The following is a 113,330-nucleotide window of genomic DNA, read 5'->3' as shown; positions in this document are numbered from 1 at the left end:
ACCACCAGCTGGTCGGAGCTGCGCCACGCGACGTCGGTGAGGTCCTGCAGCTCCCTGGCGAGGGTGACGAACGACCCCAGCACGACCTGCCCGTCGGCGTCCTCCACGACCCGGCCCACCTGCAGCGACCGCTCTCCGTCCTCCTCCGTGACCAGCGCGGCCCGGGTGCCGTCGCGGGAGATCTGGAAGTGCACCACGGAGGTGTCGCGCAGCCCGGACACGTCCACGCGCACCACCTCCTCGCCGCCGCGCAGGAGCCACAGCGCGGTCGTCCCCGGGGCGGGGGGCGGCCCCTCCTCGACCGGGTCCTCGGTGTCGGCCTCCTCCTCGGCCGTCTCCTCCGCGTCCGGGTCGCGCTCCGCCGACCCGGCGTCCTCGGTCTCCTCGACCACCCACAGGTTGCCGTTGACGTCCCAGGACAGCTCCGTGAAGACCCCGTCCGAGAGGACCTCCTCGATCTGCGCGCCCGGGCTGGTGAAGCTCGTCACGACCTCGCCCCCGCCCTGGGTGATCCCCGCGACGGTGCTCTCGTCGACGGACACCGCGAACCGCTCCAGGAGGCTGTCGCCGGCCCCCAGGGGGCCCGGCACCCGCTCGACCTCCTCGAAGACGCCCTCGTCCCAGTCCTCCGCGGACCAGAGCTGTCCCTCGTGCGTGTAGTAGGCGCGGACCCCGCCAGTGATCGCGCCGGGGTTCACCCGGGACCAGTGGTCGCTGCCGGGGCGCGGCCGGTCGGCGCTCTCGCCGTCGGAGCCCGGGAAGTCCACCTCCGAGCCGTTCACCTTCAGCGTGAACTCCTGGATCTCCGGCAGCTGGCGGAGCGTCCAGGCGATCTGCGCCCCCATGGCGAACTCGTCGACCTCCCCGGAGGCGCCCACGTCGATGACCGCGTGTTCGGCGTCGACCTCCAGGGAGGGCGTGGCCCCCCGGGGGAAGGCGGACTCCACCGCGGGGTCCAGCCACTCGCTGGGGCCGCCGATGAGCTTGCGGAGCAGGCGTTCCGGCAGCTGCTCGTTGCTCACCGGCAGGTAGACCGGGTCCGGGACCAGCGCGCTCCGCGCGGGGTTGAAGAAGTACAGGTTGAAGGGCCGGTGCGTGCGCTCCACGTCGAGCTGGCTGAGGATGAGCTCGTCCGGCAGGCTCCGGATGCGCCAGTCGCCGTCGGGGTCGCCGTTCTCGCGCGCGAGCAGGAACGGCTCGTCGAGCAGGCGCCCGCTGTCGCTGGAGACGTACTTGCCGCTCTCGTCGATCGTGGCGACGAGGGAGCTGCGCATCCGCACGGTCGCGGTGAGCCCGTCGGCGCTGATCTCGGCGTCGAGGTCGACGGTGTCGAGGTCGGCGAAGACCTTGACCGTGCCGTCGGGCGACCAGGTCTCCCCCGTCTCGGGCAGCATGTAGCTGCGCGCCGCCTTGTGCTCCTCCTCGAAGCTGCCCATGTCCTTGAGGAAGCCGCTGACGAGGCCCTCCGGATCGACCCCGGGCTGCGGGCCGGCGGGCAGCAGCCGCACGTAGCCGCCGTAGGGGTCGCCCGCGGAGTCCCCCCCGGCGCCCGGGACGACGGGGCCCGTCGTCGGAACGGAGGCGCAGGCCGCCATGGCCGCGCACACCGCCGCGGCCGCCAGCGAGGCGCGCACGGCACGGCCGATCAGGCCCGGTCCTGTCATGACCCGTCCTCCCCACCCTCGCGCGGGTCGCGTTCGGAACGTACGGCCGTGTCGTCGGCGGCGCCGGACCGCGTGCCCTCCCGGTCGCCCCGGCCCGGGATCCGCTCGGGGCGGGCGTGGCCGTTGGCCGCGGGCTTGGGCCCGGCCGCGCCGTCCTTGTCCCCGAACGCCGGGAAGGTGCGGCCGAGCGCGATCTCGGGCGGTACCAGGGGCAGGGGGGAGCCGCGCAGCTCGCTGCCGGAGCGGCGGGGCAGGGACAGCCGGAACTGGGACCCCTGTCCGGGCAGGCCCCACGCCTGGAGCCAGCCGCCGTGCAGGACGGCGTCCTCCTTGGCGATGGACAGGCCGAGGCCCGTGCCCCCGGTGGTGCGCACGCGGGCGGGGTCGGCGCGCCAGAAGCGGTCGAAGCACAGGTGCTCCTCCCCCTCCTTGAGCCCCACCCCGTAGTCGCGCACCGCCACGGCGACCGCGTCGCGGTCCCCGGCGGCGGTGACCACCACGTCCCGGCCCTCGCTGTGCTCGATGGCGTTGACGACGAGGTTGCGCAGGATGCGGTTGATCCGCCGTGTGTCGAACTCCGCCAGGCAGGGCTCGGCGGGAAGGCGCAGCACCACCTTGATGCCCCGGCGCTCGGCGATCTGCTCGGCGTCGCCCACGGCCCTCATGACGGCGTCGCGGACGTCCGCCGACTCGATGCCGAGCGTGGCGGCGCCCGCGTCGTGGCGGCTGATCTCCAGCAGGTCGGCGAGGAGCTCCTCGAAGCGCTCGACCTGGCTCTGCAGCAGCTCGACGGAGCGGCGCATGGTGGGGTCGAGCTCGTCCCGGTCGTCGAAGAGCAGGTCACCGGCCATCTTGATGGTGGTCAGCGGGGTGCGCAGCTCGTGGGAGACGTCGGAGACGAACTGGCGCTGGAGCTTGGACAGCTCCTCCAGCTCCTTGATCTTCTCCTCCAGGTTGCCCGCCATGTCGTTGAAGGAGACGGCCAGCCTGGCCAGGTCGTCCTCGCCCTGCACGGTCATGCGCTCGGTGAGGTCGCCGGCGGCCAGCCGCTCCGCGGACTGGGCTGCGGAGCGGACCGGGCTCACCACCTGCCGGGTGATGACGAACGCGATCAGCCCGAGGAGTATGACCAGCAGGACCGCGACCAGCGCGACCGTGTTCTGGACGAGGTCGAGGATCTCCTGCTCGTGCTGGAGCGGGAACAGGTAGTACAGCTCGTAGGCGTGCGTGAGCTGGGCGCCGACGACCAGCGCGGGCTCCTCCTCGCCCTGCTCGGTGGTGACCCGCGTGTACGTGTGGTACTGCTGGTCGTTCGCCTCGGACTGGCGGACCTGCTCGATCAGGCGCGGCGGGACGCTGCCCTCGCCGGTCGCCCACCCGAGCTCGTCGCTCACCGAGGGCAGGATGACCACGCTGTAGAGACCGGTGTCGCCGCTGCGGCTGGTGAGCTCGCTGGCGAGGTTGTACAGGAGCCGGTCGCGGTCGCCCCCGTCGTTCTCCTGGAGCTCGGCGAGGGCGTAGTTGAGCCCGGCCCGGTGGTCGGTGACCGCGGTGGTGATCTTGGCGTCGAGCAGCCCGCCGCGCACCTGGGAGATCATCGCGTACCCGAGCCCCACCATGACCAGCAGGGACAGCACCAGCGTGGTGGAGATGACCCGCAGGTGGAGCGAGCGGCGCCAGTTGGTGTGCACGCCGCGCACCAGGGCGCGGGCGGCCCTCTGGGCGAACAGGTAGGTGCGGGTCAGGCCCGTCTCGCCGTCACGCCACCGCCCTCCGGGAGCGGGCAGCCCGGAGGGCGGGACGGACCGTTGCCCCTCGGAGTCGGCCCCCCGCTCCTCCTCGGGTGTACCTGCGGTCATGTGCGGCCCTGCGGTATCAGGCGGTTCCGGCCTTGTAGCCGACACCGCGGACGGTCACGACGACCTCGGGGTGCTCGGGGTCCTTCTCGATCTTGGCGCGCAGGCGCTGGACGTGGACGTTGACCAGGCGGGTGTCCGCCGCGTGGCGGTAGCCCCACACCTGCTCCAGCAGGACCTCGCGGGTGAAGACCTGGCGCGGCTTGCGGGCCAGGGCGACCAGGAGGTCGAACTCCAGGGGGGTGAGGCTGATCTGCTCGCCGTCGCGGCGCACGGCGTGCCCGGCGACGTCGATGGTGATGTCACCGATCTGGAGGACCTCGGGAGCGGGCTCCTCGGTGCGGCGCAGCCGCACGCGGACCCTGGCCACCAGCTCCTTGGGCTTGAACGGCTTGACGATGTAGTCGTCGGCCCCCGACTCCAGGCCCAGGACGACGTCGATGGTGTCGCTCTTGGCGGTGAGCATGACGATGGGCACGCCCGACTCCGCGCGGATCTGGCGGCACACGTCGATCCCGTCGGCCCCGGGCAGCATCAGGTCGAGGAGGACCAGGTCGGGCTTGGTTTCGCGGAAGGCCTCCAGGGCCTTGTCCCCGTCATGCACGAACGAGGGCTCGAATCCCTCACCCCGCAGCACGATGCCCAGCATCTCGGCGAGGGCGAGGTCATCGTCGACAACCAGTACACGTCCCTTCATGTGTGTGTCCGGCGCCGGGCGTCAGCACCGCCTCGCGGGCGGATTTCGCGGCGCCTACTCCTCTCTCTGGAACACTCAAGCGGCGTAAACGGTCGGTGCGCCCCTGCTCCTCGACGCAAGGAACTGCTTTGTCCCCCCAACCTTGCCACCTTCGGGCGGGGTTGGGAGAGTGGTCGATGCATTTCGCTCCGTGCGGACCGATTTCGACCACCGGCGGTGTCGGCCCTGGCTGCGCCGGTCCGAAAACCTTCGCGACTTGGCCTGTTGGTAACAGAAAGCATACAAAAGGAATGAAGTGCGTCGGTTGTTGCTGGACGCGCGCCAGGGCCGCCGGGCACTGGTGGAACCGGCCGGTAGGTTGGATTCCAACACGGTAGAAATCGCGCGGATCCGCTCGCGCAGCGTAACCGAACACCACGGAGGGCGGAGCACATGACCCAGGAGGACGACCACCGGGACACGTCGGGAAGCAGTCCCGGCGCCCCTGGCGATGGCGGTTCCTCCGGGGGTGCACCTTCGGAGCCGGGCGGCTGGGCCGCCCCCGGGAGCGCGCCGTCCGCGCCCGAGCCCCCCGCGGGCGGACCGGCGGTCCCGTCCGGCCCGCAGGAGCGGCCGGGCTTCGCCGCGCCGGGTTCGGGCGGGCCCGCCCACGGGGACGTGCCGCCGCAGGACCCGTACGGGGCGCCCGGCGCCGGACCGCAGTCGTACGGGCAGCAGGGCTACGACCCCCCGTCCGGATACGGGCAGCAGGGTTACGCGCCCCAGCCCGGGTACGGACAGCAGGGCCACGGACAGCCGGGATACGGTCAGCCGCCCGGCTACGGGCCGCAGGGGTACGGGCCGCAGGGGTACGCTCCCCAGCCCGGATACGGCTCGCCCCTTCCCCCCGGGATCCCCCGCGCACCCAAGCCCGGTGTCGTCCCGCTCCGCCCCCTGGCCCTCGGCGACGTCTTCAACGGCGCGTTCAGCCTCATCCGGAGCAACCCGAGGACCACGGTCGGCCTCTCCCTGGTCGTCATGGCCATCGCCGCCGTGCTGACCTCGCTGGCCTCGGCCTGGTACCTGGACGACTACACGGCCTGGATGGACGAGGTCCTCGTCGATCCGGCCGCCGTCGACCCGAACGCCCCGCTGTTTCCCGGCTCCCCGCTGACCTTCGTCCTGATGTTCGCGGGCGAGCTCATCGTCTACCTCGGCGGATTCGTCCTCCTGGGCCTGCTCGCCGCCGCCATCGGCATGGCCGTGCTCGGGCACCGCCTCACGCCCCGCCAGGCGTGGGAGGCAGCCCGCGGCCGGATCGGGGCCATCATCGGCCTCGCGCTCGTCAAGCTGGCCATCCAGTTCGTCATGTGGACCGCCTTCGTGGTGGCGGCGACCCTCTCGTTCGTGCTCGGCATCGTCGTGGGCGTCGAAGGGGGGCCGGCCGCCGGCATCGTCGTCGGCCTCCTGGTGTTCCTGCTGGCCACCGCCGTCGTCGTGGCGCCGAGCACGTGGATCTGGGTCCGGCTCTACTACGCCATGCCGATGATCGTGCTCGAACGCCTCGGCCCGGGACAGGCCATGGCCCGCTCCTGGCGCCTGTCCCAGGGGCAGTGGTGGCGCACGTGCGGCTACTGGCTGCTGACGCTGGTGATCGTCCTCCTCGTCGGCTCGATCCTCAACATGCCGTTCGGCATCGCCGCCGGGGTGTTCACCTTCATCGACGCGACCGCGACCTGGACCGTCGTCGCCTCCGCCGCCCTCACCTACGTGGGCACGGTGCTGGTCTACGCGGTCACCCAGCCCTTCTCGGCCGGCGTCACCACCCTGCTCTACGTCGACCTGCGCATGCGCCGTGAGGGCCTCGACCTGAAGCTGCACGAGGCGGCCCGGGCCGGCTACGAGGCCGGACCGGAGATCTACCTGCCGGAGCCGCGGACGTGAGCCTCCACCTCTCGGCCGCCGGCGAGGTCAGCCGGGACGAGGGTCGCAGGCGCGCCGTCGAGGAGCTGAGCGACCCCCTGTACGGGGAGCAGGAGCCTGGCCTCCTCGACCGCTTCCTCGACTGGCTCTCCGGCCTCATCGACGGGCTCGCCGAGGCGGGCTCCGGGGTCTTCGGGGGCTGGGTGGTCCTCGCCCCGCTCCTGCTGGTCGTCGCCGCCCTGGCGGTCTGGCTGATCCTCTGGCTGCGGCCCTCGCGGAGCCGCGCCGCCGGGCCGCCCGTGCACGAGGGCGCGGTCCTGTCCGCGACCGACCACCGGGCCGCCGCCGACCGCCACGAGGCCGCGGGCGAGTACGCCGCGGCCGTCGCCGAGCGCCTGCGCGCCATCAGCGTCGACCTCGAGGACCGGGTGATCGTCGCGCCGCGCGCCGGGCGCACGGCCACGGAACTGGCCGCCGAGGCCTCCGTGCTGCTGCCCGGCGAGGCGGACGGACTGCACGAGGGCGCCCGGATCTTCAACGACGTGGCGTACGGCGACCGCTCCGCGACCGCCGACTCGGCGCGGACCATGCGCGAACTGGACACGCGGCTCAGGGCCGCCCGCCCCGCCGAGGAGGCGCGAGGATGACGGCCACAGCCCCCGCCGCGCCGCCCCGGACCGGCGCCCCCGGGGACGGCGGCCCGGACGCCCCCCGCGCACTCCGCGTGTGGCGTTCCGCGCGCACGCCCGTCGCCGTGGTCACCGCCCTCGTCGTCGTCTCGGTGCTGCTCTCCCTGGGTACCGAGCGGTTCCCCACCGGCTACCTGGAACCCGGCTCCGTGTCCCCCGACGGCACACGCGCCCTGGTCGAGGTCCTGGGCGAGGACCGCGACGTCGACGTCGTCCGCTCCTCGGCCGCCGCGGGCGAGGCCGTCGCGCGGGCCGGCGGCGACGCCGTGCTCGTGGTGACCCTCGACCACCGGCTGCTGCCCTCCGAACTGGAGGAGCTGGCCGCCCTCGACACGGACACCGTCCTGGTGCAGCCCTCCGTGGCCTCCCTCGCGGCGTTCGCGCCCGGGGTCGAGGTGACCGGGCGGGAGGTGCCCGACAACATCCTGGAGTACGGCTTCGCCCCCGAGTGCGGTCTCCCCGCCGCGGAGGCCGCGGGGAACGCCACCGTCGGCGGCGAGCTCTACACGGCTCCGGCGGGGGCCGACGCCACCGGGTGCTACCCGGGCGGGAGCGGCGACGCCCTCCTCCGCGTGGAGGACGGCGGGACGGCCACCACCGTCCTCGGCACGGGGACCCCCCTGACCAACACCGCCCTCGACACCGGGGGCAACGCCGCGCTCGCGATGAACCTCATGGCCGCGGACGACGTGGTGTGGCTCCGTCCCGACCCGCCTCGGCAGGAGGGCAGCGCCACCCTGTGGGAGCTCGTCCCGCCGGGCCTGCGCTGGTCCCTGGTCCCCCTGGTCGCCACCCTGCTGCTCCTCGCCCTGTGGCGGGGCCGCCGGATGGGCGCCCTGGTCCCCGAGGCCCTCCCCGTCGTCGTGCGCGCCTCGGAGACCACGGAGGGGCGCGCCGGGCTGTACCAGGCGCGCAAGGCGCGGGACAGGGCCGCGTACGCCCTGCGTTCGGGCTTCCTGGAGCGCACGGTGCCCAAGCTCGGCCTCAGCGCGGAGACGGCGCCGGAGGCGGTCGTGGAGACCGTCGCCGCCAGGACCGGGGACGACCCCGGCCACCTGCGCGCCCTCCTCTACCCGGACGGCCACGACCCCTACGCGGCCGACGACGACGCGCTCGTCCGGCTCGCCGACGAACTCGACGAGCGCACCCGGAGGCTGAGGTGACCCCCGCGGCATCCCGCCGGGCGCCCTCCCCCCGCCACGACACAGTGAACGACCAGGTATCGAGAGAGGTAGACGGCACGTGAGCGCCTTCACACCCGAGGCACCGCCATCCGCCGACGAGGCACGCGCGGCGCTGGTCGCCCTGCGCCGCGAGGTGGCCAAGGCGGTCGTGGGCCAGGACGAGACGGTGACCGGCCTGGTCGTGGCACTGCTGTGCCGCGGCCACGTCCTGATGGAGGGTGTGCCCGGCGTCGCCAAGACGCTGCTGGTGCGCACCCTCTCCGCGGCCCTGTCCCTGGACCACAAGCGGGTGCAGTTCACGCCCGACCTGATGCCGGGCGACGTGACGGGCTCGCTCGTCTACGACCAGCACACCGCGAAGTTCGAGTTCCTCAAGGGGCCGGTCTTCACCAACCTGCTGCTGGCCGACGAGATCAACCGGACCCCGCCCAAGACCCAGGCCTCGCTGCTGGAGGCCATGGAGGAGCGGCAGGTGACGGTGGAGGGCAGCCCGGTCGCGCTGCCGGACCCGTTCATGGTGGCGGCCACCCAGAACCCGGTGGAGTACGAGGGCACCTACCCGCTGCCCGAGGCGCAGCTGGACCGGTTCCTGCTCAAGGTCACCGTCCCGCTGCCCGAACGGGCCGCCGAGGTGGAGATGCTGGGCCGGCACGCGGCCGGTTTCGACCCGGGCGACCTGGCCGCCGCCGGGGTGGTCCCGGTGGCGGGCGCCGCCGAACTTCGGGCGGCCCGCGAGGCCGTGCAGCGGGTGCGGATCGCGCCCGAGGTGCTCGGCTACATCGTCGACCTGTGCAGGGCCACGCGGCACTCGCCGTCCCTGCAGCTGGGCGCGTCCCCCCGCGGCGCCACGGCGCTGCTGCGCACCAGCCGCGCGTGGGCGTGGCTGTCGGGCCGCGACTACGTGATCCCCGACGACGTGAAGGCCCTCGCCAAGGGAACGCTGCGGCACCGGATCGCCCTGCGCCCGGAGGCCGAGCTGGAGGGCGCGACCACCGACGGAATCCTGGACGGTGTGCTCGCCTCCGTCCCGGTACCGCGCTGATGGTGGTCACCGGCAGGGCGGTCCTGCTGGCGTTCCTCGCGACGGTCGCGGTGGCGCTGTCCGGCCTGGTCGGCGCCTGGGCCGCCGTCGCGGCCCTGGTGCTGCTGGCGCTGCTGCTCGTCGCCGACGTGTGCCTCGCCGCGAGCCCTGCGGCGCTGCGGCTCTCCCGGGACGGGGACTCCTCGCTGCGCCTGGGCGACTCCGCGGTGGTGCACGTGACCCTCGCCAACCCGACCCGGCGCAGGCTGCGCGGCTCGGTGCGGGACGCGTGGCCGCCGAGCTCGCACGCGGCGCCGCGCAGTCAGCCGGTCCGGGTGGACGCGGGCGAGAGGCGCCGGGTGACGACGACCCTGACCCCGAGCCGGCGCGGTGACGCCCGGGCCGCCGGGGTGACCGTGCGCACCATCGGCCCGCTGGGACTGGCGGGCAGGCAGCGGACGCTGACCGCGCCGTGGACCGTGCGGACCCTGCCGCCGTTCCACAGCCGCCGCCACCTGCCCGGCAAGCTCTCGCGGCTGCGCGAGCTGGAAGGCCAGCACACGGCGATGGTGCGCGGTCAGGGCAGCGAGTTCGACTCGTTGCGCGACTACGTGCCCGGCGACGACGTGCGGTCGATCGACTGGCGGGCCACCGCCCGCAACGACGGCGTGGTGGTGCGGACGTGGCGCCCCGAGCGGGACCGGCGCATCCTCATCGTGCTGGACACGGGGCGCACCTCGGCGGGCCGGGTGGGCGACACCCCGCGGCTGGACCACGCCATGGACGCCGCCCTGCTGCTGGCCGCGCTGGCGGGCCGGGCGGGCGACCGGGTGGACTTCATGGCCTACGACCGGCGCACGCGCGCCCAGGTGCGGTCGTCCGGCAAGGGCAGCCAGGTGAACCGGATCGTGGAGGCCATGGCCCCGCTGGAGGCGGAGCTGGTGGAGTCCGATCCGGCCGGGCTCGTCGGAACCGTCCTGGGCACCCAGGGGCGGTCCAGGCGGCTCGTGGTACTGCTCACCGACCTGAACGCGGCGGCGCTGGAGGAGGGGCTGCTGCCGAGGCTGCCCCTGCTGACGTCGCGCCACCTGCTGCTGGTCGCGGCCGTGCGGGACCCCGCGGTCGACGGGATGGCGGGGGAGCGCGGCGGCGCCGACGCCCTGTACCGGGCCGCGGCGGCCGAGCGGACGCTGAGCGAGCGGCGGCGGGTGACCGCCGAGCTGCGCCGGTTGGGCGTGGAGGTGGTCGACGCCGACCCCGAGCACATCGCTCCCGCGCTCGCGGACGCGTACATCAACCTGAAGGCGCAGGGGCGGCTGTAGGGGCCTCCGACGCGCCCGTGGCGCCCGTCCGGGCCCTCCGTCCCCTTCACGGGACGGCCTCCGGACGGGCACCATGGCCGTATGCCCCTCTCCCCCGGAGCCGCCGACGGCTCGTGCGACGACAGGTCCGCCAACGCCTTCCGGGGCGACGTCCACGGCCAGCTGGTGCAGGCCCGCGGCATCCACGGCGGTGTCACGATCCACGCGTCGCAGACGCCTCCCCCGCCCCTGGTCGACGTGTCGCTGGACACCCCGCGCCCGGCGACCGCCGTGCGCGGACGCGAGGAGCTGCACGCGGACCGGGCCGGGCCCCTGGGCCCCGAGCACCCCGACACCCTGGACACCGCCTACCAGCTCGGCCTGGTCTCGATCCGCCGCGAGCGCTGGGACGAGGCCGGGGAGATCCTGTCGGAGGTGAGGGAGGCGAGCCTCCGGGCAGCCGGGGAGGAGGACCCCCTCCACCTGTTCATCGCCCAGAACCCCGCCTACGTGACCATGCGCCTCGGGGACCCCGCCGCGGCGGAGACCGGGTTCCGCCGTGTGCACCGCGTGCGCGAACGCGTGCTGGGGGCGGGGCACCACCTCACCGCGGACGCGGCCTACTACGTGGGCCGCGCGGCACAGGAGCGGGGGGAGTGCGCCGAGGCCCTCGGGATCTTCACCGGCGTCCTCCGGAACTGGGAGGAGCAGCTGGGCGAGGAGCACCCCCAGGTGGAGACGGTCAAAAGGCGCATCGATGAGGTCGCGGAACCCGGACCCGGGACGACCCGCTGAGCCTCCGTCTCAGGAGCCGTTGACCGCACGCACCAGGGCCGTCCACTCCGGTGCGTCGAGCCTGAGCGTCCCCGCCCCCCTGTGCGCGGAGTCCCGCACGCGAACGGCGGACGCGGTGACCGCCACCTCGACGCAGCAGGTCTCGGCGGCGCCGTGGGAGCTCGTGAACCACGCGGGCACGGCGGGCACCGCCTCCCGGTGCCGACTCCCCCGGACGCCGCCGCGCGGGCCGTTCCGGGGGGTGTGGGTGTCCATGGTGCGATGCTGCCACGGAGAGCCCGGCGGCGCAGGGGTTCTCAGGCGACCGGTACGGCCTCCGGCGCGTTCTCGATGTCTCCGGTCTCGCCCGCCAGGTACGCCCTGCGGCCCACCGTGAACACGTAGAGCACGAACAGCGCCTCGGCGACCACGCCGATGCCGATCCTCTGCCAGGTGACGTGCACCCAGCCGGTCACGAAGCCCTCGATCAGGCCCGAGACGAACAGCACGACCACCAGGCCCAGCACCACGGCGATGGCGGCACGGGCCTCCTCGCCCAGGGCGCGCATGCGGGTGCGGTCCCCCGGGGAGATGATCGTCCAGCCGAGCTTGAGGCCCACGCCCCCGGCCACGAACACGGCCGTCATCTCCAGCAGGCCGTGCGGGAGGATCAGCCCGAAGAACACGTCGCCGCGCCCGTGGGCGATCATCATGCCCGCCGCCATGCCGATGTTGATCCCGTTCATGGCCAGCACCGCGATGGTGGGCAGGCCGAACGCCACCCCGAAGATGATCGCCTGGGCGGCCACCCACGCGTTGTTCGTCCACACCTGGGCGGCGAACGAGCCCGCGGGGTTCTCGACGTAGTAGTTGGCGAAGTCGTGCTCGACGTACCGGGCCATCGACTCCGGGGTGCCGAGGGCGTGGAGCACGTCGGGGTCGTTGACGATCCACGCGGCCGTGACCGCGGCGACCGCGACCGTGCCCGCGGACGTCCCGATCCACCACCACCGGAGCCGGTACAGCACCGCCGGGAACACCCGGGTGAAGAAGCCCCCGACGTCCCGCCACGCGGACGCGTGGGCGCCGGTCACCGCCGACCGGGCGCGCGCCACCAGTGCCGACAGCCTGCCGACGAGGGCCGGGTCCTGGCCCGAGGAGCGCACGACCGACAGGTGGGTGGACACCCTCTGGTAGAGCTCGACGAGTTCGTCGATCTCCTCACCGTCCAGTGAACGGCGCCTGCGCACCAGATCGTCCAGCCGTTCCCAGTCCCGGGCGTGCACCGCGGCGAACACGTCGATATCCACGCATGGGACCCTATCGGTTCGGCTCGGGGCGGTGCCCGCGAGGCGAACCCGCCGTCCCATGTGGCGGGTAATGTCATGGGGACGGTTTCAGACAGCCCTGAGGGAGCGTGTGCTGGTGTCCTATCCCGGCAACGGTGACACCCGCGGCGACGTGTACGGCGTGACACCACTGGTCACCGGTGACGCGGTGGTGCTCGACCTGCGTCCGGCGGGCTTCGCCACGAGGGCCGCGGCCCTGGCCATCGACGTCATCGTCCAGATCATCGCGCTGATCGCGCTCGGCATCCTGACGTCGTGGATCAGCACCGGCATCGACGCGGCGGCGACGGCCGCGGTCTCGCTGGCGGGCCTCGTCCTGGTCCTGGTCGGCTACCCGACCGTCTTCGAGACGGTCTCGCGCGGGCGCTCGCTCGGGAAGATGGCGCTGGGCCTGCGGGTGGTCGGCACCGACGGCTCGCCCGAGCGGTTCCGGCAGGCGCTGGCGCGCGGGCTGGCGGCGTTCGTGGAGATCTGGATGACCACGGGCACGGTCGCGCTCATCACGTCGATGGTCAACCGGGACGGCCGCCGGGTGGGCGACTTCGTCGCCGGGACCATGGTGGTGGAGGAGCGCGGCGGCAGCCGCCGCGACGAGGTCGTCCCCATGCCGCAGCACCTGGCCGGGTGGGCGGCGGGCGTCGAGCTGTCCCGGCTGTCCGCGGAGACGGCGGCCGCCGCCCGCCAGTACGTGCTCCGCTACGGCGAGCTGGCCGAGCACACCCGCCACGAGATGGGGATCAGGCTGGCCGACGCCGTCGCCGCGCAGGTCAGCCCGCCTCCGCCGCCCGGCACCACCCCTCCGTACTTCCTGGCCGCCGTGCTCGCCGAGCGCCGCCGGCGCCACGAGGCCGCCGCGCAGCCGCCCGACCACGCACAGCAGCCCCCGCAGGGGTATCCGGGACGGCCGGACGGCCACGCGCAGCAGTACGGCGGGTTCGGACAGGCCCCGGGCCACCCGCACCGGCCGGGGTACACGCAGCAGTACGGCGGCCACCCGCAGGCGGGGCCCCAGCAGGGCGGCCCGTACCCCCACCGCTGACGGGCCCGGGTGCGCCGCGGCCCCGGAGCCGCGGCGCACCGGGGGCTCAGGGACGCCAGGAGCGCAGGTAGTCCTCCTGGCCCGGGGTGAGCGAGTCGATCCGCACCCCGAGCGAGGCCAGTTCCAGCCGGGCCACCTCCGTGTCGATGCCCGCGGGCACCTCCAGCACCCCCGGCCCCATGTCGGCGTGGTTCGCCGCCAGCCACTCCGTGGTCAGGGCCTGCACCGCGAACGACATGTCCATGACGGCCGCGGGGTGGCCCTCGGCGGCGCCGAGGTTGACCAGGCGCCCCTCCGACAGGAGCAGGACGCGGCGCCCGTCCGCGAACACGTACTCCTCGGCCTGGTCGCGGACCCCGCGGTCGACCGCGACGGCCAGCCGCTCCAGGGCGGCCAGGTCGATCTCCAGGTCGAAGTGGCCCGAATTGGCGAGGATGGCGCCGTCCTTCATCCGCTCCAGGTGCTCGGCCCGGACCACGTCGCGGTTCCCGGTTACGGTGACGAACACGTCACCGACCGGAGCGGCCTCCTCCATCGTCGTGACGGTGTAGCCCTGCATGACCGCGTCCAGGGCCTTGACCGGGTCGACCTCGGTGACGACCACCCTGGCCCCCATGCCGCGGGCCCGCTCCGCGAGCCCCCGTCCGCAGTAGCCGAACCCGGCTACCACGACCGTGCGCCCGGCGAGCAGCGCGTTGGTCGCCCGCAGGATGCCGTCGATGGTGGACTGGCCGGTCCCGTACCGGTTGTCGAACATGCGCTTGGTGGCGGTGTCGTTGACCGCCACCATCGGCAGGCGCAGCTCGCCCTCGGCGCTCATCCTGCGCAGCCTGATGACGCCGGTGGTGGTCTGCTCGCAGCCGCCCAGCACGCCCTCCAGCAGGTCGGGCCGGTCCGCGTGCGCGGTGTTGACCAGGTCGCACCCGTCGTCCAGGATCAGGTGCGGACGCGTCTCCAGGACCGTCACCAGGTTTCGGTCGTAGGATGCCGGATCCATCCCGGCCCATGCGTAGACCGAAACACCGTACTCGGCGACCAGGGCCGCCGCGGTGTCGTCCTGGGTGGACAGCGGGTTGGACGCCGCCAGCGCCACCTCGGCGCCGCCCGCGCGCAGGGCGCGCAGCAGGTTCGCGGTCTCGGCCGTCACGTGCAGGCACGCGGCCACGCGCAGCCCCTCCAGGGGGCGTTCCGACGCGAAGCGCTCGCGCACGCTGCGCAGCACCGGCATCGAGTGCTCCGCCCAGTCCACGCGGCGGATCCCGGCACGGGCCAGGCCGAGGTCGGCCACCTCGTGCGCGGTGTCGGTCATGTGCTCACCAGAGTCCCTTCGCCGGTCCGGTCCCCGTTCCCGACCGGGGCCGGAACAGGCCGCGGGCGCCGCCGGGGGTCCCGGCGGCGCCCGGTCGTCCGGCCTCCCGGCCGGCGCCCGGCACTAGTAGCGGTAGTGGTCGGCCTTGTACGGGCCGGCGACGTCCACCCCGATGTAGGCGGCCTGCTCCTTGGTGAGCGTGGTCAGCTTGACGCCGAGGGCGTCCAGGTGCAGGCGGGCGACCTTCTCGTCCAGGATCTTCGGCAGCGTGTACACGCCGATCGGGTACTCGTCGGGCTTGGTGAACAGCTCGATCTGCGCGATGACCTGGTTCGTGAAGCTGTTGGACATCACGAAGCTGGGGTGGCCGGTGGCGTTGCCCAGGTTGAGCAGGCGGCCCTCGGACAGCACCAGGACGGACTTGCCGTCGGGGAGGGTCCACTCGTGGACCTGCGGCTTGATCTCCTTCTTCACGATGCCGGGGACCCTCGCCAGGCCGGCCATGTCGATCTCGTTGTCGAAGTGGCCGACGTTGCCGATGATCGCCTGGTGCTTCATGCGGGTGATCTGGTCGGCCATGATGACGTTGAAGTTGCCGGTGGTGGTGATGAAGATGTCACCGGTCCCGAGCACGTCCTCCAGGGTGGTCACCTGGAACCCGTCCATGGCGGCCTGGAGGGCGTTGATCGGGTCGATCTCGGTGATGATGACGCGGGCGCCCTGGCCGCGCAGCGCCTCGGCCGCGCCCTTGCCGACGTCGCCGTAGCCGCAGACCACGGCGACCTTGCCGCCGATGAGCACGTCGGTGGCGCGCATGATGCCGTCCGGCAGCGAGTGGCGGATGCCGTACTTGTTGTCGAACTTGCTCTTGGTGACGGAGTCGTTGACGTTGATCGCCGGGAAGGCGAGGGTGCCGTCACGCTGCATCTCGTACAGGCGGAGCACACCGGTGGTGGTCTCCTCGGTGACGCCCTTGATGCCCTCGGCGATCCCGGTCCACTTGGCGGGGTCCTCGGCCAGGCTCCTCTGGAGCAGGGACAGGACGACCGCGAACTCCTCGCTCTCCGCCGTGGAGGGGTCGGGGACGGACCCGAGCGACTCGAATCCGGCGCCCTTGAGGACGAGCATGGTGGCGTCGCCGCCGTCGTCCAGGATCATGTTGGGGCCGTCGGCGCCGGGCCAGGTCAGCGCCTGCTCCGTGCACCACCAGTACTCCTCCAGCGTCTCGCCCTTCCAGGCGAAGACCGGGACGCCCCTGGGGTCCTCGGGGGTACCGTCGGGGCCGACGACGACCGCCGCCGCGGCGTGGTCCTGGGTGGAGAAGATGTTGCAGCTGACCCAGCGGACCTCGGCGCCCAGGGCGACGAGGGTCTCGATGAGGACCGCGGTCTGCACCGTCATGTGCAGCGAGCCCATGATGCGGGCCCCGCTCAGCGGCTTGCTGTCCCCGTACTCGGCGCGGGTGGCCATGAGACCGGGCATCTCGTGCTCGGCGAGTCGGATCTCGTCGCGGCCGAAGGAAGCCAGGGAAAGATCGGCGACCTTGAAGTCGAAAGCCATGCGTTCCTCACTCGTGGTGGTCGTTGCGACCACGATTCTAGGCCCGCAGGCCCGGCACCAGCACAAAGCTGACAAAGTCCTGTCAGATTCGCGCCGACCGGTGGCGGCGTTCGGTTAGGGTCGCGTGCATGGCCGCCCTCGACGACGCACCGCCCGCCCCCGACCGGACCACCTGGCCGACGGGCCCCGTGCCGATCTCCGCCGCCGCGGAGCGGGTGGGCACCACGGCCCGGATGCTCCGCTACCGCGAGGGGCTGGGGCTGCTGCCCCGCACACAGGAGCAGCCGACCGGCCGGGGGCACCGGCACCGCCGCTTCACCGAGGAGGACCTGCGCACGATCGGCGTCGGCCTGGAGCTGGAGCGGGAGTTCGACATCCCTCCCGCCGCCCTGGCGTTCGCCCTGCGCGTGCTCGCCGAGCCCGACGTCCTCGCCCGTGTGCGCACGCACGGGGAGCGGCTGGGCAGGCTCGCGGCCGCCCCCGCGCGAGCCCTCGACTTCGAGAAGCAGAAGGCCATGCGTCTGCTCGACGGCCGCCGGTCCTGATGTGACGGGCGTGGACGCGCGTGAACACGAAGGGTTCACACGCGCGTGCGTCCGGTCACGGCCACAGGTGAAGGCGTTCGGCATGTTTTGGCAAACTGCCCACGGGCTACGGAGAGGACGTGGATACCCTACGCAGCGGCGCGGCTCTGGACCGGCTCCCGAACCCCGTGCGCGAAGACCTGATGGACGTCGACCGGCTGCGGGTGATCTGGGCCCAGCACCGCCAGGACCGTCCCCGCGACGCGCGCGGGGAGGCGCGGCGGGAGCTCACCCGGCGCCGTGTCCGGGCGCTGGGCGGCGGTCCGGCCCTGGAGGAGCTCGTCGAGTCCGCCTCGGAGGACCGGAGGTGGGGTGAGCCGGTCACGGCCGCCCACGTCGCGGAACTCGCCGAGCGCGCACGCGCCCTGCCCGGGGACGGTCCCACCCGCTCCCCCGGCCTCGCCCTGGACTCCGAGCACGCGCTCCGCCTGGCCGGGGCCGCCTCCGCCCCCGTGCACCCGGTGGTGCGCGCGGCCCACACGTTCGCGGAGTGCTCCGCGGTCCTGGACGAACTCGCCTCGGCCGCCTCCGGAGACGGCCCCCGGCAGCGGGCGGACCCCGACGACCGGCCCTGGGCCCTGCCCTGGGTGCTGGCCTCGCTGGTGCTGCGGAGGGCGGACTTCCCCCCACTGGTGCCCGACCGCCTCACGGAGCCCCCGTCCTCGGGTGCGGACCCCGAGCAGCGCCTCGCCGGGCTGGTGCGGCACTTCGCCAAGCTGGTCAAACGGTCCCTGCGCGAGGAGCTGAGCTGGTCGTCCGACAGCACCGCCCCGGCGCCGCGTTCGCCGGTCTCGCCGCTGGCCGCCGTGACCCGCCGCCGCGTCCAGGACTACGTGCGGTCGCGCAGGGAGCCCGTCGCCCTGATCCTGCGGGCCCTGGACCCCGGCGCCCGGGCCATCGTGCACTCGGGCGGCTCCGACGCCCCGGCCCCGGAGAGCCCGGTCGCGGCGACCGCGGTCCGGGCCGTGCTCACCCCGGGCGCGGCGCACTGGTGGACGGCCCTCGAACTGGTGGTGGGCGAGGCCTCGCTGTCGCTGTGCGTGGTCGTGCAGGAGATCGGGCGGCCCCGGACCGGTGTCCTGGCGGTGTCCGCCGACGGGCGCCTGACCACGCCGGACGGCGTGAGGGACGCGCTGGGCATGTCGGGGACCGACAGCGTGACCGTGATGCCGACCGACTGCGTGGACGACCGCTGGCCCCAGGTGCGCGACCTCGTGGACGAGGCCGTGTCCCGCGCCATGAACGAGCTCACGCGGGTGTGACTCGCGACCGCGTCCCCTCCCCGGAGGGAGGCGGGAGAGGCTCGCGCGTGCGCCGCCCCCGCGGGCGGATCAGCCTCCGCCGAGGGCGATCAGGATCAGGAGCAGCAGGAGGATCACGATGGTGATGAGGACCGCCGGGATGACCCAGCTCTGCTGGAGCACGGAGTTCTGCTCGACCGGGCGCGGCATGGGCTGCCGACCGCCGGGGCGGGCGTAGGACTGGTTGGGGGCCATGCCCGTGAGCATCGGGTTGCCCGCGTTGTGCACGCCGTGGTGCATGGCGTGCGGCTGCTGGTGCTGCGGGTACCCCGGACGCGGGTTGGACGTGCCGGGGTGGCCTGGCCGCGGGCCGGAGGCGCCCGGGTGGCCGAACCCGTGCCGGGGGTCGGGGCCCCCGGGGTAGCCCGGCATTCCGGGGCGCGGGTTGGAGGAGACGGGCGTGTAGCCGACGGCGCCGGCCTGGGGGCCCGTCGGCGGCTGGGGCCGGTACGGCGTCTGGCCGCCGGTGGCCGGGGTCGCCTGGGCGATCTGCTCGCCCTGCCTGACGACGTCGTCGGTGGACGGGCCGCTCGTCTCCGGTCCGTCGTGGCCGAGCAGGCGCATCAGCAGCGTCTGGGCGTTGGGCCGGTTGGCGGGGTTCTTGTCCAGGCACGACTCGACGACGGGGCGCAGCGCCTCGTCGACGCCGTCCAGGTCCGGGGGCGCGCTGACCACGCGGTGCACCACGGCGGGGACGGTGTCCGAGCCGAACGGGGCGCGTCCGGAGGACGCGAACGCGATCACGCACCCCCACGCGAAGATGTCGCACTTGTCGGTGATGCCGCGGCCCTCGATCTGCTCGGGGGCCATGTAGGAGGGCGTGCCGACGATCGAGTTGGTCATGGTGGCGGTGCCGTCGTCGACCCGGGCGATGCCGAAGTCGATCACGCGCGGCCCGTCCGGGCCGAGCAGCACGTTGCCGGGCTTGAAGTCGCGGTGGACGATGCCCGCCCTGTGGATCGCGACCAGGGCGGTCGCGGTGGAGACCGCGAGCCGCTGGAGCGTGGACCCGCGCAGGACCGCGCCCTTGGCCACGGTCTCCTGGAGGTCCTTGCCCGGGACGAACTCGCTGACCACGTACGGGGGGTCGCTGTCGAGCTGGGCGTCGATGATCGCGGCCGTGCAGAAGGAGGCGACCTTCTGGGCCGCGCGGACCTCCTTCTCGAACCGCTTGCGCAGGTCCGAGTCCTGCGACCACTGGTCGTTGAGGACCTTGACCGCGACCTCCCCGCCGTCCGCGTCCTCCGCGAGGTAGACGACGCCCTGCCCGCCCTTGCCCAGCCGTCCGGTCACGCTGTACTCGCCGAACGAGGAGGGGTCGCTCGGAAGCAGCGATTCGGAACCGGGCATCGGGGTCCTCCAGGGAGGTCGTCTTGAGCGGGGCGCGCAGGAACAGGGTACGGGTTGCGGGGAATGCGGGGGTGCGTCCCGTCATGCCCCCAGGAGGGACCTCATCCCCTGCCGCACACGATATGACTGCCGGAACAGCCGTGCCGTTCCATCCGACCTCAACCGATTTTTCGCGCCTCGTCGACGAGCAGGACCGGGATGCCGTCCCGGATGGGGTAGGCGAGGCCGCTCTCGTCGCAGACCAGCTCGTCCGTCTCGGGGTCGTGGCGCAGCGGGGCCTGGCTCTGGGGGCAGGCCAGGATCTCCAGCAGCCAGTCATCGATCTTCGTGCTCATGGTCCTCGTTCCTCGTGTGTGTGCGGGGGCGGGGCGGCCGCCGCGCCGGACGGCGGTGCGGCCGGCCCCTCCCCACCATGATGCCTGTTCAGGCGCGGATGACGGCCAGCACCTCGTCGCGGAGCCCGGCCATGGACGCCTCGTCGGGGGCCTCGACGTTGAGCCGCAGCAGCGGTTCGGTGTTGGAGGCGCGCACGTTGAACCACGATCCGCCGGGGAGGGAGACGGTCAGTCCGTCGAGCTCGTCGACGGTGGCGCCGTCCCTGCCTGCGAACTCGGCGCGCACGGCCGCCAGGCGCCCGGGTGCGTCGGCGACCTTCGAGTTGACCTCGCCCGATCCGGCGTAGCGGGAGTACTCCTCGGTGATCCGGGAGAGCGGACGGTCGTCCGTCCCCAGGACCCGCAGGACGTGCATCGCCGCGAGCATACCGGTGTCGGCCCGCCAGAAGTCGCGGAAGTAGTAGTGGGCGGAGTGCTCCCCGCCGAAGATCGCGTCGGTCTCGGCCATGGTGGCCTTGATGAAGGAGTGCCCGACCCGGGTGCGGACGGGGACGCCGCCCCGCTCGCGCACGATCTCGGGGACGGCCTGCGAGGTGATCAGGTTGTGGATGATCGTGGACCCGGGCTCGCGCGCGAGCTCCTCGCCCGCAACCAGCGCGGTGACGGCGGAGGGCGGCACCGCGTCGCCCCGCTCGTCGACGACGAAGCAGCGGTCGGCGTCGCCGTCGAAGGCCAGGCCGATGTCGGCGCCCGTCTCGCGCACCTTGGCCTGGAGATCGACCAGGTTGGCCGGGTCGAGGGGGTTGGCGGGGTGGTTGGGGAAGGTGCCGTCCAGCTCGAAGTAGAGGGGCACGATCTCCAGCGGGAGGCCCTGTTCGAGGACGGCGGGGACGGTGTGGCCGCCCATGCCGTTGCCCGCGTCCACGACGACCTTCAGCGGGCGGATGCCCGACAGGTCCACGAGGCCGCGGAGGTAGTCGGCGTAGCCGGGGAGGAGGTCCTGCTCGGTGACGTTCCCGGAGGGCCCGTCGTGGGCGGGGACGCCCTCCTCGGCCAGGCGCCGGACCTCGTCCAGGCCCGTGTCGGCGCTGATGGGCGCGGCCCCGGCCCGGCACATCTTGATGCCGTTGTACTCGGCGGGGTTGTGGCTGGCCGTGAACATGGCGCCGGGCAGGCCGAGGTGGCCCGAACCGTAGTAGAGCAGGTCGGTGGAGCCCAGCCCGGTGAACACCACGTCGAGCCCCTGGCCGGTGACCCCTTCCGAGAAGGCGGCGGCCAGTTCCGGCGAGGAGGGGCGCATGTCGTGCGCGACGACGACGGCCTCACCGCCGACGACACGGGCGAAGGCCGCGCCGATCGCGCGCGCGATGTCCGCGTTCAGGGTGTCCGGGATCACACCGCGCACATCGTATGCCTTGAAGATGCTTCCGAGATCAGCCACGTCTTCTCCGGACGGTCGGTCCTGCTCCACGTTCGTTCCCGCGCGTGTCCTTCCGCGCGGTACCAAGCTAGCAAGCGGCGGCGCGGCGACCCCACCGGCACCGCGGTGTCTAGCGGGGTTCGGACGGACCCGTGTACGGCCGGCCGGCGGGGCCGCCCGGCCGCTGCTGGTCGCCCCGGCCGGGGTCGGACCTGACCACGCGCAGATGACCTCTGCGCAGCGTCTCGGCGCCCTCGCCGACCTCGTCGGGGGGTGTGCTCCGGGCAGGGGGGCGGGCCGCCTCACGCACGGCGTCGGCGAGGGCCTCCAGGTCGTCGCTGCCGGGGCCGCCTCCCGCCGTCTCGACGGGGAGTCGGACGACCTCCCAGCCGCGCGGCGCCGTCAGGCGGTCGGCGTGCATGGCGCAGAGGTCGTAGCAGTGCGGTTCCACGTAGGCGGCGAGAGGACCGAGGACGGCCGTCGAGTCGGCGTAGACGTACGTGAGCGTGAAGACGGCAGGCTGCCGGCAGGCGGTACGGGAGCAGCGGCGAACAGGGCTCACAGCGTTCGACTGTATGCCTTTACTGAGGGACACGCCAGCATCGTTCCACGAGCTGGTCTGTTCGCGCTCCATCCACGGCCCCGCGCGCCGCCCCGGGCGGTCCACGGGAGGGGCCGGGAGGCCCGGGATCCGGGAGTCGGCCACCTTCGCTGCGGAGGGGACTACGCGCGGGGCCCCTGATGGCTTAGTCTCGAAGTGTGCGACGAGTGCGCCTTTCCAGTGGCCAACCAGACCGAATGCGGCGCCGGGACCGCCGCGGCCGAGGCATCCGCGGTCCTCTCGTGCCCTCTGACCTGCCGGTGTTCCGCAGCCGGGCGCAGGCTTTCGACGATCTCGTCCTGGACGCCGTCGAACGCCTCGAACGTCTGTGGGCGCGCGAGCTGGCCAATGTCGACTTCCTCGTGGAGGACGTCCCGCCCATCCCGCGCCACGGACCCCTCTCCGAGGCGATCCCCTTCTCCCGCCTGGAGACCGACCCCTCGGGCCGGTCCCGCATCGTGGTGTACCGGCGCCCGGTGGAGATCCGGACCAAGGATCCCGAGGAGATGGCCCTCCTGGTCCACGAGACGGTGGTCGAGGAGGTCGCCAACCTGCTCGGCGTCGAACCGGAGTCGGTCGACCCCGAGAGCTGACGCCCCGTGCCCGCGGGGCGCCGCCCCGGACCGACCGGAACCGCTGCCGGTGTGACGCGGGGCGCCCCGCCCCCGACGATCCTGCGCCCCGGCCGGTCCCGCGACGGGGACGGGGACGGGGCCGCGGCGAAGCGGCCATCCGTCCTCGACCATGCGGCAGGCCGGCGCCCGGCGGGTTCGGCGTCGGCGTGGACGGTGGTGGAGCGGGCGTGCACGTCCAGTCCGACGGTCGTAGGCTCGAAAGACACCGGGACCTCCCACACATGTAGGCACTACCTTCCAGGTTCTACCTGGTCGGCAACCCACGGCAACGTGTGAGCGAGGTCCCGGCCTTTCAGCGAACCCTCCCTGCATACCGTCTAGGGGACGATCCCCACCATGCTGTCGCGCACCACCGGGAGCGGGATCTCGACCGGGGCGGGGCGTACCGGCAGCACGCTCACGCCGTCGCCGTCGCGCAGCACACGGGCGACGTGGAGGGAGGAGCCCTCCACGAGTTCCAGGCGGACCGCGTACCCGTCCTCCGGGTCGGCGCCCGGCGGGGCCTCCCACGGGTCCTCCTCCGCGCCGAAGACGACGGTGGTCCCCGCGGCGACCGCGACGCGCACGGCGTCCCCCTGGGTGCCGTCGGCGGTGACCGGCGTGGCCATCAGCGAGGCGTCGCCCTCCACGGCGCTCAGGACGAGCTCCGTGTCCGTGCCCTCGGGGACGTCGGGCAGGACGGCCGTGGCGTCCAGCGGCGGGCCGAGCGGCGGCACGGCGGACGTGTAGGCGGTCTCGACGACGTCGTCGCCGTCCATCGCCTCGGCGGCCACGCCCGCGACCACGGGCACGTCCGACTCCACGACGACCGCCCCCGCCTCGCCCCCCAGGACGCTCTCCAGGGTCACCCAGGCGGCTGCGGCCGGGGGCACGGCGACGACCAGCGGGTCCTCCGCCGTCCCGGAGCCGCCGACGCCGGAGGCGTCCTCCTCCCCGCCGTCCCCGGACGGGACGACCGCGTGGACGCGCACCTCGGCGGGCTCGTCCCCCGGGGCGGCCAGGACCAGGTGGCGGCGCCCGTCCCCGCCGAGGATCCCCGGCACGACGTGGTGCACGGCGGGCGCCGCCGTGGGCGGCACCCAGTCGGCCCCGCCGGAGGCGTGCTCGGCGAGGAGGGACGCGGCGACCCGGCCGGTGCTGGTGCGGACGTGGACGCCGACGGCCCCCGTGCTCCGGACCAGCTCGGTCAGGTCGAGCTCGGTCGACTCCCCGGCCAACAGGGAGATGCCCCGGCTCTCGGAGGAGTAGGAAGGGCCGCCCTCGGTGTAGACGTCCACGCTGACCGTCGCCCGGGAGTCCTCGGGGTTGGCCAGGAGGGCGGTGATCGCGTCGACCTCCACGGCCTCGCCCCCGCCGGCGCCGGGCAGGGCGAACCACGTGCCGATGGAGGGCTCGACGCAGCGCACCTCGGTGACGGAGCCGCCGGAGAGGGTGGTCTGGGCGGCGTCGAGGCCCGAGGCCAGGGAGCCCTCGGCCCGGACCGCGGTGGGGTCGGAGGCGTCGGAGGCGTCGGCGCTCCACACCCGGCCGGGCTCGGTCAGCTCGTCGCCGAGGAGGTCGCCGCGTCCCGCGGCGTCCTCCGCGTCCCCGGAGCCGCTCCCGTCCTCCTCGTCCCCGTCCTCCTCGGGGGCGGCCGGAACGGACTCCGCCCACAGCTCTCCCTCGTCGTCGCGGCCCACCCGGGGGGCGAACGCGGCGACGGTGCTGTCGCCCTCCTCGTGCGGGGCCGGACAGACCCGCACCGCGTGGTCGGGGCGCACGGCGCCCGGCTCGGTGACCCCCAGTTCGGCGGTCACGGGCCGGGTGGCGAAGGCCACGCCGAACAGCGCGGCCAGGGCCAGCGCGACCAGGCCGAACAGCGCGAAACGGTTCTCCACGATCAGTCGCACGGACTACTCCTCCCGCTCGGTCCGGGACGCTCCGGCGCCCCCGTCGTCGGCCCCGCGCCGGCCGTCCGCACGGCGCCTGCCGGGGGCCTTCCTCCGGACCCCGCGGGCGCCACGCGTCCCACGGCGTTGTCCCCCCTCGGGGGTGACGGGCACGGAGCCCGTGCCCGGTCCGGCGCCGGGCTCCGGCGCGGACGCGCCCTCCTCCGGCCCGTCGGCGTCCTCCGTCCCGGCCGGGGGGCGTCCCGGGCCCGGGACGGGGCCTCCGCGCCGGGAGCGCCCCCTCCGGCGCGAGTTCACGCGCAGCCGCTCCGGCCGGCGCGGGCGCGGGGCCGGGGTCGACTCGATCAGGCGCACCTCCTCCTCCGTGCGCACGCCCGGCGCGGCGAGGACCGCGGCAGCCAGGAGCAGGATCCCCTGGGTGGCCAGCCAGGCGACGTGGACGGGGTCGGTGTGCCACACGCGCAGCTCGCCGCCGTCCACCGGGAGCTCCCACGCCTGGGTCCCGCCCCCGGTCGCGACCGGGGGCAGTTCGGCCCCGTCGAGGGTGGCGTGCCAGCCGGGGTCCGCGGCCTCGGCGAGGGCGAGGCGCCGCCCGGTGCGGCCCTGGGGCACCTCCGCTGTCCGCTCGTCCCCCGAGCCGCTCACCCGGAGCGGCTCGGAGCCGGCGCCGTCCTCGGAGACGACGCGCAGGGTGCCGGTGGGGACTCCCACCTCCCAGAGCGCGTAGTGCTGGGACAGCGACTGCCTGCCGAGCCCCGGGGTGCCGTCCAGGGTGTCGACCATGGTCGCGTCGGCGGGGCCGCTCACCTCCGGGCGCGGGTAGAGCACGTACTGGACGCCGTGGTCGGCCAGGGTGTGGACCTGGTCGCTGCCCTGGCCCGCGGCGAGCCCGGCGACGGCGCGGTCCATGGCCGCGCGCGCCCCGGCCGGGGGGACGATGCGCTCCTCTCCGAGGCGGGGCTCGCGCCCGCGCACCACGACGTAGTCCACCCCGCCCTCCCCGTCCGGGGTGACCACGAGGGTGCGCGGCTCGGTGCCGCCGCCGTCGGCGCCGGTCAGCGTCCCGGGGACGACGGGGGTCGCGCGGGCGGTGAGCGGCCCCTCCACCCCGTTCCACATCCACAGGGCGGCCGCGGAGGCGGGGGTGGCCAGGGCGAGCACCGCCACGGCCACGGCGAAGACCCGGCGCGCGCCGCCCAGGCGCACCATGTCGCCGAAGGAGCGGGCGGCGGTCGCCGCCGACAGCAGGACCGCCGTCGCGGCGAAGGCGAGGGCGACGCCGGGCCAGACCGGGGCGGGCGGCCCCCCGTAGTAGGGCTCGATGACGACGCGGGCGGTCAGGATGGCCACGAGGACGCCGAAGAGCGCCAGCGACCACCCGGCGGCGACCAGGACGCGGTTGCGGAGCAGGAGCAGTGAGCACAGGGCGGCGACGACCAGCCCCGCCGTCACCCAGAACGGAGGGGTGCCGGGGCCGCCCGGGGAGAGCAGGAGGAGCTCCTGCGGGGCGGCGCCCGGGGCGGACAGCTCGGGGCGGTGCAGCCCGGCCTCCAGCAGCCACAGGGTGGGGTGCAGGAACAGTTCGAGCGACCACGGGAGCAGGACCACGACGGGGAGCCCGAGGCCGATCGCGATGCTGACGTAGACGCGGCGGCCCAGGTGCCCGAAGGCCAGGGCCACGAGGACCCCGGTCACCAGGGACAGCAGCCACACCATGGGTACGAACGCGGTCGCGGCCGCCAGGACCAGGCCGAGGGCCCACGCGGCCCGGCGCGAGGGCCGCGGGGGCATGGCGACGAGCCGCACCAGCAGCAGGCCGAGCACGGGCACCAGGACGTGGACCAGGGCGGTCCCGATCCGGCCCTGGGCGACGGCTCCGGTGGCGACCGGCAGCAGGGCATACGCGGCCGCCATCCACAGGCGGGCCGGGCGGAAGCCCAGCACCTGCCGGGCGAGGGCGTACGCGGTCGCGCCCGCCAGGGGCACACAGCCCAGGAGGACGACGGTGACGGCCAGCCACGGCTTGCCGAGGGTGACGGTGGACAGCAGGGCGAGGAGCCCGACATAGGGCGGGACGGGCCCGTCGGAGCCCAGTCCGCTGTCGGGGCTGCCGGACAGGTAGAGGGCCCACATGTCGCCGGCGGTGCCCGCGACCGGGGGCAGCGCGCCTCCGGCGAGGAGGTCGCCGAACAGCAGGGAGCGCTCGGCGACGAGCGTGACCGCGGTGAGCCCGAGGAACAGCAGCGCCCCCGGCCGGAGGAGGACCCTGCGCACGAAGCCGTTGCTGTCGGTCGGGGCCTCGTCCTCGTCCTCGGCCGCGGGCGGCGCGGTGACGGCCTGGTGGCGGCCGGGGGTGTTGCGGACGGGCTCACCGGACAGCAGGCCGGTGACGACGTCGTAGAACTGGCGCACCGCCACCCCGTGCGCGAGGAACGGGCGGATGGCGCTGTAGGTGCGGCGGCGGTCGCGGCGGCGCCGGAAGCGGGCCCGCGCGAGCTGGAGGGGCCGCACGTACACCAGTGTGATCGCCGCGGCCTCGTCCAGCGCGTTGGCGGGCTGCTTGATGAGCAGGTAGGTCACGACGCGCAGCAGCGACGCCACGGAGTTGCGGACCAGGGCGCCCACCATGCCGCCGAAGGGCAGGTTGGCCAGGAGGACGAAGACCGCGTGGCGGCGGTCCACCCTGCGCGGGTGGTTGCGTGTGGCGGTGATGGGTCTGCGCCTGCGCGCGGAGGCCTCGGCGTGGTAGGCCACCGCGTCCGTGACGAGCAGGGCGCGCAGTCCGGCCCCGCCCACCCTCCAGCAGAAGTCGATGTCGTCGCGGAACAGGGGGAGCGCCGGGTCGAAGCCCCCGAGCCGGTCCCACACGTCGCGGCGGATGAGCATGCCCGCGCTGGAGACGGCGAGGACCTGGCGGTTGCCGTCGTGCTGCCCGTGGTCGAACTCGCGCTGTTCGAGGCCTGTCTCGCGGCGGCCGGCCCCGTCGATGGTGACGCCGACCTCCACGAGGAGGCGGCGGTCGAACCAGTCGCGGAGCTTGGGCCCGAGGACGGCGGCGCGCGGGTCCCGGTCGGCGGCGGCCAGCAGGTGCGCGAGGGTGTCCTCCTCCGGGGTGAGGTCGTCGTGGACGAGCCAGATCCACTCCGTGGCGTCCTCGTCGGCCCCGCGCACGGCGGTGCTCGCGCGGGGCAGCTCCAGTGCGGCACGGACGGCGTCGCCGTACCCGGTGCGCGCGGGCAGGTCGACGACCGCACCGGACGGCAGGTGCTCACCGAGGATGTCGGCGCTGCCGTCCGCGCTGCCGGTGTCGGCGGCCACGACGCGCTGGACGGGGCGGGACTGGGCGCGCAGGGCCGACAGCGTCTCGGGCAGCCAGCGGGCGCCGTCGTGGGACACGATGACCGCGGTGACGACGTGTCGGTCGGAATCGGGGTCGAGCACGGCTGTGGTGGGATCTCTCCGGGAGAAGGGGGCTGGACCCCGTTCGGGTCCGCGTGGGTCCGGCCGTGGGGCCGGCGGGCGCGTGGATGCGCCGGGGCGGCTCGCGCGCGCGGGACATCACGATACGCCACCCGGCGCCATTACGGGTCTATTCGTCTCGCCCCGCCCCGGACCGCCATATCGGCTTATTCACTACCCGGGGGTGTGCGCGGCAATCGTCACCCGGTCGCCCGGAACGGCCGGGAACACGAAAGACGCGCGCCCGGGCCCGTGGCCCGGACGCGCGTCGTGGACGCGTGCCCTAGAGCATGTCCGCCAGGAAATCGAAATCTCCCCCGGCGGCTTTCTTCAGCCTACGGCGCTCGCGTTCGGAGAGTCCCCCCCAGATGCCGAAGCGCTCATCGTGCTCCAGCGCGTATTCCAGGCACTCCGCACGTACCTCGCACGACTGGCAGACCTTCTTGGCCTCCCGTGTCGAGCCGCCCTTCTCGGGGAAGAACGCCTCCGGGTCCGTCTGCGCGCACAGGGCACGTTCCTGCCAGCCCAGATCTTCGTCCGAGCCGTGCGCCAGCGGGATGACCTCGCTCATGCGCACCTCCTGTTGCCCCCCATAGATGTCCCCGACCCATTTTCGTCCCCCGGGCCGGGTGGAATCCCACCTTGAAATTACACGCGCGCCGCTTGCTTCGAGTCAAGCGCCCTGCGTGGTAATCCACTGAATATCATGTAACGAACCGCCAACGGCGACTCGGAGATGTCCGTTCTGTGGATTACCACGCAATTCACGGCCTTCCAGGGCGGTGGAGTGCGTGGAGCCCCGATCGGGGATCAGCGCTTGTCCTCGCTGCCGTACCAGCCCTGCTGGCCACCGGTACCGCCCTGTCCTTGCTGGTCAGAGCCGTATCCGGCGCCGGAGCCGTACTGGCCTCCGTACGATCCGCCGCCCTGTCCGGACGCGTCCGTACCGTTGTTCTCGCCCGAGTTAAAGAATGGATCAACTTTACCCTCGGACTGGGCGTCCTGCGCGGGCCGGCCCTGGTCGGCGCCCTGGTACCAGCCGTACTGGATGGCGTCCTGGGCGGCCTGCTCGCCGACGACGGGCATCTGCTCGGTGCTCTGCGGGGCGTACTGGGCCGGGTCGTAGGCCTGGCCGTACTCGGCCTGCTGGGCGGCGGCGTCGGCCTGCTGGCCGTACTGCTGCGAGGCGTCGTACCCCTGCTGGGCGTAGCCCTGCTGCGCGCCGGTTCCGTACTGCTGCTGGGCGGCGTCGGCCGCGTACTGCTGACCGTACTGCTGCGAGGCGTCGTAGGCCTGCTGCTGCCCGGAGGCGTCGGCCTGCTGGCCGTACTGCTGCGAGGCGTCGTACCCCTGCTGGGCGTAGCCCTGCTGCGCGCCGGTTCCGTACTGCTGCTGGGCGGCGTCGGCCGCGTACTGCTGACCGTACTGCTGGGAAGCGTCGTAGGCCTGCTGCTGCCCGGAGGCGTCGGCCTGCTGGCCGTACTGGGCGTAGCCCTGCTGAGCACCCGTCCCGTACTGCTGCTGGGCGGCGTCGGCCGCGTACTGCTGACCGTACTGCTGCGAGGCGTCGTACCCCTGCTGGATCCCGGACCCGGTCTGCGCGGGGTCGGCCGCGGCCGGGAAGCCCGCGTCCTGCACCGGGTACGCGGGCTGCGCGAAGGACTGCTGCGCGCCGGTCGCGGGCGGGTACTGCTGCGGCGGGTACTGGTACTGCTGCTGCGGTGCGGGCCGGGGCACCAGCGTCGGGTCCCCGAAGACCTTGAGCAGGGCGAAGCCGACGATGCCGAGCACCGCGGCGGAGCCGAGCGTGGACACGAAGCCCGCGAAGCCCAGGCCGATGTTCCCTGCGTCGGCCGCGCCGACGAACTCGGTGATGAGGTTGACCGCGGCGAACAGCAGGCCGACCGCGCTCATGATCATGCCGATGAGCACGATCGGCGACGCCGCCTGGCGCGTGCGCTCGCTCGTCAGCACGAGTGCGGCCGCGGCGGCCAGCAGCAGCGGGACGTGGAGGCCGAAGAACGACCCGCTCGCCCCGCCCATCGCGCCGGTGAAGGTGCCCGGGAAGACGGAGCCCGCGATCAGTCGGATGAGGCCCGAGAGCATGGACGCTCCCACCGCGCCGACCAGGACCCAGGCCCCGGGAAGGCGCAGGCGTTCTAGTGTTTCGTTGTTCAAGAGAGGTTCCCCTCTGCTGCTTCTTCGCCGTCGCGTCGGTGGAAGCTTGGCATATCGTCGGACTGTCGGGTGAATCGGCCGCGTCCAGGTGGAGGTGCGGGGGGACACCGGAGCGGGCCGAAGGGGTGAGACGGCGACCTTCGCCCCGGGGTTCACGGACTCCCGGTACCGGAACGGTCACACGAGGGGCGCGAGCCCACGGCGGGGCAGACGACCCATACACGCCCCCAGCCTGCCAGACTTGGACGCATGCGGATAGTCGTACCGGCCGGCGGTATCGGCGGTGCGCGTTTCCTCCGCGGCCTCAAGGCCGCGCTCGGAATCGGCGCACCGGCCACCGACGAGCAGACCACGGTCAACACCATCACCGTCATCGGGAACACCGGTGACGACATCACCCTCTTCGGTCTGAGGATCTGTCCGGACCTGGACACCGTGATGTACACCCTCGGCGGGGGGATCGACGAGGAACAGGGCTGGGGCAGGGCCGACGAGACCTTCACCGTCAAGGAGGAGCTCGCCGCCTACGGGATGAAGCCCACCTGGTTCGGCCTGGGCGACCGGGACACCGCCACCCACATCGTGCGCGCCCAGATGATCGCGGCCGGGTACCCCCTCTCCGCGATCACCGAGGCGCTCTGCGACCGCTGGCGGCCGGGCGTGCGCCTGATCCCCATGACCGACGACCAGGTCGAGACGCACGTGGTCGTCGACGACGGCGGCGGACGCCGGGCGATCCACTTCCAGGAGTGGTGGATCAGGCACCGGGCCGCCCTGCCCGCCGAGCAGATCATCAGCGTCGGCGCCGACGCGGCCGAGCCCGCCCCCGGCGTGCTGGCCGCCGTCGCCGAGGCCGACGCCGTCATCATCCCCCCGTCCAACCCCGTGGTCAGCGTCGGGTCGATCCTCAACGTGCCCGGCATCCGCGAGGCCATGGTCGGCAAGACCGTCGTGGGCGTCTCCCCCATCATCGGCGGGGCGCCGGTGCGCGGCATGGCCGACGCCTGCCTGACCGCGATCGGTGTGGAGACCGGAGCGGGCGCGGTCGCCGAGCACCTGGGCCCCGACCTCCTGGACGGCTGGCTGGTGGACGACGCCGACGCCGGCACCGTGGTCGAGGGCGTGGAGGTGCGCTCGCGCCCCCTGTACATGAGCGATCCCGCCGCCACCGAGGCGATCGCCCGGGCCGCGGTCGACCTGGCCGTGGAGCTGGCGGGGCGCGGCGCCGCGGACGGGGGGACCGGGGGTTGAGCGCCGAACTGCGGGTGCGCGGCCTCGGCGGCATCCCCGAGGTGCGCGAGGGCGACGACCTGGCCGCCCTGGTCGCCGAGGCGGCGGAGGCCTCCGGGACCCCCCTGGCCGACGGCGACATCGTCGTGGTCACCTCCAAGGTGGTCAGCAAGGCCGAGGGGCGCTCCCGGCGGATGGGCCGGGACGAGGCCGTGGACGCCGAGACCGTCCGGGTGGTCGCCCGCGCGGGCCGCACCCGGATCGTGCAGACGCGGCAGGGCCTGGTCATGGCCGCGGCCGGGGTGGACGCCTCCAACGTCGAGCCCGGCACCGTCCTTCTGCTGCCCGAGGACTCCGACGCCTCCGCCCGGGCGATCCGCGCCGGTCTGCGCGCGCGCCGGGGTGTGAACGTGGGCGTGATCGTCTCCGACACCTTCGGGCGCCCGTGGCGGGTCGGCCAGACCGACGTCGCCATCGGCGCGGCCGGGCTCCCGGCCGTCCAGGACCTGCGCGGCACCGAGGACACCCACGGCAACCTGATGGAGGCGACCGTCAACGCGGTCGCCGACGAGATCGCCGCGGCGGGCGAACTGGTCAAGGGCAAGACGAGCGGTGTCCCGGTCGCGGTCGTCACCGGCCTGGGCGCGCTGGTCACCGAGGAGGACGGGCCGGGTGCGGCCGCGCTGGTCCGCGCCGCCGACGACGACCTCTTCCGGTACGGGTCGCGGGACGTGGTCCCGGCCCGGCGGACGGTGCGCTCGTTCACCGACGAGCCCGTGGACCCCGCCGCCGTGCGGCGCGCGGTGGCCACGGCGGTGACGGCCCCCGCGCCCCACCACACGACCCCGTGGCGGTTCGTGCTGGTGGAGTCGGCGCAGACGAGGAAGAAGCTGCTCGACGCCATGCTGCAGGCGTGGGTGGCCGACCTGCGCGGCGACGGTTTCACCGAGGAGCAGATCGCCCGGCGGACGCGGCGCGGCGACGTGCTGCGCGGTGCGCCGTACCTGGTGGTGCCCTTCCTGGTGGCCGACGGCGCGCACCCCTACCCCGACGCGCGCCGGACGGACGCCGAGCGGTCGATGTTCCAGGTGGCGATGGGCGCCGGGGTGCAGAGCCTGCTGGTGGGGCTGGCCATGGAGGGGCTGGGCTCGGCCTGGATCTCCTCGACCATGTTCTGCGCGGACGTGGTGCGCGAGGTGCTGGACGTGCCCCGGGACTGGCAGCCGATGGGGTCGGTGGCCGTGGGGCACGCGGCCGAGCCCCCGCGGGACCGCCCGCCGCGCGACCCGGAGGACTTCGTCACGGTGCGGTAGCGGGCGCGGCGGCCCCGGGCGGGACCCGTGTCCACCGCCCCAGGACGCCGGCTCCCGCACCGCGGGGCCGGCGTCCGTCCTTTCCGGGGCCCTCCCGCGGCGGACGGTGCGGGCCCGGGCCCTCCCGTCGGTCCCCCGGCGCGTCCGGAGGCGCCGGGGGACCGACGGCGCGATCCTGGTCCGGCCGGGAGTCGAGCGGGGGAAGGCGCGGGATGGACGTCGAGGAGTACGTGGTCGCCACGCTGGTGATCGTGGTCGCGGTGATCTGCGGCCGACTGGTCGCGGGACGGCTCCGGGTGCCGGGCGCGGTCGTGCTGGTGCTGCTCGGCATGGCCCTGGGGGTCGTGCCGTGGATGCACTCGCTGTCGGTCTCCCCCGAGGTCATCCTCCTCGTGTTCCTGCCGCCGCTGATCTACAACGCGGCGTTCTTCTCCTCGCCCCGCGACATGCGCGACCTGATGCGGCCCATCGCCGTGATGGCGGTGGGGGTGACCCTGGCCACCGCGTTCGGCCTGGCCGCGGTCCTCCACCTGCTGCTGCCCTCGGTGGGGTGGCCCGCCGCGATCGCCCTGGGCGCGGCGATCGCGCCGACGGACGCCGTGGCCGCGTCGGCCATCCTCAAGCGGGTGGGCACCCCGCGCAGGGTGCTGACGATCCTGGAGGGCGAGTCCCTGATCAACGACGGGGTGGCGCTGACCCTGTTCAGCCTGGCCGTCACCGCGATGGCGCGTCCGCTCACGCCGCAGGAGGGCGTGGTGGAGCTGGCGAAGGTCGTGGTGGGCGGCCTCCTCTACGGGGCCGTGGTGGCCGCGGCGGTCGCGTGGTCGCGTACGCGCATGCGGGACCCGTCCCTCCAGCTGATGGTGGTGCTGGTCACGCCGTTCGTCGCGTACATCCCGGCGGAGATGGCCGGGTTCTCCGGCGTTCTGGCGGCGGTGGTCGCCGGGTTCTACCTGGGCACGCGGGGCGAGGGCCTGCTGCCGCCGAGGGTGCGGGTGAACGGGCAGACGATCTGGTCGACGCTGGTGAGCCTGCTGGAGTCGATGCTGTTCGTGGTGCTGGGGCTCCAGCTGGACGCGGTGGCGGCGGCCGTGCGGGACCACTTCGCCCTCCTGGGGCTGCTCGGGGTCGCCCTGGCGACGACGGCCGCGGCGGTCGTCCTGCGCATGGCGCTGATGCTGGCCGTCATCCCGGTGCAGCGGGTGGTGCGGTTCCTCAACCTGGAGGTCTCGTCCTTCCGGGAGCGGATCGTCATCGGGTGGAGCGGGATGCGCGGGGCGGTGTCGCTGGCGATCGCCCTGTCCCTGCCCGCCACGCTGGGCGGGGAGCCCTTCACCGACCGGGGCGCGCTGGTGTTCGTGGCGGGCGCGGTGGTGCTGGGGACACTGGTGGGTCAGGGGATGACGCTGCCTCTGGTGCTGCGGCGGCTGGGCCTCGCCGAGGAGGGCGCCCGGCAGCGGGAGTTCCTGCGGGCGGACGAGCAGATGAGCTGTGCGGCTCTGGGCAAGGTGGACGAGCTCCTCCGCGAGGGGGAGCTGGACGAGAGGACCGCCGACTCCCTGCGCGGCGTGTACGTCCGCCGGGTGAGCCAGGTGCGGGGGCTGCTCGACGCGGGGGACGGCCGGGCCCGGCAGCGGGTGGACAGCGGCAAGGCGGTGCACGCCCAGATCACGCAGGCGCGGCGGGACATGCTGATGTCGATGTACCGGGAGGGCGACATCGACCACGAGGTGTTCCGGGCGATGAGCCGCGATCTGGACATCCGGGACACGGGGACCGGTCCGTACGGCGCTTGAGCGGGGCCGCGCCCGGAGCGCCGCGGGGCCGGCGGGGCCGCCGCGCGGACGCCCGGACGGCGACGCCCCGGACCGTCGCGCGGTACGCGGCCCCGAAGAAAGTGGTACGCGATCCCAAAGAAAACTGCAAACTTTCCTTACCATTTCCATTGACGGGACCGGAAGCCAACTTTAAAGTTTCCTAACAATTAAGCGGCTCCCCCGGGAGCCCCCTTCGTCTCCCCCGCTCGACGAAAGGAGCACCCCCATGCTCAGGACTCATCGCCACAGCCGGTCCAAGGGACGCAAAGCCGCTCTCGCCGGTACCTTCGCGGTTCTGGCGGCCGCACTCGTGGCGGGCTTCACCCAGATCGCCCCCTCTCCCACCGAGGCGGAGACCGTGGCCGACGGCGAAACCGTCCAGACCCAGCAGACCGGGCAGTGGCTCACCGGTTACTGGCACAACTTCGAGAACGGCTCCGGGGTGATGCCGCTGACGGAGATCCCCGCCGAGTACAACATGGTGGCCGTCGCCTTCGCCGACAACCACGCCACCCTCGACGGCGGCATCACCTTCAACCTCGCGAGCAGCGAACTGGGCGGCTACACCGACGCGCAGTTCCGGAGCGACATCGCGGCCGTCCAGGCCCAGGGGCGCAAGGTCATCATCTCCGTGGGCGGCGAGCTCGGCCACGTGAACGTCACCAACCCGACCCAGGCGCGGAACTTCGCCGACACCGCCCACCAGCTGATGCAGGACTACGGGTTCGACGGGGTCGACATCGACCTGGAGCACGGCATCAACGCCCAGCACATGTCCGACGCCCTGCACGACCTCGGCTCCCGGGTCGGTCCGGGCCTGATCGTCACCATGGCCCCGCAGACCATCGACTTCCAGAGCCCCGACCGCGAGTACTACAAGCTCGCGACGGACATCGCCGACATCCTCACCATCGTGAACATGCAGTACTACAACTCCGGGTCGATGCTCGGCTGCGACGGCCAGGTGTACAGCCAGGGCACCCCGGACTTCGTCGCGGCGCTCGCCTGCATCCAGCTGGAGATGGGACTGCGCCCCGACCAGGTCGGCCTGGGCCTGCCCGCGGTGCGGTCCGCGGCCGGCGGCGGCTACATGGCGCCGAGCCAGGTGGTGCGCGCACTCGACTGCCTGGAGACCGGCGCCAACTGCGGCTCGTTCTCCCCCCAGACGCCGTACGGTCCCATCGGCGGCGTGATGACCTGGTCGATCAACTGGGACGCCACCAGCGGTTACGCCTTCGCGAACACCGTCTCCGCCCGCCTGGGCAACCCGGGCGGCGGACAGCCGACGGAGCAGCCCACCGAGCAGCCGACGGAGCAGCCCACCCAGCAGCCCGGCGAGTGCACCGCCTCCGCCTGGTCGTCCGGCTCCACCTACACCCAGGGCGACCGCGTGGCCCACGGCGGCCGCGAGTACCAGGCCCGCTGGTGGACCCGGGGCGAGGAGCCGGGCACGACCGGCGAGTGGGGCGTCTGGACCGACGTCGGCGCCTGCTAGAACCACGACCGCGCGGAGGCCCCTCCCGCTGCGCGCGGTTCCCGCGGACCCCCTCCCACCACTCCCCTCGCGGTGGGGGTCCGCCTCCCAGGAGAAGGGGCGGAACGCCGTCACCCGGCGTTCCGCCCCTTCGTGCTCCCCCGGCCCCGGGCGCGCCCGCCGGCGGCCCCCTCAGACCAGGGGGAGGGACGGGCGCAGGACGCTCGGCGCCACGCCATCGCTGGCCTCCGCGACGCGCTGCCGCTCCCGCGGCACCTCCCCGTAGAGGGTGGTGCGCTGCCGGACCGGCCGACCGGTCGGCTCGACCATGGAGCGGATGTCGGTGATCGTCTTGTACGACCCCTGCCCCGAGCCGGCCATGCGGCTGATGGTCTCCTCCATCAGGGTGCCGCCCACGTCGTTCACGCCGCCCGCCAGCAGTTGGCGGCAGGTGTCCTCCTCCAGCTTCACCCACGAGCACTGGATGTTGTCGATGTGGCCGTGCAGCAGCAGGCGGGCCAGGGCGTGCACCGCGCGGTTCTCCCTGACGGTCGGCCCCGTGCGGGCCAGCCCGGCCAGGTAGAGGGGCGAATTGGTGTGCACGAACGGCAGCGGCACGAACTCGGTGAACCCGCGGCGCCCGTTGCGCTCCACCGACCGCTCCTGGAGGGAGCGCAGCAGCTTGATGTGCGCCACCCAGTGCCTCGGCGAGTCCACGTGGCCGTACATCATCGTCGACGTGGTCGGGATGCCCAGGTCGTGCGCGGTCGTGATCACGTCGATCCACTCGCTCGCGGGCAGCTTGCCCTTGGTGAGGATCCAGCGGACCTCGTCGTCGAGGATCTCCGCGGCCGTGCCGGGGAGGGACCCCAGCCCCGCCTCGCGGGCCCGGGTCAGCCACTCGCGCACCGGCAGGTCGGTGCGGGCGGCCCCGTTGACCACCTCCATCGGGCTGAACGCGTGGACGTGCATGTCCGGGACGCGCTCGCGCACGGCCGACGCGATGTCGAAGTAGGCGGTGCCGGGCAGGTCCGGGTGGATGCCGCCCTGCATGCACACCTCGGTCGCCCCGGCCTTCCAGGCCTCCTCGGCCCGGTCGGCCACCTGGTCGAGCGAGAGCGTGTACGCGTCGGCGTCGGTGCGGCGCTGCGCGAACGCGCAGAACCGGCAGCCGGTGTAGCAGACGTTGGTGAAGTTGATGTTCCTGGTGACGACGTACGTGACGTCGTCACCGACGACGTCGCGCCGTACGCGGTCGGCCAGGTCCGCGAGGGCTTCGAGCTCGGGGCCGTCCGCGTGCAGCAGGGCGAGCGCCTCGTCGTCGTCCAACCCGGCGGGGTCGGCCTCCGCGCTGCGCAGCGCCGCGGCGATGTCCGGGTCGAACCTGCGGGGCACCGCGCCTTCCCGGTCCACTCCGGAGCGCAGTTCGTCCCAGTCGCCGTAGACGGAGTCGAAGTCGCTCCGGCGGTCGCCGGTGCGCCCCTCGGTGTCGATGCCCGTGTGCAGGTCGGTGCGGCCGGAGGAGACCAGGACGGCCTCGCGCTCCTGCCAGGGCCGCCCCTCGATGACCGCGTCCTCGCGGGCCAGGCCGGTCTCCGGGTCGGCGAGCGCGGCGACGTGCCCGGCCAGGCGGGGGTCGAGCCACGGCTCACCCGCGCGGATGTACTCGGGGTAGACGGTGAGCCGCTCGCGGAGCGTGAACCCCTGGCCGGCGGTGCGCGCGGCCAGGTCGTCGATCTGGGGCCAGGGGCGCTCGGGGTTGACGTGGTCGGCGGTGAGCGGCGAGACGCCGCCCCAGTCGTCGATGCCCGCGCGCAGCATCAGCGCGTACTCGTCCACGCCGCCCGACTCCGCCCCGATGAGGTTCGGGGGCGCCTGGATGTGCGCCTTGGGGCCCATGACCAGGCGGGTGACCGCGATCGTGGCGGCCATCTCCTCGCGTTCGGCGTCGGGCCGGTGCATCATCGCGGTGCCGGGCTTGGCGCGGAAGTTCTGCACGATGACCTCCTGGACGCCGCCGTGGCGGCGGGAGACCCCGCGTATCGCGAAGACGGACTCGGCGCGGTCGGCGACCGTCTCGCCGATGCCCAGGAGGATGCCGGTGGTGAAGGGGACGCTGGAGCGGCCCGCGTCCTCCAGCGCCCGCAGCCGCACCGCGGGGTCCTTGTCGGGACTGCCGTAGTGCGCCTGGCCCTTCTCGGTGAAGAGCCGGGTGGAGGTGGTCTCCAGCATCATCCCCATCGACGGGGAGACCGGCTTGAGCCGCTGGAAGTCCGCCCAGGTCATGACGCCCGGGTTGAGGTGCGGGAGGAGTCCTGTCTCCTCCAGGACCATGATCGCCACGGCCCGCACGTAGGACAGGGTGTCGTCGTAGCCGTGCGCGTCGAGCCACTCGGCGGCCTGCTTCCACCGGTCCTCGGGCCGGTCCCCGAGGGTGATGAGCACCTCCTTGCAGCCCGCCTCGGCGCCCTTGCGGGCGATCTCCAGGACCTCGTCGGGCGACATGAAGGGCGAGTCCAGGCGGCCGGGGACCGTCGCGAACGTGCAGTAGTGGCAGCGGTCGCGGCACAGGCGGGTCAGGGGGACGAACACCTTGCGGCTGTAGGTGATGACGCCGGGGCGGCCCGCGGCCTCCAGTCCGGCGTCGCGCACCCTGCCGGCGTGTTCGAGCAGGGTCTCCAGGTCCTCCCCCCTCGCGTGCAGGAGGACCTCCGCCTCGGCGACGTCGAGCGTCTTGCCGTCCCGGGCCCTCGCCAGGGCCCGGCGCATCGCGGAGGGGGTCGGCGGCCGGGAGGCCGGGGCCTGGGAGGACACGGGGAAGGGGTCGTTCGCACCACTCATAGAGCGCACCCTACGCCCCGGCCGTTCCGCCCACGCGGACGCATCGCCGCTCGCGGAGGGGGCCGGGGCCGCGCCGGCGGTGACCGGACCCCGGCCCCTCCCCCGCCGCCGGTGCCGCCCATGCGGGGACACGGGCGCGACCCCGGGCGGGGCGGACCACCGGCGCGACCCAGGGCGGGGCGGACCACCGGCGCGACCCAGGGCAGGGCGGACCACCGGTGCGACCCAGGGCAGGGCGGACCACCGGTGCGACCCAGGGCGGGGCGGAAGAGACATAGGGTCGGCAGGTGAGCGAAGGAGGAGTTGCGTGCTGAGTCGGCTGCGCGGCAACCCGTGGGTCCGGTTGGCGCTCTTCCTCGCGGTGTGCGCGTGCGCGGGCGCGGCCCTGCACGCGAACTGGGCGCAGGCCCGGGACGCCGCCGCCGAGCTCCCGCTGTGGGTGCTCCCGGCCGCGGTCCTCTCGGGCATGGCGGGACTGACCGCCCAGATGCTCGCCTGGAGGGCCCTGCTGGCCGGGCTCGGCTCACCGCTGCCGCGCCGGGTGGCGTCCCGCGTGATGTTCGTGGGCCAGCTCGGCAAGTACCTCCCTGGCTCGGTGTGGGCGTTCGTCGCCCAGGTCGAGCTGGCCCGTGACCGGGCCGTGCCGCGGTCCCGTGGCGCCGCCGCGACCCTGCTCGCCGTCGGCGTGACGGTCGCGGTGAGCCTGGCCGTCGCCGCGGTCGCCCTGCCCCTGTCGTCGGCGGAGGCCGCCCGGCGCTGGTGGTGGGCGCTGGCGCTGGCGCCGCTCCTGCTCGCCGCCCTGCACCCCCGCGTGGTCGGCCTGGGCATCCGGCTGGCCGCCCGCCCGTTCGCGCGCTTCCGGGAGGTGGCGGAGGCCGGTCCGCTCGGTCTCGGCGGGAGGGCGATGGCCTCGGCCGCGGGGTGGACCCTGGTGGCGTGGGTTCCCCTGGGGGCCCACGTGTGGTTGCTGACCTGGGCCGTCGGCGGCGACGCGGTGCGCTCTCTGGGCCCGGCCGTCGGCGCGTACGCGCTGGCCTGGACGCTGGGCCTGCTGGTCGTGTTCGCCCCCGCCGGGCTGGGCGTGCGCGAGGCGGTCCTGGTGGTGGCGCTGGCCCCGGTGGTGGACGCCGGGGCGGCCCTGGTGGTGGCGGTGCTGTCGCGGCTGGTGATGACCGCCGCGGACCTGGCCTGGGCGGGGCTGGCGGTCGTGTTGTCGCCCGCGCCGGAACCGGGCGCCGACGCGTCGCACGGCGGCCCCGCACGGGCGCGCCGAGCCCACCGGCCGCAGCCGCCGCCCGCGCAGGCGGCGGCCCCGCACGGGCGCGCCGAGCCCGGATCCGCGTCCTCGCCGACCGGGCGCGCCGAGCGCCGGAGCCCGCCCTCCCCCGGCGCCCCGCGCCTCAGGCCCCGAGCAGGCGCTCGGTGTAGGCACGCCAGTAGGGGTCGGCGTCCACCGGGCGGACCCCTGCGCGCAACCGCGCCGGCTCCCCCGGGGCGTAGAACTCGCCGAGCGCGCGGGCCAGGTCGGCCGCGTCGCCCGGCTCGCACAGCAGGCCGTCGACCCCCTCGCGCACGTGGTCGGCGAGCGTCCCGGCGCGGGTCGCCACGACCGGCAGCCCGTGCTCGTGGGCCAGCCACACGTTCTGGGTGGCGGTGGCGGTCCGGTAGGGCAGGACGACGGCGTCGGCGGAGCCGAACAGGCCGGGGAGGTCCTCCGCGGGCACGTACCCGTCGAGGAGCCGGACCCGGTCGGCGATCCCGAGCGCGGCGGCCCGGGCCTCCAGCTCGGCCGTCCCGCCCCAGAACTCCCCCGCGACGGTCAGCGTCACGTCCGGCGGCGCTCCCTCGGCCAGGGCGCGCAGCAGCAGGTCGACGCCCTTGTAGGGACGGACGATGCCGAGGAACAGCAGGTGCCTGCGCTCGCCGCCCGGGGGCACTCCGTCCGCGGCCGCGGCTCCCCCCGTCTCGGGCAGGTGCGGCGGCATCTCGGCGACCACGGGCACGGCTCGGCCCGGGCCGAGCAGGCCCTCGGCGAGGAGGGCCTGTCCGGGCGAGTGCGTGACCACGCCGTCGGTCCGGCGCAGCAGGGCGCGGACCAGGGACACGTCGACCGGCCGCCGCTCGTGCGGCAGCACGTTGTGGCACAGCGCCACCACCCTGGTGGCGCCGCGACGGGACCTCACCCCGGCGAGGATGCCGAGGTAGGCGGGCACCTGGACCGGCGAGAACACGGTGAGGACCACGAGGTCGGCCTCGCGCGCCAGCCGCCGCCCCGCCCGCCACCACCCGTCCGGCCGGTACCAGGCCAGGTCTCGGCGGGTGTCCGGGTACGGCTCCCCCTCGGGGTCGGCTATGGTCTGCCGCCCCGGGTACAGGGCGGCGGGGTACTGGGCGCGCCAGGACTCGATCGCCGTGGGGTGGCCGAGCGCGCTCAGCCGGTGGGCGAGCTCGGTGGTGTGCCTGGCCCCGCCGCCCTTGTACGGGTGGGCGGGTCCCACGAGCGCGACCCGGGCCGGAGCGCCGGTCACGGGTTCTCCCGGGAGCGCACGATCAGGTCGGCCAGCAGGGCGATCGCCGCGATGATCAGGCCCGTCATCAGGATCATGACGGTGTTGTTGGGGATGTACAGCGGGTTGCGCACCTGGTCGAACACGAACTTGGCCGTGCCGAGGCCCAGCAGCACCAGCGCGGGCGGCATGAGGACCTTGAGCGGGTTGAAGTACATGACCATGCGCAGCACCTGCAGGATGTACCGGTAGGCGTCGCTGACGAAGTGGAACTTGGACTTGCCCGCCCGCTTCGCGTACTCGATGGGCACGTACCTCACCGGGTGCTGGTTGGACAGGAACGCCAGTGTGATGGTGGTGACGCAGGAGAACCCGGGCGGCAGCAGCCTCAGGTAGGGGCGGGCGACGTCGCGCCGGAAGACGCGCAGCCCGGAGTTGAGGTCGGGGATGCGGGTGTTGGTGAGCCGCTCGGCGATCTTGCGGATCATCCACTTGGCGGGGACCCTCAGCGCCTTGTGCGAGCCCATCTCCTGGGTGCGGGCGCCCACGACCTGGTCCAGCTCGGGGTCGGCGTCGAGCATGGCGACGAGTTCGGGGATGCGCTCGTTGGGGTAGCTCATGTCCGCGTCGGTCCACACCACGAACTCGCCCCGCGCCCGCTGGCTGCCGAGCCGGCGCACGGTGCCGGATCCGCCGTTGTGCCCGAACGCGATGACGCGCATGTGCGGGTAGAGGCCCTGCACGTCGCGCAGTCGCTCCAGGGTGCGGTCGGTGGAGGCGTCGTCCACCGCGAGCAGCTCGTAGCCGTAGCCGGAGCCGTCCATGGCGGCACAGATCCGTTTGACCTCGTCGACGACGTGGTCTTCCTCGTTGTAGCAGGGCAGCACGATGGTGACCCGCACGGGCGGGGTCTCGGCGGGCCGGCGGATGTCGTCGCTCGTCTGACTCATGGGTTCTTCTCAGCGGGTGCGGGTGCGGGCGGGGGCGTTGTGGGACCGGTCCGCGGGGGCGGGGTCATCCCCCGGCGGGAAGCACGGTCACCCACACGCTCTCGTTGAAGGTCCAGTGGCCTGTCGGGGGTTCCATGAGGGTACTCGGATCCATCTGCGCCAGGACGTGGAACGGCCGCTCGACGTTCTCCGTGCTCCCGGTCAGGCCCTCCAGCACCTGCCAGTCCGAGGCGGCCAGGACCGCGTCGCGCCCGCGGCCGTGGATCTCGGCGACCACCCGGTCGAGGTCCTCCGGCGTCGGCTCGTCCATCGCCGCGGTGGGGACGCCGCAGACGTTCCGCAGGAGCGGCATGTAGTTCCCGGCCATGCCGGGGTCGACCACGACCACCGACGCGTCCTCCGGCAGCGACGCGCACAGCTCCTCGGTGGCCGCGACCGAGCCCACGTCCTGCCTGTACCCCATGATCCCGGCGGCCGAGGTGGCCGCGGCGGGGAGGAACACCGCCAGGGAGGCGCTCGCGGCGACCACGGCGGGGAGGACCTGGAAGGCCGCCCCGCGCCTCCCCGGGGCCCCGGCGACCGTGCAGCGGCGGGTGAGCCACGCCAGGAACCAGACCGCGAACAGGATGAACGCCGGGATGACCAGCACGATCAGCCGCCTGCTCGCCCAGGGGTGGTCGGGGGTGATGGCGGGGCGCAGGAGCGTGGTCGTGACGGTCCACACCAGCAGCATGGCGGGCAGCAGCCACTGGGGGTCCCGGCGCAGGACGAGGCGGCGCAGCACCAGCGCCACGCCGAGGGAGGCGAAGAGGACGGTGCCCAGGCCCACGTACCAGCCCACCCAGTACAGGCTCATGTCGTAGTAGGTGCGGCTGCCCTCGATGGGCCACAGCCCCTCCCGCTCCTGGACCGAGGCCACCCAGGCGTCGGTGAAGTCGCTGCCGTGGCCGTAGTCGGGCCAGAACAGGGGACGGATCGCGAACCCGACCATGGTGAGGAGGGCGAGCGCGGTCACCGCGTGGGGGAGCCAGCGGACGCGCTCCACGCGGGGGATCCCGAAGCGCCACAGGGCGGCCGTGGCCGCGGCCGTGACCGCGATGACCGCCGCGCTGATCAGCAGGAGGGGGTTGAGGGAGTCGGACAGGTACTCCAGATAGGGCAGGGACAGCCCGTACCCGGCGTACAGGCCCAGGCCGACGCCGAGCGCGAGCCCTCCGAGCAGGGGCAGCGCCTGCCCCCGCCGGGCCAGGAGCAGGAGGCCGATGAACCCGACCACGGGGAGCAGGTCGCGGATCGCGTCGATCCGCACCACCAGGGCGAGGCCGAACGCCAGCCCCGCCGCGGCGGCGAGGGTGTGGGAGGCCGACCAGCGGTCGGTGAGGGCGGTGCGGCGGACGAGCGCGTCGTAGGCCAGGACCATCCCGCCGATCAGGAGGATCTGGGTCAGGGGCTCGCTGTAGGTGAAGCGGCTCACCCACTGCTGGGGCAGGCACACGGCCAGCACGAGGGCGCCCAGGGGGGCCCAGCGCGCGCCGACCAGGCGCGCGGTGAGCCCGGCGAAGGCGAGCACGCCGAGCGCGCCGAGGAAGGGCGTGGTCACGAGCATCCCGTCGAGCCCGCCCAGCCAGTAGCCGATGGAGGTGACCAGCGGCGCGCCCGCCATGAACTGGGGCCAGATCGCCCCGTCCCGGTCGTAGTGGGCGAGGCTCTGGTAGCTGAGCGCCGGATCGTCGCCCGCGATGAGCTCGCGCTGCTGCGGGATGGGGAGGTGGCCGTTCTCCGCGATCCACACGGTGTACATGGCGTAGGAGGCGGGGTCGCGGCGGATGACCAGGGCCTCGGCGTGGTAGGCGACCTGCACGACGGCGAAGCCGACCGTGATCACCGCGACGAGCACGAGGGGCCACCAGGGGACGGCCTCGTCCTCGGGCGGGTCCGGGACGAACCGCGGCACGAGCACGCAGGCCGCGATCACGGCGGGCGTCCCCAGGACGGCCGCCGCCACAGGGGTGAAGGAGCCGAGGGCCAGGAGGGGGAAGGCCACCAGGAGCCAGGCCGACGCGGCGATCGCGGGGAGCGCGGTGACACGGGCGAGGAGCCGACCGGGGAGCAAGCGCATGGGGCAACTCTGGCAGTTCCCGGCGGGCTACGCACACCGTGCGGCGGTTCTCGTCGGACGTTCCGGTTCCGGGGGCCCCGCCGTGTCCGGGCGGAGCGGGACCCGGGCACGGCGGGCGGGGCCGGACGCGGGACGGTGTGCCGGGCGGGGCCGCTCCGGCCGGTGGCGGACCGGCCCCGGCGGTGGTGGGACCGGCGCCCTCGAACGCCGGGAAGGACGGAGGTCGGACGCCCTAGAGTGGCGGTCATGTCCGAAACTCCCGCGCAGCTGTGGCGCGCACTCGTCTCCGCCGACCCGTCCCGTCCGTTCGTGACCTCCTACGACTCCTCCGGCGGCCGTGTGGAGCTGTCCCGGGCCACGTTCGACAACTGGGTGTCCAAGACCTCGAACATGCTGGTGGACGGCCTGGGCGTGCAGCCGGGCGACCGGGTCGTGATCGCCCTCCCGGTGCACTGGCAGTCGCTGGCGTGGCTCCTCTCGTGCTGGTCGGTGGGCGCGGTGGCGGAGTTCGTCCCGGACGGCGGGGACGTCCCGGCGGGCGCGCAGGTCGCGGTCGCCGGCGCCGGACTCCTGGAGAGCGCGCTGGACAGCGGCGCCGACGAGGTCGTCGGCACCTCGCTGCACCCGCTGGGCCTGCCGCTGTCCGAGGTCCCGCCGATGGTGCTCGACTACTCCGTCGAGGTCCGGGGGTACGGCGACCGCTTCCCGGCCTACCCGGTCGACCCGGACGGCCCGGCGCTCCGGAGCGCCGGCGCACGCACGGGCGCGGACCTGGCGGCCGGGGCCCGGGAGCGGGCCGCGGCCTGGGGGCTGTCGGCCGACGACCGCCTGGGCCTGTTCCTGGAGCCGGACGCGCCGATGACGGCGCTGGGCGGGGGCGCGGAGCTCCTGCTCGCCCCGGTCGCGGCGGGCTCCCCGATCGTGGTGACCCCGGTGGACCCCGCGGCCCCGGCGAAGGTCGTCGAGCGGGCGGAGATGGAGAAGGTCACGGTGGTGGGGACCGCCGCCGGGACGGCGCCCCTCGACGGGATGCCCTTCCGGTCGGTCGGTCGGGTCTGAGACGGCCGGAGGCGCCCGGCGCGCCCCCCGGGATCCCCCCGGGCCCGCCTCAGACGGCCAGGGCGTGCGTCCCACCGCTCCCGTGGTCCGGCGGCTCCGGCCGCCGGGCGCGGTCGGCCCGGCGCCGCTCCGCCCGCTCCCGGCGGCTCGCCCCGCGCACGAGGCGCTCCCGGGCCGCCTCGCGCTCCCTCTCGGCCCGGTAGGCCGCGGCGGCCTCGGCTGCGGCGTCGTGGTGGTTCATGGGGCCTCCCTGGGGTCCGTGTGCCGGGAGTCCTCCTCCCGACAGGCTCCAGAGTCGGCCTGAGGCGGCCCCGTCCGCCATCGGGACATCACCCCGAATACGGCGCGGGCCCCGCCTCAGAGGCGGGCGCCACCGCGCACCGCGGCCTAAGAGGGCCTCAGGGCCCGGGGCTCCGGAACCCTCCCGGCGCTCCGCGGGCGGCACGGGCCGCGGCCCCGGTCGGCCCTCGCCGCACCCGGGACCGCGCCCCTGCGTCCTAGTCCTCCCGGTAGAAGGCGTCCAGGGCCGAGCCCGAACGCTTCTCCTCGTCGTAGGTGTAGACCTCGCGCCCCTCCACGAACACCCTCAGGGCCCGGCTCATCACGTCGAGCGGGTCGCCGGACCAGACGACCACGTCGCCGTCCAGCCCCGGCTTGAGCGAGCCGACGCGGTCGGAGATGCCCATGATCTCGGCCGGGTTGACCGTGAGGGCGCGGATCGCGGACTCGGGCGCCATGCCCTCCTTCACGCACAGGGTGGCCTGGTGGACGAGGAACTCGATCGGGACGACGGGGTGGTCGGTGGTCAGGGCGACCTTCACCCCCGCCCGGTCCAGGATGCCGGGGTTGGCCAGCGTCTTGTTCTTGACCTCGACCTTGGAGCGGCTGGTCATCAGGGGGCCGGTGATGACGGGGATGCCCCGTGCGGCGATCTCGTCGGCGAGGAGGTGGCCCTCCGTGCAGTGGTTGATGATGAGGCGGTAGCCGAACTCGTCCGCCAGGCGCATCGCCGTGTGGATGTCGTCGGCACGGTGCGTGTGCTGGCACCACGGGAGCTCGCGGTCCAGGACCCTGGTCAGCACCTCCAGGGTGTTGTCCCGGTCGAACGGGGTGCCCTCGCTCGCGGCGTGGTCGCGTTTGGCCTTGTAGTCCTGGGCCTTGGTGAAGGCGTCCCGGATGACCGCGGCCACGCCCTGGCGGGTGGAGGGGATCTGGTCCTTCTTGCCGTACACCCGCTTCGGGTTCTCGCCCAGGGCGCTCTTGACGCTGGCCGGCTGCTTGATCAGGCGGTCCTCCATGCTGCGGCCCCAGCACTTGACGGCCACGGTCTGCCCGCCGATGGGGTTGCCCGAGCCCGGCTTGACGACCGAGGAGGTGACTCCGCCGGACAGGGCGTCGACGAAGCCCCGGTCCGCGGGGTTGATGGCGTCGAGCGCGCGCATGCGGGCGCCGTTGGGGTCGGTCATCTCGTTGGTGTCGTCGCCGGCCCAGCCGACGCCCTCCTCGTCGATGCCGAGGTGGCCGTGGGCCTCGACGAAACCGGGGAGCACCCACTTGCCGGAGGCGTCGACGACGGTGGCGCCCTCCGGGACGGGGGTGTCCGCGTCCGCTCCGACCGCGGTGATCCTGCCGTCGGAGATGACGACGGTGCCGCCGTCGATGGGGTCGCCGTCCACGGGGACGACGTATCCGGATGTGATCGCGATATCCATGGCGGGCAACCTAGCCCATGACGGGACGTCGGCCCAAGGGCGGGAGCCCGCGCCCGTCAGCCGGCGGGCCAGCGGGCCGTCAGCAGCTCCGAGCGGGGCGTGAGTTCCACGGTGGCCTCCTCGATGGCCTCGCGGACCATCGCGCAGCGCCCCACCTGCTCGGACTCCGCGGTCAGGTCGCCGCCCTCGGCGGCGAACGCGTACACCATCGTGGGCCGGTCGGCGAACTCCATCATCCGGAACGCGCCGCCCAGGCCGGGATGGTGCGCGGTCTGCTCGGGGATCACGCCCACGGTGACGATGCCGGCCCCGATCAGGTCGGCGAGGAAGTCCCGCTGGGCGTTGAGGACCTCCGCGCCGCCCTGGGGGCGCTGGAGGACGGACTCGTTGAGCACGACCCGCAGCACGGGGCCGTCCGGGCCCGTCATCGCGGCCCGGTTGGCCATCTCCTCCTCCACCATCAGCTCCACCTCGTCCGGGGACAGGGCGGGGTGGCCGGGGCCGAGGACGGCGCGGGAGTACTCGCGCGTGCGCAGGAACACCGGGACGGCCATGGGCTGGTGCTCCCACAGGTCGGTCGCGTGCACGGCCAGCTCGCGCTCGTCGCCGAACTCGTTGGGGAAGGCCTCCGCCTGGAGGGTGATGGCCCATGCCTCGACCAGCTGGTGGTCGGTGCCGAGGACGTTGTCGACCCGCTCCACCAGCGAACGGGCCGGTCTGCAGTGGGCGTCCTCGACCTCCCGGAGCTTGTCGTCGGTCACGCCGACCGTGGCGGCGAGCTCGGCCCGCGAGAGCCCCCGGTCGGAGCGGGCGCGCAGGATCCGCGCGCCGAAGGGGAGCCACATCGCAGACGGCAACGCACTGTTCACACCCATGTCCCCTCCCGTCGCCTGGCGGGGCCGGCCTCGCATACCCTCGGGTCGACGCCCCGACCTCGTTCCCCGACCCTCTCTCGCGTCGGGGGCGCTGGTCAAGCGACCGTGCGGGTGCGGCGATCCGTGATAAGTCATCACAAGGACTGACAATGCCGCCCGCCGTTCGCGCGATCCCCCGATTGGAAACCCCCGTTGTCCCACCTCGCCCTCCTGCTGTTCGTCGTCGCCCTCGGCGTCTGGATCTACGCCCTGTTCGACGTTGTCGGCTCCGACGCCGGCGCGGTGCGGCTGCTGCCCAAACCCGCCTGGGCCGTCGTCGTTCTGCTCTTGCCCAAGATCGGGGCAATACTCTGGTTCGCCCTGGGCCGGCCCCGACGCGCCCCGTCGGCCGCGCCCGCCGGGCCGCCCCCGCCCTTCCCGGAGTACGACCACCCCCACCGGGCGCGCGCCGCGACCCCGGAGGAGGACGAGGAGTTCCTCCGCCGCTGCCGTGAGCGGGCCGACGCCCAGCGGCGGCGTGCCCGCGAGGCCCAGGAGGCGGCCGGGGGCGAGGAGGCCGGACGGGGTGACGGCGACGGCGGGGAGGGCCGCGACGGGGACGGTGATCCCCGCCCCTCCTGACCCGCACGCCCCCGGAGCCGCATCGTGGTCGAAGCATGACGGACCGTGCGATACCCCAAGACAGGGGTGCTCCACGGTGCGGAGTACGCTATGTGCCGCCCGACCGCGACACTCACCCCGGAAGTGAACCGATGAAGCCTTTCACCCTGTCGGCGACAGCCGTACTCGCCTGCACCGCGCTGCTCGCCACCACAGCCTGCGGCGGCGACGGGGCCCCGGCCGACCAGGGGGAGCCCGCCGGCGGGGACTCCGCGGCGCCCGAGCAGGAGCAGACCGGCAGCCCCGCCGAGGTGGACGTCACCGACGTCGAGGGCGCCACCCTGCACACCAGTGAGGGCGACATCGAGCTGGAGCTGTTCCCCGAGGACGCCCCGGTCACGGTGTCCAACTTCGTCGGCCTGGCCGAGGGCGAGGGCGTGCCCAACCCGGTGACGGGCGAGGCCGAGTTCTACGACGGCACCGTCTTCCACCGCGTCATCGCCGACTTCATGCTCCAGGGGGGCGACCCGCAGGGCACCGGCCAGGGCGGTCCCGGCTACACCTTCGAGGACGAGGTCGGGTCCGGCCGGGAGTTCTCCGAGCCCGGTGTCCTCGCCATGGCCAACCGGGGAGGGGGCACCAGCACGAACGGCTCCCAGTTCTTCATCACCGTCGCGGCGACCCCCCACCTGAACGGCCAGCACACCATCTTCGGCCGGGTCGCCGACGAGGAGTCCATGGAGATCGTGAACTCCATCTCCGTCACGGAGACCGACGCGAACGACCGCCCCACCCAGGACGTGGTCATCGAATCCGTCACCGTCAACCGCGCCGGCTAGCCGTACCGGCCCGGGAGGCCGGGTGCACGGGACCCGGCCGCCCCCGCTCCCCCTGCCGTCCCTCCCGGGCCGCCGGGGGCGCGGGGGCGGCGCGGAGCGGTCTGCGCGGCCCGGGACCGGCGCGGGTCCGGCCCGTGCCTCAGCGCCGGCGCTTGGCGCGGGCGGCCCGTGCCCGCTCGACGGCCGGGCCGATCGCCTCCACCAGGGCCCTCACGTCCTCGCGCGTGGAGGTGCGCCCCAGGGACAGCCGCAGGCTGCTCAGGGCGGTGTCGGGGTCCGCCCCCATCGCCAGGAGCACGTGGCTCGGCTGGGCGACGCCCGCGGAGCAGGCGGAGCCGGTGGAGCAGGAGATGCCCCGGGCGTCGAGGAGCATCAGCAGGGCGTCGCCCTCGCAGCCGGGGAACGACAGGTGGGAGATGCCGGGCAGCCGGCGCTCGCGGTCGCCGTTGACGACCACGTCCGGGACCACGGCGCGGACGCCCTCCTCCAGTTCGTCGCGCAGGCACTCGAGGTGCTTGGCGTGCTCCTCGCGTTCGGCGACGGCGCGGTCGACGGCCGTGGCCAGCCCCCTCAGCAGGGGTGTCGAGAGGGTCCCGGAACGGATGTCGCGCTCCTGGCCGCCGCCGTGGAGGACGGGGGTCGGGGCGGTGCCGCGGGCGATCAGCAGCGCCCCGGCGCCGACGGGGCCGCCGAGCTTGTGCCCGCTGACGGTGAGGGCGGTGACGCCGGCGGCGGCGAAGTCGACCGGCTCCGCCCCGACCGCCTGGACGGCGTCGGTGTGGAAGGGGATGCCGTACCGGGCGGCGACGGCGGCGAGCTCCTCGACGGGCTGGACCGTGCCGACCTCGTTGTTGGCCCACATGACGGAGACCAGCGCGACCGACCCGGGGTCCCGCTCGACGGCCTCGCGGAGGGTCTCCGGGTCGAGCCCGCCCAGGGCGTCCACGGGCAGCGCCTCGTGGACGGCGCCCTGGTGCTCGGCCATCCAGTGGGCCGGGTCGAGGGCGGCATGGTGTTCGACGGCGCTGGTGAGGATGCGCCGCCGGGCGGGGTCCTCGGCGTTGCGCGCCCAGTAGAGGCCCTTGACGGCGATGTTGTCGGACTCGGTCCCGCCTCCGGTGAAGACCACCTCGTGCGGGGTGGAGCCGAGCGCCCGGGCGATCCTCTCGCGGGACTCCTCGACGGTGCGGCGGGCGGCACGGCCGTGGCCGTGCAGGGACGAGGGGTTGCCGAGGGAGCCGAGCTCGGCCGCGATGTCGGCGACCACCTCGGGACGGACCTCGGTCGTGGCAGCGTGATCCAGATACACCATGGCGTCACCAAGGATACGTCCGTCCCGGGCCGCCCACGGCCCCGCGGGGCGGCTCCCCCGCCCCGGCCGAGCCGTGGAGGGGGCGTGCCGCCCGTCCCCGGCCGTCCACAGCCCCGCGGCCACAGCTCCCCGCCCTTTTCCGGTCCCGATAACCTTGGGTCATGCCCGACTCCATGTCCTCGCAGCCCGCCCAGACCGACACGACCCCCCGGACCGCCGCCGGCGACGGCGGCCCCCACTGGCCCGCGCCCGTGGCCGAGCGGCCGGTGCGCGCCCGGCTGGCCCTGCCCGGCTCCAAGTCGGTCACCAACCGCGCCCTGATCCTGGCGGCGCTGTCCGAGACGCCGTCGGTGGTGCGCCGGCCCCTGGCGAGCCGGGACAGCGAGCTGATGGTGGGCGCCCTGCGGGCGCTGGGCGTGGGGGTCTCGCAGGTCGGCGGCGACCTGGAGGTCACGCCCGCCGCGCTGCGCGGACCGGCCTCGGTCGACGTCGGCAACGCGGGCACGGTGATGCGGTTCGTGCCCCCTCTGGCGGCCCTGGCCTCGGGCGAGGTGCGCTTCGACGGGGACCCGCGCGCCCGCGAGCGGCCCGTGGGCGAGCTCCTCGGCGCCCTGCGGGCGCTGGGCGCCGACATCGACGACGGCGGCCGGGGGGCGCTGCCCATGACCATCCGCGGCACAGGCGGTGTGCGCGGTGGCGAGGTGGTCCTGGACGCGTCGGGCTCGTCCCAGTTCGTGTCGGCCCTGCTGTTGAGCGGGGCGCGCTTCGCCGAGGGCGTGCACGTACGCCACTCGGGACCGCCGGTGCCGTCCCGGCCGCACCTGGACATGACGGTGGAGATGCTGCGCGCCGCCGGGGTGTCCGTGTCGGTGGAGGAGAACTCCTGGAGGGTCGAGCCGGGACCCGTCCGGGTCTCCGACACCACGGTGGAACCGGACCTGTCCAACGCCGCGCCGTTCCTGGCCGCCGCGCTGGTCAGCGGGGGCGAGGTGACGGTCGAGGGGTGGCCCGTGCGCACGACCCAGCCCGGTGACGAGCTCCGTTCGCTGTTCACGCGGATGGGCGGGGAGGTGACCTGGTCCGAGGGCGGCCTGACCCTGCGCGGCACCGGGGAGGTCCGCGGCATCGAGGCCGACCTGCGCGACGTCGGCGAGCTCACCCCCACCGTCGCGGCGGTGGCCGCGCTCGCCTCCACGCCCTCCCGGCTGACCGGCATCGCGCACCTGCGCCGCCACGAGACCGACCGGATCGCCGCCCTGGCCGCCGAGGTCAACCGACTGGGCGGCGACGTCGAGGAACTGCCCGACGGCCTGGTCATCCGGCCGCGCCCCCTGCACGGCGGGGTGTTCCACTCCTACGACGACCACCGGATGGCCACGTCCGGCGCGGTGATCGGGCTCGCGGTGCCCGGGGTGGAGGTGGAGAACATCGCCACCACGCGCAAGACGCTGCCCGACTTCCCGGGCCTGTGGGCGGAGGCCCTGGCATGAGCCGCACGCGGGGCGGGGGACGCCACCTGGACGAGGACGACATCCGCGTGCGCGCCCGGGGCGGCTCCAAGCCCCGTACCCGCAACCGGCCCAAGCACGAGGGCGCCGTGGAGGGCATGGTCACCGCCGTCGACAGGGGCCGGTACCGGTGCCTGGTCGACGGCGTCCCCGTGGTCGCCATGAAGGCCCGCGAGCTGGGCCGGGGCTCCATCGTCGTCGGCGACCGCGTGGACGTGGTCGGCGACCTGTCCGGCCGGGCGGACACGCTGGCCCGGGTGGTGAGGGTCCGCGACCGCGGGTCGGTGCTGCGCCGCACCGCCGACGACACCGACCCGGTGGAGCGGGTGATCGTCGCCAACGCGGACCAGTTGGCCATCGTCTGCGCCCTCGCCGACCCGGCCCCGCAGCCGCGCTTCGTGGACCGCTGCCTGGTGGCCGCGTACGACGCCGGGCTCTCCCCCCTGCTCTGCCTGACCAAGGCCGACCTCGCCGCACCGGACGAGCTCGTGCGCGTGTACGAGCCCCTGGGGGTGCCCTTCGAGGTCCTCAGCCCCGAGGGCGGTCTGGAGGGGCTGCGGGAGCGCCTCTCCGGCCGGACCACGGTCCTGGTGGGCTCCTCCGGTGTGGGCAAGTCCACCCTGGTCAACCGGCTGGTTCCGGGCACCGACCGGGCGGTGGGCCACGTCAACGCGGTGACGGGGCGGGGCCGCCACACGTCCACGTCGGCCGCGGCCCTGCCCTTCGAGGGCGGCTGGCTGATCGACACCCCCGGCGTGCGCAGCTTCGGCCTGGCGCACATCTCCCCGGAGGACATCGTGGCGGGCTTCGCGGACCTGGCCGAGGCGGCCGAGGGCTGCCCGCCCGGGTGCGCGCACCAGCCCGACGCCGTCGACTGCGCGGTCGGCGCGGCGCTGGAGCGCGGCGAGCTCGACCCCGCCCGTGTGGCGTCCCTGCGCCGCCTGCTCGCGAGCCGCGAGGGGGACACCGACGAGCCGGAGGCCTGAGCCGGCCCGTTCGCGGCGGCGGTTCCCCGCGTTCCGGCCCCCGCGGCGGCCGCCCCCTCCGGAGTCCGGTCAGCCGCCGACCAGTCGGCGGGGGTCCCGGCCCCGGGCCCCCTCCCCTGGTTCAGGCGGAACGCCCTTGATGTTGGCGCGCCCCCAGTCGCCCAGCGGGGCGAGCGCGTCGTTCAGGGAGCGGCCGAGCGGGGTCAGGGAGTACTCGACCCGGGGCGGCACCTCGCCGAAGTCCTCGCGGTGCACGATGCCGTCGTCCTCCAGCTCCCTCAGGTGGGAGGCGAGAACCTTCTCGGTGACGCCGTCGAGCGCGCGGCGCAGCTCCCCGAAGCGGTGGGCCCGCTCTTCCAGGGCCCAGAGGATGAGCACCTTCCACTTGCCGCCGATCACGTCCATCGCCGCGTCGATACCGCAGTGGTAGGCGTCCGCCCCTCGTCTGGTGACCATCCCCGCACCCCTTCCGCCTGCACGCTTACCCCGGGGTGAGCACCCACTTCACAGTGCGTACTTGTCGGTCCCCACGCCGTGGACGAGCCTAGTCGACATGACGAAGACCACCGCGGGAACCTCCGCGACCACCACCGAACCACGTATCGCCCTGCTCGGACTCGGAGCCATGGGCACCGCCTTCGCCCGTGCCTGGCTCGCCGCCGGGTACCCGCTCACCGTGTGGAACCGCACGCCGTCCCGCGCCGAGCCCCTCGCCGCCGAGGGGGCCGAGGTCGCCGCCACCGCCGCGGAGGCGGCCGCCTCCGCCCGCCTCGTGGTGACCTGCCTGCTCGACGACGCCTCCGTGGGCGAGGCCCTGGAGGGCGCCGACCTCTCCGGCAAGGACCTGGTGGACGTCACGACGGGGACACCCGCCCAGGCCCGCGCCCGCGCGGAGTGGGCCCGGGAGCGCGGAGCCCGGTTCCTGAGCGGCGGCATCATGGCGATCCCGCCCATGGTGGGCGTCCCCGAGGCGGGCGGCTACGTGTTCTACAGCGGCCCGGCCGGGGTGTTCGAGGAACACCGGGCGGCCCTGGAGGTGCCCGTCGGCGCCCGCCACGCGGGGGAGGACGCCGGTCTGGCCTCCCTCCAGGACGTGGCCCTGCTCAGCGCGATGAACGGCATGTTCGCCGGGGTCGCGCACGCCTTCGCCCTGGTGCGCCACGAGGACGTGTCCCTGCGGGAGTTCGCGGTGCTCCTCTCCGACTGGCTCGCCTCGATGGCCCACGCGGGCGTCCCCGCCATGGCCGGGCACCTGGAGAGCGGCGACTACACCGAGGGCGTGGTCTCCAACCTCGCCATGCAGGTGGAGGGCAACGCGACCCTGCTGCGCACCGCGGAGGAGCAGGGGGTGAGCACCGAGCTCCTGACCCCGTACACGGACCTCATGGCGCGGCGGCTGGCCGACGGCCACCGGGAGGAGGACGGAACCGGGGTCATCGACCTCCTCGCGGTGCCCCGCCGCTGAGGACCCCGTCCCGTGACCGCGCGGCCGGGTGCCGGGGCGCCCGGTCGCGCGGTCAGAGGTCGACCGTGCCGCCGCACCGCCAGTACCGGGTGCGGCCGCACTCCATGAACCCCTCGTCGACCAGCCCCCTCCGGAGGGCGGACACGTCGGCGCTGAAGCCGCGCAGGACCGTGTTGACCTCGTCCCCGCTGTAGCGGACCCCCGGCTCGAAGGCGCGCGCGACCCGGTCGAGCAGGACCAGCCGGGCGGAGCGGCGGACGGGGATCGCGGTGATCCGCCCGTCCTTCATGCAGGAGCGCAGCACCTCCAGGCGCTCGTGCTCCGGCAGGGGTCCGTCCAGCACGCCACGGGCTCCTCTCAGCGGCCGACCAGCAGCATTCCGTGCACCACCGTCTCGACCCGGCGCGCCGCCTCGTCGGGGTCGATCGGCTGGAGGGCGTAGGAGACGGTGAGCCGCACGTTGACGTCGGCGACCGCGTCGGCCACGGACGGGTCCAGGTCCGGGAGCCGCCCGTTCAGCATGGCGGCGATCCGCTCCCCCAGGATGTCCAGCAGCGGGGCCGAGCGGGTGGTGAGCACCGGCAGGAGGTCGCGGTCCCCGGTCACGACGGCGTGCAGCAGGGGGCTGTCCCGGGCCGCCCCCAGCACCAGCCGGGTGGCCCGGCTGACCACGTGGGCGGGGTCCCCGTCCTCGGCGTCCAGCAGGAGCACCACGCGGTCCAGCAGTGCGTTGACCTCACGTACCACGATGGCCTGGAGCAGGCCCTCCTTGCTGCCGAACACGTTGTACAGGGTCTGCCGGGACACCCCGGCCGCCGTGGCGATGTCCGCCATGCGGCGCTCGGCCCAGCCGCCGGAGACGACCTCGGCGCAGGCGGCGTCCATCAGGCGCTCCCGCGCCGGGGCTCCCTCGGCCCGCGTCCGTCCGCTCACCGTGTCCATCCCCCCATCCTCCCACCCGCGGCGGTGCGCGCCCGTCCCCCGGAGGGCACGGCGGCGGCCGGAACGCCGGGTTTCGCCCCCGCGGGGCTCCGCTAACACTCTGATCACGCGCGTGTGCCGCTTTGGCCATGTTCGTGCCGGGGAGGGTAGCGTTACCGGCCATGGCGTCCTTTGACGATGATCTGCGGCTGGCCCACGTGCTCGCCGATGCTGCCGACGACCTCGCGCTCAAGCGCTTCCGAGCGCTCGACCTCGTCGTCGACACCAAACCCGACCTCACCCCGGTCACCGAGGCCGACCGGATGGTGGAGGAGACCCTCCGCGGCGTCCTCTCGCGCGCCCGGCCCCGGGACGCCGTGGTCGGTGAGGAGTACGGCCGCACGGGCAACAGCAACCGGGTGTGGGTCATCGACCCCATCGACGGCACCAAGAACTACGTGCGCGGGGTTCCCGTGTGGGCGACCATGATCGCCCTCCTGGAGGGCGACCGGCCGGTGGTGGGCGTGGTGTCCGCGCCCGCGCTGTACCGCCGCTGGTGGGCGTCCAAGGGCGCCGGAACGTGGCAGGGCCGCAGCCTGTCCAAGGCGACGCGCTGCCACGTGTCGAAGGTGCCGGACCTGGCGGACGCCTCCCTGAGCTTCTCGTCGCTGACCGGCTGGGAGGAGAAGGGCCGGCTCGAATCGTTCCTCGGACTGACCCGCTCGGTGTGGCGCACCCGCGCCTACGGCGACTTCTGGTCGCACGTGATGGTCGCCGAGGGCGTCGTGGACATCTCCGCCGAGCCGGAGCTCTCGCTGTGGGACGCGGCCCCGCTGCCGATCATCCTGGAGGAGGCGGGCGGCCGGGCCACCGACCTGCGGGGTGAGGGCTTCGAGGACGGCGGTCCCCTGGTGTGCACCAACGGTGCGATCCACGACCAGGTGCTGACCTGGCTGAACGGCGGACCCACACCGCTGCGCCGGAGCTGAGCCCCCTCCCCGCACCGCCCACCACAATCACATAATGCACTCACTCGAACACGTTCCGTAGTAACGTGCGTCGTGTGCTGACCATGAAAACCCTCGGGACGGCCCTGTGCGGGGCCGCCGTCCTGCTGGTCACCGCCTGCGGCGGCGGCCACGGGTACAGCCCCGAGGAGCTCAACGAGATGATCGCCGACGCCGTGCGCACCTCGGCCCGGGACGGCGTGGGCGGCCTGGGCGTGCCCGACACGTCCTTCGACCCGACGACGTACATGTGCGCCCCCGCGGTGGACGCCCCGGACGCGGGCTCCTGGCGGACCGAGGCGCCCCGCTCCCCGGCGGACCGCGGGGAGGCGGTCGAGCTGGGCGTCCTGGTGCCCGCGGACGCGGGGGCCTCCTCCCTGACCGCCTCCGTGATCGGGCCGGGCGGCGAGTCCTCCACGGCCGGGGCTGAGGCCGTGCCCGGGGAGTGGAGCCGCCTCCGCTACCCCGACGACTTCGGCGCGAGGGCCGAGAGCGGCGTCCACACCGTGGTCTGGTCCGACACGGAGTCGGGGACACCGCTCACCTGCGACGGCTTCGAGGTGGACTGACCCCGGGGCCGCGTTCTGAGGCCGCGGTTCCGGTCCTACCGAACGAAAAACCATGACAATCCGAAATTACCGCCGTTCGGGGTGAACCGAACCCGCCCTTCCCTGCGATGGCTCTGATGAAACCCCGCTGAACGCGGGCATCCCGGTGCCGCCGTCGCGGCGCCGGCCCACAGACACCACGGAAGGGGCCGAATGCTGCGTTCCCTCATGGCCGGGATCGTGCTGGCCTTCGCCGGTTCGCGGGCCAACGTGGCCAGGACCATCCTCTCCTGCACGGGCATCGTCGTCGGTGTGGGCGCTCTGGTCCTCGTGGTCAGCGCCAGCGACTTCGGCCAGCGGTTCGCCACCGCCTACAGCGAGGCCAACGCCGGCCGGCCGGCGACCCTCGAGGTCAGCGTGTTCGAGGAGACCATCACTGACCGCGCGGCCTTCGAGGAGGACCTCGTCCGTGCGGGCGGCCGGGACGTCTCGCTCTACCAGTCGCCCGTGGAACCGCCCTCGATCCGCTCGGGCGACACGGTGGTCACCGAGGCGAGCTTCACGGGGGTCGACCCGTCCCTGGGCGACATCCGGCGGATGAACATGCTGGAGGGCCGCTGGTTCACCGACGCCGACACCGGCTCCCTCGCCCCCGTGATGATCGTCAACGAGGAGCTGGCCGCCGCGATCGGCGACCTCGCCCAGGTCCAGGTCGGCACCGACCACTGGATGGACGTGCGCGTCATCGGCGTCCTGGAGAGCTCCGCGCTCGACTCCGGCTGGTACAGCGCGTACATCCTGCGCTCCCCCGCGTCCGAGGAACTGATCTTCGGCTCCGGCTCCTCCGATGAGGAGGAGTCGGAGGCCGAGGCGATGTACGCGATGGGCGTCCCCACCACGTACCAGGTGCGCATCGACCCGGAGGACCCCGCCGCGGACGACCCCTGGGGGGAGATCTTCACCGAGCGGCTCGGGTCGGCGTCGTGGCGCTGGGGCGTCGAGAACCGCGAGTCGCTCTCGTCCTACCGCTCGGACTACGCGGAGATGACGAACGAGGCCATCACCTACCTGTCGCTGGCCCTCATGGGCATCGCCGCCATCACCCTCACCACCGGCCTGCTCGGCGTGCTCAACGTCGGCCTGGTCACCGTGCGCGAGCGCCGCCGCGAGCTGGCCACCTACCGGGCCCTGGGCGCGAGCCGGTTCACCCTGTTCGTGGCCGTGGTCATGGAGTCGGTCGTCGTGTCGCTGGTCGCCGGGATCATCGCCATCGCCGGGTGCTGGGCGGTGCTGGCGGTCGGCGGGGCGGTCCTGGGCTCCTTCGTCCAGCTGCCGGACGACATCCCGCTGAACATCCCCCCGGCCGGGGTACTCGTCGGACTGGGCAGCGCCGCGCTGGTCGGGTTGCTGGCCGGGATCATCCCCGCGATGCGGGCGCTCGGCGCGTCCGTCGTCGCCGGACTCCGGGAATAGGAGACACACGTGAAGAAGTGGATCGTCATCGGTGCGGTGCTGGTCGTCCTCGGAGGGCTGGTCGGCACCGGCTATTTCCTGCTGGGCCGCCTGGGAGACCCCTCCGACGAGATGCTCATGGACCCGAGCGCCATGGACGTCGGCGGGGCGCCGGTCGAGGTCGTGATGGGCGAGATCAGCTCCGTGATGGTGCTGGACGCCGTCGTCGAGGCCGAGCCCGGTGAGGCGGTGAAGGCGCGCGGCGGCGGGACCGTCACCCACCTGTGGGTGGCGGACGGCGCCGAGGTCGAGGAGGGAGCGCCGATCGTCAACGTGAGGGTGCAGGCCGAGGCGGCGCCCGAGGACGGCGAGGGGGCCCCCGACGCCCCGGCGGCCACGGAGACCACCCTGTACGCGCCGACCAGCGGCACGGTGTCCGGGCTGGACGACGTCCTCGTCGGCGACGTGCTGGAGCCCGGGGCCGCGGTCGCCGAGGTCGCCCCCGACCGGTTCCGCGCGGTCGCGTCGATCCCCGCCAACGACCTCTACAGGTTCTACGAGGACCCCGAGGACATCATGCTCAAGATCGACAAGGGCCCGCCGGCCGACGTCTGCGAGTTCCTGTCCCTCGGCGCGGACGGCGGCGGTGGAGGTGGCGGCGAGGACGCCGGCGGCGAGACCGGCGAGGAGGGGGCCGGCGGTGGCGGCGGCAGCCGGCTCACCTGCCGTGTCCCCTCCGACCTCCAGGTGTTCGACGGGGTGCAGGGCCAGCTGTCCGTCACCACCGGCGAGGCGGAGAACGTGCTGGTCGTGCCCGTGACATCCGTGCGCGGCACCTCGGAGGAGGGCGAGGTCGTGGTGGTCGCCGGCGACGGCTCCGAGGAGGTCCGCGAGGTCCGGCTCGGTATGTCCGACGGCTCCCTCGTCGAGGTCACCGAGGGGCTGGGCGTCGGGGACATGATCATGGACCCGGTGCCCCTCGACCCCCGGTTCGACGTCCCCGGCGCCGGGGACGCCGAGGAGGACCTGATGGGCGAGGAGGGCTAGATGTCGGTCCACGTACCGGCCCCGGAGGCCGGATCGGCCCCGCCGGACTCCGCCCCTCTGCTGAGCGTGGAGGGGGTGACCCGGCACTTCACCGTGTCGGGGGACCGCATCGACGTCCTGCACGACTGCACGTTCCAGGTGCGGCGGGGGGAGGTCGTCGCGATCGTCGGGCAGTCCGGCTCGGGCAAGTCCACCCTGCTGAACATCCTGGGGCTCCTCGACAAGCCCAGCGGCGGCTCCTACACGTTCGACGGCGTGGACACCACCGCGCTCGGCGAGGGCCGCAGGTCCTGGCTCCGGGGCGAGGGCATCGGCTTCGTCTTCCAGCAGTTCCACCTGCTGGAGCGGCGCACCGCCCTGGCGAACGTGGCGGTGCCCCTGGTGATCGCCGGGGTCCCCCTGCTGCGCCGCCGCGCCCGTGCACGCGAGCTCCTGGAGTCCGTGGGCCTGGGGCACCGGCTGAACTCCGAGCCGCACCAGCTGTCCGGCGGTGAGCAGCAGCGTGTGGCCCTGGCGCGCGCGCTGAGCCGCGACCCCGGGCTGGTCCTCGCAGACGAGCCCACGGGCGCCCTGGACGCCGCCAGCAGCACCATGATCATGGACCAGCTGCTGGAGCAGGCGAGGATCCGCGACTCGGCCGTGGTCGTGGTGACCCACGACCCCAAGGTGGCCGCTCGGGCGGACCGCGTCGTCGAGCTGGTGGAGGGTCGTACCCGCTGACCGCGGTGGAGCCCGGGCGGGATCCCGCCCGGGCTCCACCGCACACGGTGACGGCCGACATACGAGAAAACACCGGGTGGAATTCCACCCGGTGTTTTCCTCGGTAGCGGGGACAGGATTTGAACCTGCGACCTCTGGGTTATGAGCCCAGCGAGCTACCGAACTGCTCCACCCCGCGTCGTGATCTCTATTTTAGGGCTTGTGACCCCGGGTGGCAAATCGGTTTTCCGTGAGGACGACCGGTGAGATCCCACCCTGTGGCCTTCCGGTTTCCCGTCTGGCCTGTGACCACTCTACCAGGCTTCTCTTCCCGGTCGAGCCACTCAAGCGCGCCCTTTCGGGCGTGTTCCCCGGAATCAACCGAAACGGTAATTCCGAGAAAAGCACCGGACCCGGGATTTCTCCCGGGTCCGGGTCTTGGTAGCGGGGACAGGATTTGAACCTGCGACCTCTGGGTTATGAGCCCAGCGAGCTACCGAACTGCTCCACCCCGCGTCGTTGTGTTCACAGACTAGCGTGCCCCGGCCGATAACCCAAATCAGCGTTCCGGGACGCGGGCGACCGGCGTCCTCCGCGTCCCGCGGGGCCTTGCGCACGAGGACGGGGCGGGACCCGAAGGCCCCGCCCCGCCGGTGCGCCCCCGGGAAGGGGGCGGACCCGGTCCTACTCGTTCATCTGCTCCTCGATGGCTTCCAGGGCCTCGCGCAGGCGGTCGTTCGCCTGCTCGTTCGACTCCTGTGCCTCCTCCCAGGCCTCCACGGCCTCGTTGAGGGCGTCGGTGAGCTCCTGGTCGGAACCGCCACCGCCGCCGGCCTCGTTCTCCTCAGGGGTCTCCTCGGGCGTCTCCTCGGGAGTGCCCTCGGCGCCCTCGAAGAGGTTGCTGAGCGCGTCCGGCAGGTTGCTGCCGATCGCGACCTCCTCACCGAAGCCGACCATGACCTGCTGGAGCAGCGGGAAGGAGGCGCTGCCGCCTCCGCCGGCCTGCACGTAGAGGGGCTCCACGTAGAGCAGGCCGCCCGCGAACGGCAGGGTGAGCAGGTTGCCGCGCGTCACCTCGGCGTTGGACTGCTCCAGGGGCAGCAGGACCTCCCGGACGTCGGCGTCCGCGTCGAAGGCGTTCTGCACCTGTCCCGGACCGAAGATCACCGTGCTCCGCGGCAGCTCCAGCAGCTTCAGCTGCCCGTAGTCCTCGGATCGCGGATCGCTGTCCACCGCCATGAAGGCCGCCAGGTTCTCACGGCCGCGAGGCACGAACGTGCTGGTCAGCGAGAAGCTGGCCTCCTCGGCGCCCGGGTACTGGATCGTCTGCCGGTAGGGCGGCTCCGGGGCCTCGGTACCGCCGGTCGGGTCGTTGGGCACGGCCCAGAAGTCCTGACCGCCGTAGTAGGCCGCGGCGTCCGTGACGTGGTACTCGCGCATGATCTCGCGCTGCACCTTGAACAGGTCGTCCGGGTAGCGGACGTGGTCGATGAGCTCATCGCTCATCTCGTCCCGGCTCGTCACCGTGCCCGGGAAGGAGTCCATCCAGGTCTGGAGGACCGGGTCCTCCTCGTCCCACGCGTACAGGGTGACGGTCCCGTCGTAGGCGTCGACGGTGGCCTTCACCGAGTTCCGGATGTAGTTGACCTCGTTGCCCGGCAGGGCGCCGACCTGCTGCGCCGACCCGTCCGTGAACGTGTCGGTCACCGCCTGGGTGAAGTCGATCCGGTTGGCGTACGGGTAGCCGTCGGAGGTGGTGTAGGCGTCGACGATCCAGACCACCTTGCCGTCGACGACCGCCGGGTAGGGGCGGCTGTCCACGGTGAGGTAGGGGGCGACCTTCTCCACGCGGTCCAGCGGGTCGCGCTCGTAGAGGATGCGCGAGTCGCCGGTGATGGCGCTGTTGAGCAGGATGTTCGGTTCCTGGTACTTGATCGCGTACAGGATCCGGTCGAAGAAGTTGCTCAGCTGGACGCCGCCGCTGCCGTCGTAGCGGTTGTAGGCCTGCGAACCGCTGGGATCGGCCTCCTCCTCGGTGCCCTCGGTCCCGTCGCCGCCCTCGGCGGGCGGGTCCTCGTTCGTGGGCTCCGGGCTCTCCTGGGCGTCCGCGTCGCCCGGCGCCCGGGCCTCGTCGGGGGCGGGGCTGACCTCGGGATCGACAGCGTCGTCCAGGGTCGGGACGTCCGCGGTGTCCTCCTCCGAGTCGAGGGGGTAGTCGTACTCCTCCTCGGCCTGGACGATGACGTACTCGGCGCCCTCGCGGCCGTAGTAGATCCGCGGCTGGTACTCGCCGGTGACCTCGCTCAGCTCGCCCCGCGGCGGGATGTTGTACTCGGTGAAGACCGGGCGTCCCTCGGCGTCGATGTCGCTGCCGGTGGCGGCGACCATGCCGTAGCCGTGGGTGTAGATGAGGTGCCGGTTCAGCCAGTTGTCCTGGTCGTCGGGCGGGCCGTCCAGCTCGCGGACGGCCACGATCGTGTCGATCAGGTTGCCCTCGGCGTCCGGGTAGCGGTCGACCTCCAGGACGTCCGGGAACTGGTAGAAGCCGCGGACCTGCTGCATCTGCTGGAAGGTCTGGGAGACCACCGAGGGGTCGGCCAGGCGCACCTTGGTGCCCTGGGACTCCTCGACCAGGTCCTGCGCGCTGAGCTCGGTGGTGGCGTCGTAGGCCTCGACCTCGGCGTCCGCGATGTCGTACGCGTCGCGCGTGTACTCGATGTTGCGCTCGATGTACGGGCTCTCCAGGCGCTGCTCGTTGGGGTTGACCTGGAAGCGCTGGACGATCTCGGGGTAGGCGACGCCGACCAGGACGGCGGACAGCACCAGGAGCCCGAGGCTGGCCATGGGGACCATGGTGTTCTTGAAGTAGATGTTCGCGAAGAACAGCACCGCGCAGATCACCGAGATGACGGTGAGGATCATGAGGGCGGTCTTGACGGCGTTGACGTCGGTGTAGGACGCGCCGAAGGTGTAGCCGCGCTCGGAGAAGACCAGCCCGTAGCGGTCCAGCCAGTAGGAGCCCGCGCGCAGCAGCACGAAGAGCCCCAGGAGCACCGAGAGGTGCACGCGGGCGGCCGGGGTGGCGCGCTGGCCGGTGTCGTTCTGGAGCCGGACCCCGCCGTACAGGTAGTGCACGATCACCGCGGCGATGAACGCCAGGATGACGGCCGCGTACAGGTAGCCGAGCAGGATGCGCAGGAACGGGTAGGTGAACGCGAAGAACGCGACGTCCATCCCGAACTCGGGGTCGTTCACACCGAAGTCGGTGCTGTTCGTGAACTGGAGGTACGCGCGCCAGTCACCGCTGGCGGCGACCCCGGCCAGGAGCGCCAGGGCCCCGACGGCGATCCAGAAGAAGAGCTTGCGGTGCGGGTCGATGGACTGCCGGTAGCGGTCCAGGCCCTGCTGCTCCAGGCTCATCGGCCGGATGCCCGGCCGGGAGCGGTACGCGAAGTAGACGCTGGCGCCGACGATGACGGCCATCACCAGGCCGGCGACGGCGAACAGGAGCACACGGGTCCACAGCTCGGTCAGGAAGACCGAGGTGTAGCCGACGGAGCTGAACCACTTGTAGTCGGTCCAGAAGTTCGCGGCGAGCATCAGCCCCGCGATGATGACGACCACGGTCGCCGCGACTGGCGCGAGCAACCTTGATCGGCGAGGCATACGCGCAGGTGGTGCGCCGGGCGATCGGAAGCTCACGCCTCCCCCTCGTTCTGGCTTGGTAGGTGCGTTCGGTGCGCGTGTGGCGCCTTGTTACTGAAAACTTAAATGGTGGGTGCCGGGTTCCCGAAATCACCCTCACGCGGGTGACAAGGCTGCATCGTTGCTGTATCGGAGTCGCATCCGGGAGGCTCCGTTGCGACCCTACTGTCCGGGAACGGGAGCCGCGGGGTTCCCACATCGGTCACTATGGAAACGTGTCGAACATTCGCGAAGCCGTCATGGACCTCGAACGCCACACCGCCGAGCAGGGCTGGGACCGGCCGCTGGGGCTGTACGCCCTGGTGCCGACCGCCGAACTGCTGCGGGCGGAGCCGGCGCTGGCCGATCTGCTGGGGATCGGCTCCCCTGCCGATCCCGACGAGTTGACCCCGGTCGAGCAGGAGCCGCTGCCCGACGACCTCCCCCTGGAGGAGGCGCTGGGGCGCATCCTCTGGCCCGAGGGCGTGGCGGGGTGCGCCCTGGTCATGGAGCGCCTGGTGGTGAAGGGTTCGGACGAGACCCTGGCCGCCGGCGAGGACCCGAGCGCGTCCGGCAGGGAGACCGAGGAGATCCGCATGGTCGCGGGTGTGATGCGGGACGGTTCGCGGCACTGCGCGATGCGCATGCGCAGCCACGACAGCGAGTCCGAGGTGCTCAACGGCGCAGACCTGATCCCGGCGCTGACCTCCGCCCTGGCGCTGACCCTGGACCTGGAGGAGGAGCCGGGCGGGGAATGACCCCGGCCGGTCCGCGAGAGTGCACGGGAGGCCCCCGCCGTGACGGCGGGGGCCTCCCGTGCCTTCTCGTCCGTCGCCCGGCCGTGGAGGGCCGGGGTGCGGGGCGGCTCCGGCCGCGCCCGGCCCGCGGCCCCTACTCGCAGCGGGGGAGGTCGTCGCCGCCGCCGCGGATGGTCTCCAGGGCGTCGACCGCGTCCGTGAGGGTCTCGACGCGCACGACGTCCAGCTCGCCGTAGGCGGCCGACTGCGCGACCTGGGAGCAGCTGTCCGCGGCCACGAAGAAGTACTCGGCGCCGGCGCGCTGGGCGCTGACCATCTTCTGCGGGATGCCGCTGATGCCGCCGACCCGGCCGTCGGAGGTGATGGTTCCGGACCCGGCGACGTCGACGCCTCCGGTGAGGCCCTCCTCGCTGAGCCGGTCCATGATCCCCAGGGCGAACATCATGCCCGCGCTGGGGCCGCCGATGTCGCCGATCGTGATGTCCACGTCCACGGGGAAGTCCATCTGGTCGGAGATGAGCACGCCGACCGCGGCGCCGCCCTCCTCGCCCTCCTCGGTGGGGATCTCCACGTCGACCGTCTCCCCGTCGCGCTCCAGGGTGAGCCCGACCGGTTCTCCGGGCTCCCGGTCACCGACCCGGTCCACGACCGCCGAACTGCCGACGGCCTCCTCGGAGCCGTCGCCGCTCACGGTGGGGACGGCCGTGCCGTCCACGGCGAGGACGACGTCGCCCTCCTCGACCTCTCCGTGCGCGGGCATGCCCTCGACGGTCCCGTTGACCACGGGGACCGCCTCGTACTCCATGCCGAGCTCGTTGAGGGCGGCGGCCGTGGCGCTGGTCTGGGAGTCGTTCATCTGCACGGTCTGGCGCTCGCTGACCTCCTCGGGCGTGCGCCCCGCCGGGAACAGCAGCTCCTCGGGGAGGACGGCCTCGGTGGGCGAGAGCCACGCGGTCACGACGCCGAAGAAGTTGAGCCGGTGCTGGGGCCCGCCCGCGTACTGGACGGTCACCATCGACAGGGAGCCCTCGTGCTCGTAGCTCTCGGCCCCGCCGATCTCGATCACGGGCCCCTCCTCGGTCTCCCCGACCGTGTTCACGGTGAGGCCCGGGGCCGCCACCAGGTAGGGCAGCGGGAGGAGGAGGCTGCCTGCTCCGAGCCCGACGAGAAGGGCGAGAGCGACAACAAGGGTCATGACACGACGAACCATGCGCACAGCTTATTGCCGCCGGAGGGCCCGGTGCGCTCGTCCCCGCCCCGGTCCGTCCGGGCCGGACCCGGGCGCCGCCGGGGCGTCTTCCGCGGACGCCTCCGGCGGGCCCGGCGCCCGCGCCGACCGCCGCGGACCCGGGGCTGCCCGCGGAGCACCGCCTACGGCCGGGGCTCGCCCACCCACTCGCCGTCGCCGTCGCTGAAGGCCTGCTGCTTCCAGATGGGCACCTGGGCCTTGAGGTCGTCGATGAGCCTGCGGCAGGCGGCGAAGGCCTCCTGCCGGTGCTCGGCGGCGGCGGCCACGACCACGGCGAGGTCGCCGATCTCCAGGTCGCCCACGCGGTGCGTCGCGGCCATCCGCACGACCGGACGGCCGGGCGCGGACGTGTCCGCCAGGACCTTCTCCATGACGGAGCGCAGCTTGGCCTCCACCGTGGGGTGCGCGGTGTAGGACAGCGCCGCGACGTCACGGCCGTGGTCGTGGTCGCGGACGGTCCCGATGAACACGGCGGTGCCGCCCGCGCGCGGGTCGGACACCGCGGCGAGCACCTCGTCCACCGACAGGGGGGTGTCGCGTACAGACGCCAGAGTGATCTCTTCCACGGTCCGACCGTACCAATCGGGCGTTCCCCCATGTCGCGGCGGGAGTGCGCGTTCCGGGCACGTGCGCGCCCGTACGTGCACCGCCCGCCTCACCCGCCCTTGCGTTTGCGCAGGTGGCGGATGGCGGCGGCGGTGCCTATGGCCGCCGCCGCGGCGCCGGCCGCCCCGGCCGCGGTGATGGTGACCTCCTTGCGGCCCAGGCTGCGCCCCACGAGGGCGTGCTTGCCGCTCCTGGACTCCAGGAGGGCCCTCAGGGCCGCCTCGTTGTCGTGGCCGGGCTTCCAGCCCGCGTCGCGCAGCGCGGCGCAGTCCACCACGCACGGGTAGACGAGGAACTTGAGCTCCCCCTCCGCGGCGGGGGTGATCCTGGCCTGGTGGAGGCGCCGTATCGCTCCGAAGGCCAGGTTGGCGGGCACCTCGAAGTGCTTCATCCCGGCGACGGCCTCCACGTCCTCCTGGGTGAGGGAGCCCTCGCTCGCCACGGCGACGACGCCGTCGGAGCCCTCCACGCCGTGCAGGGCGCAGAAGGCCAGGGCGTCGGCGAGGTCGTCCTCGTGGCAGAACTGCCAGTGCTGCCTGTGCCCCTTGACGGTGAGCAGGCGGGGGGCGGAGAAGTGGCGGCTGAGCAGGGTGTCGAGCTCGGGGCCGACGAGCGGGGCGGGCCTCACCACGGTGACCGCGAGGCTGGGGTGGGCCCGGCGCGCGCGCTCGGCCAGGGCCTCGATCTCCGCGAAGTCGCCCATCAGCCCGTCGCTGTTGTCGGAGACGCGGGTGGCGTTCTCCGGGAGCGGCACGGGGTTGTCGGCGGCGGCGCCGTAGACCATGGTGCTGGTGACGAGGATGACACGGGGGACCCCCGAGGCGGCCGCGGCGGTGAGGACCGTCTGCGCCGCGCGGATGTTGTGCGCCCGGCGCTGGGCCGGCCTGGTCTCCAGGGAGCGGTCGTCCGCGGTGTGCACGAGCACGTCGACCCCGTCGAGGCGGGACACCAGTCCCGGGTCGCACACGTCGGCGATACGCCATGTCACACCGCGCAGGTCGGCGAACTGATCGTCGATCGCGACGATCTCCCGGGGGGCCGTGGAACCTTCCGGCGTGGCCAGGCGTTGCACGAGGAGCCGGCCCACTCCGGACGCGGCACCGGTGACAGCGACCACCGTGCCCGCTCCTCCGGAACGGCTGTGCTCTGGGCGAACCTGGCTGCTTTCGGTATTCACTCCGGGCGACTCCCAGCTAACGTGACAGTGGAGACCAAACCTAATCCTGCCTGAGGTCTGATGTGAGCGACCTGCCTTTCGGTTTCAGCATGCCGAACGATCCCGATGACGAGTCCGGACGCCGATCTGGCGACTCCGGCTCGGGTGCCGGCAGCGGCCGCCCGGGCGGAGGGGACTCCGGAACGCCGGACGGATTTCCGTTCGGCGACCCGCAGCAGATGGCCAACATGCTGCGCCAGTTCGCCGACATGATGTCGGCACAGCCCAGCCCCGGCCCCGGGGGCGGCGGCAGCACGCCGTCGTCCGGGGTCAACTGGGAGATGGCCAAGGACGTGGCACGGCAGACGGTCGCCCAGGAGGGCGACCCGAGCGTGCCGGTGTCCGACTACGCCAAGGTCGAGGAGGCCCTGCGCCTCGCTGACCTGTGGCTCGACCAGGCTACCGACCTTCCTTCCGGTGTCCAGACCGCCCAGGCCTGGAGCAGGTCGGAGTGGGTCGAGAAGACGATGGAGTCGTGGGTCCAGCTGTGCGACCCGCTGACGAGCAGGACCGTGCGCTCCATGGGGCAGAACCTGCCCGAGGAGATGCAGTCCGTGGCCGGCCCGCTGCTGGGCATGATCCAGCAGATGGGCAGCATGATGGTCGGCCGCCAGGCCGGCCAGGCGGTCGGCGAGCTGTCCCGCGAGGTCGTCGGCACCGCCGACATCGGGCTGCCGCTGGCCGGGGAGGGCAACGCCGCGCTCCTGCCGGGCGGGGTCGAGCGCTTCAGCGAGGGCCTGCAGGTCCCCGCCGACGAGGTGCGCCTGTACCTGGCCGCGCGCGAGGCCGCGGTGCACCGCCTCTACGCCCACGTGCCGTGGCTGCGCTCGCACGTGTACCGGCTCGTCAGCGAGTACGCGGACGGGATGTCCTTCGACGTCAGCGGCCTGGAGGACCGGCTCGGTGAGATCGATCTCACCAACCCCGAGGCGCTCCAGGAGGTCCTGGGCGGCGCGGGCGGCGAGAGCCTGCTCCAGCCCGAGGACACCCCTCAGCAGAAGGCGGCCCTGGGCCGCCTGGAGACCACCCTGGCCCTCATCGAGGGCTGGGTGGCGACCGTGGTGTCGTCGGCGGTGTCCGGGCGCCTGCCCCAGTCGGACGCGCTCTCCGAGGCCACCCGCCGCCGCCGGGCTACCGGCGGTCCCGCGGAGCACACCTTCGCGGCGCTGGTCGGCCTCGAACTGCGCCCGCGCCGCCTGCGCGAGGCGTCGGCCCTGTGGTCCGCACTGGAGGAGGCGCGCGGGATCGAGGGGCGGGACGCCGTGTGGCAGCACCCCGACCTGATGCCGACCGGCGAGGACCTGGACGACCCGGACGCGTTCGTCAGCGGCGGCGGGGACTTCGGCGGCGCCGACTTCGACATCTCCTCGCTGACGGGCGACGCGCCGGGGGCGGGGCCCGACCGCGGGGGCGCCCCGGAGGCGGACGGCTCCGAGGACGACGGGGACGACACCCGCGGGAAGGACTCGTAGGTGTCACTGCACGACGACGCCAGGGCGGTGCTGGGCGCGTGGACCGCGCCCGACGCCCGGCAGGAGGAGCTGCGCCGCTCCTACGTGGAGCACCTGGACGGGCACCCGGACGGCATGTGGCGCACCTGTCTGCCCGGCCACGTGACGGCGAGCGCCGCCATCATCTCCGCCGACGGCTCACGGGTGGTCCTCACCCTGCACCGGATCCACCGGATGTGGTTGCAGACCGGGGGCCACTGCGAGCCGGACGACACGACGCTGGGGGCGGCCGCCCTCCGGGAGGCCGTCGAGGAGTCGGGCCTGCGGGACGTGACGCTCCTCCCCTCCCCGGTCCGGCTGGACCGGCACCGGGTGCCCTGCGGCGGGGGCAGCTTCCACCTGGACGTGCAGTACGCGGCGGTCGCCCCGGCCGATTCCGTGCTGGTGTGCGACCCCGACGAGTCGGCCGACCTGGGATGGTTCCCTGTCGGCGGCCTGCCGGAGCCCACCGACGACTCCGTGCGCGACCTGGTGCGCGCCGCCGCCGGGGCGGTGGCCGCGTACCGCGGCGCCGCGAGGGCCGCGGACGCCTGAGCCCGCGGGCATCCGGCGCCGCGCCTGACGGGTCCGCGCATCCCGGCTCGGAGTGCCCCGCCGACGCGCGCCACCGTCCCCCTCGGACGCGTTCCGCGGGATCCGGGCGGCGGGGGCCGTGCGACGAGGGCGTCGACCGGACGACGGGCATGATGCGGGTTCCGGGCGCTCCGGAGCCGTGCCGCGGCCCGGCCGGGCCGCGGGGGCTACTCCTCCAGGGCGACCTCGGCTATGCCCAGTTCCTCCACCTCGTCCTCTTCCCCGTCCTCGTCGTGGTCGCAGGCCTCGGTCCGCGAGGCGGCGCTGAACCCCTCCAGGTACCCGCGCGCGCGTTCGGCCCGGGGATAGCGGCGTACCAGGGCCCAGAAGTCCCGTCCGTGGTGGGGGATGGACAGGTGCGCCAGCTCGTGGACGAGGACGTAGTCGACCACCCAGGACGGCATCCCGGCGAGGCGGCGGGAGATGCGGATCGTACGGGTGTCGGGGGTGCACGAGCCCCAGCGCGCGTTCTGGTTGTCGACCCAGCGGACGCTGTCGGGGAGTTCGGCGCCGCCGAGGTAGCGGCGGGCCAGTTCCAGCGCCCGGTCGCGGAGCTCGGTGTCGCCGGGGTGCCGGCGCCCCTCCCGGGCCTCCAGCCGTTGCAGCATGCGACCCACCCAGCGCTTTTCCTCTGCGCGGGAGAACGTCGCGGGCACGAGGACGACCGTGGTGTCCCCGTCCCTGTAGGCCGACACCGTGCGTCGGCGACGAGGACTGCGTCGTACCTCGACTTTGGTGTTCGAGGGCACGAACTTTACGGTAGCCGAGAGGAGAGCTTCCGCACAGATATGACTTGTCCTGTTATGTCATTGATTTCCCTCGATCCCCGGAAGGCGGGATCCCACCGGAAATCACGGTCCCGTCGCGCGTTCTGCCCTGACCAGCACGGTCCGGGCTTCGTCCGAGAGCACATCGTCGGGACCCGCGAAGCCCTCCCTTTTCCCGATCGAGACACAAATGAGACCGGGCGGTCGCCCCTCTCGGGGGTCCCGCCCGGCCTCCGACCGGCTCCGTGATCACCACGGGACGCTCAGCGCCCCGTCATCCCGCCGTACCTCCGCGGGTCAACACAGGCGTGACCACGCGAGATCCATGAGTGCCTGTTCGGCACGGCGCTCCTCCCGCTGGCGGGCGCGCATCACGCGGGCCGTGAGCCTTCTGCTCTGCATCTCACGGGTCTCGACGTCGCTCTGTTCGGCAAGGCGCAGGAGTTCCATCAACATCATCTGTCTTCGTCCTTCGGGAGTTCTCGGGGTTGCGGGCGGAGTTCGGGCGAGGCCTCAGGCCGCGACCGGGGCGGGGTTCTTCCGGGGACGGCCCCTCGGGCGCTTGCGCGCCACGACCTGACCGGAGACGAGCAGCTGCCCGCCCCACACACCCCACGGCTCACGCCGCTCCAGGGCGTCCGTCAGGCACTGCTCCCTCACGGGACAGGCGCCGCAGACGGCCTTCGCGGCCTCGACGTCGGCGGGCGCCTCGGCGAAGAACAGGTCGGGCTCGAGGCGGCAGGGAACTTCGGTGTCGCCCATCCAGGGCGTCTCCAGGACCGACGCAAGCATCGGTGCCCTCCAAGATCTTTGATCGTTTCGTACAACGCGGTCGGTGATGGTCACCGGAACCGGTCCGGTGAGGGACCTGGACTTGCGATGCCGCCGTCCTCTTCCCTCGTCCCTGGGGGACGGGGAACGGACGGAGATACAAAGAAAGCCGCGGCCCCTGTGTCGGGGTCCGCGGCCACGGTCGAAACTCTCGGCCCGTGTAGCTCTAGGCCGGAATCCTCCGTGGACACTCCCCCGATGCGCCGTAGAGGCGCCGGGTAGCTTCAGCGTGTTCCGTCATGCGCTTGCCTCGATCAAGGGCGAGCTCAGGGTTGGCGGGCACACCACTGCCGTTGCCGACACCGGTCGGGACGACCGGGGACACCATCGACAGGTCGCGGGACGTGAAGGTCCCCCACCCGTCGCGGTGGTCCTTGGCGCCGTGACCGGCACCGGTGGTGATGAACTCGCCGAATCCGGCGAGGACGCCCGCGTGACCGCTCTCGGCGGTGCCCAGGACAGTCGTCAGGGACTGCTGACGGGACGACACGGCGAAGCCAGCGATGAATCCGGTGGTCTGCGTGGAGTTCGTCATTTGATGGGGCACCTCCTTCTGAGTCGGGCGGCAGGGTCTTCCACCTGCGCCTGGCGCGGTCATTGCGACGGAGTACAGACTATGGGGTGCCCAGCGAAGACGGCAACCTATTTTTGACCAGGGAAAACGTCCGCATCCGGCCACGGGGGGCGGGGAATTGCGCGGGGCCCGGGAGCGTTACCGGACGGCCCCGCGGGGCCGTTCCCCGAGGGGTCCGGGAGACGGCGCGGGCCCCGCCCCCGGTCGGGGGCGGGGCCCGCGCAGGGCGGTTCCGCGGTGTCAGGAACCCGGAAGCGCGTCGGACCCGCCCTCGGCGTCCACGACGCGGATCAGCCCCTCCTGGACGACGGAGCAGACGAGCCGGCCGTCGCGCGTGTACACGAGCCCCCGGGCGAGGCCCCGGGCGCCCTGCGCGCTCGGGGCCTCCTGCGCGTAGAGCAGCCACTCGTCGGCGCGGAAGGGCCGGTGGAACCACATCGCGTGGTCGAGGCTGGCCATGGAGATGCCCGCGAACGAGCGGCCGTGCCTGAGCAGGACCGTGTCCAACAGGGTCATGTCCGAGGCGTAGGTCATCAGGCACACCTGGGTGAGGCGGTCGTCGGGCAGCTTGCCGTCCACCTTGAGCCACACCGGGTTGGTGGCGGTCCGCAGCCGCGGGTCGCGTTCGGCCTCGAAGGACAGCGGACCCACCGGGCGCAGTTCGATGGGGTGCCAGCGCACGAACCCCGGCACCTTGCCGAAGGCGGCCTGCAGGCGCTCGCGCGCGCTCGGGAGGTCCTCCGGCGGCGGCACGTCGGGCATCGGGATCTGGTGGTCGAGCCCGGGCTCCTCCTTGTGGAAGGAGGCCGACAGGGTGAATATCGGCTTTCCGTGCTGGACGGCCACCACCCTGCGCGTGGTGAACGAGCGGCCGTCGCGGACCCGGTCCACCTCGTAGACGATCGGCACCTCGGGGTCCCCGGGGCGTATGAAGTACGCGTGGAGGGAGTGCACGTGGCGCTCCGTGGGAACGGTGCGTCCCGCCGCGACCAGCGCCTGGCCCGCGACCAGTCCGCCGAAGACGCGCTGCGGTCCCTCCGCGGGGCTGCTCCCCCGGAAGATGTTCACCTCGATCTGCTCCAGGTCGAGGACGGCCAGCAGACCCTCCAGGGACTGGCCCCGCGTCTGCTCGTCGGCGCTCTCAGTCATCCGCTGCTTCCTCCCCGTTGTCACCGGCCGGGTCGCCCATGACGTCCGCCGGCTCCGCGCCCGAGACCAGCGCGAGTACCGCCTCACCGTAGCGATCGAGCTTGACGGCGCCCACCCCGGACACGGCGGAGAGCTGGGAGACGCTCGTGGGCTCCTGCTCGGCGATGGCCTGGAGGGTGGCGTCGGTGAAGACGACGTAGGCGGGGACCTTCTGCTCCTGCGCGTTGGCGCGGCGCCAGTCGCGCAACCGCTCCAGCAGGGCCTCGTCGTAGCTGGACGGGCAGTCGAGGCAGCGCCCCAGCTTGCGCTCGGCGGTCTCCCCCAGGGCGTTCCCGCACACGCGGCAGCGGGCCACGCCGCCCTTGCGGCGTTCGGCGCGCCTGGCGGACGTGGACGGCGAGGCGGGCCGGAGCCCGTCCAGGAACCGGGAGGGCTTGCGGCTCTTGCGCCCGCCGGGCGAGCGCGCCAGCGACCAGGACATCGCCAGGTGCTCGCGGGCGCGGGTGACCCCCACGTAGAACAGGCGGCGCTCCTCCTCCACCTGCTCGTCGGTCTCCGCGTAGATGATCGGCATCATGCCCTCGGTGAGGCCGACCAGGAAGACGGCGTCCCACTCCAGGCCCTTGGCCGAGTGCAGGGAGGCGAGGGTGACGCCCTCGAAGCCGGGCGCGTGCTCGGTGGCCATGCGCACCTCCAGCTCGTCCACGAGGTCGGCCATGGTGACCGCGCGTCCGTCGGGGGCGGGCTTGGCGGCCATGTCCTCCGCGAGCTGGGCGAGCGCCGCGAGCGACTCCCAGCGCTCGCGGGCCTGGCGGCCCTCGGGGGCCTGGTCGGTCAGCCCGAGTTGTCCGAGCAGCTGCCGGACCGTGTGCACCAGGGGCTCGGGGGCCTCCCCCGCGGCCTCGTGCCGGGCGCCGCGCAGGGTGTGCACGGCCTGCTTGATCTCGGGCCGCTCGAAGAACCGCTTGGTGCCGCGCACCGTGAACGGCACGCCCTCGTCGGCCAGCGCCTGCTCGTAGGCGGCCGACTGCGAGTTGGTGCGCACCAGGATCGCGATCTCGCCGGCGGGCGTCCCGTTCTCCAGGAGGACGCTGACCTTGCGGGCGACCCCGGTGGCCTCGGCGGGCTCGTCCTCGTACTCCTGGTACATGGGGTCGGGCCCGTCGGGCCGCTGCGCCTGCAGGGTCAGGTGGCCGGCCGAGGTGGTGCCGCGGGCCTGGGCGATGACGTGGTTGGCGACCCGCACCACCTGGGGCGTGGAGCGGTAGTCGCGGACCAGCCGGACCACGGTGGCGTGGGGGTAGCGCGCGGCGAACCCGGTGAGGTAGCCCGGGGTGGCGCCCGCGAACGAGTAGATGGTCTGGCTCGGGTCGCCGACCACGCACAGGTCGTCGCGGTCGCCCAGCCAGGCGTCGAGGAGGAGCTTCTGGAGCGGGTTGACGTCCTGGAACTCGTCGACGACGAAGTAGCGGTACTGGTCCCGCACGCGCTGGGCGATGGCCGGGTACTCGTTGATCATCCCGGCGGTGAGCTCGAGCATGGACTCGAAGTCGAGCAGGTTGCGCTCGCGGCACAGCGCCTCGTAGGCCTCGAAGACCCGGGCGATCTCGCCGGGGGGCATGGGGGCCTGGCGGCTCGTCTTGGCGACCGTCTTCTCGTAGTCGGTGGGCCGCACCTGGGTGACCTTGGCCCACTCGATCTCGCTGGCCAGGTCGCGCAGCCCGGTGCGGTCGGGCTGCACGCCCACGGAGTTGGCGGCGCGGGCGACCGCCTGGAGCTTGCTCTCGATCAGGGTGGGCTTCTCGCCGCCGATGACCTGCGGCCAGAAGAACGACAGCTGCCTCAGTGCGGCGGCGTGGAAGGTGCGGGCCTGCACGCGGGGGGCTCCGAGCCCGCGCAGCCGCCCGCGCATCTCACCGGCGGCGCGTGCGGTGAAGGTGACCGCGAGCACCTGCTGCTCGGAGACCACCCCGCTGGAGACCGCGTGGGCGATCCGGTGGGTGATGGCCCTGGTCTTCCCTGTTCCGGCGCCGGCCAGGATGCACACGGGGCCGCGCAGCGCACGCGCCGCCTCGGTCTGCTCCGGGTCCAGTCCCTCCAGGACGCGGTCGGGGTCCATGGTGCTCCTGCTGTGGTCGGGGCGGCTGTTCGGGTGCGGGGACGGGGATGATGTCCGGGGGCACAGTCTCTCAAGTATCGGTTGTGGCGGCGAGCGGATCGGCACTCTGCCCCGATCGAGCGGAATGACACATTCCAGAACCAGTTGGGCCTGTGAGGCGTCCCACGTTGTGTCGCACGGTCGCGGGAAGCGGGCCGGACCACTCGGTGTTGAGATGTTGGACCGGACGAAATACCAGCGATCGTAGACAGAAGGACGTGAGCGAGATGACGAGTACGGCGACCGAACAGTTCACGATGTACACCACCCCCTGGTGCGGGTACTGCAAGCGGCTCAAGAGCCAGCTCTCCCGCGAGGGGATCACCGGCGGTGAGGTGAACATCGAGGAGCACCCGGAGGCCGCCGACCTCGTCATGAAGGTCAACGGCGGCAACCAGACGGTGCCGACGCTGGTCTTCAGCGACGGGTCGGCGATGACGAACCCGTCGCTCGCTCAGGTGAAGAAGAAGCTGGCCGAGCTGTCGTAGGACGGTACGCGTGCCGCGGTCGCACCCCGGGGTGTGACCGCGTTCCGTGTCATGGGCCCCGATCGTGACCGACGACGGGACTCCTCCGACGGCGCTCGGGCGCTACCAGGGCTCGGACGAGGACGACGGGGAGTGTTGAGTTGGGGGACGACATGAGGTCTCATGACATAGCGGTCGCCGACACGGTGGACACCGGCGTGGTGCGCCGCACCCCGAACGGGTGGCGCGTGGGCAGCGGACAGGAGGTGCCCGACCTGGTGAGCGCGATGGTCCTCGCGGACCTGCTGACCGGTGAGTCGGGGCCCGGCCGCCCGCGGTCGCAGGCGCCCGGCCGGGCCCCCGAGGGGGCCTCCGAGGTCGAGCGGCTGCGGCACACCATCGCGCAGCTGGAGCACGCGCTGCACTCGCGCGTGGTCGTGGAGCAGGCGATCGGGGTCCTGGCGGAGCGGCACACGATGGTGCCGCGGGAGGCGTTCGAGCGGCTGCGCTCGTCCGCCCGCTCGCGGGGACGGAAGGTGGCCGACCTGGCACGGGACGTGGTGGAGAGCAGCACGAGCCCTCTCACCTCGCTCCCCGACGAGTTGAACACCTCCCCCGGCTCCGGCTGAGGGGTCGGGGGTGTCCGGCGGCCGGAGGCGGCGGCGGTGCGCGGCGCCCCCGCGCGCGAAGGCGCGCGGGGTGCGTGCGCGACCGCCCCGCCCCGACGGCCGCGTCGCGTGACCGGCCGGCCCGGCCCCGGGGTCCCAGCCTCCCCTCCAGGGTAGGCGCCGCCCGCGGGAGGCGCAGGCCCCTCCGCCCGCCTGTGGACGGCCGCCCCGCCGAGGCCGTGGAGCTGTGCTCCGGCAAGGCTCCTCCGCCCGCCTGCGCACGGCCGGGTGCGCCGGTCACCAGCCCCCGGGCAGCTCCGCCCCGTACCAGTGCTCGATGAGGGTGCGGGCGATCGACACCCTGCCGGGCAGCAGGACCTCCCCGGTGCGCACCGCCTCGGCCAGCTCGGAGCGGGTGAACCAGCGGGTGACGGCGATCTCGTCGTCGGTGCGCTCGGTCTCCCCGACGGCCCGCGCGGTGTAGCCCATCATCAGGCTCCGGGGGAAGGGCCACGGCTGCGAGGAGAGGTAGCGCGGCCGTTCGACCACCACGCCCGCCTCCTCGGCCACCTCCCGGACGACGGCCTGCTCCAGCGACTCCCCCGCGTCCACGAACCCGGCCAGCACGGAGAAGCGCCGGGCGTCCCAGTGGGGGTTGTTGCCGAGCAGCACCTCCTCGTCGCCGTCCCGGTCCCGGTGCACGAGCATGATCACCGCGGGGTCCATCCGGGGGTACTGCTCGGTGCCCTCCTCCTCGCACACGCGCACGTGGCCGGACGCGGCCGGGGTGGTGCGTGCCCCGCAGCGGGGGCAGAAGCGGTGGGTGGCGTTCCAGTTGGCGAGGGCGACGGCGCGGGTCAGGAGGCCCGTGTCGCGGTCGTCGAGGACCGCGCCGACCTCGCGCAGGGACGCCGGCTCCGCGACGGGGGTGGCGAGCAGCTCCCGCGGGGAGCACACGGCGAAGTAGGCGCGGTCGCCCTCGGCGCCGAGCAGGTAGCGCTCGCCCTCGGGCGCGTCGCGGGTGCCGGTGAGCACGAGTTCGCGGGTGTCCCCGGTGGTGACCAGCGCGCGGGACTGCCTGGCCATGAGCGCCTGCCAGCCGTGGCTGCCCGGGTCTCCGCCCTCCAGCACCAGGACCTGGGAGTCCGGGTCCGCCCACGCCTTGGCCAGCCACTCCTCGTCCACGCGCCTGTGTCCGGCGGCGTCGACGGTGGAGCGGGACAGTGAGGGGATCGCGTCGGCGTCCATGGGTCCTTCCAGGGGTCGGGGAGGGCCGTCCGCACGACCCCCGTATACAGGGGTAACACCCCGGGGGGCTCCGTGCATGCCCGTTCCCGGAACACACGCGGCGGCCGCGTGTGTTCCGGGGCGCGGAGGTGAGCTCAGGCCCGGTTCGCGGAGCCCAGTTCCTCCCACAGGTGGGCGATGCTCTCCGCGCCCTTGAGGAGGAGGGGGATCTCCACCTTCTCGTTCGGGGCGTGGATGCGGTCCTCGTCCAGGCCGACGGCGACGAACACCAGGGGCGCGTCGAGGATGTCGGCGATGTCGGCCTCGGGGCCGCTGCCGCCCTCGCGGGTGAACAGCACCTGTGTGCCGAAGGCCCGCTCCATGGCCGAGCGCGCCGCCTTGAGCGCGGCGGAGGACAGGTCCGAGGCGCAGGCGCGGACGCCGGGGCCGCCGAACTCCAGTTCGGCCCGCAGCCCGGCGGGGGTGTTGGCCTCCACGTACGCGCGCACGCGGTCCTGGACGTGCAGCGGCTCCTGGCCCGGCACGAGCCGGAAGCTGACCTTGGCGTGCGCCGAGCGCGGCACGATGGTCTTGCCGCCCGCGCCGGTGTGCCCTCCCCACATGCCGTTGATCTCGGCGGTCGGCCGCAGCCAGATCCGCTCCAGGGTGCTGTAGCCCTTCTCCCCCCAGGTGGCGGTGGACGCGGCGGTCTCCAGCCACTCCCCCTCGTCGAAGGGCAGCCTGGCGATGAGGGCCCGCTCCTCCGGGTCCGCCTCGACGACCCCGTCGTAGAACCCGGGGACCGCGACGCGGCCGTCGTCGTCGTGGAGGCCGGACAGCAGGTCGCTCATGGCCTTGAGGGGGTTGGGGACCGCCCCTCCGAAGGAGCCGCTGTGCAGGTCGCGGGCCGGGCCGTACAGGTTGATCCCGACGTCGGTGACGCCGCGCATGCCCACGCACATGGACGGGGTGTCGGCGGCCCACATGGTGGTGTCGGAGATGACGGCGACGTCGCAGGAGAGGCGGTCGCGGTTGGCTTTCATCAGGTCGGCGAAGTGGACCGAGCCGGACTCCTCCTCTCCCTCCACCAGCAGCTTGACGGTGACCGGCGGCGCGTCGGCCCCGCTGGCCGCCAGGGCGGCGCTCACGCCGAGGGCGTGGAAGAGCACCTGGCCCTTGTCGTCGGAGGCTCCGCGCGCGAACAGGGAGGTGCCGCGCCGGGTCGGGGTGAACGGGTCGGTGTCCCACTCCTCCACCGGATCGACGGGCTGGACGTCGTGGTGCCCGTAGACGAGCACGGTGGGGGCGCCGGGGTCGGCCGCGGGCCACTCCGCGAACACGGCGGGCAGGCCGGGGGTCTCCCACACCTCGACGGTGGGGAAGCCGGTCGCGGCGAGGTGGTCGGCGAGCCACCGCGCGGACCGCCGCACGTCGTCGTGGTGCGCCGGGTCCGCCGAGATCGAGGGGATCGCCAGCCACTCCCCGAGCGAGGCGAGGAACTCGTCCCTGTGGGCCTCGATGTGGGCGCGCGCGTCCATCTGCCCGTCCTTTCCTAGACGTCCTTGTCGTGAACGAGCCTAGAACCTGGACGAACCGGTCACGCCCGCCCTCGGCGGCACGGTGCGCCCGGGCGGGGGCCGGCCCCGGTCGCGCCCGCCCCCGGCGGGCGGACAGGCGCAACCGGCGCGCGGGGCCGGACGGCCCTGCGGCCCCCGCGCCCCGGTTCAGCTGCCCGTGGCCTCGCGCCAGGCGTCGAGGTACTCGGGGAGGTGGGCGTCGATGTCGTCCCAGTCGGGCTCGAAGACCTCCACTCCCTCCATCAGCTCCTCCAGCGCCTCGGCGTCCTCGCCCTCGGAGGCGACGTCGGTGCGGGCCGGGAAGCCGCCCGCGACGGGGGCCACCCTCTGCTGGGCGTCCTCGGTCAGCAGGAAGTCCATGAGGGCGCGGCCGTTGTCGGCGTTGGGGGCGCCCTCCATGAGCCCCGCGGTGTAGGGCAGGGCGAAGGTGGTGGGGTCGCCGCCCTCCCGCGACGGGAACCAGATCCCGAGGTTGGGCATGGTGCGGGACTGCGCGTAGTTCATCTGGACGTCGCCGTTGGCGACGAGGAGCTCCCCCTTGTCGACCTTCGGGCCGAGCGCCCCGGTCGAGGAGGAGGGGCCGACGTTGTTGGCCTGGAGCTCGCCGAGGTAGTCCATGGCGGGCTCCAGCCCCCCGAAGTCGTGCATCGCCTGGATCACGACCGCGGTGCCGTCCCCCGCGACGCCGGGCGTGGAGTACTGGAGGCGGCCCTCGAACCCGGGCGCGAGGAGGTCCTCCCAGGTGGTCGGCGGCTCGGACAGCTCCTTCGTGTTGTACACGAACGCGAAGTAGTTGTTGACGACGGCGGTCCACTTGCCGTCGGGGTCCTTCACGTCGACGTTCTCGGCGCCCTCGGGCTCGTACGGCTGGAGGAGGCCGAGGCCGTCGGCCTGCTGGATGAAGGGCGGCAGGGTGATCATGACGTCGGCCTGGGTGTTGGTGCTCTCGCGGTCGGCGCGCTGGACCATCTCCCCCGAGCCGCCCTCGACGTACTGGACGGTGAGGCCGGTCTCCTCCTCGAACTCGGCGAAGAGCTGGTCGAGCCACCCCGTGCCCTCCTCGTCGCGCAGGCCGTCGGCGGAGTAGACCGTGACGGTGTCGGCCGCGGCCTCGGTGGGGGCGCAGGCGGCCAGTGCGGCGGCGAGGGCGAGGGCGGACGCGGTGGCGGCGGCCGTCCGGATGCGTGTGGTCATGGCGGTGCCTCTCGGTTCGGTCGGAGCTGGAGGGACGGAAGGGGATGACGGGCCGGGGCGGCGGGGTCGGCGCCGCGCCGGGTCAGCGGAACGACGCCCGGGTGCGGACCCGGGACAGCAGGAGGAGGACGACCAGGGTGGTGGCCATCAGGACGAGGGCGGAGGCCGCGCCGGAGAAGAGGGCCCCCCGGTCGGTGGCGGCGAAGATCCGCACGGGCAGCGGCATCCAGTCCGGCGGGTAGAGCATCATGGTCGCGCTCAGCTCGCCCATGGACAGGGCGAAGCACAGGCCCGCGGCGGCGCCGAGCGCGGGCAGCAGCAGCGGCAGTCGGACCTGGAGCAGGACCCGTGCGGGCTTGGCGCCGAGGGAGGCCGCGACCTGGGAGTACACCGGGTCGAGGCGGTCGAGCGCCGCGGAGACCGACTGGTAGGCGAAGGCGGTGACCAGCACCGTGTGCGCGATGACCACGATGGCCTGGGTGCCGTTGAGCAGGATCGGCGGACGGCTGAACGCCACCAGGAGCGCCAGGCCCACCACGACCGTCGGGACCGCCACGGGCAGCATGAAGAGCGCGTCCAGGACGGCGCGGCCCCGCCGTCGCAGGGAGGTCGCGACCAGGGCCGCCCAGGTCCCGGCGGTGAGGGCCAGGAGGCTGGCCACGGCGGCGGTGACGGCGCTGACCCGCAGCGCCTCCAGGGTCCCGCCGCGGGTGACGCCCGCGAAGTTGTCGAGGGTGGGGCCGGAGGGCAGGACGCCGCTCCAGCTGGTGGAGAAGGCCGCGGCGGCGATCACGCCCAGCGGCAGCAGGAACAGCGGCAGCACCAGGGCGGCGAAGAGCCCCCACACCGTCCAGCGGGCGAAGCGGTCATGCACGAGCACGGCGGCCTCCGTCGGAGCTCAGGCGGGCGGTGGCCGCCCGGTAGACGAGGTAGAGGGAGACCGACAGGGCCGCGTTGACCGTGGCGACGACGCACGCCGTCGTGTAGTCGGACCGGAGGATCGCCGCCTGGTACACGAGCATGGGCAGGGTGACGACGTCCTTCGCCCCCGTGAACAGGACGATCGCGAACTCGTTGAGGCACAGCACCAGGACGAGCGCCCCGCCGGCGACCAGGGCGGGCCGGGCCTCGGGCAGGATCACCTCGCGCACCACCCGCAGGGGCCTGGCGCCCAGGGACGAGGCGACCTCCAGCTGCGCGGTGTCCAGCTGGCCGAACGCGGCGAGCAGGGGCCGCATGACGAAGGGCGTGAAGTAGGTGATCTCGGCGAGGATCACGCCCCAGGGCGTGGCGAGGAACCGGAAGGGTCCGCTCTCCGCGCCGGTCAGGTCGGTCCACATCCCGTTGGCCATGCCCACGGTGCCGTAGACGAACAGGAGCGCCAGGGTGATGAGGAAGGACGGGAAGGAGAGGTAGGTGTCGATGAACCGGGCGGTGGCGCCGCTGCCGGGGAAGGGCACGAACGCCACGACGAGGGCGAGCAGGAACCCGAGCACCAGGCAGCCCGCCGTGGAGGTGACCGCCACGAACACTGTGGTGCCCAGCGCCGACCGGAACGACTCGGAGCCCAGGACGTCGGCGTGGTGGGCGAGGGTGAGCCCGCCGCCGGGAGCGGCGACGGACTCCGCCGCGACCAGGGCGAGCGGGTAGAGGAAGACCGCCGCGAGCAGTGCCACCGGGGGCACCGCCCACACCCACACGGGGAGCCGTCGCGGGGCGCGCCCCGGTACGGGGTCCGCCGGGGGCTCCGGGGCGTGTGCCGCGGGCGGCGCGTCCGCCGTCGGGGCCGGGTGCGCGGTCACGACGCCTCCTCCGGGGTGAGCAGGACCGCGTCCCGCCGGGTGAAGCCGAGGGTGACCGTGCTCCCGGGCTCGGGCGGGGCGGGGGTCTCCCTCAGCTCCGCCGTGACCGGGTGGCCGCCCACGAGCGCGGTGACCCTGTGGGTGGAGCCGCGCCACTGGACGTCGGAGACCACCCCCTCCAGGGTGTGCTCGGCCTCTCCCAGGGCGACCCGGTGCGGACGCAGGCACACCCGGAGGTCGTCGCCGTCCGAGGCGCCCGGGGGCAGGTCGGCGGGATCGGCGTCGAGGACGGCGCCGAGGCAGTGCACGCGGCCCCCGGTCAGGCGGGCGGGCAGCAGGTTGGCCCCGCCGACGAACCGGGCGGTGAAGGCGGCCCGGGGACGCCCGTACAGTTCGCGGGGCGTTCCGTGCTCGCGCAGGCGTGCGCGGTCCAGCACGGCGACCCGGTCGGCGAGGGTCAGCGCCTCGCTCTGGTCGTGGGTGACGTAGAGGACCGTGACGTCGGGCAGTTCGCGGTGCAGCCGGGCGAGTTCGGCGAGCATGTCCGAGCGCAGCTGCGCGTCCAGGGCGGACAGGGGCTCGTCCAGGAGCAGCACCCGGGGGCGGATGGCCAGGGCCCGGGAGATGGCCACCCGCTGCTGCTGCCCGCCGGACAGCTCGCGGGGGTGGCGGCGTGCGTAGTCGGCCATCCCGGTCATGCCGAGGGCCTCCTCGACGCGCCCGGCGACCTCCCGGCGGGGCACGCCCTGGGCGCGCAGGCCGAAGGCGACGTTCTGGTCGACGCGCATGTGCGGGAAGAGCGCGTAGCTCTGCACCACCATGCCGACCCCGCGGGCGTACGGCGGCAGGTCGGTGACGTCGCGCCCCCCGATCAGGACGCGCCCGGAGGCGGGCCGGACGAACCCGGCCACGGCCCGCAGGGCCGTGGTCTTGCCCGAGCCGGAGGGGCCGAGCAGGGCGGTGAACCCGCCGGGGTCGACGGTCAGGTCCAGGTCGTCGAGGACCACGGTGTCCCCGTAGGCGACGCTGACGTGGTCGAAGCGGATGCCCACGGCTCAGCCCTCCCGGTCCGCGAGGAGCGCGGGCAGGTCGGCGACGCCGTCCAGGACGTGGGTGGCCCCGGCGTCGAGGAGCGTGTCCGCGTCGTGGGCTCCCGTGCGGACGCCGGCGACGACCGAGGCCCCGGCCCGCAGCCCGCTGCGGATGTCGGAGGCGGTGTCGCCGACGACGGCGACGGCGGCCACCGAGCCGACGCCCGCGCGCAGGGCGGCGGTGAGCACCATGTCGGGGTGGGGCCGTCCCCGCCCGCCCGCGTCGGCGGGGCAGAGGGTGAGGTCGGCGATGTCCTCCCATCCCAGGGCCCGGAGGATCCTGTCCTGGGTGTCACGGGCGAAGCCCGTGGTCAGTGCGGTGGTGCGGCCTTCGGCGCGGAGGCGGCGCAGGGTGTCCTCTGCCCCGGGCAGGGGCGCGCAGAGGCCCTGGTCGACGAGCCGGGCGTAGGCGCCCTCGAAGGCCCGGTTGGCCTCCTGGGCGCGCTCCTCGTCACCGCCCGTGAGGTGGCGGAAGACCGAGATCTTGGATTCGCCCATGGTGGCGCGCACGTGCTCGGCGGCCTCGGCGGTGTGCTCGGGCAGCGCGGCGGCGAAGGCCCGCTCCACGAGCCCGTCGTCGGCGACGGTGGTCCCCGCCATGTCGAGGACGACGAGTTCCACGGGCGTGCGGGTTGCGGCTGTACGGTTCACGGTCACCAGTCCAGTTCGTCGGCGGTCGTCTCGGCGATGGCGGGCGAGCAGGTCATGCCGCGCCCGCCGGGCCCGGTGACCAGCCAGGCGTCGGGCCCGACGGAGGCGCGGTGCACGACCCGGGAGGGGTCGGCGCACTGGGCGTAGACGCCCGCCCAGCGGCGGCGGAACGGGGGCAGCGGGCGGCCGAGGAGGCGGCCGGCGACCTCCGCGAGGTGTTCGTAGGGGTCCTCCTCCGTGTCGAAGGAGAACGGGGCGTCGTACTCGTGGGTGTCGCCCACGGTCAGGGAGCCGTCGGCGCGCTGGACCATCAGGAGCTGCATGCGGTGGCGGTCGGCGACGGCCGCCTGGGGCTGGCCGGCGTTGAGCGCGTCCAGTGCGGGCCCCCGGTAGGCCGGGTAGTAGCGGAAGCTGTCGCCGTCGGCGACGGAGGTGGTGAGGGTCTCGCCCAGGGGCGCGGTCTGGGCCATCTGGAGGCGGACGCGGCGGACCGGCAGGTCGGGGGCGAGTTCGCGGACGAGTCCGCCGAGCCAGGCGCCGGTGCACAGGACCACGGCGTCGCCGCGGTGGATCCGGCCGCGGTCGTCGCGGACGGCGCCGGGGCCCGCGAGGTCGCGGACCTCGCACCCGGTGACGAGCGTGTAGCGGCCGCTGCGGGCCAGTTCCCCCTGGAGGGCGGCCTGGGCGGTGCGGGGCTCCACCTGGGCGTCGCTGCGGCACCAGAGTGCCCCGAGGGCGTCGCCGCGCAGGGCGGGGTTGACCTCCCGGACCCGGGCGGCGTCGAGGAGCCGGTAGCCGCGCTCCTCCGCGTCGGGGGCCCCGGCCGCGGCCTCGGCGACGGCCAGCTCCTGCTCCGTGGTGGCGACCGTGAGGGAGCCGGAGGGGCGGAACCCCAGGCCGGGAACCCGTTCGGCGATCTCCTCCCACAGGACGCGTGCGCGGCGCGCGGACTCCAGTTCGGCGCCGGGAGCGCGTCCGCCGACCCAGACCAGGCCGAAGTTGCGGACGGAGGCTCCCCGGGCGGCCTCCTCGCGTTCGAGGTGGACGACCTCGTGCCCCCGGGAGACGGCCTGCCAGGCGTGCATGGTGCCGAGTACTCCGGCACCGACGATGATCACTCTCATGGTTCGAGGTTCGGGGGCGCGGATGGAGCGCACCGAGCGCGGTGGGGACCTCCCGGTGAACCGCGGTCGAACTATGGACTAGACCCGTTATCTTACCGTGATAAAAAAGGACCCTGTCGACGCCGGACGGGCGGGCCGGGGCGCGCAGTCCCGGCGAGGCCGGCGCCGCGGGCCCGGCCGCCCCGCGGAACACGGCTCAGGAGTCCCGGCCGTCCCCGGACAGGCGGGTGGTGAAGCTGAAGCGGTCGCCCCGGTACAGCGAGCGCACACGCTCGAAGGGCCGCCCCTCCCCGTCACGCGACACCCGGTGGATGAGCAGCATCGGCAGCGCCGGGGGGGTTCCCACCAGGAGCGCCTCACGCGGTGCCGCCAGTACCGTCTCCAACCGCTCGTCCGCGTCGGCGAACGCGATGCCCAGCCTCTCCCGCAGGTAGCCGTAGAACGTCGAGTCCGGGTCGAACTCGACGTCCAGGCGGGGGGCGCGGGACACCGCGATGTAGGTGGACTCCAGGCCCACCCGCTCGTCGTCGGCCAGCAGCACCCGCTCCATGTGCCAGACCGGTTCGCCGACCGCCAGGCGGAGCTCCTCCGCGAGCCGCGGCGGGCACGGCCAGCTGCGCAGGTCGATCAGGGACCGCCCCGGCCTCCGGCCCTGGCGGCGCACGCCCTCGGTGTAGCTGGCCAGGGACAGCGGCTGCTCCAGCTTGGGGCCCGCGGCCACGGTGCCGCGCCCGAGACGGCGCAGCCTGCCCTCCAGCAGCAGGTCGCGCAGGGCCTGCCGGACAGTCTCCCGGGCCGCGCCGAAGCGCTCGGCCAGCTCCCGCTCGGTGGGCAGCGCCTGCCCCTCGGCCAGCTCGGACACCAGCTCCGTCAGCAGTATCCGCACCGCGTAGTACTTGGGGACCCGCCCGTGCTCGGGCACGCCCGCGCGCACCGGTGCACTGCTGTCCTGGGGGATTCCTGGGCTCGACACGCGGGACATTGTCCCGCACGCCGGTGAACGCCCCGGCAACGCCGGGGGACGTTCACGGACGTACCCGCACCGGGCCCCGGGGTCCGGGAGGCAGGGGGCGGGCGCGCCGGGCCCCGGGCGCGCGGCGCACCGGCGCCCCCGGCGGCGGAGGGGCGCGGACCGGCGGCGGAACCTTTCCGGGCGCGGGAGACTCAGAGGAGCACGGGGCGGGAAGCGCCCGCCCCACGACGAGAGGACGCACGTGAGCACCACCCCCGCCGAGGCGACCGCCGTGAGGTTCAGCCACCTCTTCGACGCCCTCGACTCCGACCACGACAGCTCCGTGACCTGGGCGGACTACGAGCGCCTGGTCGAACGCTACATCGAGGGCTACGGCCTGGACCGGCAGGAGCGCAAGGCCCAGGCCGTCCACGCGTCCTACCAGATGCTCTGGTTGGAGCTGCTGCGCCACTCGGGCGCCGACGCCGCGCGCCTGGACCGGGAGCGGTTCGTCCGGGCCATGCACGCCGCCGCCGAGGACCGGAGCCGGTTCAACATGACGGAGGGCGTGGCCGAGGCCGTCTTCGACCTCCTCGACACCGACGGCGACGACCGCGTCAGCGCGGCCGAGTTCCTCCACTACGCGAAGGTCCTCGGGGCGGAGGCGGCGGACGCCGCGGACCGGTTCGCCGTCCTCGACCCCAACGGTGACGGGTTCATCAACCGCGAGGAGTTCGTCCTGTCGTCCCGCGAGTACCTCTTCGGCGACGACACGCGCTCGCCGGGCGGGTTCGTCTTCGGCGTGGTCTGAGGACCGCCGCGACCCCGGACCGGGCGCGGGGCGCCGCCGCCCGGTCCTCCCCCGCACGCGGGGGCCGGCCGCCGTTCACGGTGCGCGGCACCGAACGGTTCGGTCCTCCCCGCGCCCAGGGGCCGCCGGCCCGCCGAACCGGCGCTGCGCGCCCGGATCCGCGGGGGCCGGCCGCCCCGGTGTCAGCCCGGTTCGGGGACGGCGGAGATCAGCGCCGCCAGGCCGTCGGCGTCGAGCAGGTCGGCGGGGCGCACCGTCCTCCCCGCGAGCACGTAGTGGAACGCGGCCCGCACCTCCTCCGGGCCCACCCCCGCCAGGTCGGCCCAGGCCAGCCGGTAGGCGGCCAGCTGCACGCCCACGGCGCGGCGCTCCGCGTCGTTGCCGGGCGGGCGCCCCGTCTTCCAGTCCACCACGTCGTAGCGGCCCGAGCCTGGGTCGTGGAACACCGCGTCCATGCGCCCGCGGATGAGCCGGTCGCCGATCACCGTCTCGAACGGCACCTCCACCTCGACGGGGACACGGGACCCCCACTCGCTCTCCTCGAAGCGGCGCTGGAGCTCGGCCAGGTCCTCGTCCTCCCCCGCGGTCTCGTCCGCCGCGCCCGGCAGCTCGTCCAGCAGGGTCGCACGCTGCCCGAACCTCTGCTCCAGCCACGCGTGGAAGGCCGTCCCGCGCCTGGTGTGCGGTGCGGGCGGGCGCGGCAGCGGGCGGCGGATCTGCCGCGCCAGCGCCGAGGGGTCCCTGGCCAGCCACACCATGGACGACACCGACAGGTGGTCGGGCAGTTCCACCTGCACGGGACCGCCGCCCGGCCCCGCGCCCTCGGCGCGGCGGTGCGCCAGCAGCAGCTCGGTGTCGCGCTCCCACCCGTGGAGGCGGCGGCGCAGACCCGCGGGCGGCTCCTGCCCCCCGGGACCGGCCTCCCCGGCGAGCAGGCGCGCGCGGGCGCGTTCGACCAGGGCCGCCCCCTCCCGGATCTCCGCGCGGCGGTCGGCGGCCCCGGCGGCGGCCCCGGCGGCGGGCCCGTCCCCGCCCGGGGGGTCGCCCTCCTCCGGCGGCCACACGGCGGAGCTCTCCTCGTCGTCGTGGGGGTTGGTCTCGTCCTCCCCCGGCGGCGGGGCCCACCCGACGACGGTCCCGGCGCCGTTCTCGCACGCCTCCCGGACCTCCTCCAGGAACACCGACGGCCCGCGCGGGGTGGAGCCGGTGCGGCCCCACCAGTGGCCGGTGCACACCAGGGCGAACGAGGCGCGGGTGACGGCGACGTAGGCCAGGCGGCGCTCCTCCATGAGGTGGCGGTCGTGCTCGGCCCGGCGGAAGTCGGCGATGGCCTCCTTGTCGACCCCGGCGAGCCGGGGCAGGCTGTCGCGGTCGCCGCGCAGCGGGTAGGGCAGCAGGTGGTCGGCGCGCGCCCAGGCGAGGGGGTCGCGGGCCTTGGCCGGGAACAGCGGGGACCCCTTGCCGGCGCTGATCCCCGGCACGACCACGACCGGCCACTGCAGGCCCTTGGCGCCGTGCATGGTCATGAGCTTGACGCTGTCGGAACCGCCGACCCGCTCCCCGGGCGCGAGCCCGCTCTCGTTCTCCTCGGCGGCGTTGAGGTAGCCGAGGAAGCTGCCCAGGGTGGGGTCCTCGCTGTTGCCGACGAAGCGGACGGCGTGGTCCACGAACGCGTCCAGGTCGGCGCGCGCCGACAGCGGGTCGCGGCCGGTGCGGGAGCCCACCTCGATGTCCAGGCCGAGCATCCGCTCGACCTCGGTGACCAGGTCGGGGACCGGCTGGCCGACGAGCTTGCGCAGGCCCCGCAGCTCCTCGGCCAGGCGTCCCAGGCGCTCGTAGGCCGTGTCGGAGTAGTTCTCGGCGGCGCCGGGGTCGTCCACGGCGTCCACGAGGCTGCCGCTCCCGGCGGTCAGGTCCAGGACGGTGCGGCGCAGGAGGTCGTCGTCCGCCCCCGGCCCGTCCTCGCCCGGGTCGGGCGAGGTCACGTCGCGCCGGGTGTGCCGGGCCAGCTCGGTGGCGCGGGCGCCCAGCGCGGCCAGGTCCCGGGGGCCCAGGCGCCAGCGCGGGCCGGTGAGCAGACGGGCGAGCTCGTTCCCGGCGGAGGCGTCGTGGACCACGCGCAGGGTGGCGATGATGTCGCGGACCTCGGGCACCATCATGAGCCCGCCCAGTCCGACGACCTCCACCGGGATGCCGCGCGCCTCCAGCGCCTCGCGCAGCGGCGGGAACTGGGACCGCTTGCGGCACAGCACCGCGACGTCGCCGGGGCCGATGCCGCCGTCCTCGGCCACGCCCGACTCGCCCTCGGGCCAGGGCAGGAAGTCGGGGGCGGTCCGGGCTCCGCCGGGCTGGTCGGGATCGGCGTGGACCAGGCGGTGCACCTGGTCGGCGATCCAGGCGGCCTCCTCGGTCTCGGTGGGGAACAGCGCCGTCAGGGCGGTTCCCCGGCCGCGCCGGGCGGGACCGGGGTGCAGGACGGGGACGTCGCGGGCCTCGGCGCGCAGCTCCTCGGAGACGCGCTCGGCCACCCGCAGGACGCGCTCGCCGTTGCGGAAGCTGGTGGACAGGCGGCGCACGGACGCCGGTCGGCCGGGGGCCGCCGGGAAGTCGGTGGGGAACCGGGTGAGGTTGGCGGCGATGGCGCCGCGCCAGCCGTAGATGGACTGGCAGGGGTCGCCGACCGCCGTCACCGGGTGTCCGTCGCCGAAGAGGGAGCGCAGCAGGACCAGCTGGGCGTGGCTGGTGTCCTGGTACTCGTCGAGGAGGACCACCCGGTACCTTCCGCGCTCGATGAGCCCGACCTCGGGGTGGTGCTCCGCGATGCGGGCGGCCAGCGCCATCTGGTCGCCGAAGTCCATGGCCTCGCGCGCGTGCTTGGCGTGGTTGTAGCGGTCCACCAGCGGCAGGAGCTGTTCGCGCCGGCGCTGGGCGGCGACCAGGTCCCGGGTCTCCTTGGTGGCCTTGCGGGTCATGCCGTCCACGCCCGCCTGGATCCACCGGCCGATGCCGCGCACCCGGTCGGTGGTGGTGAGGTGGTCGGCGATCTCGCCGGACAGGTGCAGGACCCGCTGGGTGACGGTGTCCGCCCCCACGGTCACCAGGTCCATGGGCCCGTCGTACTCTCCGACGACCCTGGCGGCGATCTGCCAGGACTGGCCCTCGCTGAGCAGCCTGGACGTGGGTTCGACGGCCTCGCGCAGGGCGTGGTCGGAGACGATGCGCCCGGCGTACGCGTTGTAGGTGGACACGGTGGGCTCGCCGTCGAGCAGCTCCTCGGGGAACTGCTCGGTGGCGCGCAGCTGCTCCAGCCTCCTGCGCACCCGCTCCGCCAGCTCCGCGGTGGCCTTGCGGGTGAAGGTCAGGCCGAGGATCTGCTCGGGCCGCACGTGGCCGTTGGCGACCAGCCACACCACGCGCGAGGCCATGGTCTCGCTCTTGCCCGACCCGGCGCCGGCGATCACCACGCCCGGCTCCAGCGGCGCGGAGATGACCTGCGACTGCTCCGCGGTGGGCTCGGGCTGTCCGAGGAGGCGGGAGAGTTCGGCGGGGCCGAGGCGGGGAGGGGGCGGGGGGTCGGGCGGGGTCGCGGGGGAAAGGGGATGGGGTTCAGACATGTCGGCCCTCGTCCTGCACCGGGCAGCAGGCGCGCACGGCGCACGCGTTGCAGCCCTTGTTGCGAATGGCGGTGAACCGCGAGCCGCCCATGCCGCCGGCGACGTCGAACACCAGGTCCTGGGCCCAACGGGGGTCGGGGTCCTCCCCGAGCGGCGGCTGCGGCTGTTCACGCGCCTTGTTGGTCAGCGCGGCCCCGCCCACCTGGACGAGCGAGGCCCCGCCGGGCTCGGCCAGGCCGAGCTCGGCGAACGCGCCCTTGAGCACGGCCATCTGGTAGACGCCGAGCTGGGGGTGGCGTGCCAGGTCCTCGGCCTTGGTCCGGCCGGTCTTGATGTCCACGACCACGGCACGGCCCCGGCCGTCGCGTTCGAGGCGGTCCACGCGGCCGGTGATCTCGATGCCGCCGACCTCGACCTTGAACCCCTCCTCGGTGACCACCAGCTCGCGGTCGTTGGACGCGTCCCAGGAGATGAGCTTGCGGACCATCTCGTCGGCGCGCTCGCGCTGCTGGGCCGCCTGCCAGGGGCCGCCGAAGTCCAGGTCGGCCCAGATCTCGTCCATCCGCCCGCTGATCTCGTCGGCGCCGCTGCCCTGGGCGACCAGGACGGCGACGGCGTGCACGACGGTGCCCAGCGCGGACGCGGAGTCGCCGGAGGAGGCCCCGGCGGCGCGTTCGAGGAGCCAGCGCAGCTGGCAGTCGGTGAAGCTCTCCACCTGCGACGGAGAGACGCGGATCGTGTCGTCCTCCCCGGCCAGGGGCCGGTCGTCGCTGAAGGGGGTGAGCGCGTACCACTCCGACGGGTCGGCCCCGCGCACCCCCTCCTCGGCGAGGCGGGCCAGGTGGTCGGCGGCGGCCGTCCGGAGGGGGTCGGGCGCGGAGGGGTCGGTGACCACGGAGCGCAGGTCGGCGACGAGCGCGGGCAGGGACAGCCAGCGGCGGCCCGTGCCGACGGGCTCGGGTTCGCCCAGGCCCATCTCGTTGAGGAAGCGGGAGGGGCGCTCGTCGGCCCCCTCCCCGTCCACGGCGGTCACGACGAGGGTCCGGCGGGCTCGGGTGAGGGCCACGTAGAACAGGCGGCGCTCCTCGTCCATGAGCTTGGAGGCCATGGCGGCGCCCGAGGAGTCGGCGGCGTGCACCTCGGCGTCGACCAGCTCCTCCACGCCGAGCAGGGACCCGCGCAGGCGCAGGTCGGGCCAGGCGCCCTCCTGGACGCCGGCGACCACGACCAGGCCCCACTCCAGCCCCTTGGAGCGGTGGGCGGTGAGGATGCGCACGGCCTCGCCCTCGGGGGCGCGTTCGGCCAGGCTGTCCCCGGGGATCTCCTGCGCGGCGAGGTCCTCCAGGAAGCCGGCGGGGCTGCCGGGGGGCAGCCTGTCGCAGTAGCGGGCGGCGCTCTCGAACAGGGCCACCACGGCGTCGAGGTCCCGGTCGGCCGCCGCGCCGCGGCGGCCTCCGGCCAGGCTCGCGCGGAGCAGCCGTTCGGCGAGCCCGCTGTCACGCCACAGCTCCCAGAGGACCTGTTCGGCGTCGGACCCCTTGGCGGTCAGCTCGCGCACGGTCCTCAGGGCCCGTGCCACGCGCTCGGCCGGCGCGGCGATGTCGGGGTCGACCAGGGCGAGGTCGGCGGGGTCGCGCAGGACGTCCACGAGCAGGCGCGCGGCGGGCCGGTAGGACCCGTCGCCCTCGTGCGCGCGGTCCAGGTCCAGGCGGCGCAGTGCCCGGACGAGCCTGCGCAGCCGCACGGTGTCGGCCTCGCCGAAGGGGCCGGTGAGGAGCTCGCGGGCGGAGTCGTCGTCGAGCAGGTCCGGGGACAGGCCGTAGCGGATGAGGGCGAGGAGGGGGCGCACGAGCGGTTCCGCGGCCACGGGGAGGTCGTCGGCGCCGACCGCGACGGGGACCGACGCGGCGGTCAGCGCGCGCCGCAGGACGGGCAGCTGGCGGGTGGAGGAGCGCACGAGCACGGCCATGTCCGACCAGGGGACGCCGTCCACCAGGTGGGCGCGGCGGAGGGTGTCGGCGATGACGGCCGCCTCCTGGGTCGGGCTCTCGGCGGCCATCACGCGGACCTCGCCGTCGGGCACGCCGGGCGCCGGGACCAGGTTCCGGTGCTCGTTGACGTGGCCGCGCGCGGACGCGACCGCCGGCAGGCGCCGGGTCAGGGCGCGGGAGGCGGCCAGCAGTGCGGCCCCGCCGCGGCGGGAGGTGCGCAGGGCCACCACGGGCGCCTCGGCCCGCCCGGCGGTCCTGAAGCGGCGCGGGAAGTCGAGGATGTTGTGGACCTCGGCGCCCCGGAAGGCGTAGACGGACTGGTCCGGGTCGCCGACCGCGACGAGGTCGCGGCCGTCCCCCGCCAGGGCTCGCAGGAGCGCCTCCTGGGCGGGGTCGGTGTCCTGGTACTCGTCCACGAACACCACCTCGCGGGCGGAGCGCTCGCGTTCCTGGATCGCGGGGTCGGAGAGCATGTTCGCGGCGACCCTGACCAGTTCGGCGTAGTTGAGGGTGGGCACGGGCGCGATGTCGAACCGGCCCGTGTAGCGGTCGAGGAAGCCCGCGGCGGCCACCCAGTCGTCGCGTCCGCGCTCACGTCCGAGGCGTTCCAGCTCGGCGGGGCCCAGGCCCCGCTCCTGCGCGCGCATGAGGAAGTCGCGCAGCTCCTCGGCGAACCCCCGCGTCTCCAGCGCGGGGCGCAGGCGCTCCGGCCACTCCGCCGCCCCGTCCCCCGCCTCCCCCGCCAGCAGCTCGCGGACCTCCATCAGCTGCTCGGGGCCGGACAGCAGGCGCGGCGGCAGGTCGCCCACGCGCTGGAACTCGCGCCGGATCAGCGCGTAGGCGTAGCTGTGGAAGGTCAGGGCCAGCGGTTCGCGGGTGGTGCGGCGCAGCCGCGCGGTGATGCGCTCCCTGAGCTCCTGGGCGGCCTTGCGGCTGAAGGTGAGCACGAGGATGCGCGAGGGGTCGACGCCGCGGTTGTCGATGCGGTCGACGACGGCCTCGACGATCGTGGTGGTCTTGCCCGTTCCCGGCCCGGCCAGGACCAGGAGGGGGCCGCCCGCGTGGTCGACCACGCGCTGCTGGTTCTCGTCCAGCACCGGCGGCGGCTGCACCTGGTTGGCGCGCCGCACGAGTCGGTACGGGGATGTGTTCACACCACCAGTTCACCAGAAGACGGCGACCTTCTCGGACGCCTCCCGGGCTTCCAACCAGCTCCTCAGGCCCCGGAAGCCCCGTCCCAGCGGGCTTTGCGCATGTCCACCCGGTCGCTTCCCGGGCGCATGGGCGTGCTCTCCGCCGCATAGTGGGAAAGCGCACGTACCTCGTGGCCGGACGCCGGGCGCCCGTCCGAGCGCACCACCCGCCACCAGGGCACCCCGCCGCCCCACGCGGACATGACCGAGCCGACCTGGCGGGGGCCTCCCCGCCCGACGTGCTCGGCGATGTCGCCGTAGGCCATCACCCGTCCCGGCGGGATCCGCTCGACCAGCGCGAGGACGTCCTCCGCGTAGTCGTCCGGCCCGCCCTCCTCGTCCGTGAACACCCGCGCAGCCTATCGAGCGCGGGCGGGGGCCGCCCCGCGCCCTCGCGGGTACGGCTCCCGCGCCCCCGGCGGCCCGGTCGGCGGGTCAGGTCGGGATCTCGTTGACGTGCGCGCTCCAGGCCAGGTCGGGGTCGCGCTTGCGGGCCCGGTCGGCCTGCGCCAGGCCGAAGGCCCCGAGCAGGGCGATACCGCCGCCGATGACCCACGCCGACCAGGCGGCCGCGGGCAGGTGGGTGAAGCCCAGGAGCCAGGGCATCGCGAACACCAGCACGCCGATCGCGAGGACCCCCAGCTCGCTCGACAGGGCGCCCGGGCGGGTGAGGGAGAACGTGGCGGCCACGACGACGCCCAGTCCGAGGACGAACATCGCTCCCCCGCTGAACCCGTACATCCCGTGCCAGAGCCAGCTCACTCCCAGGGCCAGACCGGCGGCGACCGCCACCCAGTCGGCCCTGCGTCCCTTCTCTCGCATAACGCCACCTCCCAGCAGCAGGGCCGCCCCGGAGATCGGCCGACGGCCTCTGGGTTCTTGTACCCACTCCCTGCCGGGGAACGCGAACGGCGCCGGGAGGGGTTCCCGGCGCCGTTCGGAAGGGGCCCCCGGCCGCTAGTAGGCGGGCAGGCTGGGGTCGACCTGGTTGATCCAGGCCAGGACGCCGCCGCCGACGTGCACCGCGTCGGAGAACCCGGCGGCGTGCACCGCCGCGAGGGCCTCGGCCGAGCGCACGCCCGACTTGCAGTGCAGGACGATGCGCTTGTCCTGCGGCAGCCTCTCGAACGCCTTCCCGTTGAGGAACTCGCCCTTGGGGATGAGCGTCGCGCCCGGGATGCTGACGATCTCGTACTCGTTCTTCTCGCGGACGTCCACGAGGAAGACGTCCCCGGGCTTGTTGTCCAGGAGCTCCTTGAGCTCGGGCGCGGTGATCGTCGAACCGGCGGCGGCCTCGGTGGCCTCCTCCGACACGGCGCCGCAGAACGCCTCGTAGTCGATCAGCTCGGTGACGGGCTCGGTGTCGGGGTCCTTGCGGACCTTGACCTCGCGCCAGGTCATCTCCAGGGCGTCGAAGATGAGCAGGCGGCCCACCAGCGGGTCGCCGATGCCGGTGATCAGCTTGATGGCCTCGTTGACCATGACGGAGCCGATGGAGGCGCAGAGCACGCCGAGGACGCCGCCCTCGGCGCAGGACGGCACCATGCCGGGCGGCGGGGGCTCGGGGTACAGGTCGCGGTACTGGGGACCGTACTCGTTCCAGAAGACGCTGACCTGGCCGTCGAACCGGTAGATGGAACCCCACACGTACGGCTTGTTCAGCAGTACGGCGGCGTCGTTGACCAGGTAGCGGGTCGCGAAGTTGTCGGTCCCGTCCAGGATCAGGTCGTAGGGGGCGAAGATCTCCAACGCGTTGTCCGACTCCAGGCGGTCCTGGTGCAGGACGACCTCGACGTTGGGGTTCACCTCCTTGATGCTGTCCCGGGCGGACTCGGCCTTGGGACGGCCGACGTCACTCTGCCCGTGGATGACCTGGCGCTGGAGGTTGGACTCGTCCACGACGTCGAAGTCGATGATGCCGAGCGTGCCCACGCCCGCGGCGGCCAGGTAGAGCAGCGCCGGGGAGCCCAGGCCGCCCGCGCCGACGACCAGCACCTTGGCGTTCTTCAGGCGCTTCTGCCCGTCCATGCCCACGTCGGGGATGATCAGGTGGCGCGAGTAGCGGCGCACCTCGTCCACGGTCAGCTCGTCAGCTGGTTCCACCAGCGGCGGCAGCGACACGGTGACTCCTCATGTCTGTTCAGGGTGCTTCGGACCGCCCGTACCGGACCGGGGAGGGTGCGGGGGCGAAGCGTGCTTGCACTTATACCCAACCTAACGGGTGGGGTTTTCCATTCCCACCGCGGGGAGGCGTGGGACACGACACCCGCGCGCCCGTTCCTTCCAGCACCAACGAACGCGTCCCGGCGGTTCATTCCGCGCGGCCCCGTGTGCCGCGCGGACCGGCGGGTAGTGTCGCCTGTACGTTCAGCGACGACGTGGGGAGCACCCCGTGACTTCAGAGAACAGTTCCGCCGACAGGCGTCCGGCCTCCGGCGCCACCGGGGAGCAGGGGGCCGAGGCGCCCGGGGCCGAGACGCCCGGGGTCGAGGTGCCCGAGGCCGACGCGGCCGAGCAGCGCGCGCCCGCGGGCGACGACGACGGCCGCTGGGACGCCCCCTCCGAGGAGAGCTTCGACCAGGCCGACGAGGGCGACGTGGTGGAGCAGTCCCTGGAGGTCGGCGACGAGGAGGAGCGGCGGTGAGACCGTGCCGGCCCTCCCGCGCCGCGGTTCCGGCGTCCGGCTGCCGTGCCGGCCCGCCGACGGGGAGGGGCTCCCGTGCCCCGATAGCCCCTTCCGTCCCCTTCTCCCCGCCCGCACGGAAGCTACGCGGGAGTAGGATGGGGCGAAAGCTGTGACGGCGCGCCGGTGACCGGCCGCGCCCGGCAGCACTAGCCACGCAGATGTTCGGACATGGCGCGCATCTGCCATGCCGAGTTCGGAGGGTGTGGGTGTGACAGCTCCTTCAGACGCCCGCGCCCGGGGCACCCGCTTGCCCCGGGTCAGGCGGCGCCGCCAACTCCTGTCCGCGGCACAGGAGATCTTCGTCGCCCGCGGCTACCACGCGGCGGCGATGGACGAGATCGCCGACCGCGCGGGTGTCAGCAAGCCAGTGCTCTACCAGCACTTTCCGGGGAAGCTGGAGCTCTACCTCGCCCTGCTCGAAGAGCACTCCGAGGCGCTGGTCGAGAAGCAGCGCGAAGCCCTGGAGAGCACGGACGACAACCGGCAGAGGGTCGCCGCCAGCTTCCAGGCCTACTTCGACTTCGTGGCGGGGGACGGCGAGGCCTTCCGGCTGGTGTTCGAGTCCGACCTGCGCAACCTTCCGGCGGTGCGGGAGAAGACCGAGCAGACCTTCCAGCGCTGCGCCGAGCTCATCGGCGCGGTGATCCGGCAGGACACCAGCATCTCCGACGAGGAGGCGCACCTGCTGAGCATCGGCCTGGTCGGCATGGCCGAGACCAGCGCCCGGTACTGGCTCAACAACCACGGGGCCGTCCCCAAGGACGCCGCCGAGCAGCTCGTCGCCCGGCTGGCCTGGCGGGGCATAAGCGGCTGGGACCTCCAGCGCAGGGCCGACGAGCAGGACGCCTAGAACGCTCGGCGCGCTCCCCGGGACCCGCGCCGCGGGAGGCCCCCGCGGACGCCGCGCCCGTCGAAGCGCGAGGACCCCCGGGCGCACGGCGCGCCCGGGGGTCCCGCGTTGTGGCGGAACCGATCGTCCCGGCGGCATTGTCCCCCCTCACGGCGAATCCCTCTCCCCCTTTTTCGCAAGAAATTCACCAAGAAAAGGCAATCCCCTCGCCCGACGTCTGACAAGCGGTTCGATTCCCGTTCGCCGGGTATCGCCGGAATGAGAAGTAAATGGCTTCTCTTCGCGGAGTCCGCCCGGGCCGAATTCGGCACGCCGGCGGAGTGAGCGATTTGGGGGTGAAGACGTTATGGACATGGGTCAGGGCCTGACGACGGCCTGGCAGGCGGTGGCGGGTTTCGTACCGCTGCTGATCGGCTTCCTCGTGATCCTGGTTCTGGGCTGGTTCATCGCCTGGCTGGTGGGCAAGGGGGTCGCGAAGGGCCTGCACGGCGTCGGACTGGACCGCGCACTGCACCGCGGGGGTGTGGGCGAGTACTTCGAGCGGAGCCGCTGGACCGCCAGCGAGCTGTGCGGAAAGATCATCTACTACGTCGGACTGCTGTTCGTGTTCACTCTCGCGTTCAACGTCTTCGGTCCGAACCCGATCAGCACGCTGCTCAGCGACGTCATCTCCTGGATCCCGCGCGGCATCGTGGCCCTGGTGATCGTCGTGGTCGCCGCCATGATCGCCAAGGCGGTCCGCGACATCATCTCGGGCGCGCTGGGCGGCCTGTCCTACGGCCGGTTCATCGCCAACGTGGCGGGGGTGTTCATCCTGGCCCTCGGTGTCATCGCGGCGCTGAACCAGATGGGCGTCGCCGTGAGCGTGACCATGCCGGTCCTGATCGCCGTCCTGGCGACGATCGGCGGCATCCTCGTCGTCGGCGTCGGCGGCGGCATGATCGAGCCGATGCGCTCGCGCTGGTCCCGCTGGCTCGACGTGGCCGAGCGTGAGACCGGCCGCCTCAACAAGGACGAGAGCTACCGGGCCGGCAGGGAGGCCGCGATGAGCGGTCCCACCGAGCGCAGGGAGGGCGCCACGGCCTCGGGCCAGGCGCCGTCCGCCTCCACCCGGCCCGGACCGGGAGGCGGGCCCGCCTCGTGACGGAAAGGTCCGCGGATCCCTGAGACCGCGGACAGCAGAGGAGGGCGGGGCCACCAGGCCCCGCCCTCGCCGTGTGCGCCGCGCCCTTGCGGGGCGGCCCTCAGAGGAACTCGGAGTCGCGCAGCTCCAGGCGCGACAGGTGCTCGATCCTCCGGAAGGCGAGGACGACGGAGGCGATGATCGGCAGGAAAGCCAGCCAGAAGGCGAGGTTCCCCGGCCCGGTGAAGAACATCGACACCAGTGCGACGACGATGATCAGTGCGAACAGCGCGAAGTCGACGCGGTCCTGTTGGATCAGGACGCCGACCGGTGGGCGCGCAGCCCCATGTCGACCGCTCCTCATTCGCATTCCTTTCTCGCGGCTCTGCGGGCCGCTCCGCCAGTTACGGCGTCCGCCGGTCCGCTCCCGAACCGACATAACACCGCGAATCCCACGTTGCATTCCGCAGTGCCCCGGTCCGACCACGATGCGCCGGGCCGCTTATCGGCCGCCCGGAGCGGCCTACGCCTTTCAGCGTACGCCCGGCGCGGTTTTTTCGCCGGAGAACCGGAACGGCAGGTGCCCACGGGGAACCTCGCGTCGTGGGTCACACCCGCCTGCGGACGTCACCAACCTAGCGGACGAAACCACGGTCCTTGGCCAGTCGGCAGATCGCGAGAATGCGGAGGGTCTCCCAGTCGTATTCGACCGCCTCCGAGTCCCAGCCCCTTTCGAGGCACCCGTCGAGGAAGCCGTGGAGGTAGGTGCCGAGGGTGCGGGCGTTGATCCCGCTCCCCGAGGAGGTGATGCCCTCGCACACCTGTGCGGCGTGCTGGTCCAGCTCAGAGCACATCCAGGGATCGATCGGGCCGTCCAGCGGGCCGATCTTGTGGAAGTCACGGGTGAGTCCGGCCAGCGGATGGCGCACGGAGGTCCCACGGGGCATGGAAGTACCTACTCGCGTGGTCAGGAGACGGGAGACTTCAACGAGTTTACGTCTCCCCACCAACGAATCGTCACGAAAGTGTTGGATATTACCCCCGCTTGACCAAGGGAGCCCCTGGTACGGGTCAAGTGTCCGTGGTGTCCCCGGTCCGGCGCGGCCCGTGTCAGGCGGACAGGCCCATGGCGTCGAGGCGCGCCTTGTGGCGGTCGGTGAGGGAGGCGAACATCCGGCTCACGGCGGCCAGGTCGCCGAGCGCGGTGGCGCCGGCGGAGCCCTGGGGGTCCTCGGCCAGGAGCGCGGCCAGCCGGGGGCGGGCCACCGCCACGTGCTGCGCCTGGCTGAGCGCCTCGCCGACCAGCCGGCGGGCCCACAGGGAGAGCCGCCCGGCCAGCCTGGGGTCCTCCGCCACGGCGGCGCGCACCGCCCCGGAGACGAACTCGGCGCGCCCGGTCTCGGCCAGGACTCCCTCGACCAGGGCCGCGGTCTCCTCGTCCGCCAGCGCCGCGACCTTGCGGTAGAAGTCACCCGCGATGCCGTCGCCGACGTAGGTCTTGACGAGGCTCTCCAGCCAGCTCTGCGCCTCGGTGCGCTCGTGCCAGGCGTCCAGCGGTGCCACGAACGGCTCCATGGCCTCCTCGGGGACGACCCCCAGCTCCTCCAGGCGGTCCCGGAGCGTCTGGTAGTGCGCCTGCTCGGCGGCGGCCAGGGCCGCCAGCTGGCCCTTGCCCCGCAGCGACGGGGCGAGTCCGGCGTCGTCCGCGAGACGGAAGAAGGAACCGAGCTCCGCGTAGGCGAGCAGCCCGAGCAGGTCGATCACGCCGGGGTCGGCAGAGGGGCCTTTGGTCATGCCCGCCAGGGTATCGCCCGGCCGCGGGGGGCGCGGCACGGGGGACCGCGGGGACTAAACGGGCCGCCGGCACGGTTGCACACGCTGGGAGCGGGTACGGTCCCAGCCGTCCACAGCCGGAGTGAACTGCTATGTCCACCCGGCGCGTCACCAGCTAGACTCTGCGTGATGACCGGCGTGTGCGGTCGACCCGAGACTCTCCTCACACACGCGGGGACGCTCCCACGCCTCGGCGCCGCGCAGGCGGCGCCCACCCGGGCGCGGACCCGCACCACCGACGTGGTCGCCGAGACCGCGCCAGGAAACCACGAACCACGGATGCTCCCCGTCCACGCGGGGACGGTCCGCGATCCGCGGAGGGGGTTCCCCCGCACCGCACGGATCACGCAGGCAGCGCCACCGCGCCGTAACGGCCGCGGTGAGCCGCGCCCATCGCGGCGGCCACGAGCCGACCGCGACCGCACCCCGCCGCGGCCACGCCACGTTGCGGCCCGCCAAGATGGAGGCTTGAGCCCTGAGCACCACAGATGACACGACCAAACCCAAGACGACCTTCCGCGACCTGGGAGTGAGCACCGAACTCGCCGACGCCCTGGAGGCGGAGGGGATCTCGGAGCCCTTCCCGATCCAGGAGCTCGCCCTGCCGATCGCGCTGCACGGCAGCGACATCATCGGCCAGGCCCGCACCGGTACCGGCAAGACCCTGGCCTTCGGCCTCCCGCTGCTCCAGCGGGCGCAGCAGGCCCCCGGCTCCTCCAAGCGCCCCCGCGCGCTCGTGGTGGTCCCGACCCGTGAGCTGGCCATCCAGGTCGCGGCCGACCTGACCACCGCCGCCAAGCGCAGCGGCGGCCGCGTGCTGACCGTCTACGGCGGCCGTTCCTACGAGCCGCAGGTCAACGGGCTCAAGGAGGGCACCGACGTCGTCGTCGGCACCCCGGGCCGGCTGCTCGACCTGGAGAACCAGAAGCACCTGCGCCTGGACGAGGTGTCCGCGGTGGTCCTGGACGAGGCCGACAAGATGCTCGACCTCGGCTTCCTCCCCGACATCGAGCGCATCCTGACCAGGATCCCCGCCGAGCGCCAGGTGATGCTCTTCTCGGCCACCATGCCGAGCGAGATCGTCTCCCTGTCCCGCAAGTACCTGCGCCAGCCGACGCACGTCCGCGCGGGCGACGACAACGAGATCGACGGCTCCGCGATCACCGGACGGATCACGCAGCACGCGCTGCGGACCCACCAGATGGACAAGATCGAGATGCTCGCCCGCCTGGTCCAGGCGGAGGACCACGGCCAGAGCATGGTGTTCTGCCAGACCAAGCGCGCCTGCGACCGCGTGGCCACCGAGCTCAAGACGCGCGGGTTCGCCGTCGCGGCCGTCCACGGCGACCTGGGGCAGAGCCAGCGCGAGCGGGCGCTGCGGGCCTTCCGCAACGGCAAGATCAACATCCTGGTCGCCACCGACGTGGCCGCCCGCGGGCTCGACGTGGACGACGTCACGCACGTCGTCAACTACGAGACGCCCGAGGACGAGAAGACCTACACGCACCGCATCGGCCGCACCGGCCGCGCCGGGCGCAGCGGCACCGCCGTCACCTTCGTGGACTGGCAGGAGATGCCGCGCTGGAAGCTGATCAACGCGGCCCTGGACCTGCCCTTCGCCGAGCCGGAGGAGACCTACTCCACCTCGCCGCACTTCTTCGAGGCGCTGCGGATCCCCGCCGGGACCAAGGGCAAGCTGGCCGCCGACAAGCGTGCCGACCACGCCGGCCTGGAGGCCGAGGAGATCGAGGACATCGGCGACACCGGCATGCCCCGGGGCGACCGCGGCGGGCGGCGTGACGGGGGCCGCGACCGCGGAACCGGTGGCCCGGGCGAGGGCGGCCGTGGAACCGGCGGCCGGGGCGAGGGCGGCGGCGAACGCGGCCGCAACCGCTCGCGCCGCCGTACCCGCGGCGGCCAGGGATCGGCTCCGGCCGAGGGGACCGCGGTCAAGGCGGAGACCACCGCCCCGGCCCAGGCGGAGGCCCCCCGCGGCGGTGCCGCGTCCACCGACGAGGGCGCCCGCAGGATCCGGCGCCGCCGCCGCACCCGCGGCGGCACCGCCCACCGGGACCCCGAGAACACCTGACCCCTCCGCCGTGCCGCGCCCGTGAGGACGGGCGCCACGGCGAGCGCACGACGTGCGGGCACCGCGTCTCCCCCGCGGTGCCGGTGTCGGCGGCCGCTCCGCCGGCCACGGCCCGGGGTATCCCGGGCCGGGCCACCGATCGTCTAGGGTGGCCCGACGTGAGTACACCTCAGTTCATCGACCTGCCGCCGGGCGTGCGGCGCGCGGACCTGCCCCTCTCCTACGGTCCCCTCGCCGCCCTGCGCGCTCTTCCCACCTCAGGGGGCACCGAGCTGGCTCCCGCTGTCCTGGTGCACGGTTTCACCGGCAGCAAGGAGGACTTCATCGCCCTCCTCCAGAGCCTCGCCCAGGCGGGCCGGGAAGTGGTCGCGATCGACCTTCCCGGCACCTACGAGTCGCCGGGGCCGGAGACCCTCCGGGCTCCCCCGGGCGTCCAGCTCCCCGACTACCGCCTGTCCTCCCTCGGCGGCGTGGTCGCCGAGGTCCTCCACCTCGTCGGCGGAAGCGGACAGGCCCACCTGGTGGGGCACTCCTTCGGCGGCCTGGTGGCCCGCGAGACCGCTCTGTCCGGGCTCGCCGACCTCGCTTCGCTGACCCTGATGTGCAGCGGCCCGGCGGCCCTGGGCGGCCCGGGCGCCATGACCGCCCGCGGCCTCATCGCCGCCCTCTCCGTCGACCCCACCCCCGAACGGCTCCGCGAGCTGTGGGAGGAGCGGTTCGACGCGGAGGCGCGCAGCCGCACCCCCGACCCGGTGATCCGGGAGTTCCTCCGGGAACGGCTGCTGTCCAGCAGCGCCCTGGGGCTGATGCGCACCGCCGAGGACCTGCTGGGCGCCGAGGACCGGGTCGGCGAACTCGCCGACCTGAAGATCCCCTCGCTCGTCGTCTACGGCGAGAACGACACCGCGTGGACCCCGGCCGCCCAGGACGACATGGCCGAGCGGATGGGCGCGCGAAGACTGGTGGTGCCGGGTGCGGGCCACTCCCCCAACGTCGAGGCGCCCGAGACCACGTCGGGTGTGCTGACCTCGTTCTGGAACGAGACGGAGTCGGTCGGCCGGCGCTGACGGGCCGACCGGAACCGTCGCCGGTGTGACGCGGGGTCCCCGCTCCCGGCTCCCGAACGCGCCGTGCCGCCGCCCCGAGGGGCGGCGGCACGGCGTTGCTCCTGTCCGGGGTCAGACCCAGGAGTCGAAGTTCTTGCTCTCCGCGCCCGAGGTGGTGGACGGACCGCGGTCCGGCAGGATGCGGGTGTCCGGCGGGAGGGACAGCAGCGCCTCACCGATGGAGGCCAGCTGCGTCGTGTAGTCGATGTAGGTGTTGCCGACCATGCCCGGCTCGCCCTTGCGCAGCGCGTCGCCGCTGAAAACGACGCCCAGTTCGGCGATGTAGTAGCCGACGCTGCCGGAGGAGGTCCCGGGCAGGGCGAGGACGTCGATGTGCAGGTCCGCGATGTCGAGGGCGCCCTGGCCCTCCACCTCGATCTCGGGTCGGTGCTCGGCCCCGTGGTGGCGCCGCCAGGCGCGCATCTCGCGGGGGTGCAGCGCGATGTCGGCGTCCGCCTCCTCGGCGACCTTGATGGCCGACTCGATGTGCGGACCGTAGGCGTTGGTGCAGGCCACGAGGTAGATCTCGCGGTCTCCGACGGCCTCCAGGACGGCCTCGGCGTCGTAACCGGGGTCGATGACGATGACGCCCTCGTCGTCCGCCTTCACGATCCACGTGTTGGCGACGACGTCGAACTTCTCGTCGTCGAACTCGAAGACGCCGACGCTGCGCACGCGCGTGATGCCGTCGGGGTCGGGGCCGGTCACGCCGGCCTCCTCCGTCTCGTCGGCGAACAGCCCGACGGGCTCGTCCGCCTCGGCCGCCACCTCCTCGGCGTCCTCATCCGCCTCGGCGGCCTCCGCGTCGGGCTCCCCCTCGCCGACGACGGGCTTCTCGTCGTCGGCGGGCGCCTCGTCGGCATCGGCGTCGGCGACGGGCTTCTCGTCGGTGGAGGCGGCGTCCGCCTCGGCCCCGCCGGGGTCCTTCTCGGAGCCGTCGGCCCGGCCGGAGTCCTTCTCCGCGGCCTCCGCGACCGCGTCCTTCTCCTCGGACGGGTTCTCCCCGGCCGTGCCGGAGTCGGTCGCCCCGGCCGCCGCCTTGTCGTCCACCGCGACCTCCGCAGCGGAATCGGTGGCCTCCGGGCCTTCCTGCTTCTTCGGCTTCCGCTTCCAGAACACGGCGTCAGACCTTTCGGTTTCGTCCAGGTACAGGTAGTTCTGCTGCGACCATTGTCGCGCTACCGCGCAGTGGTCGGTACCGTACCGGACGCCGGAGGGCGACACGCTGGTCACCCCTTGATCAGAGGCACCCCCGTCGCGGGCTCCACGAGCTCGTCGAAGGCGTCGGGGGCGGTGGTGTGGCGTCCGAGCCGGTGGCCCGTGAGGCTCCCGTGGTCGTCGCTGGAACCGGTCACCACCACGCCCAGGTCGGCGGCCACGCCCCGCCAGTACGCGGTCTGCTTCCGGTTGTGGGAGGGGTGGTCCGCCTCGATGCCCCCCAGTCCCGCCTCGACCATGCGCTCCACGAGGTCCAGCGGGACGGCCCCGTTGAGGGAGCCCTCCGCGCGGGCCGGATGGGCCAGGGAGCACACCCCGCCCGCGGCCCTGACCAGGCCGACCGCGCGGACGGGGTCGATCGCGTAGCGGGAGGCGTAGGCGGGGCCGCCCGAGCCGATCCAGCGGTCGAAGGCGTCCTGGACGTCGCGGGCGGCGCCGGCCTCCACGATCGCGCGGGCCAGGTGGGGGCGGCCGATGGTGTTGGCGTCGGCGTACTCCGTCCGGCCCGCCCCCGCGATCTCCAGGACCCGCTCCCAGGAGACGTCCACCCCCTGCTCCCTGAGCTTGCGGACCATCTCCTCCGCACGGGAGGCCCTGTCGGAGCGCACCCTGCGCAGTTCGCCGTCCAGGCCGGGGTCGTCGGGGTCGAAGAGATAGGACACCAGGTGGACGCTGGAGCCGGCGTAGGCGCAGGACAGCTCCATGCCCGGGACGAGCGTGAACCCCGGGGGGAGGTGCGCGGCCGCCTCCCCGATCCCGCCGACGGTGTCGTGGTCGGTGAGGGCCAGGACGTCCAGACCCGCGGCGACCGCGTGCCCGACGACGTCGGCGGGGGCGTCGGTCCCGTCGGAGACCGAGCTGTGCGAGTGCAGGTCGATACGTGTCACCGGGCGATTGTACGTAAGTCCCGGCCCGGGTGCCCCGAACGGGTGGGCCCGCGGGCCCCGGTCAGCGCTCCCGGGGCGCGAGGACGCGGGAGAGGAAGGGGCTCGCCGCCCCGAACGGCGGCTCCAGCGCGACGCCGCCGTCGTTGATGTCGCGCAGGTCCCTCAGGGAGTTGATCTCGCACATGAGGAGGCCGGTGTCGGCGGAGGCGAAGACGAGCCACAGCCAGTGGGCGAGCGCCTCGCCCGTGTACACCGCCCGGTCGCGTCCCACCGCCAGGTTCCACAGGGCGATCTCGTGGCCGTCGAACCGCAGTTTGGCGTCGGCCGCCGCCGCGTCGAAACCGTTGCCGGGATCCGGCCCGTCCAGGCCGGCGAGGCGTGCGCCGAGCCCGACGCCGGGGTCCTCGGCGACGATGGCGATCTCGCCGACCCCGCCGAGGGGGTCGGGTCCGGACAGGGCGACGACCGTGGCGAGCGCGCCGCTGCGTTCGTCACCGGCCTCGGCGAACCCGGTGACGACCCAGTTGGCGGGCAACGGCCAGGGGATCCACACCGGGACGCGCGCCTGGGGCAGGAGTGCCTCGAGCGAGGACGTGCCCGGGGCGCGAACGCCCTGCAGCGGGGCCACGGCTCCGTGGACGTCGCACTGCCAGGCGCTGGTCCACAGCCCCGGAGGCTGGACCGCGCGCCCGCACCGGGGACACGAGGGCTCGGTCTTCATGCTGTTTGCGACCTACCCGGGCACCCCGGCGGGAAAACGCCCGGTGGGCGGGTCGCGTACGCGACCCGCCCACCGTGTGCGACCCCGTACGCCCTACGAGGACTGCTGCTGGCGCTTCTTGTTGGCCGCGGTCCGGCCGCGCTCCTTCTGGTCGAGGACGACCTTGCGGATGCGCACGTGCTCGGGGGTGACCTCGACGCACTCGTCCTCGCGGCAGAACTCCAGGGCCTGCTCCAGGGACAGCTTGCGCGGCGGCACCAGGCGCACCAGCTCGTCGCCGGTGGCCGAGCGCATGTTGGTGAGCTTCTTCTCCTTGGTGATGTTGACGTCCATGTCGTCGGAGCGCGAGTTCTCGCCGACGATCATGCCCTCGTACACCTCGGTGGTGGGCTCGACGAACAGCGTGCCGCGCTCCTGGAGGTTGAACATCGCGAACGGCACCGCGACGCCCGCCCGGTCGGCCACCAGGGACCCGTTGGGGCGGGTGCGCAGCTCACCGAACCACGGCTCGACCTTCTCGAAGACGTGGTGGGCGATACCGGTGCCCCGGGTCTCGGTGAGGAACTCGGTGCGGAAGCCGATGAGGCCGCGGGAGGGGACCAGCCAGTCCATGCGCACCCAGCCGGTGCCGTGGTTGACCATGTTCTCCATGCGGCCCTTGCGGACGCTGAGCAGCTGGGTGATGGCGCCCATGTACTCCTCGGGGGCGTCCACCGTGAGGCGCTCGACGGGCTCGTGGACCTTGCCGTCGATGACCTTGGTGACCACCTGCGGCTTGCCGACGGTCAGCTCGTAGCCCTCGCGGCGCATCTGCTCGACCAGGATGGCCAGGGCCAGCTCACCGCGGCCCTGCACCTCCCAGGTGTCGGGCCGCTCGGTGGGCAGGATGCGCAGGGAGACGTTGCCGACGAGCTCCTTCTCCAGGCGGTCCTTGACCAGGCGGGCGGTGACCTTGGAGCCCTTGACCTTGCCGACGAGCGGCGAGGTGTTGGTGCCGATGGTCATGGAGATGGCCGGCTCGTCCACCGTGATCAGGGGGAGCGGGACCGGGTTCTCCAGGTCGGCGAGGGTCTCGCCGATCATGATGTTCTCGATGCCGGCGATGGCCGCGATGTCGCCGGGCCCCGCCTTCTCGGCGGGCTTGCGCTCCAGCCCGTCGGTCATCAGCAGCTCGGTGATCTTGACCTGCTGGGTGCTGCCGTCGGTGCGGATCCACGCGACCTGCTGGCCCTTGCGGAGCTCGCCCTGCTGCACCCGGACGAGCGCGAGGCGGCCCAGGAAGGGGGAGGCGTCCAGGTTGGTGACGTGGGCCTGGAGGGGGGCGTCCGGGATGTACTCCGGGGCCGGGATGGTCTCCAGGATGGTGCTGAAGAGCGGAACGAGGTTGTCGTTCTCCGGCACGGTGCCGTTCTCGGGACGCTCCAGGGAGGCCTTGCCGTCGCGGGCGCAGGTGTAGACGATCGGGAACTCGATCTGCGACTCGTCGGCGTCCAGGTCCATGAACAGCTCGTAGGTGTCGTCCACGACCTCGGCGATCCGGCTGTCGGGCCGGTCGACCTTGTTGATGACGAGGATGACGGGGAGCTTGGCCTGGAGGGCCTTGCGGAGCACGAAGCGGGTCTGCGGGAGCGGACCCTCGCTCGCGTCCACGAGCAGGACGACGCCGTCGACCATGGACAGGCCGCGCTCGACCTCGCCGCCGAAGTCGGCGTGGCCGGGGGTGTCGATGATGTTGATGACCACGTCCTCGCCCTCGGGCGTGGTGTAGTGGACGGCCGTGTTCTTCGCGAGAATGGTGATGCCCTTCTCGCGCTCCAAGTCGTTGGAGTCCATCACCCGGTCGTCGACGTCCTGGTTCTCACGGAACACACCGGACTGCCAGAGCATGGCGTCAACGAGGGTCGTCTTGCCGTGGTCCACGTGGGCCACGATCGCGACGTTGCGGAGGTCGCTGCGGCGTGCGGAGCCCTCGACGGGCGTAGCGCTGGACATGGGAAAGTCTCGATCTCCTGGTACTGGGAAGAGACCGCAGATTGCCACGGCCCGTTGCCAGTTTATGCGGTCATAGTGGTCTGGTTGGGAAACGTGCGGGTCACCCCGGTCACCCCCGACCGCCCGGTGTCGGCGCCGGCCACCCCGCGTTCACCTCACGGACGGCCGTACCGGTCCGGGAACGGCGGCACGGGGTCGGTCCGCGGAGGTTCCGAGTGCGTCGCCGCGGGTCCGAGTCTTCGACGCGGTGGGACGCCCGGTTCTTCCCCGAGCCCGTTTCCCTCCCGGCGCCGACCGCTCGACCGGGCGAGGGCGGTACCGGGGTGGTGCTCTCCGGCGTCCGCCGGGGCGTGTCCCGGGCGCCGGCGGAGGCCGGGCACGGGCCCCGGTCGCGGACGGACCGGTGGGTACAGCCTACGGGTGGACGGCTGTCCCCGGTGCGAGCAGGGGTGCGATCAGGTCGAGGAAGGGGACGTCCGCGGGCAGCCACGGGACGGTGCGCAGGTCGGAGGCGGTGAGCCAGCGCAGGGAGAGGTGTTCCAGCGCCTCGGGCTCGCCGGCGACCAGTTCGACGCGCCAGAGCCGGAGCACGGCGGGCCTCGGCCGGGAGGGGCCGGGAGCGGGGAAGGGCGCGTCCTCACCGATCCTGTGGAGGGGCCGGACGGTCACACCGAGTTCCTCCCGGCACTCGCGGACCACCGCGTCGGCCGGGGTCTCCCCCGGGTCGACCTTGCCGCCGGGGAACTCCCACCTCCCCCGCAGGGCCGGGGGGTCGGCCCGCTGGGCGGCCAGCGCCAGGCCGTCCCGGATGACGACCGCGCCCACCACGACCAGGGTCTGCTGCTCCACGTGTTCCACGCCCGCCAGCCTAGTAAGGCCCGGCGGCGCGCAGGGCGGCGGCTCCGCCCCTCGGGCCGGGGCGGTGGGGAGCCCGCGTTCAGGCGCCCGCCGGGGCCGACCGGAGCCGGTGTGCCAGGGCTGTGTGCCGGTGGCCGGAGGAGGCGTTGCGGACCGCCTGGGCCAGGGCCCGGCGGGACCCCACCAGGACGACCAGCCTCTTGGCCCTGGTGACGGCCGTGTAGAGGAGGTTGCGCTGGAGCATCATCCAGGCGCTGGTGGTGACGGGGACGACCACGGCGGGGTACTCGCTGCCCTGGGATCGGTGCACGGTGATGGCGTAGGCGTGGGCGAGTTCGTCCAGTTCCGCGAAGTCGTAGACGATCTCCTCCTCCTCGTCCGTGCGCACCGTGATCTCCTGGGCGACCGCGTCGATGCCCTCGACCACGCCGAGCGTCCCGTTGAACACCCCGTTCTCGCCCTTGTCGTAGTTGTTGCGGATCTGCGTGACCTTGTCGCCGACACGGAAGACGCGGCCGCCGAAACGGCGCTCCGGGACGTGGTCGCCCGCGGGGGTCACCGCGGACTGGAGCACCGTGTTGAGGTTGGCCGCCCCGGCGGGCCCGCCCTTCATGGGGGTGAGCACCTGGACGTCCCGGCGCGGGTCGAGGCCGAACCTGCGGGGGATCCGGTTGGCGACCACGTCCACGGTCATCCGCGCCGCGTCCTCGGACTCCTCGCAGGGGAACAGGAAGAAGTCGGCCATGCCCTCGAACCGCGGCGGCTCCCCGCCGTTGATCCTGTGGGCGTTGGTGATGACGCCGGAGTCCTGGGCCTGCCGGAAGACGTGGGTCAGGCGCACGCTGGGGACGGGGGAGCCCTCGGCCAGGAGGTCCCTGAGGACCTGGCCCGCCCCGACCGACGGCAGCTGGTCGACGTCGCCGACGAACAGCAGGTGGGCCCCGGGCGGCACCGCCTTGACCAGCTTGTTGGCCAGGAGCACGTCCAGCATCGACGCCTCGTCCACGACCAGCAGGTCGCAGTCGAGGGGGTTGTCGCGGTCGAAGGCGGCGTCGCCCCCCGGCCGGAGTTCGAGGAGCCGGTGCACCGTGCGCGCCTCGATCCCGGTCATCTCGGTGAGGCGCTTGGCGGCCCGCCCCGTGGGCGCGGCGAGGATGATCTTCGCTTGCTTGGCAGCGGCCAGCGTGACGACGGACGCGACGGTGAAGGACTTGCCGCAGCCGGGGCCGCCGGTGAGCACGCACACCTTCTCCGTGAGGGCCAGCCGGACGGCCTCGCGCTGGGCCTCGGCGAGGTCGGCACGGGTGCGCTTGCGCAGCCAGTCCATGACGACGTCCCAGTCCGCTCCGGCGAAGGCGGGGATGCGGTCGGCCGGGTGGGCGAGCAGCGAGCGCAGCCCCGAGGTGAGGCCGATCTCGGCGCGGTGCATCGGCAGCAGGTAGACGGCGCGGACGGGTTCGCCCGCGGGGCCGGGCACGGTCTCGCGGACCACGCCCTCGGCGGCGACGAGTTCGGCGAGGCACTCGATCACCAGGCCCGCCTCCACCTGGAGGATCTTCACCGCGGCGGAGATGAGCTTCTCCTCGGGGAGGTAGCAGTGGCCGTCGCCCGTGGACTCCGAGAGGGTGAACTGGATCCCGGCCATCACCCGCTGCGGGCTGTCGTGCGGGATGCCCACGGCCCGGGCGATGGTGTCGGCGGTCTTGAAGCCGATCCCCCAGACGTCGGTGGCCAGGCGGTACGGCTCCTTCTGCACGACGTCGACGGAGGCGTCGCCGTACTTCTTGTAGATGCGCACGGCGAGGGAGGTGGTGACCTCGACCCCCTGGAGGAAGACCATGACCTCCTTGATGGCCTTCTGCTCCTCCCAGGCGTCCGCGATGAGCCTGGTGCGCTTGGGTCCGAGGCCGGGCACCTCGATGAGCCTCTCGGGGTGCTCCTCGATGACCTCCAGCGCCTCGGTGCCGAAGTGCCCGACGATGCGCTCGGCCATCTTGGGGCCGATGCCCTTGATCAGGCCCGAGCCGAGGTAGCGGCGGATGCCCTGCACGGTGGCGGGCAGGACGGTGGTGTAGTCGTCCACGTGGAACTGCCTGCCGTACTGGGGGTGCGACCCCCAGCGGCCGTGCATGCGCAGCGCCTCTCCCGGCTGGACCCCCATGAGGGATCCGACGACGGTGAGGAGGTCGTGCGCGCCCCGCCCCGTGTCGACCTTGGCGACGGTGTACCCGTTGTCCTCGTTGGCGTAGGTGATGCGTTCCAGGACACCCTGCACGACCGCGGGCCGGAAGGTTCCGTCGGACACGTGGTCGCCCTCCTCTCCCGTGGACCGGGCGCGTTCACGCCTGTTCCGGTGTCGCCGTGCCCGCCCCTCCGAGGTCCGGCGCGTCGTCGCCGAGCACGGCGAGCACGCGGTCGCGGTCGGCTCTGCGCAGGCTACTCGCCACCAGGACGTAGGAGTGCCTCAGCATCTCCGCGACCTCGTCGTCGGGCACGGTGCCGTCGAGGAGCACGGAGTTCCAGTGCTTCTTGCTCATGTGGTAGCCGGGGGTGACGGCCGGGTACCGGTCCCGCAGTTCCAGGGCCAGGCCGGGATCGCACTTGAGGTTGACCGTGGCCGGGGCGTCGTCCTCGCCGCCCTGGTCGGCCCCCCCTGTGAGCAGGGCGAACATCTTCTGCCCCGCCACCTTGTAGACCAGGGCGCCGGGACCGAAGGGCTCGCTCTCGTCGGCCTCGGGGAACCACAGCGCCGCGTCGATGAACTGTCCGGGTGTCATGGCGTCGCCTTCCTCTCGCCCCCGACAGTGCCAGAGGGCGACGACGTTCCGGAGGGACCGGCGCCCCCGGCGGGCGGGCCGCCGGGAGCCGGGGAGCGGCGCGTGCCGACCGGCCCCGAGGGGGCCGCGGATAGACTCCGGCGCAGCAGCCCCCACCGACAAGGGAGCGTCCATGAAGGCCAGAGGCGCACGCAGGCTCGACCCCCTGGAGCCCGGGGACCCCCGCGAGATCGGCGGGCACAGGGTGCGCGGCCGGATCGGCTCCGGTGGCATGGGCACCGTGTACGCGGCGGACTCCCCCGGCGTGCAGGGCTACCTGGCGGTGAAGGTCGTCCACCCGGGTCAGGCCGCCGACCGCCGGTTCCGCGAGCGCTTCGCGCTCGAGGCCCGCCTGCTCTCCAGGGTGAACAGCCCCTCGGTGGCGCGGTTCGTGCGCGCCGACGTGGAGGCGGACCTGCCGTGGATGATCACCGAGTACGTCCCCGGGCCGACCCTGCGGTACCACGTGGAGCGGTTCGGGCGCCTGCGCAGGGGCATGCTGCTGGGCCTGGCCGTCGGCACGGCCGAGGCGCTGCGTGCCGTCCACGCGGCCGGGGTGGTGCACCGCGACCTCAAGCCGAGCAACGTGGTGCTCTCCCCCACCGGACCCAAGATCCTCGACTTCGGCATCGCGCATCCCGTGGAGGACCCCGACCCGACCAAGTGGATCCGGCTGCGCCGGATGCGCCGCGCCTACCGCGACCTCGGGCTGCCCTCACCGGACACCCTGGCGGACGAGCGGGTCGCCTCGACGGTGGACCGGCTGGGAACGCCCGGGTGGATCAGCCCCGAGCAGTACCAGCGCCGGCCCACGACGCAGAAGGCCGACGTGTTCCTGTGGGGGGCGGTGACGGCGTTCGCCTCGGTGGCGCACGACCCGTTCGGGAGGGCGGACGTCAAGGAGATGGCCCGGCGCGTGATGTTCGAGGAGCCCGACCTCCAGCACCTGCCGCCCGGCCTGGAGCGGCTGGTGCTCGCCGCGATGTCCAAGGACCCGGACGAGAGGCCGGACTCCGCGGAGCTGCTCCGGGAGGCGCTGGCCCTGGAGTCCCCCGAGGGCGGGGTGCGCCCGCTGAACGGCGGGGAGGCCTCGCCCGGGACGGGCGCCGCGGCCGTGCGCCGCCTGTTGGAGCGCAGGTGGACGGAGGTGGCGGTGCGCCCGCCGCAGCCCCCGCGCGAGGGGCCGCGCCTGTTCGGCCGCACCGCCCCGGACGCGGGGGCGGACGGGTCCGCCCCGTAGCACCCGCGGCGGCGCGCCCCGGAACGGGCCTAGGGCGTGTTCCGTGGATGCTGTCCGCCGCGAGCGGCGCATCCGGTGCGTTCATCGCAAGGCCGAAGAAGGAGTCAGGGTGGGGTCCTGTCGACAGATGAGAACGCCGCGGGGGGCGTGCCGGG

97 protein-coding genes, 2 tRNA genes and 1 pseudogene (1 of these 100 running past the window's edge) are annotated in these 113,330 nt (G+C 73.6%); 38 read left to right on the top strand and 62 right to left on the bottom strand.

Annotated elements, in window-relative coordinates; genetic code table 11:
- The 3 genes in view from ACFQBR_RS17700 to mtrA are tightly spaced (at most 16 nt apart) and all read right to left on the bottom strand, a layout consistent with a single transcriptional unit that may run on beyond the window.
- On the bottom strand, positions 1-1,664 hold the 5' portion of the coding sequence (locus tag ACFQBR_RS17700; protein WP_344182176.1) for an LpqB family beta-propeller domain-containing protein. It extends 226 nt beyond the left edge of the window; the window shows 1,664 of its 1,890 coding nt (coding positions 1-1,664); it begins with the start codon at positions 1,662-1,664; the stop codon falls past the left edge of the window.
- Positions 1,661-3,523 carry an MtrAB system histidine kinase MtrB gene (gene mtrB / locus ACFQBR_RS17695; protein ID WP_267948314.1) on the bottom strand — a complete coding sequence of 621 codons (1,863 nt, stop codon included), beginning with the start codon at positions 3,521-3,523 and terminating at the stop codon, positions 1,661-1,663. The genes ACFQBR_RS17700 and mtrB overlap by 4 nt, the downstream gene beginning before the upstream one ends.
- A gap of 16 nt (positions 3,524-3,539) precedes the next feature.
- A complete protein-coding gene (gene mtrA, locus ACFQBR_RS17690) occupies positions 3,540-4,217 on the bottom strand; it encodes an MtrAB system response regulator MtrA (protein WP_017570965.1) in 678 nt (225 codons plus the stop codon).
- A 432-nt stretch (positions 4,218-4,649) separates the two neighbouring features.
- On the opposite strand from mtrA, the gene ACFQBR_RS17685 reads away from it, so the two are divergent.
- From ACFQBR_RS17685 to ACFQBR_RS17660, 6 genes are all read left to right on the top strand, one after another.
- Positions 4,650-6,140, top strand: a complete 1,491-nt coding sequence (locus ACFQBR_RS17685) for a glycerophosphoryl diester phosphodiesterase membrane domain-containing protein (RefSeq protein ID WP_344182174.1) — start codon at positions 4,650-4,652, stop codon at positions 6,138-6,140.
- Positions 6,137-6,766 carry a DUF4129 domain-containing protein gene (locus tag ACFQBR_RS17680; protein ID WP_344182172.1) on the top strand — a complete coding sequence of 210 codons (630 nt, stop codon included), beginning with the start codon at positions 6,137-6,139 and terminating at the stop codon, positions 6,764-6,766. Before ACFQBR_RS17685 ends, ACFQBR_RS17680 begins: the two co-directional genes overlap by 4 nt.
- Positions 6,763-7,971, top strand: a complete 1,209-nt coding sequence (locus ACFQBR_RS17675) for a DUF4350 domain-containing protein (protein WP_344182170.1) — start codon at positions 6,763-6,765, stop codon at positions 7,969-7,971. The genes ACFQBR_RS17680 and ACFQBR_RS17675 overlap by 4 nt, the downstream gene beginning before the upstream one ends.
- 79 nt (positions 7,972-8,050) lie before the next feature.
- Positions 8,051-9,034 (top strand): AAA family ATPase, encoded by a 984-nt coding sequence (locus ACFQBR_RS17670; RefSeq protein WP_267948310.1) that lies wholly within the window; start codon positions 8,051-8,053, stop codon positions 9,032-9,034.
- The gene (locus ACFQBR_RS17665; RefSeq protein WP_344182168.1) at positions 9,034-10,335 is read left to right on the top strand and encodes a DUF58 domain-containing protein; all 1,302 of its coding nucleotides are present in this window, start codon (positions 9,034-9,036) and stop codon (positions 10,333-10,335) included. The genes ACFQBR_RS17670 and ACFQBR_RS17665 overlap by 1 nt, the downstream gene beginning before the upstream one ends.
- 81 nt (positions 10,336-10,416) lie before the next feature.
- On the top strand, positions 10,417-11,109 hold the full coding sequence (locus tag ACFQBR_RS17660) for a tetratricopeptide repeat protein (RefSeq protein ID WP_344182166.1): 693 nt from the start codon (positions 10,417-10,419) through the stop codon (positions 11,107-11,109).
- 9 nt (positions 11,110-11,118) lie between these two features.
- Here ACFQBR_RS17660 and ACFQBR_RS17655 read toward each other — a convergent pair whose 3' ends face one another.
- Positions 11,119-11,364, bottom strand: a complete 246-nt coding sequence (locus tag ACFQBR_RS17655) for a DUF397 domain-containing protein (protein ID WP_344182164.1) — start codon at positions 11,362-11,364, stop codon at positions 11,119-11,121.
- 41 nt (positions 11,365-11,405) lie between these two features.
- Complete coding sequence (locus tag ACFQBR_RS17650) at positions 11,406-12,398, bottom strand: stage II sporulation protein M (protein WP_344182162.1); 993 nt, start codon at positions 12,396-12,398, stop codon at positions 11,406-11,408.
- A gap of 109 nt (positions 12,399-12,507) precedes the next feature.
- On the opposite strand from ACFQBR_RS17650, the gene ACFQBR_RS17645 reads away from it, so the two are divergent.
- Complete coding sequence (locus ACFQBR_RS17645) at positions 12,508-13,476, top strand: RDD family protein (RefSeq protein ID WP_344182160.1); 969 nt, start codon at positions 12,508-12,510, stop codon at positions 13,474-13,476.
- A 46-nt stretch (positions 13,477-13,522) separates the two neighbouring features.
- On the opposite strand, the gene ahcY (ACFQBR_RS17640) is transcribed toward ACFQBR_RS17645, so the two are convergent.
- Both ahcY (ACFQBR_RS17640) and ahcY (ACFQBR_RS17635) read right to left on the bottom strand, forming a co-directional pair.
- A complete protein-coding gene (gene ahcY / locus ACFQBR_RS17640) occupies positions 13,523-14,785 on the bottom strand; it encodes an adenosylhomocysteinase (RefSeq protein WP_267948304.1) in 1,263 nt (420 codons plus the stop codon).
- 123 nt (positions 14,786-14,908) lie between these two features.
- Positions 14,909-16,345 (bottom strand): adenosylhomocysteinase, encoded by a 1,437-nt coding sequence (gene ahcY, locus ACFQBR_RS17635; protein ID WP_344182157.1) that lies wholly within the window; start codon positions 16,343-16,345, stop codon positions 14,909-14,911.
- 128 nt (positions 16,346-16,473) lie between these two features.
- Here ahcY (ACFQBR_RS17635) and ACFQBR_RS17630 point away from each other — a divergent pair, with 128 nt between their 5' ends.
- On the top strand, positions 16,474-16,890 hold the full coding sequence (locus tag ACFQBR_RS17630; protein ID WP_267948302.1) for a MerR family transcriptional regulator: 417 nt from the start codon (positions 16,474-16,476) through the stop codon (positions 16,888-16,890).
- 119 nt (positions 16,891-17,009) lie between these two features.
- Positions 17,010-18,191, top strand: coding sequence for a hypothetical protein (locus tag ACFQBR_RS17625; RefSeq protein ID WP_344182155.1), 1,182 nt, complete (start codon positions 17,010-17,012; stop codon positions 18,189-18,191).
- 69 nt (positions 18,192-18,260) lie between these two features.
- On the opposite strand, the gene ACFQBR_RS17620 is transcribed toward ACFQBR_RS17625, so the two are convergent.
- The 4 genes from ACFQBR_RS17620 to ACFQBR_RS17605 form a co-directional block, all read right to left on the bottom strand.
- Entirely contained in the window at positions 18,261-19,580 is a 1,320-nt protein-coding gene (locus ACFQBR_RS17620; RefSeq protein WP_344182153.1) for a serine/threonine-protein kinase, read from the bottom strand.
- A gap of 158 nt (positions 19,581-19,738) precedes the next feature.
- Positions 19,739-19,915: a Trm112 family protein gene (locus ACFQBR_RS17615; RefSeq protein ID WP_082376097.1), complete on the bottom strand. Its 177-nt coding sequence runs from the start codon at positions 19,913-19,915 to the stop codon at positions 19,739-19,741.
- A gap of 88 nt (positions 19,916-20,003) precedes the next feature.
- On the bottom strand, positions 20,004-21,356 hold the full coding sequence (locus tag ACFQBR_RS17610) for a phosphomannomutase/phosphoglucomutase (protein ID WP_267948299.1): 1,353 nt from the start codon (positions 21,354-21,356) through the stop codon (positions 20,004-20,006).
- A 109-nt stretch (positions 21,357-21,465) separates the two neighbouring features.
- Complete coding sequence (locus ACFQBR_RS17605) at positions 21,466-21,897, bottom strand: DUF3499 domain-containing protein (RefSeq protein ID WP_267948298.1); 432 nt, start codon at positions 21,895-21,897, stop codon at positions 21,466-21,468.
- A 236-nt stretch (positions 21,898-22,133) separates the two neighbouring features.
- Here ACFQBR_RS17605 and ACFQBR_RS17600 point away from each other — a divergent pair, with 236 nt between their 5' ends.
- The gene (locus tag ACFQBR_RS17600; RefSeq protein ID WP_267948297.1) at positions 22,134-22,529 is read left to right on the top strand and encodes a metallopeptidase family protein; all 396 of its coding nucleotides are present in this window, start codon (positions 22,134-22,136) and stop codon (positions 22,527-22,529) included.
- A gap of 359 nt (positions 22,530-22,888) precedes the next feature.
- On the opposite strand, the gene ACFQBR_RS17595 is transcribed toward ACFQBR_RS17600, so the two are convergent.
- The 4 genes from ACFQBR_RS17595 to ACFQBR_RS17580 all read right to left on the bottom strand — a co-directional run bounded on the left by ACFQBR_RS17595 (position 22,889) and on the right by ACFQBR_RS17580 (position 30,097).
- Positions 22,889-24,460: a DUF5719 family protein gene (locus ACFQBR_RS17595; protein ID WP_344182151.1), complete on the bottom strand. Its 1,572-nt coding sequence runs from the start codon at positions 24,458-24,460 to the stop codon at positions 22,889-22,891.
- Between the two features lie 3 nt (positions 24,461-24,463).
- A complete protein-coding gene (locus ACFQBR_RS17590; RefSeq protein ID WP_344182149.1) occupies positions 24,464-27,901 on the bottom strand; it encodes a glycosyltransferase family 2 protein in 3,438 nt (1,145 codons plus the stop codon).
- A gap of 301 nt (positions 27,902-28,202) precedes the next feature.
- Complete coding sequence (locus ACFQBR_RS17585) at positions 28,203-28,490, bottom strand: WhiB family transcriptional regulator (RefSeq protein ID WP_014908913.1); 288 nt, start codon at positions 28,488-28,490, stop codon at positions 28,203-28,205.
- A gap of 239 nt (positions 28,491-28,729) precedes the next feature.
- Positions 28,730-30,097 carry a hypothetical protein gene (locus tag ACFQBR_RS17580; protein WP_267948294.1) on the bottom strand — a complete coding sequence of 456 codons (1,368 nt, stop codon included), beginning with the start codon at positions 30,095-30,097 and terminating at the stop codon, positions 28,730-28,732.
- 249 nt (positions 30,098-30,346) lie between these two features.
- Here ACFQBR_RS17580 and cofD point away from each other — a divergent pair, with 249 nt between their 5' ends.
- The 4 genes from cofD to ACFQBR_RS17560 all read left to right on the top strand — a co-directional run bounded on the left by cofD (position 30,347) and on the right by ACFQBR_RS17560 (position 35,952).
- The gene (gene cofD, locus ACFQBR_RS17575; RefSeq protein WP_344182147.1) at positions 30,347-31,348 is read left to right on the top strand and encodes a 2-phospho-L-lactate transferase; all 1,002 of its coding nucleotides are present in this window, start codon (positions 30,347-30,349) and stop codon (positions 31,346-31,348) included.
- Positions 31,345-32,640 carry a coenzyme F420-0:L-glutamate ligase gene (locus ACFQBR_RS17570; protein WP_344182145.1) on the top strand — a complete coding sequence of 432 codons (1,296 nt, stop codon included), beginning with the start codon at positions 31,345-31,347 and terminating at the stop codon, positions 32,638-32,640. The genes cofD and ACFQBR_RS17570 overlap by 4 nt, the downstream gene beginning before the upstream one ends.
- Before the next feature lie 212 nt (positions 32,641-32,852).
- Positions 32,853-34,436 carry a Na+/H+ antiporter gene (locus ACFQBR_RS17565; protein WP_344182143.1) on the top strand — a complete coding sequence of 528 codons (1,584 nt, stop codon included), beginning with the start codon at positions 32,853-32,855 and terminating at the stop codon, positions 34,434-34,436.
- Between the two features lie 247 nt (positions 34,437-34,683).
- Positions 34,684-35,952 carry a glycosyl hydrolase family 18 protein gene (locus ACFQBR_RS17560; RefSeq protein ID WP_267948290.1) on the top strand — a complete coding sequence of 423 codons (1,269 nt, stop codon included), beginning with the start codon at positions 34,684-34,686 and terminating at the stop codon, positions 35,950-35,952.
- A 171-nt stretch (positions 35,953-36,123) separates the two neighbouring features.
- Here the strand turns inward: ACFQBR_RS17560 and ACFQBR_RS17555 are convergent, their stop codons facing one another.
- Positions 36,124-38,772, bottom strand: a complete 2,649-nt coding sequence (locus ACFQBR_RS17555) for a bifunctional FO biosynthesis protein CofGH (RefSeq protein WP_378553847.1) — start codon at positions 38,770-38,772, stop codon at positions 36,124-36,126.
- A gap of 307 nt (positions 38,773-39,079) precedes the next feature.
- Here ACFQBR_RS17555 and ACFQBR_RS17550 point away from each other — a divergent pair.
- Positions 39,080-40,024 (top strand): annotated as a pseudogene (locus tag ACFQBR_RS17550) (lysylphosphatidylglycerol synthase domain-containing protein); the annotation flags it as partial.
- A 148-nt stretch (positions 40,025-40,172) separates the two neighbouring features.
- Here ACFQBR_RS17550 and ACFQBR_RS17545 read toward each other — a convergent pair.
- The 3 genes from ACFQBR_RS17545 to ACFQBR_RS17535 form a co-directional block, all read right to left on the bottom strand.
- Positions 40,173-41,300 (bottom strand): glycosyltransferase family 4 protein, encoded by a 1,128-nt coding sequence (locus ACFQBR_RS17545; protein ID WP_267948287.1) that lies wholly within the window; start codon positions 41,298-41,300, stop codon positions 40,173-40,175.
- Positions 41,297-42,229 (bottom strand): glycosyltransferase family 2 protein, encoded by a 933-nt coding sequence (locus ACFQBR_RS17540; protein WP_267948286.1) that lies wholly within the window; start codon positions 42,227-42,229, stop codon positions 41,297-41,299. The genes ACFQBR_RS17545 and ACFQBR_RS17540 overlap by 4 nt, the downstream gene beginning before the upstream one ends.
- 64 nt (positions 42,230-42,293) lie before the next feature.
- Positions 42,294-44,348, bottom strand: coding sequence for a hypothetical protein (locus ACFQBR_RS17535; protein ID WP_344186270.1), 2,055 nt, complete (start codon positions 44,346-44,348; stop codon positions 42,294-42,296).
- 246 nt (positions 44,349-44,594) lie between these two features.
- Between ACFQBR_RS17535 and ACFQBR_RS17530 the strand changes: the two genes are divergently transcribed.
- Positions 44,595-45,407: a TIGR03089 family protein gene (locus tag ACFQBR_RS17530; RefSeq protein ID WP_344186269.1), complete on the top strand. Its 813-nt coding sequence runs from the start codon at positions 44,595-44,597 to the stop codon at positions 45,405-45,407.
- A gap of 49 nt (positions 45,408-45,456) precedes the next feature.
- Here ACFQBR_RS17530 and ACFQBR_RS17525 read toward each other — a convergent pair whose 3' ends face one another.
- From ACFQBR_RS17525 to ACFQBR_RS17515, 3 genes are all read right to left on the bottom strand, one after another.
- Positions 45,457-45,648, bottom strand: a complete 192-nt coding sequence (locus ACFQBR_RS17525; RefSeq protein WP_267948283.1) for a hypothetical protein — start codon at positions 45,646-45,648, stop codon at positions 45,457-45,459.
- Between the two features lie 256 nt (positions 45,649-45,904).
- Positions 45,905-47,119 carry an amidohydrolase gene (locus ACFQBR_RS17520; RefSeq protein WP_267948282.1) on the bottom strand — a complete coding sequence of 405 codons (1,215 nt, stop codon included), beginning with the start codon at positions 47,117-47,119 and terminating at the stop codon, positions 45,905-45,907.
- Between the two features lie 56 nt (positions 47,120-47,175).
- On the bottom strand, positions 47,176-47,994 hold the full coding sequence (locus tag ACFQBR_RS17515) for a helix-turn-helix domain-containing protein (protein WP_344180108.1): 819 nt from the start codon (positions 47,992-47,994) through the stop codon (positions 47,176-47,178).
- Positions 47,995-48,186: 192 nt separating this feature from the next.
- Between ACFQBR_RS17515 and ACFQBR_RS17510 the strand changes: the two genes are divergently transcribed.
- Both ACFQBR_RS17510 and ACFQBR_RS17505 read left to right on the top strand, forming a co-directional pair.
- Positions 48,187-48,615: a PLD nuclease N-terminal domain-containing protein gene (locus tag ACFQBR_RS17510; protein ID WP_267948280.1), complete on the top strand. Its 429-nt coding sequence runs from the start codon at positions 48,187-48,189 to the stop codon at positions 48,613-48,615.
- Positions 48,616-48,746: 131 nt separating this feature from the next.
- Entirely contained in the window at positions 48,747-49,433 is a 687-nt protein-coding gene (locus ACFQBR_RS17505) for a peptidylprolyl isomerase (protein ID WP_267948279.1), read from the top strand.
- Positions 49,434-49,572: 139 nt separating this feature from the next.
- Here ACFQBR_RS17505 and ACFQBR_RS17500 read toward each other — a convergent pair whose 3' ends face one another.
- Positions 49,573-50,745 carry a cysteine desulfurase family protein gene (locus ACFQBR_RS17500; RefSeq protein WP_267948278.1) on the bottom strand — a complete coding sequence of 391 codons (1,173 nt, stop codon included), beginning with the start codon at positions 50,743-50,745 and terminating at the stop codon, positions 49,573-49,575.
- A 161-nt stretch (positions 50,746-50,906) separates the two neighbouring features.
- On the opposite strand from ACFQBR_RS17500, the gene aroA reads away from it, so the two are divergent.
- Both aroA and rsgA read left to right on the top strand, forming a co-directional pair.
- The gene (gene aroA, locus ACFQBR_RS17495) at positions 50,907-52,235 is read left to right on the top strand and encodes a 3-phosphoshikimate 1-carboxyvinyltransferase (RefSeq protein WP_344180110.1); all 1,329 of its coding nucleotides are present in this window, start codon (positions 50,907-50,909) and stop codon (positions 52,233-52,235) included.
- Positions 52,232-53,239 (top strand): ribosome small subunit-dependent GTPase A, encoded by a 1,008-nt coding sequence (rsgA, locus tag ACFQBR_RS17490; RefSeq protein ID WP_344180112.1) that lies wholly within the window; start codon positions 52,232-52,234, stop codon positions 53,237-53,239. The genes aroA and rsgA overlap by 4 nt, the downstream gene beginning before the upstream one ends.
- A gap of 69 nt (positions 53,240-53,308) precedes the next feature.
- Here rsgA and ACFQBR_RS17485 read toward each other — a convergent pair whose 3' ends face one another.
- On the bottom strand, positions 53,309-53,695 hold the full coding sequence (locus ACFQBR_RS17485; RefSeq protein ID WP_344180114.1) for a winged helix-turn-helix transcriptional regulator: 387 nt from the start codon (positions 53,693-53,695) through the stop codon (positions 53,309-53,311).
- A 97-nt stretch (positions 53,696-53,792) separates the two neighbouring features.
- Here ACFQBR_RS17485 and ACFQBR_RS17480 point away from each other — a divergent pair, with 97 nt between their 5' ends.
- The gene (locus tag ACFQBR_RS17480; RefSeq protein WP_344180116.1) at positions 53,793-54,704 is read left to right on the top strand and encodes an NAD(P)-dependent oxidoreductase; all 912 of its coding nucleotides are present in this window, start codon (positions 53,793-53,795) and stop codon (positions 54,702-54,704) included.
- A gap of 52 nt (positions 54,705-54,756) precedes the next feature.
- Here the strand turns inward: ACFQBR_RS17480 and ACFQBR_RS17475 are convergent, their stop codons facing one another.
- Both ACFQBR_RS17475 and ACFQBR_RS17470 read right to left on the bottom strand, forming a co-directional pair.
- Positions 54,757-55,047, bottom strand: a complete 291-nt coding sequence (locus tag ACFQBR_RS17475; protein WP_344180118.1) for a DUF2087 domain-containing protein — start codon at positions 55,045-55,047, stop codon at positions 54,757-54,759.
- Positions 55,048-55,061: 14 nt separating this feature from the next.
- Positions 55,062-55,646 (bottom strand): TetR/AcrR family transcriptional regulator, encoded by a 585-nt coding sequence (locus ACFQBR_RS17470; RefSeq protein ID WP_344180120.1) that lies wholly within the window; start codon positions 55,644-55,646, stop codon positions 55,062-55,064.
- 161 nt (positions 55,647-55,807) lie between these two features.
- Here ACFQBR_RS17470 and hisN point away from each other — a divergent pair, with 161 nt between their 5' ends.
- From hisN to ACFQBR_RS17445, 5 genes are all read left to right on the top strand, one after another.
- The gene (gene hisN / locus ACFQBR_RS17465) at positions 55,808-56,614 is read left to right on the top strand and encodes a histidinol-phosphatase (RefSeq protein ID WP_344180122.1); all 807 of its coding nucleotides are present in this window, start codon (positions 55,808-55,810) and stop codon (positions 56,612-56,614) included.
- A gap of 83 nt (positions 56,615-56,697) precedes the next feature.
- Positions 56,698-57,201, top strand: a complete 504-nt coding sequence (locus ACFQBR_RS17460) for a hypothetical protein (protein WP_267950261.1) — start codon at positions 56,698-56,700, stop codon at positions 57,199-57,201.
- Between the two features lie 192 nt (positions 57,202-57,393).
- Positions 57,394-58,653, top strand: a complete 1,260-nt coding sequence (locus ACFQBR_RS17455) for an ABC transporter permease (RefSeq protein WP_344180124.1) — start codon at positions 57,394-57,396, stop codon at positions 58,651-58,653.
- A 9-nt stretch (positions 58,654-58,662) separates the two neighbouring features.
- The gene (locus ACFQBR_RS17450) at positions 58,663-59,679 is read left to right on the top strand and encodes an efflux RND transporter periplasmic adaptor subunit (RefSeq protein ID WP_344180126.1); all 1,017 of its coding nucleotides are present in this window, start codon (positions 58,663-58,665) and stop codon (positions 59,677-59,679) included.
- A complete protein-coding gene (locus ACFQBR_RS17445) occupies positions 59,680-60,399 on the top strand; it encodes an ABC transporter ATP-binding protein (RefSeq protein ID WP_267948268.1) in 720 nt (239 codons plus the stop codon).
- A gap of 104 nt (positions 60,400-60,503) precedes the next feature.
- On the opposite strand, the gene ACFQBR_RS17440 is transcribed toward ACFQBR_RS17445, so the two are convergent.
- The 3 genes from ACFQBR_RS17440 to ACFQBR_RS17430 form a co-directional block, all read right to left on the bottom strand.
- Positions 60,504-60,577, bottom strand: a tRNA-Met gene (locus ACFQBR_RS17440).
- A 240-nt stretch (positions 60,578-60,817) separates the two neighbouring features.
- Positions 60,818-60,894, bottom strand: a tRNA-Met gene (locus ACFQBR_RS17435).
- 168 nt (positions 60,895-61,062) lie between these two features.
- A complete protein-coding gene (locus ACFQBR_RS17430) occupies positions 61,063-64,002 on the bottom strand; it encodes a UPF0182 family membrane protein (protein WP_378553917.1) in 2,940 nt (979 codons plus the stop codon).
- Between the two features lie 296 nt (positions 64,003-64,298).
- Here ACFQBR_RS17430 and ACFQBR_RS17425 point away from each other — a divergent pair, with 296 nt between their 5' ends.
- Entirely contained in the window at positions 64,299-64,820 is a 522-nt protein-coding gene (locus ACFQBR_RS17425) for a PPA1309 family protein (protein ID WP_267948266.1), read from the top strand.
- 133 nt (positions 64,821-64,953) lie between these two features.
- Here the strand turns inward: ACFQBR_RS17425 and ACFQBR_RS17420 are convergent, their stop codons facing one another.
- The 3 genes from ACFQBR_RS17420 to ACFQBR_RS17410 all read right to left on the bottom strand — a co-directional run bounded on the left by ACFQBR_RS17420 (position 64,954) and on the right by ACFQBR_RS17410 (position 67,792).
- The gene (locus ACFQBR_RS17420; protein WP_267950260.1) at positions 64,954-66,015 is read right to left on the bottom strand and encodes a YlbL family protein; all 1,062 of its coding nucleotides are present in this window, start codon (positions 66,013-66,015) and stop codon (positions 64,954-64,956) included.
- Positions 66,016-66,191: 176 nt separating this feature from the next.
- On the bottom strand, positions 66,192-66,635 hold the full coding sequence (locus ACFQBR_RS17415) for a molybdenum cofactor biosynthesis protein MoaE (RefSeq protein WP_267948265.1): 444 nt from the start codon (positions 66,633-66,635) through the stop codon (positions 66,192-66,194).
- A gap of 89 nt (positions 66,636-66,724) precedes the next feature.
- Positions 66,725-67,792 carry an NAD-dependent epimerase/dehydratase family protein gene (locus ACFQBR_RS17410; protein WP_267948264.1) on the bottom strand — a complete coding sequence of 356 codons (1,068 nt, stop codon included), beginning with the start codon at positions 67,790-67,792 and terminating at the stop codon, positions 66,725-66,727.
- A gap of 122 nt (positions 67,793-67,914) precedes the next feature.
- Between ACFQBR_RS17410 and ACFQBR_RS17405 the strand changes: the two genes are divergently transcribed.
- Both ACFQBR_RS17405 and ACFQBR_RS17400 read left to right on the top strand, forming a co-directional pair.
- A complete protein-coding gene (locus ACFQBR_RS17405; protein ID WP_267948263.1) occupies positions 67,915-69,363 on the top strand; it encodes a zinc-dependent metalloprotease in 1,449 nt (482 codons plus the stop codon).
- Positions 69,364-69,936 carry an NUDIX hydrolase gene (locus ACFQBR_RS17400; protein ID WP_267948262.1) on the top strand — a complete coding sequence of 191 codons (573 nt, stop codon included), beginning with the start codon at positions 69,364-69,366 and terminating at the stop codon, positions 69,934-69,936.
- A gap of 206 nt (positions 69,937-70,142) precedes the next feature.
- On the opposite strand, the gene ACFQBR_RS17395 is transcribed toward ACFQBR_RS17400, so the two are convergent.
- The 6 genes from ACFQBR_RS17395 to ACFQBR_RS17370 form a co-directional block, all read right to left on the bottom strand.
- Positions 70,143-70,724 carry a M48 metallopeptidase family protein gene (locus ACFQBR_RS17395; RefSeq protein WP_267948261.1) on the bottom strand — a complete coding sequence of 194 codons (582 nt, stop codon included), beginning with the start codon at positions 70,722-70,724 and terminating at the stop codon, positions 70,143-70,145.
- Positions 70,725-71,039: 315 nt separating this feature from the next.
- A complete protein-coding gene (locus ACFQBR_RS17390) occupies positions 71,040-71,201 on the bottom strand; it encodes a hypothetical protein (protein WP_330160711.1) in 162 nt (53 codons plus the stop codon).
- 54 nt (positions 71,202-71,255) lie between these two features.
- Positions 71,256-71,534, bottom strand: coding sequence for a WhiB family transcriptional regulator (locus tag ACFQBR_RS17385; RefSeq protein ID WP_267948260.1), 279 nt, complete (start codon positions 71,532-71,534; stop codon positions 71,256-71,258).
- Positions 71,535-71,739: 205 nt separating this feature from the next.
- Positions 71,740-72,108: a hypothetical protein gene (locus ACFQBR_RS17380; RefSeq protein WP_267948259.1), complete on the bottom strand. Its 369-nt coding sequence runs from the start codon at positions 72,106-72,108 to the stop codon at positions 71,740-71,742.
- 279 nt (positions 72,109-72,387) lie between these two features.
- Positions 72,388-73,296, bottom strand: coding sequence for an acyl-CoA thioesterase II (tesB, locus tag ACFQBR_RS17375; protein WP_267948258.1), 909 nt, complete (start codon positions 73,294-73,296; stop codon positions 72,388-72,390).
- The gene (locus ACFQBR_RS17370; protein WP_344180132.1) at positions 73,289-75,415 is read right to left on the bottom strand and encodes an ATP-dependent DNA helicase UvrD2; all 2,127 of its coding nucleotides are present in this window, start codon (positions 75,413-75,415) and stop codon (positions 73,289-73,291) included. Before ACFQBR_RS17370 ends, tesB begins: the two co-directional genes overlap by 8 nt.
- A 266-nt stretch (positions 75,416-75,681) precedes the next feature.
- Here ACFQBR_RS17370 and ACFQBR_RS17365 point away from each other — a divergent pair, with 266 nt between their 5' ends.
- Positions 75,682-75,942, top strand: coding sequence for a mycoredoxin (locus tag ACFQBR_RS17365; RefSeq protein ID WP_267950259.1), 261 nt, complete (start codon positions 75,682-75,684; stop codon positions 75,940-75,942).
- A gap of 152 nt (positions 75,943-76,094) precedes the next feature.
- Entirely contained in the window at positions 76,095-76,550 is a 456-nt protein-coding gene (locus ACFQBR_RS17360) for an ANTAR domain-containing response regulator (protein WP_352984343.1), read from the top strand.
- Between the two features lie 276 nt (positions 76,551-76,826).
- On the opposite strand, the gene nudC is transcribed toward ACFQBR_RS17360, so the two are convergent.
- The 9 genes from nudC to ACFQBR_RS17315 all read right to left on the bottom strand — a co-directional run bounded on the left by nudC (position 76,827) and on the right by ACFQBR_RS17315 (position 86,177).
- Positions 76,827-77,777, bottom strand: a complete 951-nt coding sequence (gene nudC / locus ACFQBR_RS17355; protein ID WP_267948255.1) for an NAD(+) diphosphatase — start codon at positions 77,775-77,777, stop codon at positions 76,827-76,829.
- Positions 77,778-77,911: 134 nt separating this feature from the next.
- On the bottom strand, positions 77,912-79,294 hold the full coding sequence (locus ACFQBR_RS17350) for a dipeptidase (protein ID WP_344180134.1): 1,383 nt from the start codon (positions 79,292-79,294) through the stop codon (positions 77,912-77,914).
- 186 nt (positions 79,295-79,480) lie between these two features.
- Complete coding sequence (locus tag ACFQBR_RS17345; RefSeq protein ID WP_344180135.1) at positions 79,481-80,527, bottom strand: 2-aminoethylphosphonate ABC transporter substrate-binding protein; 1,047 nt, start codon at positions 80,525-80,527, stop codon at positions 79,481-79,483.
- Positions 80,528-80,609: 82 nt separating this feature from the next.
- Positions 80,610-81,407, bottom strand: a complete 798-nt coding sequence (locus ACFQBR_RS17340) for an ABC transporter permease (protein WP_344180137.1) — start codon at positions 81,405-81,407, stop codon at positions 80,610-80,612.
- Entirely contained in the window at positions 81,394-82,329 is a 936-nt protein-coding gene (locus ACFQBR_RS17335; RefSeq protein WP_267948251.1) for a 2-aminoethylphosphonate ABC transporter permease subunit, read from the bottom strand. Before ACFQBR_RS17335 ends, ACFQBR_RS17340 begins: the two co-directional genes overlap by 14 nt.
- Positions 82,326-83,381 carry an ABC transporter ATP-binding protein gene (locus ACFQBR_RS17330; protein WP_267948250.1) on the bottom strand — a complete coding sequence of 352 codons (1,056 nt, stop codon included), beginning with the start codon at positions 83,379-83,381 and terminating at the stop codon, positions 82,326-82,328. Before ACFQBR_RS17330 ends, ACFQBR_RS17335 begins: the two co-directional genes overlap by 4 nt.
- Positions 83,382-83,384: 3 nt before the next feature.
- Positions 83,385-84,071 (bottom strand): phosphonatase-like hydrolase, encoded by a 687-nt coding sequence (locus ACFQBR_RS17325; protein ID WP_267948249.1) that lies wholly within the window; start codon positions 84,069-84,071, stop codon positions 83,385-83,387.
- A 2-nt stretch (positions 84,072-84,073) separates the two neighbouring features.
- Entirely contained in the window at positions 84,074-85,189 is a 1,116-nt protein-coding gene (locus ACFQBR_RS17320) for a TIGR03364 family FAD-dependent oxidoreductase (protein WP_267950258.1), read from the bottom strand.
- A 202-nt stretch (positions 85,190-85,391) separates the two neighbouring features.
- On the bottom strand, positions 85,392-86,177 hold the full coding sequence (locus tag ACFQBR_RS17315; protein ID WP_267948248.1) for a GntR family transcriptional regulator: 786 nt from the start codon (positions 86,175-86,177) through the stop codon (positions 85,392-85,394).
- 232 nt (positions 86,178-86,409) lie between these two features.
- On the opposite strand from ACFQBR_RS17315, the gene ACFQBR_RS17310 reads away from it, so the two are divergent.
- On the top strand, positions 86,410-86,958 hold the full coding sequence (locus ACFQBR_RS17310; protein ID WP_267948247.1) for an EF-hand domain-containing protein: 549 nt from the start codon (positions 86,410-86,412) through the stop codon (positions 86,956-86,958).
- A gap of 182 nt (positions 86,959-87,140) precedes the next feature.
- Here the strand turns inward: ACFQBR_RS17310 and ACFQBR_RS17305 are convergent, their stop codons facing one another.
- From ACFQBR_RS17305 to moeZ, 5 genes are all read right to left on the bottom strand, one after another.
- Positions 87,141-90,572 carry an ATP-dependent helicase gene (locus tag ACFQBR_RS17305; RefSeq protein ID WP_344180140.1) on the bottom strand — a complete coding sequence of 1,144 codons (3,432 nt, stop codon included), beginning with the start codon at positions 90,570-90,572 and terminating at the stop codon, positions 87,141-87,143.
- A complete protein-coding gene (locus ACFQBR_RS17300; protein ID WP_344180177.1) occupies positions 90,565-93,693 on the bottom strand; it encodes an ATP-dependent helicase in 3,129 nt (1,042 codons plus the stop codon). Before ACFQBR_RS17300 ends, ACFQBR_RS17305 begins: the two co-directional genes overlap by 8 nt.
- Positions 93,694-93,779: 86 nt before the next feature.
- On the bottom strand, positions 93,780-94,106 hold the full coding sequence (locus ACFQBR_RS17295) for an MGMT family protein (protein WP_267948245.1): 327 nt from the start codon (positions 94,104-94,106) through the stop codon (positions 93,780-93,782).
- An 85-nt stretch (positions 94,107-94,191) separates the two neighbouring features.
- On the bottom strand, positions 94,192-94,578 hold the full coding sequence (locus ACFQBR_RS17290) for an SPW repeat protein (RefSeq protein WP_267948244.1): 387 nt from the start codon (positions 94,576-94,578) through the stop codon (positions 94,192-94,194).
- A 135-nt stretch (positions 94,579-94,713) separates the two neighbouring features.
- Positions 94,714-95,877, bottom strand: a complete 1,164-nt coding sequence (gene moeZ / locus ACFQBR_RS17285) for an adenylyltransferase/sulfurtransferase MoeZ (RefSeq protein WP_267948243.1) — start codon at positions 95,875-95,877, stop codon at positions 94,714-94,716.
- Positions 95,878-96,148: 271 nt separating this feature from the next.
- Here moeZ and ACFQBR_RS17280 point away from each other — a divergent pair, with 271 nt between their 5' ends.
- From ACFQBR_RS17280 to ACFQBR_RS17270, 3 genes are all read left to right on the top strand, one after another.
- A complete protein-coding gene (locus ACFQBR_RS17280; RefSeq protein ID WP_344180142.1) occupies positions 96,149-96,400 on the top strand; it encodes a hypothetical protein in 252 nt (83 codons plus the stop codon).
- Between the two features lie 250 nt (positions 96,401-96,650).
- The gene (locus ACFQBR_RS17275; RefSeq protein ID WP_267948241.1) at positions 96,651-97,292 is read left to right on the top strand and encodes a TetR/AcrR family transcriptional regulator; all 642 of its coding nucleotides are present in this window, start codon (positions 96,651-96,653) and stop codon (positions 97,290-97,292) included.
- 346 nt (positions 97,293-97,638) lie between these two features.
- The gene (locus tag ACFQBR_RS17270) at positions 97,639-98,436 is read left to right on the top strand and encodes a mechanosensitive ion channel family protein (protein WP_344180144.1); all 798 of its coding nucleotides are present in this window, start codon (positions 97,639-97,641) and stop codon (positions 98,434-98,436) included.
- Between the two features lie 100 nt (positions 98,437-98,536).
- Here ACFQBR_RS17270 and ACFQBR_RS17265 read toward each other — a convergent pair whose 3' ends face one another.
- The 3 genes from ACFQBR_RS17265 to ACFQBR_RS17255 form a co-directional block, all read right to left on the bottom strand.
- The gene (locus ACFQBR_RS17265; protein ID WP_267948239.1) at positions 98,537-98,779 is read right to left on the bottom strand and encodes a hypothetical protein; all 243 of its coding nucleotides are present in this window, start codon (positions 98,777-98,779) and stop codon (positions 98,537-98,539) included.
- Between the two features lie 271 nt (positions 98,780-99,050).
- Entirely contained in the window at positions 99,051-99,362 is a 312-nt protein-coding gene (locus ACFQBR_RS17260; protein ID WP_344180146.1) for a DUF6401 family natural product biosynthesis protein, read from the bottom strand.
- 163 nt (positions 99,363-99,525) lie between these two features.
- The gene (locus ACFQBR_RS17255; RefSeq protein ID WP_267948237.1) at positions 99,526-100,209 is read right to left on the bottom strand and encodes a ferritin-like fold-containing protein; all 684 of its coding nucleotides are present in this window, start codon (positions 100,207-100,209) and stop codon (positions 99,526-99,528) included.
- Between the two features lie 568 nt (positions 100,210-100,777).
- On the opposite strand from ACFQBR_RS17255, the gene ACFQBR_RS17250 reads away from it, so the two are divergent.
- Both ACFQBR_RS17250 and ACFQBR_RS17245 read left to right on the top strand, forming a co-directional pair.
- Positions 100,778-102,337 carry a DEAD/DEAH box helicase gene (locus tag ACFQBR_RS17250; RefSeq protein ID WP_352984333.1) on the top strand — a complete coding sequence of 520 codons (1,560 nt, stop codon included), beginning with the start codon at positions 100,778-100,780 and terminating at the stop codon, positions 102,335-102,337.
- A gap of 158 nt (positions 102,338-102,495) precedes the next feature.
- Positions 102,496-103,404 carry an alpha/beta fold hydrolase gene (locus ACFQBR_RS17245; protein ID WP_267948235.1) on the top strand — a complete coding sequence of 303 codons (909 nt, stop codon included), beginning with the start codon at positions 102,496-102,498 and terminating at the stop codon, positions 103,402-103,404.
- 111 nt (positions 103,405-103,515) lie between these two features.
- On the opposite strand, the gene ACFQBR_RS17240 is transcribed toward ACFQBR_RS17245, so the two are convergent.
- The 7 genes from ACFQBR_RS17240 to ACFQBR_RS17210 all read right to left on the bottom strand — a co-directional run bounded on the left by ACFQBR_RS17240 (position 103,516) and on the right by ACFQBR_RS17210 (position 111,896).
- Positions 103,516-104,562 (bottom strand): MBL fold metallo-hydrolase, encoded by a 1,047-nt coding sequence (locus tag ACFQBR_RS17240; protein ID WP_344180179.1) that lies wholly within the window; start codon positions 104,560-104,562, stop codon positions 103,516-103,518.
- A gap of 110 nt (positions 104,563-104,672) precedes the next feature.
- Positions 104,673-105,548 carry a PHP domain-containing protein gene (locus ACFQBR_RS17235; protein ID WP_344180151.1) on the bottom strand — a complete coding sequence of 292 codons (876 nt, stop codon included), beginning with the start codon at positions 105,546-105,548 and terminating at the stop codon, positions 104,673-104,675.
- 61 nt (positions 105,549-105,609) lie between these two features.
- Positions 105,610-106,269, bottom strand: a complete 660-nt coding sequence (locus ACFQBR_RS17230; protein ID WP_344180153.1) for a DUF6758 family protein — start codon at positions 106,267-106,269, stop codon at positions 105,610-105,612.
- 93 nt (positions 106,270-106,362) lie between these two features.
- Positions 106,363-108,261 (bottom strand): translational GTPase TypA, encoded by a 1,899-nt coding sequence (gene typA / locus ACFQBR_RS17225; protein WP_267948232.1) that lies wholly within the window; start codon positions 108,259-108,261, stop codon positions 106,363-106,365.
- A 414-nt stretch (positions 108,262-108,675) separates the two neighbouring features.
- Positions 108,676-109,110: a (deoxy)nucleoside triphosphate pyrophosphohydrolase gene (locus ACFQBR_RS17220; protein WP_267950255.1), complete on the bottom strand. Its 435-nt coding sequence runs from the start codon at positions 109,108-109,110 to the stop codon at positions 108,676-108,678.
- 88 nt (positions 109,111-109,198) lie between these two features.
- A complete protein-coding gene (recD2, locus tag ACFQBR_RS17215; protein ID WP_344180155.1) occupies positions 109,199-111,424 on the bottom strand; it encodes an SF1B family DNA helicase RecD2 in 2,226 nt (741 codons plus the stop codon).
- A gap of 34 nt (positions 111,425-111,458) precedes the next feature.
- Complete coding sequence (locus ACFQBR_RS17210; protein WP_344180157.1) at positions 111,459-111,896, bottom strand: MmcQ/YjbR family DNA-binding protein; 438 nt, start codon at positions 111,894-111,896, stop codon at positions 111,459-111,461.
- A 172-nt stretch (positions 111,897-112,068) separates the two neighbouring features.
- Here ACFQBR_RS17210 and ACFQBR_RS17205 point away from each other — a divergent pair, with 172 nt between their 5' ends.
- On the top strand, positions 112,069-113,175 hold the full coding sequence (locus tag ACFQBR_RS17205; protein WP_344180159.1) for a serine/threonine-protein kinase: 1,107 nt from the start codon (positions 112,069-112,071) through the stop codon (positions 113,173-113,175).
- The last annotated feature ends 155 nt before the right edge of the window (positions 113,176-113,330 follow it).

Origin of the sequence: Nocardiopsis tropica, assembly GCF_042660575.1 — a bacterium.
Taxonomy (GTDB): Bacteria; Actinomycetota; Actinomycetes; order Streptosporangiales; family Streptosporangiaceae; genus Nocardiopsis; species Nocardiopsis tropica.
Note: the sequence above shows the minus strand (reverse complement) of the source record. Positions and strands in the feature narration are given on the sequence as shown.

Bases quoted from the DNA above. Each gene is read 5' to 3' on its own strand.
- ACFQBR_RS17505 (WP_267948279.1), top strand. From the start codon at position 48,747: ATGAAGCCTTTCACCCTGTCGGCGACAGCCGTACTCGCCTGCACCGCG.
- ACFQBR_RS17630 (WP_267948302.1), top strand. From the start codon at position 16,474: ATGGCCGCCCTCGACGACGCACCGCCCGCCCCCGACCGGACCACCTGG.
- ACFQBR_RS17530 (WP_344186269.1), top strand. From the start codon at position 44,595: ATGTCCGAAACTCCCGCGCAGCTGTGGCGCGCACTCGTCTCCGCCGAC.
- cofD (WP_344182147.1), top strand. From the start codon at position 30,347: ATGCGGATAGTCGTACCGGCCGGCGGTATCGGCGGTGCGCGTTTCCTC.
- ACFQBR_RS17615 (WP_082376097.1), bottom strand. From the start codon at position 19,915: ATGAGCACGAAGATCGATGACTGGCTGCTGGAGATCCTGGCCTGCCCC.
- ACFQBR_RS17385 (WP_267948260.1), bottom strand. From the start codon at position 71,534: ATGCTTGCGTCGGTCCTGGAGACGCCCTGGATGGGCGACACCGAAGTT.
- ACFQBR_RS17445 (WP_267948268.1), top strand. From the start codon at position 59,680: ATGTCGGTCCACGTACCGGCCCCGGAGGCCGGATCGGCCCCGCCGGAC.
- ACFQBR_RS17660 (WP_344182166.1), top strand. From the start codon at position 10,417: ATGCCCCTCTCCCCCGGAGCCGCCGACGGCTCGTGCGACGACAGGTCC.
- ACFQBR_RS17655 (WP_344182164.1), bottom strand. From the start codon at position 11,364: ATGGACACCCACACCCCCCGGAACGGCCCGCGCGGCGGCGTCCGGGGG.
- ACFQBR_RS17665 (WP_344182168.1), top strand. From the start codon at position 9,034: ATGGTGGTCACCGGCAGGGCGGTCCTGCTGGCGTTCCTCGCGACGGTC.
- ACFQBR_RS17370 (WP_344180132.1), bottom strand. From the start codon at position 75,415: ATGGACCCCGACCGCGTCCTGGAGGGACTGGACCCGGAGCAGACCGAG.
- ACFQBR_RS17565 (WP_344182143.1), top strand. From the start codon at position 32,853: ATGGACGTCGAGGAGTACGTGGTCGCCACGCTGGTGATCGTGGTCGCG.
- ACFQBR_RS17205 (WP_344180159.1), top strand. From the start codon at position 112,069: ATGAAGGCCAGAGGCGCACGCAGGCTCGACCCCCTGGAGCCCGGGGAC.
- ACFQBR_RS17390 (WP_330160711.1), bottom strand. From the start codon at position 71,201: ATGATGTTGATGGAACTCCTGCGCCTTGCCGAACAGAGCGACGTCGAG.
- ACFQBR_RS17260 (WP_344180146.1), bottom strand. From the start codon at position 99,362: ATGCCCCGTGGGACCTCCGTGCGCCATCCGCTGGCCGGACTCACCCGT.
- ACFQBR_RS17305 (WP_344180140.1), bottom strand. From the start codon at position 90,572: ATGTCTGAACCCCATCCCCTTTCCCCCGCGACCCCGCCCGACCCCCCG.
- ACFQBR_RS17480 (WP_344180116.1), top strand. From the start codon at position 53,793: ATGACGAAGACCACCGCGGGAACCTCCGCGACCACCACCGAACCACGT.
- ACFQBR_RS17540 (WP_267948286.1), bottom strand. From the start codon at position 42,229: ATGAGTCAGACGAGCGACGACATCCGCCGGCCCGCCGAGACCCCGCCC.
- ahcY (WP_344182157.1), bottom strand. From the start codon at position 16,345: ATGGCTTTCGACTTCAAGGTCGCCGATCTTTCCCTGGCTTCCTTCGGC.
- aroA (WP_344180110.1), top strand. From the start codon at position 50,907: ATGCCCGACTCCATGTCCTCGCAGCCCGCCCAGACCGACACGACCCCC.
- ACFQBR_RS17600 (WP_267948297.1), top strand. From the start codon at position 22,134: ATGCGGCGCCGGGACCGCCGCGGCCGAGGCATCCGCGGTCCTCTCGTG.
- ACFQBR_RS17420 (WP_267950260.1), bottom strand. From the start codon at position 66,015: ATGACCCTTGTTGTCGCTCTCGCCCTTCTCGTCGGGCTCGGAGCAGGC.
- ACFQBR_RS17255 (WP_267948237.1), bottom strand. From the start codon at position 100,209: ATGACCAAAGGCCCCTCTGCCGACCCCGGCGTGATCGACCTGCTCGGG.
- ACFQBR_RS17555 (WP_378553847.1), bottom strand. From the start codon at position 38,772: ATGAGTGGTGCGAACGACCCCTTCCCCGTGTCCTCCCAGGCCCCGGCC.
- ACFQBR_RS17270 (WP_344180144.1), top strand. From the start codon at position 97,639: ATGGACATGGGTCAGGGCCTGACGACGGCCTGGCAGGCGGTGGCGGGT.
- ACFQBR_RS17485 (WP_344180114.1), bottom strand. From the start codon at position 53,695: ATGGTCACCAGACGAGGGGCGGACGCCTACCACTGCGGTATCGACGCG.
- ACFQBR_RS17675 (WP_344182170.1), top strand. From the start codon at position 6,763: ATGACGGCCACAGCCCCCGCCGCGCCGCCCCGGACCGGCGCCCCCGGG.
- mtrB (WP_267948314.1), bottom strand. From the start codon at position 3,523: ATGACCGCAGGTACACCCGAGGAGGAGCGGGGGGCCGACTCCGAGGGG.
- hisN (WP_344180122.1), top strand. From the start codon at position 55,808: ATGGCGTCCTTTGACGATGATCTGCGGCTGGCCCACGTGCTCGCCGAT.
- rsgA (WP_344180112.1), top strand. From the start codon at position 52,232: ATGAGCCGCACGCGGGGCGGGGGACGCCACCTGGACGAGGACGACATC.
- ACFQBR_RS17380 (WP_267948259.1), bottom strand. From the start codon at position 72,108: ATGACGAACTCCACGCAGACCACCGGATTCATCGCTGGCTTCGCCGTG.
- ACFQBR_RS17350 (WP_344180134.1), bottom strand. From the start codon at position 79,294: ATGGACGCGCGCGCCCACATCGAGGCCCACAGGGACGAGTTCCTCGCC.
- ACFQBR_RS17500 (WP_267948278.1), bottom strand. From the start codon at position 50,745: ATGGTGTATCTGGATCACGCTGCCACGACCGAGGTCCGTCCCGAGGTG.
- nudC (WP_267948255.1), bottom strand. From the start codon at position 77,777: ATGGACGCCGACGCGATCCCCTCACTGTCCCGCTCCACCGTCGACGCC.
- ACFQBR_RS17360 (WP_352984343.1), top strand. From the start codon at position 76,095: ATGAGGTCTCATGACATAGCGGTCGCCGACACGGTGGACACCGGCGTG.
- ACFQBR_RS17520 (WP_267948282.1), bottom strand. From the start codon at position 47,119: ATGGATATCGCGATCACATCCGGATACGTCGTCCCCGTGGACGGCGAC.
- ahcY (WP_267948304.1), bottom strand. From the start codon at position 14,785: ATGACCGACACCGCGCACGAGGTGGCCGACCTCGGCCTGGCCCGTGCC.
- ACFQBR_RS17585 (WP_014908913.1), bottom strand. From the start codon at position 28,490: ATGAGCGAGGTCATCCCGCTGGCGCACGGCTCGGACGAAGATCTGGGC.
- ACFQBR_RS17230 (WP_344180153.1), bottom strand. From the start codon at position 106,269: ATGAAGACCGAGCCCTCGTGTCCCCGGTGCGGGCGCGCGGTCCAGCCT.
- ACFQBR_RS17560 (WP_267948290.1), top strand. From the start codon at position 34,684: ATGCTCAGGACTCATCGCCACAGCCGGTCCAAGGGACGCAAAGCCGCT.
- ACFQBR_RS17365 (WP_267950259.1), top strand. From the start codon at position 75,682: ATGACGAGTACGGCGACCGAACAGTTCACGATGTACACCACCCCCTGG.
- ACFQBR_RS17515 (WP_344180108.1), bottom strand. From the start codon at position 47,994: ATGGGTGTGAACAGTGCGTTGCCGTCTGCGATGTGGCTCCCCTTCGGC.
- typA (WP_267948232.1), bottom strand. From the start codon at position 108,261: ATGTCCAGCGCTACGCCCGTCGAGGGCTCCGCACGCCGCAGCGACCTC.
- ACFQBR_RS17315 (WP_267948248.1), bottom strand. From the start codon at position 86,177: ATGTCCCGCGTGTCGAGCCCAGGAATCCCCCAGGACAGCAGTGCACCG.
- tesB (WP_267948258.1), bottom strand. From the start codon at position 73,296: ATGACTGAGAGCGCCGACGAGCAGACGCGGGGCCAGTCCCTGGAGGGT.
- ACFQBR_RS17210 (WP_344180157.1), bottom strand. From the start codon at position 111,896: ATGACACCCGGACAGTTCATCGACGCGGCGCTGTGGTTCCCCGAGGCC.
- ACFQBR_RS17525 (WP_267948283.1), bottom strand. From the start codon at position 45,648: ATGAACCACCACGACGCCGCAGCCGAGGCCGCCGCGGCCTACCGGGCC.
- ACFQBR_RS17535 (WP_344186270.1), bottom strand. From the start codon at position 44,348: ATGCGCTTGCTCCCCGGTCGGCTCCTCGCCCGTGTCACCGCGCTCCCC.
- ACFQBR_RS17345 (WP_344180135.1), bottom strand. From the start codon at position 80,527: ATGACCACACGCATCCGGACGGCCGCCGCCACCGCGTCCGCCCTCGCC.
- ACFQBR_RS17470 (WP_344180120.1), bottom strand. From the start codon at position 55,646: ATGGACACGGTGAGCGGACGGACGCGGGCCGAGGGAGCCCCGGCGCGG.
- mtrA (WP_017570965.1), bottom strand. From the start codon at position 4,217: ATGAAGGGACGTGTACTGGTTGTCGACGATGACCTCGCCCTCGCCGAG.
- ACFQBR_RS17455 (WP_344180124.1), top strand. From the start codon at position 57,394: ATGCTGCGTTCCCTCATGGCCGGGATCGTGCTGGCCTTCGCCGGTTCG.
- ACFQBR_RS17265 (WP_267948239.1), bottom strand. From the start codon at position 98,779: ATGAGGAGCGGTCGACATGGGGCTGCGCGCCCACCGGTCGGCGTCCTG.
- ACFQBR_RS17620 (WP_344182153.1), bottom strand. From the start codon at position 19,580: ATGCCCGGTTCCGAATCGCTGCTTCCGAGCGACCCCTCCTCGTTCGGC.
- ACFQBR_RS17290 (WP_267948244.1), bottom strand. From the start codon at position 94,578: ATGCGAGAGAAGGGACGCAGGGCCGACTGGGTGGCGGTCGCCGCCGGT.
- ACFQBR_RS17685 (WP_344182174.1), top strand. From the start codon at position 4,650: ATGACCCAGGAGGACGACCACCGGGACACGTCGGGAAGCAGTCCCGGC.
- ACFQBR_RS17460 (WP_267950261.1), top strand. From the start codon at position 56,698: ATGAAAACCCTCGGGACGGCCCTGTGCGGGGCCGCCGTCCTGCTGGTC.